Origin of the sequence: Streptomyces sp. WAC 04229 (assembly GCF_003947455.1) — a bacterium.
Taxonomy (GTDB): domain Bacteria; phylum Actinomycetota; class Actinomycetes; order Streptomycetales; family Streptomycetaceae; genus Streptomyces.
This window is the reverse complement of the sequence record NZ_QHJH01000003.1, coordinates 1-113,518: the sequence shown is the minus strand read 5'-3', so window position 1 is coordinate 113,518 and position 113,518 is coordinate 1. Positions and strand designations below refer to the sequence as shown.

At 72.3% G+C, this 113,518-nt stretch carries 102 protein-coding genes, 3 pseudogenes and 1 riboswitch (1 of these 106 cut by a window edge); of the genes and pseudogenes, 56 read left to right on the top strand and 49 right to left on the bottom strand.

The window, feature by feature from the left end:
- Positions 1-1,339: the 5' portion of a benzoylformate decarboxylase gene (gene mdlC, locus DMH12_RS01705; protein ID WP_125489715.1), read on the bottom strand. It extends 242 nt beyond the left edge of the window; 1,339 of the gene's 1,581 nt are visible here — the first part of the coding sequence; the start codon lies at positions 1,337-1,339; the stop codon falls past the left edge of the window.
- A 94-nt stretch (positions 1,340-1,433) separates the two neighbouring features.
- On the opposite strand from mdlC, the gene DMH12_RS01700 reads away from it, so the two are divergent.
- The 3 genes from DMH12_RS01700 (at position 1,434) to pgm (ending at position 4,602) form a co-directional block, all read left to right on the top strand.
- Complete coding sequence (locus DMH12_RS01700) at positions 1,434-2,369, top strand: LysR family transcriptional regulator (RefSeq protein ID WP_125489714.1); 936 nt, start codon at positions 1,434-1,436, stop codon at positions 2,367-2,369.
- Between the two features lie 60 nt (positions 2,370-2,429).
- On the top strand, positions 2,430-2,858 hold the full coding sequence (locus DMH12_RS01695) for a hypothetical protein (protein WP_260473973.1): 429 nt from the start codon (positions 2,430-2,432) through the stop codon (positions 2,856-2,858).
- Positions 2,859-2,961: 103 nt separating this feature from the next.
- Positions 2,962-4,602, top strand: a complete 1,641-nt coding sequence (gene pgm, locus DMH12_RS01690; RefSeq protein ID WP_125489712.1) for a phosphoglucomutase (alpha-D-glucose-1,6-bisphosphate-dependent) — start codon at positions 2,962-2,964, stop codon at positions 4,600-4,602.
- Positions 4,603-4,606: 4 nt separating this feature from the next.
- Here the strand turns inward: pgm and DMH12_RS01685 are convergent, their stop codons facing one another.
- The gene (locus tag DMH12_RS01685; protein WP_125489711.1) at positions 4,607-5,578 is read right to left on the bottom strand and encodes a LysR family transcriptional regulator; all 972 of its coding nucleotides are present in this window, start codon (positions 5,576-5,578) and stop codon (positions 4,607-4,609) included.
- Positions 5,579-5,692: 114 nt separating this feature from the next.
- Between DMH12_RS01685 and DMH12_RS01680 the strand changes: the two genes are divergently transcribed.
- The 4 genes from DMH12_RS01680 (at position 5,693) to DMH12_RS01665 (ending at position 9,140) form a co-directional block, all read left to right on the top strand.
- Entirely contained in the window at positions 5,693-6,160 is a 468-nt protein-coding gene (locus tag DMH12_RS01680; RefSeq protein WP_125489710.1) for an ATP-binding protein, read from the top strand.
- A 263-nt stretch (positions 6,161-6,423) separates the two neighbouring features.
- Entirely contained in the window at positions 6,424-7,026 is a 603-nt protein-coding gene (locus tag DMH12_RS01675; protein ID WP_125489709.1) for a hypothetical protein, read from the top strand.
- Between the two features lie 112 nt (positions 7,027-7,138).
- On the top strand, positions 7,139-7,867 hold the full coding sequence (locus DMH12_RS01670) for a class F sortase (protein WP_185832097.1): 729 nt from the start codon (positions 7,139-7,141) through the stop codon (positions 7,865-7,867).
- Positions 7,868-8,000: 133 nt separating this feature from the next.
- Positions 8,001-9,140: a SchA/CurD-like domain-containing protein gene (locus DMH12_RS01665; RefSeq protein WP_125489708.1), complete on the top strand. Its 1,140-nt coding sequence runs from the start codon at positions 8,001-8,003 to the stop codon at positions 9,138-9,140.
- Between the two features lie 86 nt (positions 9,141-9,226).
- Here the strand turns inward: DMH12_RS01665 and DMH12_RS01660 are convergent, their stop codons facing one another.
- Together DMH12_RS01660 and DMH12_RS01655 are read right to left on the bottom strand one after the other, a co-directional pair.
- The gene (locus tag DMH12_RS01660; protein WP_125489707.1) at positions 9,227-10,255 is read right to left on the bottom strand and encodes a methyltransferase; all 1,029 of its coding nucleotides are present in this window, start codon (positions 10,253-10,255) and stop codon (positions 9,227-9,229) included.
- 49 nt (positions 10,256-10,304) lie between these two features.
- A complete protein-coding gene (locus DMH12_RS01655) occupies positions 10,305-11,375 on the bottom strand; it encodes a nitrous oxide reductase family maturation protein NosD (RefSeq protein WP_125489706.1) in 1,071 nt (356 codons plus the stop codon).
- Positions 11,376-11,457: 82 nt separating this feature from the next.
- On the opposite strand from DMH12_RS01655, the gene DMH12_RS01650 reads away from it, so the two are divergent.
- Positions 11,458-11,994, top strand: a complete 537-nt coding sequence (locus tag DMH12_RS01650; RefSeq protein WP_125489705.1) for a cysteine hydrolase family protein — start codon at positions 11,458-11,460, stop codon at positions 11,992-11,994.
- Positions 11,995-12,034: 40 nt separating this feature from the next.
- On the opposite strand, the gene DMH12_RS01645 is transcribed toward DMH12_RS01650, so the two are convergent.
- Both DMH12_RS01645 and DMH12_RS01640 read right to left on the bottom strand, forming a co-directional pair.
- Positions 12,035-12,523, bottom strand: coding sequence for a DUF5949 family protein (locus DMH12_RS01645; RefSeq protein ID WP_125489704.1), 489 nt, complete (start codon positions 12,521-12,523; stop codon positions 12,035-12,037).
- 110 nt (positions 12,524-12,633) lie between these two features.
- A complete protein-coding gene (locus tag DMH12_RS01640; protein ID WP_260473972.1) occupies positions 12,634-13,350 on the bottom strand; it encodes a FadR/GntR family transcriptional regulator in 717 nt (238 codons plus the stop codon).
- Positions 13,351-13,477: 127 nt separating this feature from the next.
- On the opposite strand from DMH12_RS01640, the gene DMH12_RS01635 reads away from it, so the two are divergent.
- The 4 genes from DMH12_RS01635 to DMH12_RS01620 all read left to right on the top strand — a co-directional run bounded on the left by DMH12_RS01635 (position 13,478) and on the right by DMH12_RS01620 (position 17,407).
- Positions 13,478-14,407: a dihydrodipicolinate synthase family protein gene (locus tag DMH12_RS01635; protein ID WP_125489703.1), complete on the top strand. Its 930-nt coding sequence runs from the start codon at positions 13,478-13,480 to the stop codon at positions 14,405-14,407.
- A 109-nt stretch (positions 14,408-14,516) separates the two neighbouring features.
- On the top strand, positions 14,517-15,986 hold the full coding sequence (locus DMH12_RS01630; RefSeq protein WP_125489702.1) for a sialate:H+ symport family MFS transporter: 1,470 nt from the start codon (positions 14,517-14,519) through the stop codon (positions 15,984-15,986).
- A gap of 99 nt (positions 15,987-16,085) precedes the next feature.
- A complete protein-coding gene (locus tag DMH12_RS01625; protein WP_125489701.1) occupies positions 16,086-16,451 on the top strand; it encodes a transglycosylase family protein in 366 nt (121 codons plus the stop codon).
- Positions 16,452-16,531: 80 nt separating this feature from the next.
- Positions 16,532-17,407, top strand: a complete 876-nt coding sequence (locus DMH12_RS01620) for an oxygenase MpaB family protein (protein WP_125489700.1) — start codon at positions 16,532-16,534, stop codon at positions 17,405-17,407.
- Positions 17,408-17,523: 116 nt separating this feature from the next.
- On the opposite strand, the gene DMH12_RS01615 is transcribed toward DMH12_RS01620, so the two are convergent.
- The 8 genes from DMH12_RS01615 to DMH12_RS01585 form a co-directional block, all read right to left on the bottom strand.
- Complete coding sequence (locus tag DMH12_RS01615) at positions 17,524-18,846, bottom strand: LLM class flavin-dependent oxidoreductase (protein WP_125489699.1); 1,323 nt, start codon at positions 18,844-18,846, stop codon at positions 17,524-17,526.
- Entirely contained in the window at positions 18,843-19,616 is a 774-nt protein-coding gene (locus DMH12_RS01610) for an ABC transporter ATP-binding protein (protein ID WP_125489698.1), read from the bottom strand. The genes DMH12_RS01615 and DMH12_RS01610 overlap by 4 nt, the downstream gene beginning before the upstream one ends.
- On the bottom strand, positions 19,592-20,449 hold the full coding sequence (locus DMH12_RS01605; RefSeq protein ID WP_125489697.1) for an ABC transporter permease: 858 nt from the start codon (positions 20,447-20,449) through the stop codon (positions 19,592-19,594). The genes DMH12_RS01610 and DMH12_RS01605 overlap by 25 nt, the downstream gene beginning before the upstream one ends.
- Positions 20,446-21,519 (bottom strand): ABC transporter substrate-binding protein, encoded by a 1,074-nt coding sequence (locus DMH12_RS01600; RefSeq protein WP_125489696.1) that lies wholly within the window; start codon positions 21,517-21,519, stop codon positions 20,446-20,448. The genes DMH12_RS01605 and DMH12_RS01600 overlap by 4 nt, the downstream gene beginning before the upstream one ends.
- A gap of 49 nt (positions 21,520-21,568) precedes the next feature.
- A complete protein-coding gene (locus DMH12_RS40415) occupies positions 21,569-21,643 on the bottom strand; it encodes a putative leader peptide (RefSeq protein ID WP_399186413.1) in 75 nt (24 codons plus the stop codon).
- A gap of 87 nt (positions 21,644-21,730) precedes the next feature.
- Positions 21,731-22,570 (bottom strand): ABC transporter ATP-binding protein, encoded by an 840-nt coding sequence (locus DMH12_RS01595; RefSeq protein ID WP_125489695.1) that lies wholly within the window; start codon positions 22,568-22,570, stop codon positions 21,731-21,733.
- Positions 22,571-22,766: 196 nt separating this feature from the next.
- Complete coding sequence (locus tag DMH12_RS01590; RefSeq protein WP_125489694.1) at positions 22,767-23,495, bottom strand: trypsin-like serine protease; 729 nt, start codon at positions 23,493-23,495, stop codon at positions 22,767-22,769.
- 270 nt (positions 23,496-23,765) lie between these two features.
- Entirely contained in the window at positions 23,766-24,518 is a 753-nt protein-coding gene (locus tag DMH12_RS01585) for a sulfite exporter TauE/SafE family protein (protein WP_185832096.1), read from the bottom strand.
- A gap of 331 nt (positions 24,519-24,849) precedes the next feature.
- Between DMH12_RS01585 and DMH12_RS01580 the strand changes: the two genes are divergently transcribed.
- From DMH12_RS01580 to DMH12_RS01555, 6 genes are all read left to right on the top strand, one after another.
- Entirely contained in the window at positions 24,850-26,022 is a 1,173-nt protein-coding gene (locus DMH12_RS01580) for a sensor histidine kinase KdpD (protein ID WP_125489692.1), read from the top strand.
- The gene (locus DMH12_RS01575; protein WP_125489691.1) at positions 26,019-26,420 is read left to right on the top strand and encodes a roadblock/LC7 domain-containing protein; all 402 of its coding nucleotides are present in this window, start codon (positions 26,019-26,021) and stop codon (positions 26,418-26,420) included. The genes DMH12_RS01580 and DMH12_RS01575 overlap by 4 nt, the downstream gene beginning before the upstream one ends.
- Positions 26,417-26,794 (top strand): DUF742 domain-containing protein, encoded by a 378-nt coding sequence (locus tag DMH12_RS01570; protein WP_125489690.1) that lies wholly within the window; start codon positions 26,417-26,419, stop codon positions 26,792-26,794. Before DMH12_RS01575 ends, DMH12_RS01570 begins: the two co-directional genes overlap by 4 nt.
- The gene (locus DMH12_RS01565; RefSeq protein WP_122617770.1) at positions 26,769-27,362 is read left to right on the top strand and encodes an ATP/GTP-binding protein; all 594 of its coding nucleotides are present in this window, start codon (positions 26,769-26,771) and stop codon (positions 27,360-27,362) included. Before DMH12_RS01570 ends, DMH12_RS01565 begins: the two co-directional genes overlap by 26 nt.
- Before the next feature lie 15 nt (positions 27,363-27,377).
- On the top strand, positions 27,378-28,724 hold the full coding sequence (locus DMH12_RS01560) for a cytochrome P450 (protein ID WP_125489689.1): 1,347 nt from the start codon (positions 27,378-27,380) through the stop codon (positions 28,722-28,724).
- A 207-nt stretch (positions 28,725-28,931) separates the two neighbouring features.
- Positions 28,932-30,056 (top strand): tryptophan dimethylallyltransferase family protein, encoded by a 1,125-nt coding sequence (locus DMH12_RS01555; RefSeq protein ID WP_125489688.1) that lies wholly within the window; start codon positions 28,932-28,934, stop codon positions 30,054-30,056.
- A gap of 77 nt (positions 30,057-30,133) precedes the next feature.
- On the opposite strand, the gene DMH12_RS01550 is transcribed toward DMH12_RS01555, so the two are convergent.
- The 3 genes from DMH12_RS01550 to paaI form a co-directional block, all read right to left on the bottom strand.
- On the bottom strand, positions 30,134-31,432 hold the full coding sequence (locus DMH12_RS01550) for an NAD(P)/FAD-dependent oxidoreductase (RefSeq protein WP_125489687.1): 1,299 nt from the start codon (positions 31,430-31,432) through the stop codon (positions 30,134-30,136).
- Positions 31,433-31,543: 111 nt separating this feature from the next.
- Entirely contained in the window at positions 31,544-32,890 is a 1,347-nt protein-coding gene (paaK, locus tag DMH12_RS01545; protein ID WP_125489686.1) for a phenylacetate--CoA ligase PaaK, read from the bottom strand.
- Positions 32,890-33,336 (bottom strand): hydroxyphenylacetyl-CoA thioesterase PaaI, encoded by a 447-nt coding sequence (gene paaI / locus DMH12_RS01540; protein ID WP_185832095.1) that lies wholly within the window; start codon positions 33,334-33,336, stop codon positions 32,890-32,892. Before paaI ends, paaK begins: the two co-directional genes overlap by 1 nt.
- 177 nt (positions 33,337-33,513) lie before the next feature.
- Here paaI and paaA point away from each other — a divergent pair, with 177 nt between their 5' ends.
- From paaA to paaE, 5 genes are read left to right on the top strand one after another with little or no spacing between them, the layout of a single operon-like run.
- Positions 33,514-34,491 (top strand): 1,2-phenylacetyl-CoA epoxidase subunit PaaA, encoded by a 978-nt coding sequence (gene paaA, locus DMH12_RS01535; protein WP_125489684.1) that lies wholly within the window; start codon positions 33,514-33,516, stop codon positions 34,489-34,491.
- Positions 34,488-34,799 carry a 1,2-phenylacetyl-CoA epoxidase subunit PaaB gene (gene paaB, locus DMH12_RS01530; RefSeq protein WP_125489683.1) on the top strand — a complete coding sequence of 104 codons (312 nt, stop codon included), beginning with the start codon at positions 34,488-34,490 and terminating at the stop codon, positions 34,797-34,799. The genes paaA and paaB overlap by 4 nt, the downstream gene beginning before the upstream one ends.
- Before the next feature lie 9 nt (positions 34,800-34,808).
- Positions 34,809-35,636 carry a 1,2-phenylacetyl-CoA epoxidase subunit PaaC gene (gene paaC / locus DMH12_RS01525; RefSeq protein WP_122617776.1) on the top strand — a complete coding sequence of 276 codons (828 nt, stop codon included), beginning with the start codon at positions 34,809-34,811 and terminating at the stop codon, positions 35,634-35,636.
- Positions 35,630-36,139 (top strand): 1,2-phenylacetyl-CoA epoxidase subunit PaaD, encoded by a 510-nt coding sequence (gene paaD / locus DMH12_RS01520; RefSeq protein WP_125489682.1) that lies wholly within the window; start codon positions 35,630-35,632, stop codon positions 36,137-36,139. Before paaC ends, paaD begins: the two co-directional genes overlap by 7 nt.
- Positions 36,139-37,245 carry a 1,2-phenylacetyl-CoA epoxidase subunit PaaE gene (gene paaE, locus DMH12_RS01515; RefSeq protein WP_125489681.1) on the top strand — a complete coding sequence of 369 codons (1,107 nt, stop codon included), beginning with the start codon at positions 36,139-36,141 and terminating at the stop codon, positions 37,243-37,245. The genes paaD and paaE overlap by 1 nt, the downstream gene beginning before the upstream one ends.
- Before the next feature lie 22 nt (positions 37,246-37,267).
- Here paaE and DMH12_RS01510 read toward each other — a convergent pair whose 3' ends face one another.
- A complete protein-coding gene (locus tag DMH12_RS01510) occupies positions 37,268-38,485 on the bottom strand; it encodes an alginate lyase family protein (RefSeq protein WP_125489680.1) in 1,218 nt (405 codons plus the stop codon).
- A 267-nt stretch (positions 38,486-38,752) separates the two neighbouring features.
- Here DMH12_RS01510 and DMH12_RS01500 point away from each other — a divergent pair, with 267 nt between their 5' ends.
- Positions 38,753-40,216 (top strand): hypothetical protein, encoded by a 1,464-nt coding sequence (locus DMH12_RS01500; RefSeq protein WP_125489678.1) that lies wholly within the window; start codon positions 38,753-38,755, stop codon positions 40,214-40,216.
- Here the strand turns inward: DMH12_RS01500 and DMH12_RS01495 are convergent.
- Together DMH12_RS01495 and DMH12_RS01490 are read right to left on the bottom strand one after the other, a co-directional pair.
- Positions 40,213-41,136, bottom strand: coding sequence for an aminoglycoside phosphotransferase family protein (locus DMH12_RS01495; RefSeq protein ID WP_125489677.1), 924 nt, complete (start codon positions 41,134-41,136; stop codon positions 40,213-40,215). The two genes, DMH12_RS01500 and DMH12_RS01495, sit on opposite strands and share 4 nt — an antisense overlap.
- Positions 41,137-41,192: 56 nt before the next feature.
- Positions 41,193-41,891: a glycoside hydrolase family 11 protein gene (locus tag DMH12_RS01490; protein WP_125489676.1), complete on the bottom strand. Its 699-nt coding sequence runs from the start codon at positions 41,889-41,891 to the stop codon at positions 41,193-41,195.
- A 314-nt stretch (positions 41,892-42,205) separates the two neighbouring features.
- Between DMH12_RS01490 and DMH12_RS01485 the strand changes: the two are divergent.
- Positions 42,206-42,706: pseudogene (locus DMH12_RS01485) on the top strand (CGNR zinc finger domain-containing protein); the annotation flags it as partial.
- Between the two features lie 7 nt (positions 42,707-42,713).
- Here DMH12_RS01485 and DMH12_RS01480 read toward each other — a convergent pair.
- Positions 42,714-43,289 (bottom strand): tellurite resistance TerB family protein, encoded by a 576-nt coding sequence (locus tag DMH12_RS01480; protein WP_122617782.1) that lies wholly within the window; start codon positions 43,287-43,289, stop codon positions 42,714-42,716.
- Positions 43,290-43,483: 194 nt separating this feature from the next.
- Between DMH12_RS01480 and DMH12_RS01475 the strand changes: the two genes are divergently transcribed.
- From DMH12_RS01475 to DMH12_RS01465, 3 genes are all read left to right on the top strand, one after another.
- Positions 43,484-43,951, top strand: a complete 468-nt coding sequence (locus DMH12_RS01475) for a GtrA family protein (RefSeq protein ID WP_260473969.1) — start codon at positions 43,484-43,486, stop codon at positions 43,949-43,951.
- A gap of 118 nt (positions 43,952-44,069) precedes the next feature.
- Positions 44,070-44,477, top strand: a complete 408-nt coding sequence (locus DMH12_RS01470) for a RidA family protein (protein ID WP_125489674.1) — start codon at positions 44,070-44,072, stop codon at positions 44,475-44,477.
- 130 nt (positions 44,478-44,607) lie between these two features.
- Entirely contained in the window at positions 44,608-45,984 is a 1,377-nt protein-coding gene (locus DMH12_RS01465; RefSeq protein ID WP_260473968.1) for a serine/threonine-protein kinase, read from the top strand.
- Here the strand turns inward: DMH12_RS01465 and DMH12_RS01460 are convergent.
- The 5 genes from DMH12_RS01460 to DMH12_RS01440 are packed head-to-tail and all read right to left on the bottom strand — an operon-like array spanning position 45,971 to position 51,466.
- Complete coding sequence (locus DMH12_RS01460; protein ID WP_125489673.1) at positions 45,971-46,864, bottom strand: Gfo/Idh/MocA family protein; 894 nt, start codon at positions 46,862-46,864, stop codon at positions 45,971-45,973. The genes DMH12_RS01465 and DMH12_RS01460 overlap by 14 nt on opposite strands.
- A 49-nt stretch (positions 46,865-46,913) precedes the next feature.
- A complete protein-coding gene (locus tag DMH12_RS01455) occupies positions 46,914-48,116 on the bottom strand; it encodes an ROK family transcriptional regulator (RefSeq protein WP_185832094.1) in 1,203 nt (400 codons plus the stop codon).
- A gap of 15 nt (positions 48,117-48,131) precedes the next feature.
- Positions 48,132-49,016, bottom strand: a complete 885-nt coding sequence (locus DMH12_RS01450; protein ID WP_125489671.1) for a carbohydrate ABC transporter permease — start codon at positions 49,014-49,016, stop codon at positions 48,132-48,134.
- Positions 49,013-50,032, bottom strand: coding sequence for a carbohydrate ABC transporter permease (locus DMH12_RS01445; protein ID WP_125489670.1), 1,020 nt, complete (start codon positions 50,030-50,032; stop codon positions 49,013-49,015). The genes DMH12_RS01450 and DMH12_RS01445 overlap by 4 nt, the downstream gene beginning before the upstream one ends.
- 30 nt (positions 50,033-50,062) lie before the next feature.
- Positions 50,063-51,466, bottom strand: coding sequence for an ABC transporter substrate-binding protein (locus DMH12_RS01440; protein ID WP_125489669.1), 1,404 nt, complete (start codon positions 51,464-51,466; stop codon positions 50,063-50,065).
- Positions 51,467-51,636: 170 nt separating this feature from the next.
- On the opposite strand from DMH12_RS01440, the gene DMH12_RS01435 reads away from it, so the two are divergent.
- The 4 genes from DMH12_RS01435 to DMH12_RS01420 are packed head-to-tail and all read left to right on the top strand — an operon-like array spanning position 51,637 to position 56,895.
- Complete coding sequence (locus DMH12_RS01435) at positions 51,637-52,683, top strand: zinc-binding alcohol dehydrogenase (RefSeq protein ID WP_125489725.1); 1,047 nt, start codon at positions 51,637-51,639, stop codon at positions 52,681-52,683.
- A gap of 41 nt (positions 52,684-52,724) precedes the next feature.
- The gene (locus DMH12_RS01430; protein WP_125489668.1) at positions 52,725-53,525 is read left to right on the top strand and encodes a sugar phosphate isomerase/epimerase family protein; all 801 of its coding nucleotides are present in this window, start codon (positions 52,725-52,727) and stop codon (positions 53,523-53,525) included.
- Positions 53,522-54,943: an MGH1-like glycoside hydrolase domain-containing protein gene (locus DMH12_RS01425; protein WP_260473966.1), complete on the top strand. Its 1,422-nt coding sequence runs from the start codon at positions 53,522-53,524 to the stop codon at positions 54,941-54,943. Before DMH12_RS01430 ends, DMH12_RS01425 begins: the two co-directional genes overlap by 4 nt.
- Entirely contained in the window at positions 54,940-56,895 is a 1,956-nt protein-coding gene (locus DMH12_RS01420) for a glycogen debranching N-terminal domain-containing protein (RefSeq protein WP_125489667.1), read from the top strand. Before DMH12_RS01425 ends, DMH12_RS01420 begins: the two co-directional genes overlap by 4 nt.
- Here DMH12_RS01420 and DMH12_RS01415 read toward each other — a convergent pair.
- Positions 56,885-57,916 (bottom strand): LacI family DNA-binding transcriptional regulator, encoded by a 1,032-nt coding sequence (locus tag DMH12_RS01415; protein ID WP_125489666.1) that lies wholly within the window; start codon positions 57,914-57,916, stop codon positions 56,885-56,887. The genes DMH12_RS01420 and DMH12_RS01415 overlap by 11 nt on opposite strands.
- A gap of 203 nt (positions 57,917-58,119) precedes the next feature.
- Here DMH12_RS01415 and DMH12_RS01410 point away from each other — a divergent pair, with 203 nt between their 5' ends.
- Complete coding sequence (locus tag DMH12_RS01410; protein WP_125489665.1) at positions 58,120-59,919, top strand: beta-galactosidase family protein; 1,800 nt, start codon at positions 58,120-58,122, stop codon at positions 59,917-59,919.
- 93 nt (positions 59,920-60,012) lie between these two features.
- Positions 60,013-61,833: an RICIN domain-containing protein gene (locus DMH12_RS01405; protein WP_125489724.1), complete on the top strand. Its 1,821-nt coding sequence runs from the start codon at positions 60,013-60,015 to the stop codon at positions 61,831-61,833.
- A gap of 65 nt (positions 61,834-61,898) precedes the next feature.
- Here the strand turns inward: DMH12_RS01405 and metE are convergent, their stop codons facing one another.
- Together metE and DMH12_RS01395 are read right to left on the bottom strand one after the other, a co-directional pair.
- A complete protein-coding gene (gene metE, locus DMH12_RS01400; protein ID WP_125489664.1) occupies positions 61,899-64,217 on the bottom strand; it encodes a 5-methyltetrahydropteroyltriglutamate--homocysteine S-methyltransferase in 2,319 nt (772 codons plus the stop codon).
- 171 nt (positions 64,218-64,388) lie between these two features.
- Positions 64,389-64,612, bottom strand: a riboswitch (cobalamin riboswitch).
- A gap of 73 nt (positions 64,613-64,685) precedes the next feature.
- Complete coding sequence (locus tag DMH12_RS01395) at positions 64,686-65,120, bottom strand: hypothetical protein (protein WP_125489663.1); 435 nt, start codon at positions 65,118-65,120, stop codon at positions 64,686-64,688.
- Between the two features lie 170 nt (positions 65,121-65,290).
- Here DMH12_RS01395 and DMH12_RS01390 point away from each other — a divergent pair, with 170 nt between their 5' ends.
- The 4 genes and pseudogenes from DMH12_RS01390 to DMH12_RS01370 all read left to right on the top strand — a co-directional run bounded on the left by DMH12_RS01390 (position 65,291) and on the right by DMH12_RS01370 (position 69,135).
- Complete coding sequence (locus DMH12_RS01390) at positions 65,291-66,220, top strand: GNAT family N-acetyltransferase (protein WP_125489662.1); 930 nt, start codon at positions 65,291-65,293, stop codon at positions 66,218-66,220.
- 306 nt (positions 66,221-66,526) lie between these two features.
- A complete protein-coding gene (locus DMH12_RS01380; RefSeq protein ID WP_125489661.1) occupies positions 66,527-67,573 on the top strand; it encodes a YihY/virulence factor BrkB family protein in 1,047 nt (348 codons plus the stop codon).
- Positions 67,574-67,850: 277 nt separating this feature from the next.
- Positions 67,851-68,176: pseudogene (locus tag DMH12_RS40215) on the top strand (hypothetical protein).
- Between the two features lie 77 nt (positions 68,177-68,253).
- Positions 68,254-69,135, top strand: coding sequence for an MOSC domain-containing protein (locus DMH12_RS01370; protein ID WP_125489660.1), 882 nt, complete (start codon positions 68,254-68,256; stop codon positions 69,133-69,135).
- Positions 69,136-69,153: 18 nt separating this feature from the next.
- Here the strand turns inward: DMH12_RS01370 and DMH12_RS01365 are convergent, their stop codons facing one another.
- From DMH12_RS01365 to DMH12_RS01355, 3 genes are all read right to left on the bottom strand, one after another.
- Entirely contained in the window at positions 69,154-69,828 is a 675-nt protein-coding gene (locus DMH12_RS01365; RefSeq protein ID WP_125489659.1) for a GntR family transcriptional regulator, read from the bottom strand.
- A 127-nt stretch (positions 69,829-69,955) separates the two neighbouring features.
- A complete protein-coding gene (locus DMH12_RS01360; protein WP_125489658.1) occupies positions 69,956-70,681 on the bottom strand; it encodes an aspartate/glutamate racemase family protein in 726 nt (241 codons plus the stop codon).
- Positions 70,682-70,993: 312 nt separating this feature from the next.
- A complete protein-coding gene (locus tag DMH12_RS01355) occupies positions 70,994-72,481 on the bottom strand; it encodes an NCS1 family nucleobase:cation symporter-1 (protein WP_125489657.1) in 1,488 nt (495 codons plus the stop codon).
- Positions 72,482-72,697: 216 nt separating this feature from the next.
- Here DMH12_RS01355 and DMH12_RS01350 point away from each other — a divergent pair, with 216 nt between their 5' ends.
- Complete coding sequence (locus DMH12_RS01350) at positions 72,698-74,182, top strand: family 43 glycosylhydrolase (protein ID WP_125489656.1); 1,485 nt, start codon at positions 72,698-72,700, stop codon at positions 74,180-74,182.
- A gap of 21 nt (positions 74,183-74,203) precedes the next feature.
- Here DMH12_RS01350 and DMH12_RS01345 read toward each other — a convergent pair whose 3' ends face one another.
- Entirely contained in the window at positions 74,204-75,259 is a 1,056-nt protein-coding gene (locus tag DMH12_RS01345) for a LacI family DNA-binding transcriptional regulator (RefSeq protein ID WP_125489655.1), read from the bottom strand.
- A 188-nt stretch (positions 75,260-75,447) separates the two neighbouring features.
- Between DMH12_RS01345 and DMH12_RS01340 the strand changes: the two genes are divergently transcribed.
- The 4 genes from DMH12_RS01340 to DMH12_RS01325 all read left to right on the top strand — a co-directional run bounded on the left by DMH12_RS01340 (position 75,448) and on the right by DMH12_RS01325 (position 80,581).
- Positions 75,448-76,812 (top strand): extracellular solute-binding protein, encoded by a 1,365-nt coding sequence (locus tag DMH12_RS01340; protein WP_185832093.1) that lies wholly within the window; start codon positions 75,448-75,450, stop codon positions 76,810-76,812.
- Positions 76,813-76,834: 22 nt separating this feature from the next.
- Positions 76,835-77,776, top strand: a complete 942-nt coding sequence (locus DMH12_RS01335; RefSeq protein WP_185832092.1) for a carbohydrate ABC transporter permease — start codon at positions 76,835-76,837, stop codon at positions 77,774-77,776.
- A 2-nt stretch (positions 77,777-77,778) separates the two neighbouring features.
- On the top strand, positions 77,779-78,678 hold the full coding sequence (locus DMH12_RS01330) for a carbohydrate ABC transporter permease (protein ID WP_125489652.1): 900 nt from the start codon (positions 77,779-77,781) through the stop codon (positions 78,676-78,678).
- Between the two features lie 79 nt (positions 78,679-78,757).
- Positions 78,758-80,581, top strand: a complete 1,824-nt coding sequence (locus tag DMH12_RS01325) for a glycoside hydrolase family 2 protein (protein WP_125489651.1) — start codon at positions 78,758-78,760, stop codon at positions 80,579-80,581.
- A 55-nt stretch (positions 80,582-80,636) separates the two neighbouring features.
- Here the strand turns inward: DMH12_RS01325 and DMH12_RS01320 are convergent, their stop codons facing one another.
- The 7 genes from DMH12_RS01320 to DMH12_RS01290 form a co-directional block, all read right to left on the bottom strand.
- Entirely contained in the window at positions 80,637-81,575 is a 939-nt protein-coding gene (locus DMH12_RS01320) for a TauD/TfdA family dioxygenase (RefSeq protein ID WP_125489650.1), read from the bottom strand.
- A gap of 303 nt (positions 81,576-81,878) precedes the next feature.
- Positions 81,879-82,721: a class II glutamine amidotransferase gene (locus DMH12_RS01315; RefSeq protein WP_125489649.1), complete on the bottom strand. Its 843-nt coding sequence runs from the start codon at positions 82,719-82,721 to the stop codon at positions 81,879-81,881.
- A gap of 23 nt (positions 82,722-82,744) precedes the next feature.
- The gene (locus DMH12_RS01310) at positions 82,745-84,223 is read right to left on the bottom strand and encodes a glutamate-cysteine ligase family protein (RefSeq protein ID WP_125489648.1); all 1,479 of its coding nucleotides are present in this window, start codon (positions 84,221-84,223) and stop codon (positions 82,745-82,747) included.
- A gap of 150 nt (positions 84,224-84,373) precedes the next feature.
- On the bottom strand, positions 84,374-84,871 hold the full coding sequence (locus DMH12_RS01305) for a peptidylprolyl isomerase (protein WP_125489647.1): 498 nt from the start codon (positions 84,869-84,871) through the stop codon (positions 84,374-84,376).
- 49 nt (positions 84,872-84,920) lie between these two features.
- Positions 84,921-85,919: a type I glyceraldehyde-3-phosphate dehydrogenase gene (gene gap / locus DMH12_RS01300; protein WP_122617810.1), complete on the bottom strand. Its 999-nt coding sequence runs from the start codon at positions 85,917-85,919 to the stop codon at positions 84,921-84,923.
- A 125-nt stretch (positions 85,920-86,044) separates the two neighbouring features.
- Positions 86,045-87,001 carry a GlxA family transcriptional regulator gene (locus tag DMH12_RS01295; RefSeq protein ID WP_125489646.1) on the bottom strand — a complete coding sequence of 319 codons (957 nt, stop codon included), beginning with the start codon at positions 86,999-87,001 and terminating at the stop codon, positions 86,045-86,047.
- 30 nt (positions 87,002-87,031) lie between these two features.
- Entirely contained in the window at positions 87,032-87,904 is an 873-nt protein-coding gene (locus DMH12_RS01290; protein ID WP_125489645.1) for an SGNH/GDSL hydrolase family protein, read from the bottom strand.
- Positions 87,905-88,189: 285 nt separating this feature from the next.
- Between DMH12_RS01290 and DMH12_RS01285 the strand changes: the two genes are divergently transcribed.
- From DMH12_RS01285 to DMH12_RS01275, 3 genes are all read left to right on the top strand, one after another.
- Positions 88,190-88,729, top strand: coding sequence for a DUF4303 domain-containing protein (locus tag DMH12_RS01285; protein WP_125489644.1), 540 nt, complete (start codon positions 88,190-88,192; stop codon positions 88,727-88,729).
- An 80-nt stretch (positions 88,730-88,809) separates the two neighbouring features.
- On the top strand, positions 88,810-90,711 hold the full coding sequence (gene htpG / locus DMH12_RS01280; protein WP_125489643.1) for a molecular chaperone HtpG: 1,902 nt from the start codon (positions 88,810-88,812) through the stop codon (positions 90,709-90,711).
- 264 nt (positions 90,712-90,975) lie between these two features.
- Positions 90,976-92,274: a YeeE/YedE family protein gene (locus DMH12_RS01275; RefSeq protein WP_125489642.1), complete on the top strand. Its 1,299-nt coding sequence runs from the start codon at positions 90,976-90,978 to the stop codon at positions 92,272-92,274.
- A gap of 49 nt (positions 92,275-92,323) precedes the next feature.
- Here the strand turns inward: DMH12_RS01275 and DMH12_RS01270 are convergent, their stop codons facing one another.
- The 3 genes from DMH12_RS01270 to DMH12_RS01260 form a co-directional block, all read right to left on the bottom strand.
- A complete protein-coding gene (locus DMH12_RS01270; protein ID WP_125489641.1) occupies positions 92,324-92,881 on the bottom strand; it encodes a TetR/AcrR family transcriptional regulator in 558 nt (185 codons plus the stop codon).
- Positions 92,882-92,891: 10 nt separating this feature from the next.
- The gene (locus DMH12_RS01265; protein ID WP_125489640.1) at positions 92,892-93,473 is read right to left on the bottom strand and encodes a sugar O-acetyltransferase; all 582 of its coding nucleotides are present in this window, start codon (positions 93,471-93,473) and stop codon (positions 92,892-92,894) included.
- An 83-nt stretch (positions 93,474-93,556) separates the two neighbouring features.
- Positions 93,557-94,765, bottom strand: a complete 1,209-nt coding sequence (locus DMH12_RS01260; protein ID WP_125489639.1) for an MFS transporter — start codon at positions 94,763-94,765, stop codon at positions 93,557-93,559.
- A gap of 134 nt (positions 94,766-94,899) precedes the next feature.
- Between DMH12_RS01260 and DMH12_RS01255 the strand changes: the two genes are divergently transcribed.
- Positions 94,900-95,550 carry a CatB-related O-acetyltransferase gene (locus DMH12_RS01255; RefSeq protein WP_185832091.1) on the top strand — a complete coding sequence of 217 codons (651 nt, stop codon included), beginning with the start codon at positions 94,900-94,902 and terminating at the stop codon, positions 95,548-95,550.
- Between the two features lie 453 nt (positions 95,551-96,003).
- Here the strand turns inward: DMH12_RS01255 and DMH12_RS01250 are convergent, their stop codons facing one another.
- Entirely contained in the window at positions 96,004-97,146 is a 1,143-nt protein-coding gene (locus tag DMH12_RS01250; RefSeq protein ID WP_125489638.1) for an FAD-dependent monooxygenase, read from the bottom strand.
- A 170-nt stretch (positions 97,147-97,316) separates the two neighbouring features.
- On the opposite strand from DMH12_RS01250, the gene DMH12_RS01245 reads away from it, so the two are divergent.
- The 5 genes and pseudogenes from DMH12_RS01245 (at position 97,317) to DMH12_RS01225 (ending at position 102,540) form a co-directional block, all read left to right on the top strand.
- The gene (locus DMH12_RS01245; RefSeq protein WP_125489637.1) at positions 97,317-97,652 is read left to right on the top strand and encodes a helix-turn-helix transcriptional regulator; all 336 of its coding nucleotides are present in this window, start codon (positions 97,317-97,319) and stop codon (positions 97,650-97,652) included.
- A gap of 427 nt (positions 97,653-98,079) precedes the next feature.
- Positions 98,080-98,343: pseudogene (locus DMH12_RS01240) on the top strand (Clp protease N-terminal domain-containing protein); the annotation flags it as partial.
- Positions 98,344-98,357: 14 nt separating this feature from the next.
- Complete coding sequence (locus DMH12_RS01235) at positions 98,358-98,876, top strand: SRPBCC family protein (protein ID WP_125489636.1); 519 nt, start codon at positions 98,358-98,360, stop codon at positions 98,874-98,876.
- 46 nt (positions 98,877-98,922) lie between these two features.
- Entirely contained in the window at positions 98,923-101,226 is a 2,304-nt protein-coding gene (locus DMH12_RS01230) for an FdhF/YdeP family oxidoreductase (protein ID WP_125489635.1), read from the top strand.
- A gap of 102 nt (positions 101,227-101,328) precedes the next feature.
- The gene (locus DMH12_RS01225) at positions 101,329-102,540 is read left to right on the top strand and encodes a Cmx/CmrA family chloramphenicol efflux MFS transporter (RefSeq protein ID WP_125489722.1); all 1,212 of its coding nucleotides are present in this window, start codon (positions 101,329-101,331) and stop codon (positions 102,538-102,540) included.
- 22 nt (positions 102,541-102,562) lie between these two features.
- Here the strand turns inward: DMH12_RS01225 and DMH12_RS01220 are convergent, their stop codons facing one another.
- Complete coding sequence (locus DMH12_RS01220; protein WP_185832090.1) at positions 102,563-103,582, bottom strand: YafY family protein; 1,020 nt, start codon at positions 103,580-103,582, stop codon at positions 102,563-102,565.
- 141 nt (positions 103,583-103,723) lie between these two features.
- Here DMH12_RS01220 and DMH12_RS01215 point away from each other — a divergent pair, with 141 nt between their 5' ends.
- The 3 genes from DMH12_RS01215 (at position 103,724) to DMH12_RS01205 (ending at position 107,804) form a co-directional block, all read left to right on the top strand.
- Positions 103,724-104,155, top strand: coding sequence for a VOC family protein (locus tag DMH12_RS01215; RefSeq protein WP_185832089.1), 432 nt, complete (start codon positions 103,724-103,726; stop codon positions 104,153-104,155).
- Entirely contained in the window at positions 104,152-105,252 is a 1,101-nt protein-coding gene (locus DMH12_RS01210) for a winged helix DNA-binding domain-containing protein (RefSeq protein ID WP_125489632.1), read from the top strand. The genes DMH12_RS01215 and DMH12_RS01210 overlap by 4 nt, the downstream gene beginning before the upstream one ends.
- Positions 105,253-105,584: 332 nt before the next feature.
- Positions 105,585-107,804, top strand: coding sequence for an MMPL family transporter (locus tag DMH12_RS01205; RefSeq protein WP_125489631.1), 2,220 nt, complete (start codon positions 105,585-105,587; stop codon positions 107,802-107,804).
- Between the two features lie 74 nt (positions 107,805-107,878).
- Here DMH12_RS01205 and DMH12_RS01200 read toward each other — a convergent pair whose 3' ends face one another.
- Entirely contained in the window at positions 107,879-109,192 is a 1,314-nt protein-coding gene (locus DMH12_RS01200) for an aspartate aminotransferase family protein (RefSeq protein ID WP_125489630.1), read from the bottom strand.
- A gap of 84 nt (positions 109,193-109,276) precedes the next feature.
- Here DMH12_RS01200 and DMH12_RS01195 point away from each other — a divergent pair, with 84 nt between their 5' ends.
- Entirely contained in the window at positions 109,277-110,218 is a 942-nt protein-coding gene (locus tag DMH12_RS01195) for a LysR substrate-binding domain-containing protein (protein WP_125489629.1), read from the top strand.
- Positions 110,219-110,237: 19 nt separating this feature from the next.
- On the opposite strand, the gene DMH12_RS01190 is transcribed toward DMH12_RS01195, so the two are convergent.
- The 3 genes from DMH12_RS01190 to DMH12_RS01180 form a co-directional block, all read right to left on the bottom strand.
- On the bottom strand, positions 110,238-110,969 hold the full coding sequence (locus tag DMH12_RS01190; protein WP_125489628.1) for a TetR/AcrR family transcriptional regulator: 732 nt from the start codon (positions 110,967-110,969) through the stop codon (positions 110,238-110,240).
- 91 nt (positions 110,970-111,060) lie between these two features.
- The gene (locus tag DMH12_RS01185) at positions 111,061-111,732 is read right to left on the bottom strand and encodes a CBS domain-containing protein (protein ID WP_125489627.1); all 672 of its coding nucleotides are present in this window, start codon (positions 111,730-111,732) and stop codon (positions 111,061-111,063) included.
- 94 nt (positions 111,733-111,826) lie between these two features.
- Positions 111,827-113,428: a SpoIIE family protein phosphatase gene (locus DMH12_RS01180; protein ID WP_399186370.1), complete on the bottom strand. Its 1,602-nt coding sequence runs from the start codon at positions 113,426-113,428 to the stop codon at positions 111,827-111,829.
- Positions 113,429-113,518 lie beyond the last annotated feature (90 nt).

Sequence of the window (113,518 nt, the reverse complement as noted above, 5' to 3'; positions counted from 1 at the left end):
GCGGAACCCGGTGCTGCGCCGCCGTCCACAGTGCGGTGATGCCGTAGTTGGCCGAGCCGTCGCCGACCACCGCCACGACCGGGCGGTCGGGCCGGGCCATCGCGACCCCCACCGCGCCGGGCAGGCCGAAGCCGAGGCCGCCGGCCGCCGGGAAGTAGTAGGAGCCGGGCCGGCGCAGATCCATCTGGCGCCACCAGGCAGCGTTGGTCGACGTCGACTCGACGACGTACGCCGTGTCCTCGGGCAGTTCGTCGCGCAGGGCGGCGAAGACCTGCTCGGGGTGGAGGCCGGGACCCTCGGCGGTGAGCGGCGCGGGCGCCGGCCGGTAGGGCGCCGCGGGGCTCGCGGGCGCGTCCAGCGACTTCAGGAGCAGGTCGACGACGGCCGAGGGGTCGGCGACCAGGGCCTCGCCCATCGGCGCCCGCGCGGCGGCCGACGCGTCCCCGGTCACCTGGACCAGCCGGGTCCCCTCGGGAAGATAGGCGCCGGGGAGGTGCTCGTGGTAGCGGAAGACCGGCGCGCCCAGCACGAGCACGAGGTCGTGGCCCTCGAACGCCGCCGAGACCGGTGCGATCCCGGCGGGCAGCACCCCCTGGAACTGCGGGTGCCGGTTGGGGAAGGGCAGCCGGAACAGCGAGGGGGCCGCCCACACCGGAGCGCCCAGCTGCTCGGCCAGCCGGACCGCGTCGTCGAAGAGGCCGTCGGAGTCGATGTCGCCGCCCAGCACGAGTGCGGGGCGCCGGGCGGCGGCGACCCGCTCGACGAGCCGGTGACTCTGCCATGCACCGGGCACGGCGGCCAGCTCGACCCGCCGGTCCAGTACCGCCGCCGCGTTGTCACCGGCCTCGGCCGACCAGTCGTCGTACGGCACCGAGAGGTACGTCGGCCGCCGCTGGAGCCGTGCCTCGAAGACGGCCTGGGCGAGGGCGCGCGGAACGTCCTCGGCGCACGCCGGTTCCGCCGCCCAGCCCACCAGCGGCTTCATCAGGGCGGGGGCGTCGACGCTGGCCAGGTTGGCCTCCGGGCCGATCGCGGGCCTGACCTGCTGGCCGGCCAGCACCACCAGCGGGGTGCGCGCGGCCACCGCGTTCGTCAGCGCGCCCATCGCGTTGCCGGAACCGGAGGCGGCGTGCAGGTTGACCAGGACCGGGCGTCCGGTCGCCTGCGCGTACCCGTCGGCCATCCCGACGACGGCGCCCTCGTGCAGGCCGAGGACGTAGCGGAAACCGTCGGGCAGTCCGGCGAGGAAGGGCAGCTCGTTGGAGCCCGGATTGCCGAAGACGGTGGTGAGTCCCTGGCGCTCCAGGAAATCGTGGCAGACACGACGCACGGATGACACGGACGTTCCTTTCGAAGTGACGTCCGACACGCTAGGCACCGCGCGACATGGGCACCAATAGATGTTTCGGTGCCCCGATATAGGCTGCATCGATATGGGCACCTTCGATCTCAACCTCGCCCGGGTCTTCGTGCTCCTGTACGAGACCGGCAGCGTCACGGCCACCGCCGAGACGCTGCACGTCACGCAGCCCACCGTCAGCTACAGCCTGGGCAAGCTCCGGCGCCACTTCGACGACGAGCTGTTCCGCCGCAACGGGCGCGGACTGACGCCCACGGCCGGCGCCCGGCGGCTGTACGAGCCGCTCCAGCGGGCCCTCGCGGAGATCGACGGGACGGTCCGGCAGGGCGACGTGTTCGACCCCGCCACCATGTCCGGGCGCTTCACCATCGCGCTGTCCGACCTCGGCGAGGCGACGCTGCTGCCGAGGCTCCTCGCCGCCGCGCGCGAGCGGGCGCCGGGCGTGTCGTTCACCGTCCGGCCCTTCGACGTGGAGGACGCCGAGAGCCAGCTGCGCCGCGGCGACCTCGACGTCTTCGTGGCCACCCCGGTGATCACCTCGCACCTGACCGTGCGGGTCCCGCTCTTCCGGGAGCGCTACGTCCTGATGGTCGCCGCGGACCACCCGCGCATCCGGGGCGACGCGGCGACTCTGGCCGACCTCGCCGCCGAGCACCACGCGACGGTGTTCGGGCCGAGCGGACACGTCGCGCCCCGGGCGGTGCTGGCCGCGCACGGACTCCTGGAACGGGTCGCCGTGGACGCCACCCGCTTCTCGATGCTGCCCTACCTGCTCGAGCAGACCGACCTCGTCGCCATCGTCCCCGAGTTCGTCGGCGAGGTCTTCACCGCCTCGCACCGGGTGCGCCTGGTGCGCCTGCCGTTCGAGACCGAGCCGATCGAGATCGCCCTGTACGCGCGGCACGAGTCCTCGCGCGCTCCCGCGCAGCGCTGGCTCGTCCAGTTCATGGCGGAGGTACTGGGCGAACAGGTGAGCCCGGCCCAACTGCCACCCACCGCCGCCCGCTGAGATCCAAGGCCGCGCGAACTGCGGGTGTTTGCGGTCGCGGTGAGGGGCAAAGCGGTGTCCATGAGCGATCCGAACAAGGACACGAACAAGAAGCCCACCACTACGCGGACCGCCGAGGCCAAGGCCGAGAGCGCCGCCAAGAAGGCGACCGCCCCCGCCTCCCGGGCGACACGGGCCGCCGCCGACAAGGCGGGTGACGCCACGTCGGCCGCCAAGGCCGGCGCCCAGCGTTCCGCCCAGGCCGCGAACGGTGCCGTGCAGACGGCGGCCAAGGGTGTCGAGGCGGGCCGTCAGGCCGTCATCACCACCTCGGGCCAGGTCGTTGCCGGGGCGAAGACCGCCTGGACGGTCATCGCCCACCGCAAGCTCGTCGCCGCGGGCGTCGGCGCCGGCATCACCGCCCTGAGCGCGGCCTCGTACGCGGTGGGCCGCCGGTCGGGCCGCCACGCGCAGGGGCCCCTCACCCGCATGACCGGCGGCCGGATCTGACGCCGTTACCGGACGGCCCCGGCCGGAAGGCACAGCGCCGCTCCCCGGACAGGGGAAGATGGGACCGCGAGCGAAGTCCCTACCGATGCGGAGGAGTGGGCGCATGCAGCACGACCGAGCCGGGAAGCCGGCCGGCCCCGAGGACCTGATCGACGTCGCCAGGCTGGTGACGGCGTACTACACCCTGCACCCGGACCCGGCGGAGCCCGCCCAGCGCGTGGCCTTCGGCACGTCCGGGCACCGGGGGTCGTCCCTTGCGGCGGCCTTCAACGAGGACCACATCGCCGCCACCAGCCAGGCCATCTGCGAGTACCGCTCCGCGCAGGGCACCGACGGTCCGCTCTTCCTGGGCGCCGACACGCACGCCCTGTCCGAGCCCGCGAGGGTCACCGCGCTCGAGGTGTTCGCCGCCAACGACGTGACGGTCCTCGTGGACACCGGGGACGGCTACACCCCCACCCCCGCGGTGTCGCACGCCATCCTCACCCACAACCGGGGCCGCGACTCGGGCCTCGCGGACGGCGTGGTCGTCACCCCCTCGCACAACCCGCCCGCCGACGGCGGCTTCAAGTACAACCCGCCCAACGGCGGACCGGCCGGATCGGACGCCACCTCCTGGATCCAGGACCGGGCCAACGAGATCATCGCGGCCGGTCTGAAGGACGTACGGCGCATCCCCTACGCCCGGGCGCTCGCCGCCCCCGGCACCGGGCGATACGACTTCCTCGACCGCTACGTCTCCGACCTGCCGGCCGTCCTCGACCTCGACGCGATCCGCTCGGCCGGCGTACGGATCGGCGCCGACCCGCTGGGCGGCGCCTCCGTCGCGTACTGGGGCCGGATCGCCGAGCACCACCGCCTCGACCTGACCGTGGTCAATCCGCTCACCGACCCGACCTGGCGGTTCATGACGCTGGACTGGGACGGCAAGATCCGCATGGACTGCTCGTCGCCCCACGCGATGGCCTCCCTCATCGAGAAGCGCGACCGCTTCGCCATCGCCACCGGCAACGACGCCGACGCCGACCGGCACGGCATCGTCACCCCCGACGGCGGCCTGATGAACCCCAACCACTACCTCGCCACCGCCATCGCCTACCTCTACGCCCACCGCACCGAGTGGCCCGCCGACGCCGGCGTGGGCAAGACGCTGGTCTCCTCCGGCATGATCGACCGGGTCGCAGGCGACCTCGGCCGGCGGCTGGTCGAGGTCCCGGTGGGCTTCAAGTGGTTCGTGGGCGGTCTCCTGGACGGCTCCCTCGGCTTCGGCGGCGAGGAGTCCGCGGGGGCGTCCTTCCTGCGCCGGGACGGCTCGGTGTGGACCACCGACAAGGACGGCATCCTCCTGGCCCTGCTCGCCTCCGAGATCACCGCCGTCACCGGCCGGAGCCCCTCCGAGCACTACGCCGCGCTCACCGCCCGCTTCGGCGAACCCGCCTACGCCCGCATCGACGCCCCCGCCACCCGCGAGGAGAAGGCCCGGCTCGCCCGGCTGTCCCCGGCCGAGGTCACCGCCGACACCCTCGCCGGAGAGCCGGTCACCGCCGTCCTCACCGAGGCACCGGGCAACGGCGCGCCCATCGGCGGCATCAAGGTGACCACCGAGAACGCGTGGTTCGCGGCCCGCCCCTCCGGGACCGAGGACGTCTACAAGATCTACGGGGAGTCGTTCCTCGGCGCCGACCATCTTCGGCAGGTGCAGGACGAGGCCAAGCTCGTCGTCCTCGGCGCCCTGGGCGGCTGAGGCCTCACCTCTGGCCGGCCGCGCCCTGCGCCCCGCGGCGCAGGGCCCAGGCCGGTGCCCAGAGCTCCGTGTCGAGCCGGACGGACGGGCGGGAGACGAGGTACGCGTGCAGCGCGGCCAGCCCCGGATGCGCGTTGTCGGTGTGCCGGAGCAGGGAGTGCGGGTAGACCGGCGCCGGATCGCGCACCGGGATGCGCCGCAGGTCGTGGCCGGCCGGCCAGACCAGGGGGGTGTGCTCGCTGAGGAAGGTCGACACGGTCGACGACTCGGAGATGGTGTCCAGGAGGGCCTCGACGCCGAAGTTCGGGCCGATCGCGTCCACGGTGAACCCGTACTCGGCCGCGAACGCGTCGTAGTAGGCCGACCACTCGGTGCCAGGGACGTTCCCGGGCATCCAGACGCGCTGCCCGGCGAGCTGCCCCGGGGTCACCGCCCGTGCCTTCGCGAACGGGTGGGCGGGCCCGGTGAACAACTGCAGCGGCTCGTCGAAGACCGGCGTGGCCTCGATGCCGTCGGGCAGCCGCTGCCCCGGCATGGTGACGCAGCGGAACGTCGCGTCGATGGCCCCGGCACCGAGGGCGGCCACGGCGGTGTGCGCGTCGGGGAGGGCGACCACGTCGAGGTCGACGTCGGGACGGGCGCGGTGGAAGTCACGCAGCAGACCGGCCGTCGCGGCCCGTCTGCCGATCACGTCCACCCGCAGCGGACGGCGCCCCGGCCGCACCGACGCGACGGCCCGCTCCTCGGCCTCCAGCAGCGCACGGGCGTGCGGCAGGAACGCCTGCCCGTCGATCGTGAGCCGGGCTCCTCGCGCGGTCCGGGTGAACAATGTCACCCCCAGGTCCCTCTCCAGCGCGGCGATCCGCTTGGACACGGCCTGCTGGGTGACGTTCAGCCGGTCGGCGGCGACCTGGAACTGCCCCGCCTCGGCGACGGCGACGAAGGTGCGTACGGCGCTGAGATCCACGGCGGCCATCGTACGAGCGTGGCGCCGCTGCCACCCTGTGGTCGCTGCGGCCGGTGATGTTTCACGGTTTCCTGGGTAGACGGGCTGGCGTAACGGTCAAGGCTCAGGAAGAGGGCGGATCGGATGGACGGGGCTGCCCGGCATGAGGACCGGCGGAGTGAGCCGGTCAAGGTTTCGGCGGAGTACGAGGGCATTCCCGGCGACATCGCCCGGGGCCGCGAGCTGGCCCGGAGATTTCTCGCCCGGGTGCGTGCCGTGCGGGACCGCGCGGTGTCCGACCGTGCGGCGGACCTGGTGCAGCTCGTGGTCAGCGAGCTGCTGACGAACGCCTGCAAGTACGCGCCCGGCCCCTCGCTGGTCGACCTGGAGCTGGCCGACGACCTGGTCGAGGTCACCGTGTGGGACAGCGAACCCGTGTTGCCCGTCGCCGAGGCCACCGACCCCGGCCGCGTCGGCCGGCACGGGCTCGAGATCGTCATGGCCGTGTGCCACAGCTTCGAGGTGCACCGGGAACCCGTCGGCAAGCGCATGCGGGCCGCCGTGATGCTCACCGACGACCTGAACGGCACCGCCCTCGGACACACCTCCTGAACCACCGCCCGGTGAGCGTGTCGGCGCGGCGCAGTAGCCCTCGCGGGTGACGTCGTGTCAACGGGACCGGAAAGTCCATCAACTGCCGTGCGTCCAGGGTGCTTTGCATGCTCCGACAGGCCCTCGCGAGCGGCCGGTGTTCACCCGGCTGAGCGCCTTGAGTGGTGCGAGTCGGACGGCTGGCTGACGGTAATTCACGTCGGGGCCGGGTCACCTCAGCTGACGAAGCAGCAGCTGCCCGGCCGTGACGGAAGGAACCACAGATGCGTTCTGCTCGCATGCTCCTGACCACGGCGGCCGCGTCGGCCGTCATCGTCCTCGGTGCCCCCGGCGCGTACGCGGCCTCCGCGGGCGACTGGGACCACGACGACTCTTCCTACAGCAAGGAGCACGACAACGGAAGCAAGCACGAGAAGCCGCACGGCGGTATGCACACGGGTGGCGGCGCCCTGACCGCGGTGAACGAGTGGGACGGCGGTGAGTCCAAGAAGGACGAGGGCTCCGAGTACAAGCAGGACGAGGGCGAGAAGTCCTGGGGCGGCAAGCACGAGAAGCCGCACGGCGGTATGCACACCGGCGGCGGCGCCCTGACCGCGGTGAACGAGTGGGACGGCGGCGAGTCCAAGAAGGACGAGGGCGGCTGGGACGGGGGCGAGTCCAAGAAGGACGAGGGCTCCGAGTACAAGCAGGACGAGGGCGAGAAGTCCTGGGGCGGCGGTCACGAGAAGCCGCACGGCGGTATGCACACGGGCGGCGGTGGTCTCGCCACGCCGACCACCACCGCGGGCGGCCTCGCCGTCCTGGCCGTGGCCGGCACCGGTCTGTACGCCGTCCGACGCAAGAAGTCGGTCAACGGAATGGCCTGAGCCGTGCCGGGCGCGATAGCGGCCGGGCCGCCAGCAGGAACCCCGTGGCGGCCCGGCTCGCTGTCCCCCTCCGTGTCCGCCCTGCCGCCGTGCCCTACCGAGGTGGTCCTCGATGACAGTCCCTCCTTCGACCCCCGCCGACGACGAGAAGCCGCCGACCGGGCAGGGATCCCGCCCCGGCCTGATGGTGCTGTGCGGCGTGGCCCTGCTGATCCTGGCGGTCAGCCTGATCGGCGGCAACGACACGTCGACCGACTCGTCGCGCCCCCCGCTGCCCGCTCAGCCCGCAGCGTCGGCCTCGCCCAAGGCCGGCCCGTCCGCGACCGGCTCGTCCGCGACCGCTCCGTCCGCGACCGGCCCGTCCCGCGCCCGCCCGGCCGGACCGGTGCTGCCCCGGTCGAAGCCGGTGCGGCTGCTCATCCCGGAGATCTCCGTCGACGCCCCGTTCACCGATCTCGCCATCGGCGCCAAGGGCCAGCTCCAGCCCCCGCCGGCCGCCGACACCAACCTCGTCGGCTGGTACGCCAAGGGCGTCTCCCCGGGGGAGCGGGGCACCTCGATCATCGCCGGGCACGTGGACACCAAGACGTCCCCCGCGGTCTTCGCCCGCCTGGGCCAGCTCGACGAGGGAGACGTCTTCCACGTTCGGCGGGCCGACGGGCGCACAGCGTCCTTCGAGGTCCACGCCCTGGAGACCTTCGCCAAGGACGAGTTCCCCAGCAAGCGTGTGTACGGGGACACCGACCGGCCCGAGGTGCGGCTCATCACCTGCGCGGGCGACTACGACCGCAAGGCCAAGGACTACACGGACAACCTGGTCGTCTTCGCCCACCTCACCTGAGCCCGCGCGGGTCACCCGCGCAGTGCACACGAGTCGCGCGCCGTCGGGGCCGGGCAGAAGATCGTCGGACACGTCGGCGTCGCGGCATCACGGGTGACGCCCAGTTCCGCCTCCGCGAAGGAGAGTGCGCAGGATGACCATCACGACCACCCCTGTATCCGACCCGTCGGCACGTCAGGTGTCGCACCAGGTCTCCCAGTCCGTGTTCGACGGCTCCCGCCTCCGGGTGGTCCTGCTGGTGGAGGTCTACGACGGGGCCCAGCAGCAGTTCCTGGAGACGTACGAGAACCTGCGCAGCCACGTCGAGTCCGTCCCCGGGCACATCGGCGAGCAGTTGTGCCAATCCATCGAGAACCCCTCGCAGTGGCTCATCACCAGCGAGTGGGAGAGCGCCCCGCCGTTCCTGAACTGGGTGAGCAGCGAGGAACACGTGCGGATGGTCAAGCCGCTGCACAAATGCGTCCGGCACACCCGGTCGCTCCGTTTCCACGTGGTCCGCGAGACCGGCCGGCCCGCGACGGGTGCCGAACCCGTCCGGGGCGGGCTCCAGTCGGCCCCCCGGATCGGTGACGGCGTGATCCGGCACGCCCTCACCTTCACGGTGAAGCCCGGCAGCGAGGAGACGGTCGCCGGGATCCTCGCCGACTACGCCTCGCCCGAGCCGCGCGTCGACGACACCACGCGCCTGTGCCGTACCTCCCTGTTCCTGCACGGCAACCGGGTGGTGCGGGCCATCGAGGTGCGCGGTGACCTGCTCGCGGCCCTGCGGCACGTGGCCGCGCAGCCCGAGGTGCGGGCGGTCGAGGAGGCCCTCAACCCCTATCTGGAGCAGGACCGGGATCTCGGCGATCCGGAGTCCGCGCGGGTGTTCTACACGCGGGCGGCGCTGCCCGCCGTGCACCACGTGACGGCGGCGGAGCGGGACCCGGCGGCACAACGCCACGCGCTCTCGTACCCGGCCCGGCCGGGACAGGGCATGCGGCTGGCGCAACTCCTCGCCGAGCGCGACGAGGCGGCGGCCGACGACCCGCGCAGCCCGGTGCTGAGCAGCACCGTCTTCCAGCGCGACGAGATCGTGGTGCGGCTGGTCGATGTGCGCGGCGACCTCCGGGCCGGCGACCCCGCGGTCACTCTCGGCCTCCCCGACCCCGCCACGGTCACCGAACTGACCACCCTGCTGGACGGTCCGGACCGGCCGGGCGACGCACTCGCCCGGGCCCTGGAGGGCGCCCGGATGGAACCGGTCACCGACCGGCGCGCGCCCGACGCCTGAACCGGCACCGGACGCCGCGGACACGCGACGGCCGCCGGACCGCATGTCGCGGTCCGGCGGCCGTCGCCGCCCGTCGGGGCGTCGGTTCACTCCGGGACCGTGCAGTCGAAGGCGTGCAGGTAGGGGTTGACCGGGCGGATGTCGTCGATGACGAGGCCGGCCTCGGTCAGCCGTCCCACCATGCTGTCGGTGGTGTGCTTCGCCCCGCCGACGTTGAGGAGCAGCAGCAGGTCCATCGCGGTGCTGAACCGCATCGACGGGGTGTCGTCGACGAGGTTCTCGATGACCACGACCCGGGCCCCGGGCCCGCCCGCCCGCATGACGCCCCGCAGGGCGCGGGCGGTGCTGTCGTCGTCCCATTCCAGGATGTTCTTGATGACGTACACGTCGGCCCGGACGGGGATGTCCTCGCGGCAGTCCCCGGGCACGATCCGCACGCGGTCCGCGAGCGAGCCGCCCTCGCGCAGCCGCGGGTCGGCGTTCTCCACGACCTTGGGCAGGTCGAGCAGGGTGCCGTGCATGGACGGGTACTTCTCCAGCAGGCTCGCCACCACGTGCCCCTGGCCGCCGCCGATGTCGGCGACCGAGGAGCTGCCCGACAGGTCGAGGAGGGCCGCGACGTCCTCCGCCGACTGCCGGCTGGAGGTCGTCATGGCGCGGTTGAAGACCTCGGCCGACTGGGGAGCGTCCTCGTTGAGGTAGGTGAAGAACTCCTTGCCGTACAGGCCCTCGACGACGTTGCGGCCGCTGCGGACCGCCTCGTCGAGCAGGGGCCACGCGTCCCAGGTCCACGGTTCGGTGCACCACAGGGTGATGTAGCGCAGGCTGTGCGGGTCGTCCTCGCGCAGCAGCCGGGACATGTCGGTGTGCGCGAACGTCCCGTTCTTCTGCTCGGAGAAGACGCCGTAGCAGGTCAGGGCGCGCAGCAGCCGGCGCAGCGGCTTGGGCTCGGCCTTCACCGCGCTCGCGAGTTCGTCCACGGTCATGGGGGTGTCCCCGAGGGCGTCGGCGACTCCGAGCCGGGCGGCCGTGCGGAGGGCGGCGGCACACGCCGCGCCGAACACGAGCTCCCTCAGCCGCATGGGCGGGGGTGGGGCGGTCTGTGCGGTCGTCATGTGCCGCTTTCCTTCCTTCTTCGGTACACGAGAGGCTGTGGCCGGCCGGTCAGCACAGTCCCGCGGGCTTGGAGGCGCCGCAGGTGTTGCCCTCGAAGGTGTTGTTCTTCCCGGTGGCCGCCGTCTCGGTGTTGACCAGGTCGGCGGGGGAGTTGTCGCGCAGCGAGTTGCCCTTGACCTCGTTCTTCTCGCTGGTGACACCCACGAAGCTCTTGAACAGGACGATGCCGCCCGACAGCGGGGACTTGCCCGAGTTCTCCCGCACCGTGTTGTCCGCGACCAGTACCTTCTCGGTGCCGGTCAGGACGATGCCGGAGCCCTGGAGGGCGTCGAGGCGTTCGGTCTTCGGGCAGGACTTGTTGTTGCCCACGACGTGGTTGTCGCGCACGACCAGGTCGCCGGCCTTGGGCTTGTTCTCGTCGCCGACGACGAACACGCCGGCGCAGTTGCCGGTGATGTTGTTGGCCGCGACGGCGAGGTTGCGCAGCCGCCGGACCGTGACGCCGATCCGGTTGCCCTTGAGGAGGTTGCGCGCGACGAGCGTCCCCTCGGTGTCGGCCGCGCCCTTCTCGGCCGTGATGGTGTTGGCGAGGAAGATGCCCGCGTCGCCGTTGTCGAGGGCGGCGTTGCCGCGGAAGGTGCCGTGGACCGACTGCTCCTGGGCGATGCCCCAGACGCCGTTCTCGGCGGCCGTCACGTTCCGCACCGTCAGGCCGTCGGTGGCCGTCGCGTACAGACCGGCGCGGGTGAAGCCGGTCACCGTCAGGTCGGCGACGGTGACACCCTTGACGTTCTTGCCCTTCGTGCCGGTCACGCAGATCCCGTTGCCGCTCTCGGCGCAGGTGTTGGCGGCCGCCTTCTTGGTGCCGGGCTCGAGGATCGTCTCGCGGCCCATGCCGCGCAGGGTGAGCCCGGGGGTGCTCACCTTGACGCTCTCGTGGTAGGTACCGGGAGTGACGAGGACCGTGTCCCCCGATTCGGCGGCGTCCACCGCCTTCTGGATCGACTCTCCGGGCTTGACCACGTGGGTCATGGGGGCGGAGGACGCCGGAGCCGCTCCGAGCCCCGTGCCGATCATCGCTGCGGTGCACACCAGGTACACGACATGGCATTTCTTCATATTCGGAAAGATATGCCGGACATATTCTGACGCGGCCGGGATGAGCCATCCGACGGCGTGTCAGGATGGCAACCTGGGCTGCATGGGCAAGACCGCACTGATCGTCATCGACATGATCAACACGTACGACCATCAGGACGCCGAAGCGCTGATCCCGGCCGCGGAGTCGGTGCTGCCGCAGCTGACCGGCCTGCTGGAGCGGGCGCGACGCCACCACGTCCCCGTGATCTACGTCAACGACAACTTCGGGGAGTGGCGCTCGCACCACGGCGAGATCCTCGACAAGGCCCTCTCGGGACCGCACGCGGGACTCGTCGAGCCGCTGCGGCCCGACGAGTCGTCCCTCTTCGTGGTCAAGGCGCGCCACTCGATCTTCTTCGAGACCCCGCTGACCTATCTCCTCCACCAGCAGGGGATCGACCGGCTCGTGCTGTGCGGGCAGGTGACCGAGCAGTGTGTGCTCTATTCGGCGCTCGACGCCCACATCCGCCATCTGCAGGTCATCGTCCCGCGCGACGCGGTCGCCCACATCCACGCCGATCTCGCGGACGCCGCCCTGCGCATGATGGAGCGGAACATGGGGGCGCGGGTCTGCGACAGCGACGAGTTGTGGACGTGAGGCGATCCGCGGCGCTGCGGGCCGGGAGAGCCGGCCGGTGTCAGGTCCGCAGGCTGCGCACGGGCAGGACGAGCTGGGCCGCCGTCCGCAGGGTGTCCTCGTGGTTGGCGAAGGCGGCGACCGCCCCGGCCTCGCCGGGCTCGCCGCCGGGCCACGGGCGGGTGGCGAAGACGAGGCAGGCGTACCCGCGCTCGTCCACCGCCTCGCGCCATTGCGGCGTGGGCACGAACTGGGCGTTGACGCCCGGCATGGTGAGCGCCGCCGCACCGGGTACGACGAGCAGGCCGACCGGCAGGCCGGGCAGGGCGGTGGCGTCGAGCACGCCGTCGCCCACGGCGATCCCGGAGCGGCTCAGCAGCCCCTCGACGGCGGCCGGGGTCGCCTCCGGGCCGCCCTCGCCGTCGCCGAGGGAGCAGGCGAGGAGGAAGGGGACGTCGCCGTCGGGTGTCTCGCGGCTCCAGGACATGATGACGAGCGTGCCGAGGTCGGCGGTTCGCAGGGGACGCGGGGCGGTGGAGATCGAGGTCATCGCGAAACCGTAAGCGCGCGCCGGGGCGCTCCCGGACGGCCGTCACCCGACCGGACGACGTCCTCGCCCTTCTTCACACGAACGAGGAGTCCGTCGAACGAGGGGTCCGCTCACCGCCGCGACAGTCGGCTGCGGATGTCGTCGAAGTGCCGGTGCACCGCCCGCTCCGCGGCCTCCGCGTCGCCCTCGCGCACGGCGTCGACGATCCTGGCGTGCATCCGGGCCAGTTCCTCGCCGTCGGCCGCCGCGCCCAGTCCCTGGGCCTGGGCGCGCACCCGGTGGAAGGCGCTCCAGAAGGCGTCGAGGAGTTCGCTGAGCAGTTCGTTGTCCAGGGAGCGGTGCAGCACCCGGTGGAAGGCGCGGTCGGTGCGGGCCGCGATCTCGCCGGCCTCCCGCACCTCGGTGTGCATCGTCTCCACCAGCGCGTCCAGCTCCGCCAGGTCCGCCTCGGGCAACCGGCCCGCCAGCCGGTGCATGAGCCCCGCCTCCAGCGCCTCGCGCAGTTGCAGCAGTTCGAGCAGGCTGCCCTGGCCCCGCCGGTGCCCGACCACGGTGCGGAACGCCATGGCCTCGGTCATCGGCTCCAGCGACATGGTGCCGACGTAGGTGCCGAAGCCGCGCCGGATCTCGACGATGTGCATGGCCTGCAGGGACTTGAGCGCCTCGCGCAGCGAGTTGCGGCTGACCCCGAACCGCTCCATCAGCTCCGTCTCGGTGGGCAGCGGGTCGCCGGGGCCGAGGCCCTCCTCGACGATCAGCTCCTTGATCCGCTCCTCGGCGTCGGCGGCGACCGAGCCCATGTGGCGTCCCCTCTCGACCCTTGACATCCCCTGGTCCGTCATGTGTCACTCTAACAGGACGTAGGACATCCTACGTCCTCAGGTTCCGGGAGTCCGGGCGCGCCGCCGCCCCCTGCCCCCGGGACGGAAACACGGCACGACCTGGAGTCACCGCATGCCCATCCCCACGCCGCTGCGCGGCGTCATCCCTCCGGTCATCACCCCGCTCACCCCGGCAGGGGAGGTCGACACCGGGTCGGTGCGCCGACTGACCGAGCACCTGATCACGGCCGGTGTGCACGGTCTGTTCCTGCTGGGGTCCAGCGGCGAGACCGCGTACCTCACGGACGCCCAGCGGCTGACCGCGCTCGAAGCCGCCGTGGACGCCGCCGCCGGCCGCGTCCCCGTGCTCGCCGGGGTCATCGAGACCACCACGGCCCGGGTCCTGGACCGGGCGGCCGACGCGGTCCGGGCCGGGGCCGACGCGCTCGTGGCCACGGCGCCCTTCTACACCCGCACCCACCCGGTGGAGATCGCCGGCCACTTCCGGCGGATCCGCGAGGGCGCGGGCCTGCCGCTGTTCGCCTACGACATCCCGGTCGCCGTGCACACCAAACTGCCCCGCGACGTGGTCCTCGGCCTGGCCGCCGACGGCACCCTCGCCGGACTGAAGGACTCCAGCGGCGACGAGGGCTCGCTGCGCCGGCTGCTGGTCGAACTGCGCTCGCGCACCCCGGACTTCTCGGTGCTCACCGGCTCCGAACTCACCGTGGACGGCGCGCTCCTCGCCGGCGCGGACGGCGTCGTGCCCGGCCTCGGCAACGTCGACGCGCACGGCTACGTACGCCTCTACGCGGCCGCCCGGGCGGGTGACTGGGCCGCCGCCCGAGCGGAGCAGGACCGGCTCGCCGCCCTGTTCGCCCTCACCGACGCGGGCGACCCCGCCCTGATGGGCCCCAGCTCCAGCGCGCTCGGCGCCTTCAAGGCCGCCGCCCGGCTGCTGGGCCTCATCGACTGCGCGGCCACCGCGGCGCCGCAGGTGCCGCTCGACGATGCGGCCGTGGCCCGCGTCCGCACCCGGCTCACCGAGGCCGGACTCCTGTGATCCCCGGACCGGGGCCGCCGGTCCGGCCCCGGTCCCACCCCCGCACCTCCCGTTCCGTCCCGCTGTCCGTCCCCCCCACGCGCGTCTTCCCACCCGCATTGGATCCGTCATGTCATCTGCGCGCCCCACCCCGACCGCCCCGCCCTGGTACCGCGAGATCACCCGGGAGAAGTGGAAGTCCTTCTTCGCCGCCTGGATCGGCTACCTCCTCGACGGCTTCGACTTCGTGCTCATCACCCTCGTGCTGACCGAGATCGCCGACGACTTCGGGCTCTCCACCGTCGAGTCCGCGAGCCTGGTCTCCGGGGCCTTCATCACCCGCTGGCTCGGCGGCGCCGTGCTCGGCGCGCTCGGCGACCGCTTCGGCCGCAAGAGCGCCATGGTGGCCAGCATCCTGCTGTACTCGGTCGGCACCTTCGCCTGCGGCTTCGCCTGGGACTACACGAGCCTGTTCACCGCCCGCCTGCTGATCGGCATGGGCATGGCCGGTGAGTACAGCGCCAGCGCCACCTACGTGCTGGAGAGCTGGCCCGCCCGGCTGCGCAACCGCGCCTCCGGATTCCTCATCTCCGGCTTCTCCCTGGGCGGCGTCCTGGCGGCCGAGGTCTACGAGCACGTGGTGCCGGGGCACGGCTGGCGCTGGCTGTTCTACATCGGCCTGTTCCCGGTCGTCGTCGCGCTGTGGGTGCGGCGGGCGCTGCCCGAGGCCGACGACTGGGAGGCCCGGGTGGGCGCCACCGGCGAGCGGCCCAACCCCTTCCGGCCGCTGTTCGCGGGCCGGCGCCGGGCGACGGCCAACACGGTGCTCGCGGTCGTCGCCACGGGCGCGCTGTTCGCGGTCTTCACCCCGCTCGGCGCGGGAGCGGTGCCCGTCCTCTCCGTCGTGGCCACGGCCTGTCTCCTCGCCTTCGCCGTGCAGCTGGGCGGGCGCAAGCGCTGGCTGCTCTTCGTCGCGCTCTGCGTCACCGTGTTCTGCGCCTTCCTCTACAGCTGGCCGGTCCAGGCCCTGCTGCCCACCTACCTCAAGAGCGAACTCGGCTTCACCCCCGCGCAGGTCAGCGACGCGCTCTACTACGCCGGGTTCGGCACGATGGCCGGCTGCATCGTCACCGGCTTCCTCGGGGACCGGTTCGGCACCCGCAGGGCGTACGCCTGCACCCTGGCCGTCGGCATCGCCTTCGTCTTCCCCGTCTTCGCGATCCGCGACAGCCAACTCGGCCTGGGCATCCTGCTGTTCCTCATGCTCGCCTGCATGCAGGGAATCTCCGGACTGCTGCCGAAGTACATCGCCGGGCACTTCCCGACCGATACCCGCGCGGCGTCCCTCGGCTTCACCTACAACGTCGGCGCGCTGGGCGGCGCCGTCGCCCCCGTGCTCGGTGCCCGGCTGGCGTCGAGCATGTCGCTGGGGCAGTCGCTCGCGGTGCTCACCTTCTCGCTGACCCTGGTGGTCATCCTGCTGATCGGCTTCGACGTCCCGAGCCGGCTCAACCGTCTCGTCGACCCGGAGGCCGTGCCGGACTACCTGGCCACCGAGGCGGCGGTGGAGAGCCCGCCGTCCGTACCGACGGCGAAGTGAGGCGGACGCCGGCCGGAGGGTGGTTCGCCTGCTCCGACCGGCGTAAGGGGGCGGCGGACGGTGCGTCGTCATGTTGTCACGTGCGGTAACAGTCCCAGTATGATCTGTAGACGAAATGCTCATCGGAGTGACGTGTGCGGCGCGCACCGCCGTGGGGTCCGGATCGCCGTGGCGGCGCTGCTCGCCACGACCGCACTGGGCGCCACCACCGAAGCGGCCGCCGCACCGTCCGTCCCCCTGCGCACCGACTGGGACGCCATCGCCGCCTGCGAGTCGGGCGGCAACTGGAAGGCCAACACCGGCAACGGCTACTACGGCGGCCTGCAGTTCAGGACGTCGAGCTGGATCGCGGCCGGCGGTCTCAGGTACGCCTCGCGCGCGGACCTCGCCAGCCGCGCCGAGCAGATCGCCGTCGCCAAGCGCCTGGCCCGGATCCAGGGAATGAACGCCTGGGGCTGCGCCTGATGTTCCCGCCCGGCGGTCCTGGGCAGACGTAGGGGTGTGAGCCGCCCGGCCGCAGGAGGGCTAAGGAGGGCTCGGCAGACATGCCACGTCTCCCCGGTGACCGCTTCCCCGGCCCGCGCGCACGGCTGGGAGAGATGATCTTCTCCCGCGTGGCGGGCCCGGAGGGTCCGGGCAACCGTGCCCGCATCCACGACACACCGGGCCCGCGCTGGTTCGGCCCGGAACGGCCGATCCGGCGGGTGCACGGGGACGCCTCCATGTTCATCGGCGGCCTGTCCGCCCTGCTGCTCCAGTCGCTGCACCCCCTGGCCATGGCCGCGGTCGCCGCGCACTCCGGTTTCCGCGGCGACCCCTGGGGCCGGCTCCAGCGCACCAGCACCTTCCTCGCGGTCACCACCTACGGGACGGCGGACAGCGCGGAGGAGGCCTGCGAGCGGGTACGGGCCGTCCACGAGAGGGTGCGGGGCGTCACGGCCGAGGGCGAGGAGTACGCCGCCGCCGACCCGCACCTGCTGTGCTGGGTGCACGTGGCGGAGGCCGACAGCTTCCTGCGCGCCCACCAGCGGTACGGCGCCCGCCCCCTGGACGACGACGGGTGCGACGGCTACGTGGCCGACATGGCGCGCATCGCCACGGCGCTCGGCGTCCCCGACCCGCCCGTGGACCGCGCCGGACTCACCGAACGCATCGCCGCCTACCGCGGCGAACTGCGCGCGACCGCCGAGGCGCGCAGCACCACCCGCTTCCTGCTGCTCAGGCCGCCCATCCCGCTGCTCGCGCGTCTGCCCTACGGGTTGCTCGCCGCCAACGCGGTGTCCCTGCTGCCGGTCTGGGCCTCACGCGCCCTGGGCCTGCCGCGCGTACCCCCGGCCGAGGGCGTGTGCGTGCGGCCCCTCGGGTCGGCCGTGACCGCGGGCATCCGCTGGGCGATGACGCCGCCCCGGGACGCGGCGTAGGGAGGCAGCGCCCGCCGTACGGTACGCCGTGTTGACCCCCCGTCGGGGGAGCGGAGGGCCGGCCCCGGACGTCCGTCACGCGGAGCCGTCCGGGTCCGGCCTCCGGCCCTCACGCCTCAGCGCGGGACCGACGCGGCCGGCCGCGGCAGTCCGTAGTGCCCGCGCAGCGTCGCCGCGTCGTACGCGGTGCGGAACAGGCCGCGCGCCCGCAGGATCGGAACCACCTGGTCGGCGAAGAGGTCGAAGCCGCCCGGCAGCCACGGCGGCATGACGTTGAAGCCGTCGGCGGCTTGCTGCTCGAACCACTCCTGGATCTGGTCGGCCACCTGCTCGGGGGTCCCGGCCACCACGCGGTGGCCGCGCGCGCCCGCGAGGCGGTGCATGAGCCCGCGCACCGTGGGCCGCTCACGGTCGATGATGTCCAGGACGAGCTGGAAGCGGCTGCCGTTGCCGCGTTCGCCCCGGGTCTCGAGGAGCCGGCGGGGCACCGGCCCGTCCAGCTTGTCCGCGGTGAGGTCGAGACCCAGCAGACGCCGGAGCAGCTGGAGCGAGTACTCGGGCTGGGTGAGTTCGTCGAACTCCGCGTGCAGTGCCCGTGCCTCGGCCTCGGTCGCACCGATGAAGGGGCTGATGCCCGGCAGGACGAGCAGCCGGCCGGGGTCACGGCCGAGGGCCGCGGCCCGCGCCTTGAGGTCGGCGTAGAACTCCTGCCCGCTCCGCAGCGTCTGGTGCGCGGTGAACACCGCCTCCGCGTGGGCCGCGGCGAAGGAGCGGCCGTCCTCGGAGGACCCGGCCTGGAGGTACACCGGGCGGCCCTGCGGGGAGCGGGGGAGGTTCAGCGGTCCGCGCACCTTGAGACGGCGGCCCGAATGGCCGATCTCGTGGATGCGGTCGGTGTCGGCGAACACACCGGCCTTCTGGTCGACGACCAGGGCCTCGTCCTCCCAGCTGTCCCAGAGCTTCGTCACCACGTCGACGAACTCCCGCGCACGGTCGTACCGTTCGGCGTGGACCGGATGTCCGTCGAGGCCGAAGTTCTCGGCGGCCTGGGGGGCGCCGGTGGTGACGATGTTCCAGCCGGCCCGGCCCCTGCTGAGGTGGTCCAGCGAGGCGAACAGGCGCGCCAGGTTGTACGGCTCGGTGTATGTGGTCGAGGCCGTCGCGATCAGGCCGATGCGTTCGGTGGCCGCGGCGATCGCCGACAGCCAGGTGAACGGTTCGAGCCGGAAGCGGCTCGCGTAGCGGACGTTGTCGGCCAGCGAAGGGCCGTCGGCGAAGAACACGGCGTCGAACGCTGCCGCCTCGGCCCGGCGGGCCAGCTCCTGGTAGAAGCCGATGTCGAGGATGCGGCCGGGGTCGGTGCCGTGGTACCGCCAGGCGGCCTCGTGGTGGCCGCCCGGATAGACGAACAGGTTCAGGTGCAGGTTGCGGGCGCTCATGCCGCGGTCTCCTCCTCGATCGGGCCGGCGCTCTCGGAGTTCCGCACGCCCAGCCGGGCCAGCAGCCGGCCGCGCAGGGCGGTGTACTCGGCGCCCGCGTGGTCCCGCGGTGCCGTAAGCCGCACGGGAAGGTCGGCCGCGATCCGGCCCCGGTCCAGCACCACCACCCGGTCCGCGAGGGCGATGGCCTCGTCGACGTCGTGCGTCACCAGGAGCACGGCCGGCCGGTGCCGCTCGCACAGCCGCCGCAGCAGGGCGTGCATCCTGATCCGGGTCAGGGCGTCGAGCGCGCCGAACGGCTCGTCCGCCAGCAGCAGCCGGGGTTCGCGTACCAGGGACCTCGCCAGCGAGACACGCTGCTGTTCGCCGCCCGACAGCTCCACCGGCCAGGCCCGTTCACGTCCGGCGAGGCCGACCTCGGCGAGGGCGGCCCGGCCCCGGTCCTCGGCGAAGGGCCCGGTCAGGCCCAGCACGACGTTGTCGAGCAGCCGCCTCCAGGGCAGCAGCCGCGCGTCCTGGAAGACGACGGACACATGGTCGGGTGCGGTCAGTTCACCGCTGCCCGCCACCTCGTGGTCGAGGCCGGCCAGGGCGCGCAGCAGCGTGCTCTTGCCGGAGCCGCTGCGGCCCAGCAGCGCCACGAACTCCCCGGGCGCGATGGACAGGTCGAGCCCGTCCAGCACCCTGCGCTCGCCGAAGGAACGCACCAGGTTCCCGATGCGGACCGTCACGCGGTCCGCCGTGTTCAGCCCGCCAGCGTCCGCCGCCATGACAGGGCCCTCCTCTCCACCAGACGTACCAGGGCGTCGGAGACCAGACCGAGCAGGCCGTACACCACGAGACCGACGATGATGACGTCGGTCTGCCCGTACGTCCGGGCCAGTTCCATCATGTAGCCGATGCCGCTGGTGGCGTTGACCTGCTCGACCACGACGAGTGCCAGCCAGGCGCCGGTCACCGCGAAGCGCATGCCGAGCAGGAAGCCGGGCAGGGCGCCGGGGAGCACGACGTGCCGGACGAAGCCGATCCTGCCCAGGCGCACGGTCTCCGCCAGCTCGGCGTAGCGGTTGTCGATGGCGCGCAGTCCGTTGTGCGTGTGGATGTAGACCGGCACGAGGACACCGAGCGCGATCGTGATCACCTTCATCGTCTCGCCGATGCCGAACCAGAGGATCAGCAGCGGGATCAACGCCAGTGAGGGAATCGACCGTTTGATCTGCACCGGGCCGTCGATCACGGCTTCGCCGAGCCGGCTGAGCCCGGAGACCAGGGCGAGGACCAGACCGGCCGCGACCCCGAACAGCAGCCCCAGCAGGGCGCGTTGCCCGGAGGTCGCGAGGTGGGACTGGAGCTTGCCGTCGTCGATGAGGCCGCCCGCGGTGCCGGCGACGGTCCAGGGCGCGGGGAGGCTGCGGACGTCGAAGACGCCGAGTCCCGAACCCGCCGCCCAGAGCGCGAGCAGCAGCACCGGGCCGATCGCCCAGCCGTACCGCACGGGTTTGCCGGGGCCCGGGCGATGTCGTCGTGGCCCGCGCGCACGCACCTGGTCCGGCGGGGCCTCGGTGGCCGGGAGCGCCCGCTTGTCGAAGATCGTGGTGCTCATGGCGACGTCCCTTCACCGGCAACGGCCTCGGCGGCCACCGGCTCGTAGCGGCGGTCGAAGAGGAGCCCCGCGTCGAACGGCTCGCGGTCCTGCTCCTTCGCCAGCAGGTCGATGGTCTGCTGCTGCCGGTGGACGGCGTCGGTCCAGTCCGCCGGAAGGTCGGGGTGGCCGATGCGCCGGACCAGGTACTCGCCGTCCTCCTTGCTGAGTCCCTGATCCTCGACGTAGTAGCCCGCCACCCATTCCTCGGGATGCCTGTCGATCCATGTCTGCGCCCGGGCCCAGAACTTCACGAGTTCCCGGAGGGCGGCCGACTTCTGCGCGTCGGCGACGGATTCGGTCAGCGCCCACAGGTGTGCCGGGTCGTCCCGGAGCCCGTGCCTGACCGTCGCGCCGCCCTCCTTGCCGTAGTTGGCCAGGTACCGCTTGATGTTGACGTCAGCGATGGGCGCGGCGTCCACCTGGTGGTTTCCGAGCGCGGTGGGATAGACGTCGCCGGTGCTCGCGAGTTCGACGAGTTCGACGTCCCGCTGGGTGAGACCGGCCTTCTTGAGAATGCGCAGGACGAGTGCGCCCTGGGCCTGCCCCGGGCTGTAGGCGATCTTCTTGCCCCGCAGGTCGGCGAGGGTCCTGATGCCGGACCCCGGGGCGGTGCCCAGCTCGTAGACGGGGTTCTTGTACGGGTCCGCGCGGAACCTGACCGCCACGAGCTTCGTGTCGAGACCCGTCCAGTGCGCGTTGATCGACGGGATGTCGGCGGCCGAGCAGACGTCGAGCGCGTCGGCCCGGAAGGCCTCCGAGCACTGGGGGCCGCCGCTGATGTTGGCCCACTTCACCTTGAAGGGCAGCTCGTCGATCTGTCCGGACAGCTCCAGGGCGACCTTGAGGTCGGGCGCTCCGACGGTGAGCGTGGTGTCCCGGGCGACCGCGGCCGGGATCCTCTCGTCCGAGAGGTCCTCGCCGCCCGCGGTCTGCGCCGGGGCCACACAGCCGGTGACGGTGAGGGAAAGGGCCAGTGCGGCCAGGGCGGGAAGGCGCCGGAATCCGGGCAGGGGTGTGCGAGAGGTCATCACGGCCTTCACGGGGAGCGGGAGAAAAACGGGCAGCGGGCGGTGTGGTTCAGCTACACACCGCGGTGGCGACGCGCATCAGGTCGATGGCCCGTCGCTTCGTGAACTGCCGGGAGTTCCGCATGCCGTGGACGCTAGCCAGGGGGTTGAAACCCGGTCAAGGGCCGCCGGTCCGCTCCGCCGGGACTGCAACGACGCCTTCGTGGGCGTGTCATGTTCCGGAAACGCGGCGGCCCGAATAGGCGGACCAGCGGCCCTCGCGCCGGGCCACCGTGATGTCGCGGCCGAAGCACGCGGTCAGCCGCGAGTCGGTCAGGACACCCTCGACGGGACCACCGGCGAGGATCCTGCCCTCGCGCAGCAGCAGGGCGTGGCTGACGGCCGGGGACAGCTCCTCCAGATGGTGGGTGACCGTCACGGTGGCCAGGTGCGGGCGCGTCTCGGCCAGTTGGTGCATGGCCTCGACGAGGTCCTCGCGGGAGGGCAGGTCGAGGGCGTTGAACGGCTCGTCGAGGAGCAGCAGCGCCGGGTCGGCCATCAGCGCCCGGGCGATGAGGATCCGCGCCCGCTGACCGCCCGAGCAGACCCCGTACGGCCGGTCGGCCAGCTCCTTGACGCCCAGTTCGGTCAGGAGGTCGCGGGCCCGTTCCCGGACCTCGTCGTCGTACGTCCGCCACAGGGGCTGCACGGTGCCGCTGTGGCCGGTGAGCACCACCGCGTGGGCGGTGAGGTCCTGCGGTACCCGCTGGGCGGCGTTGACATGGCCGATGCGCGCCCGCAGCTCGCGCACGTCGACGCGGCCGAGCCGGCTGCCGAGGACCTCGACCGTTCCGGCGGTGGGGTGCATCAGCGCGCCGAGCAGCCGCAGCAGGGTGGTCTTCCCGGCGCCGTTGGCACCCAGCAGGGCCCAGTGCTCGCCCGGCCGGACGGTCCAGTCGATGCCGTCGAGGATCAGCTGGTCGGTGGTGAGGCGCCGGACGTGCACGTCCCGGAGCCGGAGCACCGCCGCCTCCCGCTCGTTCTCCTGCGAGCCGGTCGTCCGCCCGGTCATGCCGTGCCTCCTTCGCGCGGGACGTGTGCCCTACCCCCGGCACAGTAGATGTACTCACCATGCGCCTGCTGGGCCGTCCGATTCGTGGACGGGCCCCGACGGACGGAGGTGGCACTCGGACCGCGGACCTGCGCCTGCCCCCGCCGTGACGGGGGCAGGCCGGAACCGGTCGGTTCCCCGGGCAGGAGGGGAAGGGTCAGACGCCTGCCACCGACTGGATCCACGACCGGTAGGCGGTCACGTTCGTGTACGCCGTGGTGGACTGCCGGTCGCTGGTCGAGGCGACGCCGACCTGGACGCCACCGGCCATCATCGGGCCGCCCGAGTCGCCGCCCGCGGTGATGCCGTCGCCGGGGCGGGCGCATATCGCCCGGCCGTTGTAGGCGTCGTAACACCCGCTGGTGACGCTCAGGTTGGCGACCTTGAGATACTGGGACTGGCAGTTGATCTCCGAGCCGCACCGTGAGGTGGCGCCCCAGCCGTACACCTGCACGGTCTGACCCACGCGCACCGTGCCCGGCTGTCCGAGCGGCGCGTAGGAGGCGGAGACGGAGCGGTCGAGCCGGACCAGTGCGAGGTCCGCCGAGGGGTGGGTGGTGGTCTGTGCTCCGTTCGCCACCGTGCCGCCCGAGCCCTGGTCGAGACTGCCGATACGGAAGGAGAGGCCGCCGCCTGTGACGCAGTGCTTGGCCGTGAGGATCCAGGTGGGCGAGATGATGGTCGAGCTGCACGTCTGGGCGCCGTTGGAGAACAGCCGGGCCGCCCAGGGGGCGTTCTGCGCGTAGCCGCCGCCGATGATCGGCTGGGGGCCGCCGTCACCGGGGCGGGGCTCCGCCGCCGAGGCCTGCGGAGCGAGCGCGAGGGCGGACAGCAGCGTGGCCGTGAGAGCGGCCGTCAGGGTGGGGACGAGTCTGGAGGTTCGCAAGGCTCCTCGATTCCGACGGACACGCGTCGGGGCGCGTGTTCGGTCTGTGGGGGCGCCCAGCATCCCGGGCCCGGCCGCGGCACCGGCACTCCCGACTTCCCATAACGCGGCGTTATGCCCGGGGCGGTCCGGCCGGCGGTGTGCGCCGCCCACGTGCGCGGCAGTGCGGACGGAGACGGTCACGACGCCGGCGCGCCCGTGGCCTCCGGCGGCCCGGGCGGGCGGCGTCCCCGAGCCGGAGCGTCGGCGACGAGGCCCGGATCCCGTGGGTCAGCGCAGCAGCAGTTGCACGAGGGCGACGGTGCCGACCGTCACCACCAGCGTCCGCAGGACGACCGGCTTGAAGTGGCGGCCCACCTTGGCCCCGCCGTACCCGCCGAGCGCCGAGCCGACCGCCAGCAGGCCGACGGCCGTCCAGTCGAAGTCCGCGGCGAAGAGGAAGAAGAGCGCGGCGACGGTGTTGACGACGGCGGCGAGGACGTTCTTGACGGCGTTGAGGCGTTGCAGAGGCTCGTCGAGGAGCGTGCCCATCAGGGACAGGTAGATGATCCCCTGGGCGGCCGTGAAGTAGCCCCCGTAGACGCTGGCCAGGGTCAGGCCGGTGAACAGCAGCGGACCGCCGTCCCGGCGCGGGGAGGCGCCGGTGCGCGCACGGCGGCGCTGCACCCACTTGCCGATCTGGGGCTGCAGCGCCACCAGCACCAGGGCGAGGCCCACCAGGACCGGCACGATCGTCTCGAAGGCGTCCTCCGGGAGCGCGAGCAGCAGTGTGGCGCCCGCGAGACCGCCCATCAGGGCGCCGACGCCCAGCTTGAGGACCCGACGCCGCTGGCCGCGCAGCTCCTCGCGGTAGCCGATGGCGCCGCTGACGGAGCCGGGGATGAGGCCGAGGGCGTTGGAGACGGTGGCGGTGACCGGCGACAGACCCGTGGCCAGCAGCACGGGAAAGGTGATCAGGGTGCCGGAGCCGACCACGCTGTTGATGGCGCCGGCCCCGACGCCGGCCGCGAACACCGCGGCCATGGCCTCGGGCGTCACCCCGGGCCGTCCGAGGCCGCGCCGCGGGCCGGCCGGAAGGTGTCTGGTGCATCTTTCACGGGGCCGACTGTACCCACCGGCGGAGGCGGTACGTCCGGCGGTCTCCAACCGGTCCTGGATGGACGCTTCTTGACGTTAATTCACCTGATCATGCGGTGATACGATCACCGCGTTTGCGGAACGGGCGGATGGGTGAAAGACGGCATCCCCGACTTCAGGACAGCCCGGACAGCCACCCCGGTTGCGGGCGGTCCACCGGCCGTCCGCCTAGACGGGAATTCAGCAAGCCGGCCGTCAGTCGCCTGAAGAGAGTCTTATGACGGAATACACAGGGAACCCCTTGCTCTGGGTGGCCCTCGTCGCCCTCGTGGCCGCCGCCGTGCTCATCAGCCGCCAGCGCAGGGCGGCCCGGGCGTTGCGGCAGCAGGTGCAGGGGCTCAAGGACCACTACACCCAGCTGGAGAACGATTACGGAAAATCCGTACAGGCGGCCCAGGAACGGGCCGAGGACGAGACCAAGACCGTTCTGAAGTCCGCCATGCGGACCCTTCAGGGCCTCGCCGCGGAACAGCAGCTGGTCCTCTCCCGCCTGCAGACCAAGTACGGCGACTCGGCCCTCCTCCAGGACCTGCTGGAGATCGACCACACCAACTCGCAGTTCGGCCGGCGCGCCCAGTCCATCGCCGTGCTCTGCGACGGCTGGCTCGGCGGGCGGCGCGACACCGCCTCGGTGTACGACGTGGTGCGCAGCGCGCAGGGCCGCATCCGGCACTTCCGCAGGGTGGACATCCTCTCCCAGGTCGACTTCGGCATCACCAGCCGGGCCGTGGAGCCCGTCGCCCTCGCCCTGGCCGAACTGCTCGACAACGCCACCAGCTACTCCAGCCCCGACACCGTCGTCGAGATCAACCTCCGGACCGTGCCCAAGGGCATCTGCGTGGTCGTCGACGACGCCGGTGTGGGCATGAGCGACGAGGAGCGCGCCCGCGCCGACCGGCTGCTCGCCACCGAGCGCGCCTCGGGCGTGGCCGGGCTCGGCAATCCGCCGCAGTTCGGCTTCGCGGTCATCGGCCTGCTGTGCGAACGATTCGGCTTCGAGGTGTCGGTGGACTCCTCGTCCCCCTACGGAGGTGTACGGGCGGTGGTCCTGCTGCCGCACGAACTGCTCACCGGCATGCCGGAGAAGAAGACTCCCGCCCCCGCCGCCCACGCCACCGCCCGGCCGGTCCGGGACGGCGGCCCCGAGGCCGCGCCCGTCCCGTCCCGGACCGACGACGGCCTGCCCCGGCGGCGCCGCAAGCGCCCGATGGCCATCGTGCCCGGCAACGAGCCCACCCCCCGCCCGGCGGGCCGCTCCGACTCCGAGCAGGCACAGGTCATGGGTGCCTTCCAGCGGGGAACGCGGTCCGGCCGGGTCACCGACCCCGAGGGCACCGACCGGACGCGCAGAACGCCTGGTGCCAGCAGCGAAGGACATGAGGTCTCGTGAACGACGATCTGTCATGGATGCTCGACAGCGCCCTGGAGATTCCGGGAGCCCTGCACGCCGTCCTGATATCCGCCGACGGTCTGCTGATGGCCCGGACGCAGGACTTCGACAAGGACGACGCCGACCGGGTCGCCGCCGCGATGAGCGGGGTGCAGTCGCTCAGCCGCACCCTCGCCTTCTTCTGTGAGGACCCCGGCCAGTCCTGGCGCCAGACCCTGGTCGAGTTCGACGGCGGCTGGGTGTTCCTGATCTCCGCCGGCGAAGGCGCCTACCTCGGTGTCTCCGCCTCCCCGGAGGTGGACATGGCGGACATCACCTTCCGGATGCAGCAGCTCGTCGCCCAGCTCGGCAAACGGCTGACGACACCGCCGCGCGAGAACCTCGGCGCCCGCTCATGACCGGCCGCGACGGCTGGGAGCCCGAGGCGCCGGAGTTAGTACGGCCGTACGTCATCACCAAGGGCCGGGGCCTGCCCGACGAGGACCACCTCTCACTCATCACCCTCGTCACCGCCTCAGCCGAGGACACCCGGCGCCCGGCCCGGCTGTCCCCCGAGGAGCAGAGCCTGCTGGACCTCTGCTCGGCCGGCTACCTCTCGGTCGCCGAGATCGCCGGACACACCCACTTCCCGCTCGGCGTGGTGCGGATCCTGCTGGCCTCCCTGATGGAGGGCGGCCACCTCATGACCCGCCCGCCGGTGGCCCGCGCCCGGCTCGCGGACAAGGAGATCCTGGAGGAGGTGCTCAATGGGCTCCGCGCCAAGTTTGGATGAGCGGGACTACGTACGCGGCGGAGCGACCCAGACCGCGGTCAAGATCCTCGTCGTCGGACACTTCGCGGTGGGCAAGACCACCCTCATCGGCTCCATCTCGGAGATCGAGCCGCTGTCCACCGAGGAGACGATGACACAGGCCGCCGAGTCGGTCGACGACCTGGGCGGCGTCCAGGGCAAGACCACCACCACGGTCGCCATGGACTTCGGCCGCCTCACCATCAGCGACCGCGTCGTCCTCTACCTCTTCGGCACCCCCGGCCAGCAGCGCTTCGTCCAGATGTGGGAGGACATGGCACGCGGCGCGCTCGGCGCCCTGGTGCTGGTCGACCCCGAGCGGCTGGCGGACTCCTTCCCCGTGATCGACCTCATCGAGCACTACGGGCTCGACTACGCCATCGCCGTCAACCACTTCGACGGCACCCCGCTGCGCGACGAACACGCGCTGCGCGAGGCGCTCGACCTGCTCGACGACACCCCCGTCGTCACCTGCGACGCCCGCGACGAGAAGTCCTCGGCGGCCGCACTGACCACCCTCGTCCGCTACTTGCTGGACCGCACCCGCTAGGAGCTGGGAGCAGACATGAACGCCCACGACACGGCCCCGGTGCCGCCGCCCGGGTGCCCGGCCCACGGCTCCGGCGCCAGAGTGCCTCTGCACGGACCGGAGTTCGCCGCCGACCCGCAGGCGTACTACGAGTACCTGCGCCACTACGGGGCCGCGGCGCCCGTCGAACTGGCCCCGGGCGTCGAGGCGACGCTGGTCACGGACTACGCCGCCGCCCTCCAGCTGCTCCAGGACTCCGGGTCCTTCCGCAAGGACGCCCGGCGCTGGCGGGCCTTCAACGAGGGCAAGGTCGGCCCGGACAGCCCGGTCGCGCCCCTGCTCGCCTACCGGCCCAACTGCATGTTCGCCGACGGCGCCGACCACCTCAGGCTCCGCCAGGCCGTCACCGACAGCATGGCGCGGGTGGACACCCGGCGGCTGAGCCGGAGCACGGAGCAGATCTCCTGCTACCTCATCTCCCAGTTCGCCGCCCGCGGCTCCGCAGACCTGCTGGGCGACTACGCCAAGCAGCTGCCGCTGTTCGTGTTCAACGAACTCTTCGGCTGCCCCGCCGACATCGGCGACCGGGTGCTGTTCGGCATCTCCGGCATGTTCGACGGGGTCAACGCCGAGAAGGCCGTCGAGGTGCTCTTCCAGGCGGTGGGGGAACTCGTCGCGCTCAAGCGGAGCAAGCCCGGCGACGACGTCACCTCCTGGCTGATGCGCCACGAGGCGGGCCTCAGCGACGAGGAGATGGTCCACCAGCTCGCCCTGCTCCTCGGCGCGGGCGCCGAGCCCCTGCGCAACCTGATCGGCAACACGCTGCACCGCCTCCTCACCCACGAGCGGTACGCGCGTGAGGGCGGCCTGATCGACGAGGCACTGGACGACACGCTCTGGGAGAACCCGCCCATGTCGAACTACGCGCCGCACTACCCGGCCGCCGACACGGAACTCGCCGGACAGCACCTCCAGGCGGGCGATCTCGTGCTGGTCAGCTTCGCCGCGGCCAACACCGGTCCGGCCCTCAGAGCGTCCCGCCAGGCCGGCAGCAACCGCGCGCACCTCGCCTGGAGCGCCGGACCGCACGCCTGCCCCTCCAAGGAACCGGCCCGGCACATCACGGTCACCGCCATCGAGCACCTCTTCAACGAGCTGCCCGACGTCGAACTCGCCGTGCCGGAGGACAGCCTGACCTGGCGTCCGGGCCCCTTCAACCGGGCCCTGGCCACCCTGCCGGCCCGCTTCACCCCGGCCCGCACCGGACGGAGCGCCGAATCGCGGCCGACCCCGGGTGCGGCGGAGCCCGAGGCCGCCACCCCGGCCCGGGCGGCCGAACGCAACGGCATGTGGAGCCAGTTCCTCAACTGGCTCACACGGTGATCTGTACAACACCCGCCCAACCAGCCCCTTCCGCATGAAGGTTGAACGGCACGGGTAGTGAGCAACGCGGCATTCAAGTTGCTTACGAGTAAAAGGAGGTGTCGTGGACCACATATCCACGAACGCCGCTTTCCCGCCGCCGAAACCCCCGATACCCGCCTCTCCAGGCGGGTATCGCTCTGTGCGGCCCCGGCCGGGGACGGGCCGGTGACCGCGCCGACGGGCACGGACCCACGGGGCATCCCGACACTCGGCGCCCTCACGGGCGGCCAGCTGCGAAGACTCGGCGCGGTCGCCGGCCTCGCCGGAGCGGACATCGAGACCTACGCCCGGGTCCTCACGGACTCCCTGGGGCCGGTGGCCGCACGGCCGCTCCACCTGCCGCCGCCCTACCGCACCTTCCTCTCCGACGACCACACCCCCGTCGAGTTCTCCCTCTCCTTCCGGCCGGACGCGGCCCCCGTCCTGCGGGTGCTGATCGAACCGGGCTGCGGCGCAGACAGCCTGGCTCGCAACGGCCGCGTCGGACTGGAGACGGTCCGGGAGATGGCGCGCCGATGGCGGTTCGGCACCGGCCCCCTCGACGAGGTGACGGACCTCTTCCTGCCGTCCGCTCCGCACGGCCCCCTGGCCCTGTGGTGTGCGCTGGAGCTGACACCCGGCGGTGTGCCCAAGGTCAAGGTCTACCTGAACCCCGCCGCCAACGGGGAGGAGCGTTCCGCCGCGACGGTGCGCGAGGCGCTGCGCCGGCTGGGGCTCGGGCGGGCCTACGCCAACCTGCCCCCGGGCAGCGGTCATCCGTTCCTCGCCCTGGACCTGGGGGACTGGGAGGAACCCCGGGTGAAGGTCTACGTGCGCCACGACAGCCTGACCTCCGCCCGGGCCGGGAGGCTGTCCCGCATGATTCCGGAGCCGGTTCCGGCCGAGGTCGAAGGCTTCTTCCACACGGTCGCGGGCGCCGGGCCCGGGGCGACGGGACTCGCCGGGCTGCCCGGCCTGTCCTGCCACTCCTTCACCGGCCCGGCGGACCCCCGGCCCAGCGGGTTCACCCTGCACATCCCGGTCAGGGACTACGCCCCGCACGACGGGGAGGCCCTGGCCCGGGCGTCGCGGCTGCTGCGCCGGCACGGCATGGACGCCTCGGTGCTGGTCCGGGCGCTGGCCGCCGTCACCGACCGGCGGCCGGAGGACGGGGCCGGGCTCATCGCCTACCTGGCGCTTGCCCTCCAGCGAGGCCGGCCGCCGCGGGTGACGGCGTACCTCTCCTCGGAGGCGTACGCGGTCCGGCCGCCCGCCGCGGTGCCGGTCCGGCACGCGGTCGCGGTGCACTGAGCCGGCCGTCCGGCACACCACAGGGGCTCCCGGCCGACCTCACCGGGAGCCCCTGGGCACGACGCCGTGCGGGGCGGTCACACGGGCAGCGACTCCCGGAACTCCGCCAGATAGGGGCCCACGTCGACCTGGATCGAGGCGCCCTCGGTCCGGCCGTAGCGCTGGGCCACGGAGGTGAGGTAGGTGCCGATCTCCTCGCGCATAGCCTCCGCCGAGGGCAGTTCGGCCTCGCCGTCGATGATCCGCGCCACCCACTCCGCCTGCGCCTCCACCAGCCGGGTGATCGCGCCCACGGGCCGGACCAGCCCGACGAAGTAGAGACCCGGCCGGCCGGCCGGGACGACCCGTCGGTACAGCTCGACCGAACCGTCCGCCGCGACCGGGCAGCCGGCCGGCAGGAAGGGGAAGGTCATGTGGAAGCCGGTGCAGTACACGACGGCGTCCGCGGTCGTGGAGGTGCCGTCGGTGAAGACGACCCGGTCGCCGTCGAAGGAGGCGATCGCGGGCTTCGGGGTCACGGCGCCGTGCCGGATCCGGCTGAGGATCTCGTCCGAGAGGGTCACGGCGGAGGAGAAGACCGGGTGGTCGGGCTCGGGCAGGCCGTAGTCGGACAGTCTGCCGCGTGCGACGAGCAGCGACCGCTCCACCCAACCCCGTTGCTCGGCGAAGGACATCTCGGTCCACCAGGGCGCCTCCGCGATCTCGTCGACCGACATCCCGAAGAGCTGCTTGGGCACGATGTGCAGTCCCCGCCGCACCGACAGCACGGTCTCCTCGGCGTGCCGCGAGAGGTCGGCCGCGATGTCCACGGCGGACGCCCCGAGTCCGACGACGACGACCCGGCGTCCGTCGAAGTCGGCGCCGTCACGGTAGTCGAGGGAGTGCAGAATCGTTCCATCGAAGGAGTCGGCACCGGGCGGGAGAGGGTCGGGCAGGGCGGGGTCGGTGTGGTGCCCGGAGGCGACGATCACCTGCTCGAAGCGGCGGGCGGACTCGGTGCCGTCCGCGTCGCGGCTGACCACCGTCCACGCGCCGTCCGGGGCCTGCCATACGGCGACCACCTCGGTGCGCAGCTCGACGTGGTCGAGCAGGCCCGCCCACTCGGCGAAGGAGCGCAGATACGCGGCGACCTGGCTGTGCCGGGGGTAGAGCGGATACGAGGACGGCATGGGGAAACCGGCGTAACCGGTCAGCTGCTTCGCGGTGTTCAGGTGCAGCGACAGGTAGCCCGGCCCCCGCTCGCCGGCCTCCGGCTGCCGCCAGATCCCGCCGACGTCGGGCGCCCTCTCCAGGCAGACGAAACCGATGTCCCGCTCCTTGAGGGAGTGCGCCACCGCCAATCCCGACAGACCTGCACCGATCACACACACGCGCACGGGACTTCCCCCCAGGACGGACCAGACCTCCCCCGATCATGCATTGACTGCCCATCCGCATCCCGCGGCACACCAGCACGAGGGACGAACAGACGTGTTCGTCCTCACGTTTCACGCACCGCGCAGGTCCCGGACCCGGCGGATCTTGCCGAGGGAGCGCTCCAGGGTCTCCGGCGCGACGACCTCCACCTCGACCGTGACGCCCACGCCGTCCTTGACGCCCTGGACGATCGCCCGGGCGGCGGCCCCGCGCTGCTCGGGACCGGCGTCGGGGCGGGCCTCGACCCGCACGGTCATGTGGTCCATCCGGCCGCGTTCGGAGAGCTGGATCTGGAAGTGCGGGGCGACGCCCGGCGTGCGCAGCACGATCTCCTCGATCTGGGTGGGGAAGACGTTCACCCCACGCAGGATGATCATGTCGTCGCAGCGGCCGGTGACCTTCTGCATCCGGCGGAAGGCGGGGCGGGCGGTGCCCGGCAGCAGCCGGGACAGGTCGCGCGTGCGGTAGCGGACGACCGGCAGCGCCTCCTTGGTGAGGGAGGTGAAGACGATCTCGCCCTCCTCGCCCTCGGGCAGGACGGCGTCCGTGAGCGGGTCCACCACCTCCGGATAGAAGTGGTCCTCCCACACGTGCAGCCCGTCCTTGGTCTCGACGCACTCCTGCGCCACACCCGGGCCGATCACCTCGGACAGGCCGTATATGTCCACGGCGTGGATGTCCATCCGCTCCTCGATCTCGCGGCGCATCTCCTCGGTCCACGGCTCGGCGCCGAAGATGCCGACCTTCAGCGAGGTGGAGCGCGGGTCGACGCCCTGCCGCTCGAACTCGTCGAGCAGGGTGAGCAGGTAGGAGGGGGTGACCATGATGATCTCGGGCCGGAAGTCCTGGATGATCTGCACCTGGCGCGCGGTCATGCCGCCGGAGGCCGGGATCACCGTGCAGCCGGCGCGTTCGGCGCCGTAGTGCGCGCCGAGGCCGCCGGTGAACAGGCCGTAGCCGTAGGAGATGTGCACCTTGTGGCCGGGGCGCCCGCCCGCGGCCCGGATCGAACGGGCGACGACGTCCGCCCACATGGACAGGTCCTTGTCCGTGTACCCGACGACGGTGGCGCAGCCGGTGGTGCCGCTGGAGGCGTGCACCCGCCGCACGTCCTCCATCGGGACGGCGAACATGCCGAAGGGGTAGGTGTCCCGCAGGTCCGCCTTGGTGGTGAAGGGGAACCTGGAGAGGTCCGCCAGGCTGCGGCAGTCGTCCGGGGTGACTCCGGCGGCGTCGAACTTCTTGCGGTACAGCTCCACGTTCTCGTAGGCGTGCCGCAGGGTCGCGCGCAGCCGGTCCAGCTGGAGCTCGGCGAGCTGCTCCCGGGACAGGCGCTCGGCGTCGTCCAGCAGGTCGTGGGGGAGTGGCTCACCCGGGCGGGGTGCCGGGGCCGCCCCGGTCGTCGGCTCGCTGCTCATCACGGCTCCTTCGTCGTCGTGCCCGGCGTCCGGTCCCCGGTGGTGTCCCGCATGCTGCGGCTGCGTCCGCGGAACTCCGCGATCACCTCGTCGCCGCGCCGCACGCTCACGTCGTACACGCCGCTGCGGCCGAACCGGGCCCGTTCCTCGGCGCGGGCCACGAGGACGTCGCCCTCGCGGGCCGGGGCGACGAAGACGATGTCGGCGCCGGCCGCGACGGTCACCGGACCGTGGCTGTTGCAGGCGCAGGCGAAGGCGGTGTCGGCGAGCAGGAACAGATAGCCGCCGTGGGCGATCCGGTGTCCGTTCACCATCGCCGGGGTCACGGTCATCCGGAGCACGGCGGTCCCCTCGCCGTGCTCGACCAGCTCGATGCCCAGCCCCCGGGAGGCCTCGTCCGCGGAGAACATCGTCTCCGTGGGTGTCGGCCCAGTGGCCTGCGACATCCTTCCCACCACCTTCTGTCCCGACCGACCATTCGGTTAGCGCGCGGCACGGCCCAGTAATCCAGCCGCCCGGGCGCCCTGTCAAGAGTGTGAGCGGCGGGGTCGCGGGTCTTGCCCGGCGCCCGGAAACCCGTCACACTGGTACCGAACGAATGGTCGGTTGGGAAGCTGGTGACGATGACCACGACACACGCCGCCGAGGCGCCGCCCCCGGACGGTCTCCAGGAGCACTTCGACGCGACGATCGCGCACGACCAGCGCATCGAGCCGCGCGACTGGATGCCCGAGGGCTACCGGAAGACGCTGATCCGGCAGATCGCCCAGCACGCCCACTCGGAGATCATCGGCATGCAGCCGGAGGGCGAGTGGATCACCCGGGCGCCCTCGCTGCGCCGCAAGGCGATCCTGTTCGCCAAGGTCCAGGACGAGGCCGGCCACGGTCTCTACCTGTACTCGGCCGCCGAGACCCTCGGCGCCGACCGCGACGACCTCACCGAGCGCCTGATCGAGGGCCGGCAGAAGTACTCGTCGATCTTCAACTACCCGACCCTCAGCTTCGCCGACGTCGGCGTGATCGGCTGGTTCGTGGACGGCGCGGCCATCTGCAACCAGGTACCGCTGTGCCGCAGCTCGTACGGCCCGTACGCGCGCGCGATGGTGCGCATCTGCAAGGAGGAGTCCTTCCACCAGCGGCAGGGCTACGAGCTGCTGATGACGATGATGCGCGGCACCGCGGCCCAGCGCGAGATGGTTCAGGACGCGGTGGACCGCTGGTGGTGGCCGTCCCTGATGATGTTCGGCCCGCCCGACGACGCCTCGCCCAACTCGGCGCAGTCGATGGCCTGGAAGATCAAGCGGCACAGCAACGACGAACTGCGCCGCCGCTTCGTCGACATGACCGTCCCGCAGGCCGAGAAGCTCGGCGTCACCCTGCCCGACCCGAAGCTGCGGTGGAACGAGGAGGCGGGGCACCACGACTTCGGCACCCCGGACTGGGACGAGCTGATGCGGGTCATCAAGGGCGACGGCCCGTGCAACGCACAACGGAGCGATCGGCGGCGGACCGCCCACGAAGAGGGCGCCTGGGTGCGCGAGGCGGCCACCGCCCACGCCGCCAAGCAGGCCGCCCGCGCGGCGAAGGGAGCGGTGGCATGACCGCCGAGAAGGCTGAGAAGCCCGAGAAGCAGGGCTGGCCGCTGTACGAGGTCTTCGTTCGCGGCAAGCGCGGCCTCAACCACGTGCACGTCGGCTCGCTGCACGCCGCCGACGACGCCATGGCCCTCACCCACGCCCGCGACCTCTACACCCGGCGCAACGAGGGCGTGAGCATCTGGGTGGTCCGCTCCGAGCACATCGCCGCCTCCACCCGCGACGAGAAGGACCCCTTCTTCGCCCCCAGCGCGGACAAGGTCTACCGCCACCCGACCTTCTACGACATCCCCGACGACGTCCCCCACATCTAGGAGCAGGGCATGAGCGACGACCACGTCTACCTCACCCTGGCCGAGGGGCACGAGGACGACACCCGCTGGGCCTACGGCACCGGCTTCGAGGACCCGCTGCACGGCGTCGACACCACCGTGCCCGAGGGCGTCGACGCCGCCGGACTGGCCGCGGACTGCGTGGCGCTGGCCGACGACGCCCTGATCAGCGCCCAGCGGCTCGCCGAGTGGGTCACCCGCGCCCCGGAGCTGGAGGAGGAGGTGGCGCTGGCCAACATCGGCCTCGACCTCCTCGGCCAGGCCCGCCTGCTGTACGCGCGCGCCGGGCAGGCCGACGGCACCGGCCGCGACGAGGACGCCTTCGCCTACTTCCGCGACGCCGGCGACTTCCGCAACGTGACCCTGGCCGAGCTTCCCCGCGGCGACTTCGCGTTCGCCGTGGTGCGTCTGCTGGTGCTCTCCAGCTGGCGGCTGGCCCACTTCCAGCGGCTGGTGGACCACCCCGACCCGGTCCTCGCGGCGGTCGCGGCCAAGGGCGTCAAGGAACTGGCCTACCACCGGCAGTACGCCGCCGAGTGGGCCGTCCGCCTGGGCGACGGCACCGACGAGTCGCGGCGCAGGATGCGCGCGGCGCTGGACGCGGTCGCCCCGTACCTCGGCGAGCTGCACACGGCGTACGACGTACGGGACGAGGTCGCCGACGTGCTGCGCCAGGTGACCGAGGCGGCCGGCCTGCCCCTGCCGGTGTACCGCCCGCTGCCCGGCTCCGGCCGCGCCGGCGAGCACACCGAGCATCTGGCGCCGCTGCTCACCGAGTTGCAGGGCGTCGCCCGCGCCCACCCGGAGGCGACATGGTGACCGCGCTCCCGGACACCGCCCGCGCCCGCCGCGTCGCCGAGCGGGTGCCGGACCCCGAGCTGCCCATGCTGACCCTCGCCGACCTCGGGGTCCTGCGCGGCGTCGAGGTCGGCGCGGACGGCACCGTGGTGGCGAGCCTGACCCCCACCTACTCGGGCTGCCCGGCCATGGCCGAGATGCGCGCGGACGTCGCCGCCCGGCTGCGGGACGCCGGATACGAGCGCGTGGAGATCCGCACGGTCCTCGACCCGCCCTGGACCAGCGACTGGATCACCGAGTCCGGCCGCCGCAAGCTCGCCGAGCACGGCATCGCCCCGCCCGGTCCCGCGCCCCGTGGCGGGCCGGTTCCTCTCGTGCTGTCACCCACCCGGGTGGCGGTGCCGTGTCCCCGCTGCGGCTCGGCGGACACAGAGGAGACCTCCCGCTTCGCCGCCACGTCCTGCAAGGCCCTGTGGCGCTGCCGGGCCTGCCGCGAGCCGTTCGAGTACGTCAAGGAGATCTGATGCCCCCGACCGCCCCCGTCCCGGCAGCGCCGGTGCGTGCCCGCCGCCGGCCCGCCTTCCACCGTCTGCGCGTGGCCGCCGTCGAGCGGCTGTGCGCGGACGCGGTGGCCGTGAGCTTCGACATCCCGGACGAGCTGGCCGGGGAGTTCGCCTTCGCGCCCGGCCAGTCGCTCACCCTGCGGCGCGAGGTGGACGGCCGGGACGAGCGGCGCTCGTACTCGATCTGCGCGCCGGCCGGTTCGGTGCCGCGCATCGGGGTCCGGGTGGTGCCCGGCGGGGTGTTCTCCTCGTGGCTGGTCGAGGAGGTGCGGCCCGGCGACACCGTCGAGGTCATGGCGCCCACCGGGCTGTTCACCCCCGACCTGACCGTCCCCGGCCACCACGTGCTGATCGCGGCCGGGTCGGGCATCACGCCCATGGTGTCCATCGCCGAGTCGGTGCTGGCCGCCGACGACCGGTCGTCGGTCACCCTGTTCTACGGCAACCGCCGCACGGACACGGTCATGTTCGCCGACGACCTGGCCGACCTGAAGGACCTCCACCCGACCCGCTTCCACCTGGCCCACGTGCTCTCCCGCGAACCCCGCGAGGCCGAGGTGCTCTCCGGCCGCCTGGACGCCGGACGCCTCTCGGCGCTCATCGGCTCGCTGGTGGACGTGGCGGCCGCGGACCACTGGTGGCTGTGCGGCCCGCAGGGCATGGTCGCCGACGCCCAGCAGGTCCTGGCCGGCCTCGGCGTCCCGGCGGACCGCGTCCACCGGGAGCTGTTCTTCGCCGACGACGAGCCCGTGCGGGAGGTCCGCCACGAGGAGACCGGCCCGCAGGGACCCGTCAGCGAGGTCACCATCACCCTGGACGGCCGCTCCACCACCTCCTCCCTGTCCCGCGGGCGGACCGTCCTCGACGGAGCCCAGCAGACCCGGCCCGACCTGCCCTTCGCCTGCAAGGGCGGGGTCTGCGGCACCTGCCGCGCCCTGGTCACCGACGGCGAGGCGGACATGCGCCGCAACTACGCCCTGGAGGACGCCGAGGTCGACGCCGGGTACGTGCTGACCTGCCAGACGTACCCGGTCTCCGAGAAGCTGACCGTGGACTACGACAGCTGAGCCGCGGTCACCCGGCGCCGTGTCACGCCGGGTTGTCCCCGTGGGTGAGCGTCTCCCAGGCGACGAACAGGTTGTTCGAACCGGACGGACGGGTGCGCTCGGTCAGGGCCTGGGTGTTGTCCATGGCGTGGCCGAGGCGGTGGTGCAGGGCGTTGTAGCCGACCTCGGTGACCGGGCCGAGGCCCAGGTGCACGGAGCCCCCGCACAGCCAGTCCGGGACCGCCGCGCCCTGCTCGTACTTCGCCTGGAAGCCGAGCGCGTGCCGCAGCCGCTCGCCCACGTCGGTGCCGTACAGGTCCTGCCCCTGGATCCGGCTGGTCTCGGCGACGTGCGCGACGGACGAGATGCCGTACCCGGTGTGGGTGAAGTCCCGGCAGGTCTCCTGGGTGAGGCCGGTGACGAAGGTGGACTGGCCCTGCCAGTACTTGACGATCTTGTCCCGGGTGTTGAGGTTCTGGCTCGGCACGGTCTTCGGCAGGGCCCCGTCGGAGGCCAGGTACACGTACGCGGCCGTGCGGGTGCGGAACTTGGCCATGGCCTTGTCGTACGACGCCTTGTCCTCCAGGAAGACGGAGATGCCGACGGCGGCCTCCATCATCGTCAGCTCCCAGTTGCCGTTGGAGTGGGAGCCGTTGATGATCTCGGGCAGGTAGACGTCGCGGAGCATGGTGGCGAAGCGGCCGGAGTTGGCCCACGAGCCGGTGTACGTGTACTTGATGATCTCCGCGGCCTTGGGCCAGGACGAGCCGGCCCAGCCGGTCTGGAGCGGGGCGTTGCTGTTGGTGTGGTCCCGGATCACCGCTGACCAGGCGTCCATCAGCTCGATCGCCTTGCGCGCGTACCGCTCGTCGCGGGTCAGGTACCAGGCCAGCGCGTTGGTGTAGGCCGCGATCGCGTCCTCGCGCTCGTCGGTGCAGCCGATGTTGGGGTTCGAGTAGGAACCGCACTCGACCACCGCGCGGGGCTTGGGCACGCGGTTCAGGTCGGCGTACCTGCTCCTCATCATCTGGTCGAAGGCGCCCTTCCAGGGCTGGGCCCCGGCCTGCACCTTGGCGCGGGCGAAGTCGAGCTGGCCCTCGGAGACGGTGACTCCGGGGTGGGTGAACGCGGCCGGTGCGGCCTGCGCGCGAGGAGCGGCCGGGCCGGGTCCCGCCAGGAGGGTGCCGGCCAGCGCGGCGGTGAGGGCCGTCAGGAGGACGGCTCGGGATCTGCGGCGGCGAGGTGTGGGAGCAGAGGACATGTGGGGGGTCCATCCGTTCGTCTATGTGAACGCTGAGTGTTGTTCTGAACGTTCGACTGCGCGGTGACGATAGGTAGAGACCAATGGGGCGTCAAGGGGCCGCGCAGGGAGTCCCGGAGGACGGCCTGCGGGCGCCGATCCGGTGGGTGTGGGGCGAACACTATGAACGCAATGATCGAAGGGGTGGCCCCGGCCGCGGCGGATTCCTAGCATCCCGGCTCGCAGCGCAACTTCGCGCCGGCACGCAGCACGTACAGGAGCCGCACCTTGACCAGACCCGACGATCCCCCGCCCGCCACCCGGACCGCGCACCGCCGGAGCCGTCCGGCGGTGGTGGCGGCCGCCCTCGCGGCCGTCCTCCTCGGCACCCTCGGCAACGTGTCGGCCGCCCCCGCGCGGGCGGCCGAACGGCCCGTGGCCGCCGACTGCCCGCCCGCCCTGGCCGGAAAGGCCACGTGCTACACCGGCCGGGACGCCAACGGGGCGTACTACACGATGGCCGTGCCGAAGGACTGGAACGGCTCCCTCGTCGTGCACGCGCACGGCGGCCCGGACCTCGGCGACGCCTCCGACCCGGCCCGCGGCGCCGAGGACCTGGAGCGCTGGACCGTGATGGTCGACGAAGGCTACGCGTGGGCCGCGTCCGCATACCGGCGCGGCGGCTACGGCGCCCGGATGGCCGCCGCGGACACCGAGAACGTACGCCGCCTGTTCACCGAGGAGTTCGGCCGGCCGGGACGGACCTACCTGCACGGCCAGTCCTGGGGCGGCAACGTCGCCGCCAAGGTCGCGGAGACCTACGGCCGACGCCACGGCGCGTACGACGGGGTGCTGCTCACCAACGGCGTCCTCGGCGGCGGTTCGCGCGGCTACGACTACCGCGTGGACCTGCGGGTCGTCTACCAGTACTACTGCCGCAACCACCCGCGCCCGACCGAGCCGCAGTACCCGCTGTGGCAGGGCCTGCGCCCCGGCTCCACTATGACGAGCGCCGGACTCGCCGCCCGTCTCCAGGAGTGCACCGGCCACGAGTCCGACCCGGCCGACCGGACCGCCCTCCAGCAGCGCAACCTCGACGACATCCTCGCCGTCACCCGCATCCCCGAGCGCACCCTGGAGTCGCATCTGAAGTTCGCCACGTTCACCTTCCGGGACATCGTGTCGAACCGGCTCGGCGGGCGGAACCCGTGGAGCAACCGCGGTGTGCGGTACTCCGGTTCACACGACGACAAGGCGCTCAACGCGGGTGTGGAACGCTTCTCGGCCGACCCCGCCGCCCGCCGCGACCTCTCCTGGGACAGCGACCTCACGGGCCGCGTCGACCTGCCCGTCCTCACCCTGCACGCCATCGACGACCCGACGGCGTTCGTGGAGCACGAGGCGGCCTACCGGGCCGCTGTCCGGGGCGCCGGCCGGGGCGGGAACCTCGTCCAGACCTTCACGAAGGAGTCCGAGCACAGTTCGCTGAGCGACTCCGAGTACGCCGGCTCCATCGCCGCGCTGGACACCTGGGTCCGCACGGGCCGCAAGCCCGGAGCGCGCTCGATCGCGGCCTCCTGCGCCGCCTTCGACGCGACCTACGGCGAGGGCTGCTTCTACGATCCCGGCTTCCGCCCGTCGCCGTACGCCTCCCGGGTGCGCCCCCGGCCCGGCGGACTCCAGTGGCCCGCCATGACCGCCGCCCAGGAGCGGGCGTGGAGCAGGATCGACGGTGTGGGGATCGCCCCCTAGGCGGCGCCCCGGGGCACCTGCCCCCGCTCCGTCAGCACCGCGCGGATCACGTGGCGGGCGTTGCCCGCCATCGCCGGGTTGGTGTTCCGGTAGTAGGGCAGCGCGATCAGTGCCTGGGAGAGGGTCCGCCCCCGGCCGCGCCGCCAGGTCGCGTCGTCGACGCCGAGCTTCTCCCGGAAGACCTCCCGGGCGCCCGCGGGCAGCAGGTTCCACGCCGGGAAGAGGTCGCAGGCCGGGTCGCCCGCTCCCACGCACCCGAAGTCGATGACCGCGGTGAGCCTGCCGCCCTCGACCAGCAGGTTGCCGGGCATCAGGTCGGCGTGCAGCCAGACGGGCGGCCCGTCCCAGGCCGGGGCCCGCAGCGCGTCCTGCCACACGGCGGCCAGCGCGTCGCAGTCGATGTCCTCCTCGGGCAGGCCGCGCAGTTCCTCGAGGGCGGCCAGCGTCGCCGCGTCCAGCGTGGCGAGCGGGCCGCCGCGGTGCGCCCCGGGAGCGTCGGCCAGGGAGACGGCCCGCATCGCCGAGACGAACCCGGCCAGATCACCCGCCAGCGCCACGGGATCGGTCAGTGCCCCTGCCTCGGGGATCTCGCCGGGCAGCCACCGGTACACCGACCAGGGCCACGGGTATCCCTCGGCGGGCTCACCGTGCCCGAGCACCTCGGGCACGGTGGCGGGGAGCAGGGGCGACAGCCGGGGCAGCCAGTGCCGTTCGGCCGTCACGTCCGCCACGCCGCCCTCGACGAGCGGCAGTCGGACGACCATGTCGTCACCCAGCCGGTACATCGCGTTGACGGTGCCACCGGACGGAAAGCGCTCGACGGGCAGCCCCGCCCAGCGCGGGAACTGCCCGTCGACCAGCCGCCGCACCAGACGCTCGTCGAGGGGGTACGCGTCCGTGTGCATCTGCTCTGAACTCATATGCCTCATCCGACCCTTCGGCACGGACGGCCGTCAATCGCTTTCCGGGCGGACGGTCAGCTCACCGAGATGCTGGAATTGCCGCTGCTCTGGTAGCCCTCGGTGGCCATGATCATGTAGTAGCTGAAGCTGCCGAGCGGCATCCCGGCGCGCGCCCACGCGTCGAAGTGGTTGCCCGTCGTGACGGTCCCTCCGGTCCGCTTCGACTGCCGCACGCTCCAGTACTGGTCGAAGGTGCGGGTGCCTTCGACGGAAGGGGCGTTGTACCGGGTCGTCCGGTAGATGTCGTACGTGCCGCCGTCGCTGTTCACGGTGCCCTTGTACGTGCCCGTGGGCCGGTAGGTGCCCCAGTTGTCCACGATGTAGTACTCGACGAGCGGGTTCGAGGTCCACCCGTAGAGGGTCAGGTAGCCGTTGCCGGACGGGTTGAAGCTGCCCGAGTACCGCACCGTTCTGCGTCCGCCGTTGCTCCAGCCCTTGCCGCAGACGAAGTTGCCGCAGTTGGTCCACGAGGTCCGGTAGCTGCCGCCGGAGCTCAGGGTCATGGACACCGATCCGCCGCCGTCGGTCCAGAACGAGTAGTAGAAGCCGTTGTTCGTGCCGGTCTGGTTCGTACTGATCGTGGTGTCCGCCTGTGCGGTGCCCGGCAGGAGCAGTCCGGACGTGCCGGCCAGGGCCACGGCCCCGGCACCGCCGAGGAAACGTCTGCGGTCGATCCGGCGGGCGAGGTCGTTGTTGTCGCGGTTGTCGCGCATGCGTCCTCCGACTGTGGGTGGGGGGTCTGTCGGTGCCGCCAGTGTTGGATTGTGACCGTGTGCTGTCAACAGTTTCGGAGTTTGTTGCGAAAATTTCTTGACGGTCTGGGTGTGTGCGCTCGACTGTATGGCCAGGTGGATGGCGCGAAGTGGCTATTGCTTATGAGGTTCCGAGGATTTCTCGATCGATGGTGATCGCGATGAAGAGAATGGTGTTCGAAACTTTCGAAGTCTGACCGGACCGATCAGTGCCGCCGCGACAGCCGTGCCCGCCGCCGTGAGCAGGGTGGCCCGGCGGGACCAGGTCGCGAGCGGCCCGCCGCACCGCGGCGCTCGTCAACGTCCTCGCGGACGACGCCCCGGAGCCCGCCGTGGTGGCCGAAGTGCTGCGCGCCCACGGCGAGATGGACCCCGTCGATCTCACCGCGGACGACGTGGAAGGGATGCGCGCGGCCGCCTTCCTGCTGCGGGAGGTCTTCGCGGCGGACTCCGTCGACACCGCGGCACACGTCCTCGACCGCCTCCTGCAAGCGCACACCTGGAGGCTGCGCCTGACGTCCCACGGGGGCGGCACCCCATGGCACCCGCACCTCGACCGGGACGACGACGCGCCCTGGCCCGAGTGGTTCCTGGCCTCGTCCTGCATGGCGTTGGCCGTCCTGCTCCGGGACCACCAACGCCCGCCCGGCAGGGACTGCGCCTCCGGCGGCTGCCGGAACGTCTTCGTCACCCAGGGCAGCGGGCCGGAGCGCCGCTACTGCTCACGCCGCTGTGCGGCACGGGAGCGAGTCGCGGCGCACCGGCGCCGGTCCTGAGGGTGAATCAGACGCCGAACTCCGTCGGCGAGATGCCCAGCGCGGTGCACGCCTCGCGGATCGCCTGCTGCTCGGACGGCTCGAAGACGCCGTCGGCCCCGGCCACGACCATGCCGGTCTGGACGACCGCACGCGCCTCCTGCGGCTTCTTGGCGGCCTTGGCGATCACCTGGAGCGCCTCGGTCTTGCCCAGCTGGAAGTTGGCCAGAAGCTTGTCCACGTGCTGGTTGAACCGCTGGCGGAGCTGGTCCGCCGGGAAGTTCTGCAGCACCTCGTTGGAGACGATCAGCTCCTCGACGCGCTGCCGCTCCGCCGGCTCCACCTGGCCGTCGGCCGCGGCGACCAGCGCGCACATGGCCATGCTCGCGTCCCGGTAGGAACCGCTCTTGAGTTCGGTCTTGACCGAGGCGAGCTGGGACTTGAACAACCCCATCAGCTGGGCCTTGGAGCCGCCCGAGGACGAGCCCGTCCCGCCGGGCTGCTGGTGCCCCTGCGCCCCGTGCCCCGATCCGGTCGCTCCCCGAGTGCCCTGGGACTGCTGGAAGGTCTTGGCCTGGTCCTTGATCTTGTCCCACATCGCCACTCGTGCCACCTCGGCTTCTGTTGCTGCTTGTCGGTCATGGTGCCCGGCCGCGATCTCTCGCGGTCATCAGGATCAACGCCTTCCGGGACCACAGGGTTCCCGGAAGGCAAAGACAGAGCAAAGAGCCTACCGGTGCCGTAGTAGGCTGCGCGACCAGGAGTTGCCGTTTCGGTCGGCCGGGTGGAGGCGTCGGTGTGGCTCGGCTGAAGGGGGCGTCGGTCGCCGAGGCCGCCGGACCGCCCCGTGTTCCCGCAGTCCGGCGGAGGGTGTGGTCGCGCGAGGTCGGCTGGTTCGTCGCGATCGGCGTCGTCTCGACCGCCGGACAGGCGGCGTTGTACTGGGCGCTGCGCCTGTGGTGGCCCCCGGCCGCCGCCAACCTGGTCTCCCTGCTGGTCCTCACCGTGCTCAACACGGAGGCCAACCGCCGCCTGACGTTCCGGCACGCCGACGCCGGGCCGGTCCGTGCCCATCTGGGGGCCGGCGGACTCTTCCTGCTCGGCTACCTGGTCACGTCCGGCGCCGTGCTGTGGTTCCGACACGAGCAGCCGGCCGCCTCGCCCGCCGCGGAGACCGCGGTCCTCGCCGCCACGTCCGTCGCCGTCACCGTGGTGCGCTTCCTGGTGCTGCGGCTCGCCGTCTTCCGAGGCCGCGCCCGCCGCTGACCTGCTCGGTCACCAACAGGTGCCCCGGTCACCGAAAAGTGCGTTCTTCCATGTCACCAGCCACTCTCCTACGGTTCCCGGGTAACCACTGGAGAGCACGGGCAAGGAGAGAGCAGCCATGGCCATCACGCTGGTGAACCCCGCGGACCTGCCGGAGACCGACGTCTACCGGCAGGTGTCGGTCGCCTCCGGCACGAGACTTGTGTTCGTCGCCGGGCAGGTCGCCTGGGACGCCGACGGCGCCACCGTCGGCGAAGGCGACCTCGCCGCGCAGGTCGAGCAGTGCTACGTCAACGTCGGCACCGCCCTCGCCGCGGCCGACGCCACCTTCGCCGACGTGGCGAAACTGAACGTCCACGTCGTCGACTGGACCCCCGACAAGATGCCCCTGCTCCTCGAGGGCATCGCCCGCGCCGCCGCCAGACTGGGCGAGACCCCCGCCGCACCGGCCACTCTGCTGGGCGTCGCGGCGCTGGACGTGCCCGAGCACCTGGTCGAGGTGGAGGCCACGGCGGTCCTGGCCTGATCTCGGGACGGTCCGGTCCGGTGGCGTTCCTGTCACGATCACGTCATTATCCTCGCGCTCGACTGTCAGTTCGCTCGTTCACCTGTTGACTGACTGACGGTGGTGAACTCGAGGCGCGGGAGGCTCGGACGTGCAGGGACAGCTTCTGGGAGGCCGTTACCGGACGGTGCGCCAACTCGGTGCGGGCGGCATGGGGGAGGTGTGGGAGGCACGGGACGAGACCCTGGACAGGCTCGTCGCGGTCAAGGTGATCTCACTCCTGGCCGGCGGAGGCAGCCGAGGCGACGAGACGCGCGCCAGGTTCCTGCGCGAGGCGCGCCTCACGGCACGGCTCCAGCATCCCAACATCGTGACCACACACGACCTCGGCGAGACCACGGGAAGTGACCGGGTGCCGTTCCTGGTGATGGAGCTGCTCCGTGGGGAGGGCCTGGACGCCAAGCTGGGCCGGGGGCCAGTCTCTCTGTCCCAAGCCGCCCGCTGGGGCGCCCAGATCAGCGAGGCGCTGTCGAGTGCGCACGAGGCCGGCGTCATGCACCGGGACATCAAGCCGTCCAACGTCCTCGTTTCCGTGTCCGGCGTCGTGAAGGTCCTCGATTTCGGCGTCGCGCGGGCCGCCGACGTCAGTACGAACTCCGACCGCATCACGCAGACCGGCTTCATCGTGGGCAGTCCGCCGTACATGGCCCCCGAGCAGGCGCGCGGCTTCCCGGAGCCGCGCAGCGACCTGTACGCCCTGGGCTGTCTGCTCTTCGAGCTGATCACGGGGCGGCTTCCCTTCCAGGCCCCTGACACGGTCGGGTATCTCACGGCCCACCTCACCCAGCCGCCGCCCGTTCCGAGTGCGGTACGTCCGGTGCCCGCCGCCTGGGACGAACTCGTGACGACGCTGCTGAGCAAGGAGCCGGCGGACAGGTACCCGGACGCGTCCGCCCTGTCCCGTGCCCTGCTACGGCTCGATGAGGCCGGCCCCACGGCGGGTGGACCCGCGCATGACACGACGCGAACGGCCGTGGTGCCGGGCCCACCGCCTCGGCCCGCTCCCACCGTTCCCGCCGACACGGCGCCCTTCGTCGACAGGGCCGCGGACCGGGACCGGGACCGGGACAGTCTTTCCCGGTTCGGACCTCCGGCGGCCCTCTGCCTGCTGTTCGTCTCGACGTTCGACTACTGGAACGCCGCCGAACTCCACTCGCCTGCCGTCGTCGGATTCCTCGTTCTCCTGGCTGTCCTCTGGGGCCTGACCGCCGCGCTCACACCAGGCTCCGGCAGACCGCTGCGAGCGGCGGGTTACGCGATCGCGGCGCTGCTGTGCATGGGCGTGCTGGTGGACACCGTCATGATCGGGGTGGAGGGAGAGCAGACGAGCGTCTTCGCCAGCATGAAGACTTACTCGAAGACCGTGATCTACGGGGGAACGGCGTTGTCAGTCGCGGCCTACGGCTACCGTGACATCAGCACCCGCAGGGCCCGGCATCGCACCTGCGGGCGCGCTACTCGTACGTGACCCGGTCCAGCAGCCCCTGCAAGTACAGCCCGCGCCGGGCGTCCACCGGAGTCGGTGTGCCGGTGCGGACCGCGGTGGCGAAGTCGTGGCGCAGGATCGGCCAGCACTCCTCGTGGTCGATGCCCGCCGTGTCGTAGACCAGCGGCTGGTCCGGCCCGAACAGCTCGACGCGGGTGAGCGCGTGGGGGACGGCCACCGAGCCGGACAGGGAGGCCTGGCTGACGGCGCCGTTCTCGTGCGTGCAGGTCAACTCGGTCCAGCGGCGCGGGTCGCCGGTGGCGCGGATCGACGTGATGGGGCCGACCGAGGCGTCCAGCAGGTCGAGGAGGTGCGGGCCGAGGTCGAGCAGGGCGCCGTGTTCCAGGCGCCAGCCGGTGGCGAACTCGCCGCCCAGGAAGGCGCCGTGGAGGTAACAGGAGCGTGCGCCGGTCGCCTCGACGGAACGCGCGGCTTCGAGGAAGGCGCGGGTGGCCGGGTGGTAGCGCTTGGTCAGCACCAGCTGGGAGACGACACCGGCCTCGGCGACGGCGTCGGCGACGCGGCGGGCCGCGGACAGGTCGGGGCCGAGCGGCTTCTCCAGCAGCACCGCCTTGCCCCGCTTCGCCGCCAGGGGCGCCAGCTCGGCCTGGACGGCGGGCGGCACGGCGAACGCCACGGCCTCGCAGTGGTCCAGCAACTCCTCGAAACCGGCGGCGACATGGGCGGCGTAGGGCGCGGCGGCCTCCCGGGCCGCCTCGGTGCGGCGGGCCCAGACCGCGGCGAGCCGGGTCTCCGGCCCGGCGGCCAGTACCCGGGCGTGCATGGCGCGGGCCCAGGGGCCGGCGCCCACGAGCCCGACCTCGACGGGCCGGTCGGTCCAGGGGGCGGGGACAGCGTTCACGGTGTTCCTGTCTTCGGGGGGTACGGCACACGGCGGCACGGGGGTGTGCTCACGGTGCGAGGCGGTCGAGCCGGGCGTCGGCGCCGGCGGGGGAGTAGAGGTGCTCCACGACCATGGCGGCGGCCCCGACGAGTCCCGCGTGGTCGCCGAGCCGGGAGGTGACGACCTGGAGGTTGGCCGTGGCGCGGGGCATGGCCCGCTGGTAGACCAGCTCCCGCACCCCGGTCAGGAAGGGCACGCCGGACAGCTCACCGGCGATCATCAGCACTCCGGGGTTGAGCAGGGTCACGACGGTCACCAGGACCTCGCCCACCCGCCGTCCCGCCTCCCGGGCCAGCCGGACCGCGTCCGGATGCCCCTCGTTGAGCAGCCGCCGCACGTCCCGGCCCGACGTCGTGTCGAGGCCGAGGGCGGACAGCTCCTTGGCGATGGCCCGGCCACTGGCGACGGCCGCGAGGCAGCCGTGGGAGCCGCACATGCACAGCGCGTCGGACCGGTCGTGCAGGCGGATGTGCCCGATGTCCCCGGCTCCGCCGTCGATTCCGCGGTAGAGGCTGTCCCCGATGACGACCCCCGCACCGATGCCGGTGGACACCTTCAGCAGGACGAACGAGGCGCAGTCCCGGTGGTTGGCCTGGTACTCGGCCAGCGCCATCAGGTTGGCGTCGTTGTCCACGAGCACCGGCACCGCGTGCGCCGCCGGGTCCAGGCCCGTCTTCGCCGCGTACGCCTTCTGGAGCCGTTCCCTGATGGGGTACCGGTCCCAGCCCGGCATGATCGGCGGCTCGATCACCTGCCCGGACTCCCAGTCGACCGGGCCCGGCACGGACAGTCCGATGCCCGCCACGTGGGAGGCCGGGATCCCGGCCGCCGCGATGAGGTCCGGGAACCACTCGGCCAGCCGGTCCAGGACGTGTTCGGGCCCTTCGGCGACGTCCAGCGGAGCGGTGTGCTCGGCCAGGATGGTGCCCGCCAGGTCGAGTACGGCGGCCCGGGCGTGCCGGGTCTCCAGGTCGAAGGCGATCACCGAGGCGTGGCCCGGTTCGAACACGATCCGGTGGGAGGGGCGGCCGCCGGTGGAACTGCCCGTGGCGTGGCGCAGCCACCCCGCGCGGTTGAGCAGGTCGAGGCGTTGTCCGACCGTGGAGCGGGACAGCCCGGTCGCCTGCTGGAGGTCGGCGCGGGTGTTGGCGCGGCCGCTGCGGATCAGCTGCAGCAGCGCACCCGCGCTGGCCTGACTTGACGTCGTCATGGAGTCCCCCACGGCTCAGCTCTTGTCGGCACCGCTGGTCAGCCCCTCGGTGAGCAGGCGTTCGGCGGCGAAGAACAGAAGTACCACGGGGATCGTCAGCACCACGGAACCGGCCATCAGGACGGTCTTGGGCACCTCGATGCCGTTGGACAGCTGGGCCAGTCCCAGGGAGACGGTCCACTGGCCGGGGTCGGCGGCCAGGAACAGCAGCGCGAACAGGAACTCGTTCCAGGCGATCATGAAGACGTAGAGGCCGGTCGCCATCAGCGAGGGCAGGGCGAGCGGCAGGATCACCTTGCGGACGGTCTGCAGCCGGGAGCACCCGTCGAGCGCGGCCGCCTCCTCGATCGAGGCCGGGATGGTGACGAGGTAGTTCTTCAGCATGTAGATCGACACCGGCACGGTCTGGGCGACGTAGACGATGGCGAGGCCGACCAGGCTGGAGGAGAGCCCGATCCGGGCGAAGATGACGAAGAGCGGCACGGCCAGCAGCGTCGCCGGGAACATGTAGACCGCCAGGAACAGCGCGCTGACCTGCCGGTGGCCGAAGAACTTCAGGCGGCTGATCGCGTAGGCGCCGGGCACCGCCGCCACCAGGGTGAGCACCACCGTGCCGAGGGAGACCAGGGCGGAGTTGCGCAGGAACTTCAGGAAGCCCTGGCCGCCGTCGGAGGTGGAGCGCAGCACGTCCTGGTAGGTGGAGAGGGTGAAGTCCTTCGCCGAGATCCACAGGGATCCGGGGTCGAGCAGGAGCGCGTCGATGGGCTTCAGCGACAGCAGCACCATGTAGTAGAACGGCAGCAGGGTGATCACCGCGAGGAACGCGATGACGAACCAGCGCAGTACGCCGAAGAACCGCTCCTCGAACTGGGCCCGGGACAGGGCCGCCTTGCGCGTCACGCTTCCTCCTGGACCTTGTTGCCGAAGAACTTGAAGTAGAAGCCCAGCAGGATCATCAGCGAGACGGCCAGGACGAGCGCCTGGGCGGCCGCGGCTCCCACGTCGTAGCGGGCGGTGAGGAAGTCGTAGACACGCACGGCGGCCACGTCGGTGCCTGCGCCGCCGCCGGTGAGCAGGTACACGTCGTCGAACTTGTTGAACGTCATGATGAAGCGCAGGACGCACAGCAGCGCGATGACCGGCATCAGCTGGGGAAGCAGCACGTGCCGGAACCGCTGGGTCGGGGTGGCCCCGTCCACCAGCGCCGCCTCCTCCAGCGTGTCGGGCACCGCCTGCAGCCGCGCCAGGATGAAGAGGAACGCGAACGGGAAGTAGCGCCAGCACTCGAAGACGATGACGGTCAGCAGCGCCAGCGGGATGTCGAAGTGCAGGCCCAGCAGGTGGACTTCGTACTCCCGGGTGGACAGGAAGGCGATCGGGTCGTCCCAGCCGAACAACCGCTTGCCCCAGTCGTTGACCACGCCGTACTGGGGGCTGAGCGCGACCTCCCAGACGAAGGCCACGGCGACGACGGGTGCGACGTACGGCAGCAGCATCGCCGCGCGCAGCAGCCCGCGTCCCTTGAACGGCTTGCGCAGCGCGAGCGCGGCGATCAGGCCGAGGACGACGGAGCCGACGGTGGAGCCGGCCGTGTACAGCAGCGTGGTGCCCAGGCTGGACCAGAAGCCGGCCGAGTCGAAGACCTGCGCGAAGTTGTCCAGGGACCAGTTGCCGAACAGGCTCATGCCCTGGATGTCGACGAGCCGGGCCTTCTGGAAGGCGAGCAGCACGGTCCAGGCGATGGGCAGCACGACCACCACGAGGACCACGAGGAAGGTGGGGGAGACGAACGCGAGTCCCGCCCGGTTGGCCCGCCGGCTGGCGGTCATCGGCCGGCGGCCCGAGGGGGCGGACCGGCCGGTGGACCGGGGGCTGGAGTCCCGGCGCTGCGGTGCGCCGGCTGGAGCTGTAGTCATGAGGGACCTTCGTGAGGTGCAGGCGGGCGGCTACTGCAAGGAGTTCTTCAGGGCGGCGACCTCTTCGGCGGCGTCGCGCGCCGCCTCGGACGGTGAGCGCTGGCCGCTGGTCATGGCGCCGACCGCCTTCGGTACGGGCAGTTCGCCGTTGGTGGCCCCGACCAGGGCTCCCTCGCCCTGGGAGATGCCCCAGCGGCGCATGTTGCTGACGCCGTCGGCGAGCTGGTCGAGCAGGCTGTCGGGGAAGACCTCGTCCAGCGGCTTGCGGGTGTCGACGCCGATCTCGCTGTGGCGCCACGATTCGAGGTAGCGCCGAGGGTCGGCGGCCGTGCCCTTGCGGACCGGGATCTTGCCCTCGGGTGCCATGCCGAACCAGGACTCGTAGCCGGTGCCCATCATGTACTCGATGAACTCGCGGGACGCCGCGGTCTCGGCGGTCTTGGTGGCCACCCAGGACGTGATCTCGCCGAACTGGGCCGCCTCCTCGGCGTCGGGGCCCTTCATCGCGGTGACGATGCCGCTGTTGTCCGACAGGTACTGGGGGTCCTTCGCGCACTGCGGGCAGCTGGGCAGGGCGTCCTTGCGCAGGCCGGCGAGTTCGTCGAGCAGGAACGAGGACCAGACGACCATCGAGGAGCGGCCGGCGAAGTAGGTGGCCCGGGTGGAGTCCACGGTCTGGGTGCCGGGCGCCCCGTAGGCGCGGGCCAGCTGGTCGTAGGTGCGGAAGGCGGTCTCGCACCGCGGGGAGTCGAGGGCGACCTCGTGCCGGTCGTCGACCAGTTGGCAGTCGTTGGCGAGGGCGACGCTCTCGAAGCTCTGCGAGGTGAAGACGTCGCTCGGGTCGGTGGCCGCCGAGATGCCGTCGTGGCCCCTGGTGGTCAGCGCCTTGGCGGCGGCCAGCGTCTTCGCGTACGTGTCGGGCGCCGGCAGGCCCTTCTGCGCCAACTGGTCCTTGCGGTAGACCAGCAACTGGAGCCAGGCGTCGGAGGGCACGCCGAGGCTGGTGGCGCCGTCTGAGGTCAGCTCCAGCGCGTTGGCGTTGAACGTGTCCCGGCCCAGTTCGCCGACGATCCGCTTCGGGATGTCGGTGTTCAGCAGGCCGTTGGTGTACATCTGCCAGACCTGGCCCATGGGGGCGGCGCCGATGACGTCGGGCAGCGTGCCCGAGGCCGCCGCCGACATGATCAGCTGCGGCATCTGGGCCTCGTCGACCCCGACGAGTTTGACCTTGATCCCGGTCTTCTTCTCGAAGCCGTCGACGACCTTCCGCGTCGCCGCGACCCGGTCGGGGAGGTTCTCCTGGGACCAGACCGTGATCTCACGGTCCGGCCTGCCGGGCCCGGTGCTGCCCGCGCAGCCCGAGAGCAGCCCTACTCCCAGGGCCGCCGTGACGCCGACCGCGGTCGTCCTCGACCGCAGGGTCCTGATGCGCATTGAGTGTCCTCGTTCCGGCTTACGTCTGCTCGCCACGCATCACAGCATCACTTTTGCTTGTTGACAAGACATAAGTTGCGGATATTGTCGACGCAACCGCATCAGCAACCCTTCCGGAGCCCTCCGTGTCATCCGTGTCGCCGAAGTCAGCAGCGTCGCCCGTGCCGTCCGTGGAGCGGGTGGTCCAGTTCACCGGCCCCCGCCAGGTCGAGGTCGCCGAGCACGCCAGGGCCGAACTGCCGCCCGGCCACCTGCGCGTCCGCACCCGGTACTCGGGCATCTCGGCCGGCACCGAACTCACCGCCTACCGCGGCACCAACCCGTATCTGACCCGGACCTGGGACCCCGAGGCGCGGCTCTTCCGCGACGGCGCGCCCGGCATCGAGTACCCGGTGGCCGGCTGGGGCTACTCCGAGGTCGGCGAGGTCGTCGAGGTCTCCCCGGAGCTGGCCGGCACCCCCGGCCTGCCGGTCGCCGGCGACCTGGTGTGGGGCATCTGGGGCCACCGCAGCGAGGGCATCGTGCCCGCCGAGCGCATGATCGGCCACACCCTCCCGGCCGGCCTCGAACCGCTGGCCGGCGCCTTCGCCCGGGTCGGCGCCATCGCCTACAACGCCGTCCTGGCCGGTGACATCCACCTCGGCGAGGACGTCGCCGTGTTCGGGCAGGGCGTCATCGGCCTGCTCACCACCCGGCTCGCCCGGCTCAGCGGCGCCCGCGTCACCGCGGTGGACGCCCTCGACGGCCGCCTGGAGACCGCGAAGCGGTACGGCGCCCAGCACACCCTCAACGCCCGCACCGACGCCGTCGCCGAACGCGTCCGCGAGGCCACCTGCGGCCTCGGCGCCGACCTCGCCATCGAGATCAGCGGCGCCTACCCGGCCCTGCACGAGGCGCTGCGCTCGGTCGCCGCCGGCGGGCGCGTGGTGGCCTCCGGCTTCTACCAGGGCGACGGCATCGGCCTGCGGCTCGGCGACGAGTTCCACCACAACCGGGTCCAGCTGATCTGCTCCCAGATCGGCGGCGTCCCACCGCAGCTCTCCAACCGCTGGACCGTCGAACGCCTCCAGCAGACCTTCCTCCGCCTGGTCGCCGAGGGCCAGGTCGACGTCGACGCCCTGGTGAGCCACGTCGTCCCCGTCGCCGACGCGGCCGACGCCTACGTACTGCTGGACGAGCGGCCCGCCGAGGCGCTGCAGGTCGTCCTCGAATTCTGAGCCCCGCTCCTTCGCGACCGGTATTTTCCGAAAGGCCCCCCATGCTCAAGACCGCCGTCCAGGAACAGCTGCTGCCCGGGGAGACCCTCCAGGCCAAGTGGGACTTCGCCCGGCAGGCCGGGTACGACGCGATCGAACTGCGCGGCAAGGGCGACTTCCACTTCGCCTCCCGCCTCGGTGAACTGAAGCAGGCCCGCGAGGACGGCGTCGTCATGCCGACCGTCTGCGTCGACATGCTGCACTTCCTCGGCGCCTTCGACGAGGACGTCCGCCGCGATGCCGTCGCCCAGATGAAGTCCCAGCTCACCGTCATCGCCGAGATCGGCGGTGTGGGCGCCCAGACGCCCGCCTCGTACGGCATGTTCTCCCGCCGGCTGCCGCCCTTCGAGCCCCCGCGCACCGAGGAGGAGGACCGCGAGGTGCTCCTCGCCGGTCTCACCGAACTCGGCGAGCACGCCCGCAAGGAGGGCGTCACGCTCTTCCTGGAGCCGCTCAACCGCTACGAGGACCACATGGTCAACCGGCTCGACCAGGCCGCCGACCTGATCCGCGCCGTCGGCCTCGACTCGGTCCGGATCGGCATCGACAGCTACCACATGAACATCGAGGAGACCGACCCCGCCGCCGCGATCGTCGCCCACGCCGACGTCATCGGCCACGCCCAGGTCTCCGACTCCAACCGCTTCCAGCCCGGTGCCGGACACCTCGACTGGCCCGCCTGGCTCGGTGCCCTGCACACCATCGGCTACGACGGCCACCTCGCCCTCGAATGCCGGCTGACCGGCGACCCCCTGGACGCCGTGCGCTCCGTCCCCGGCTTCCTCGCGAGGTCCGGCGCGTGAACTCTCCCGACCTCCTGGACCGGCCCGCGCCCGCCGCGCCCGCAGACCTGACCCTGCGGCGCGGTGCGGCGCGGGTCCTCCTCGACAACTGGACCGGCGCCTCCACCGTCCCCTCCCGCACGCTCTACCCGCACCAGTGGAGCTGGGACTCCGCCTTCGTCGCCATCGGGCTGCGCCACCTGTCGGTGCGCCGCGCCCAGCGCGAACTGGAGTCCCTGCTGGCCGCGCAGTGGGCGGACGGCCGCGTCCCGCACATCGTCTTCAACCCGGCCCTGCCGCACGACGCCTACTTCCCGAGCCCCGACTTCTGGCAGTCCTCCCGGGCCGGCCGCGCCGCGGGCGCGCCGTCGGCCGCCGAGACCTCGGGCATCGTCCAGCCGCCCGTGCACGCCCTGGCGGCCTGGCTGGTGCACCGCGCCGACCCGGACGAGTCCCGCCGCCGCGGGTTCCTCGCCCGCGTCCACCCGCGCCTCGCCGCCTGGCACGACTACCTCCTCGACCGCCGCGACCTCGGCGGCGGCGGCCTCGCGGCCGTCGTGCACCCGTGGGAACCCGGCATGGACAACAGCCCCTGCTGGGACCGGGCGCTCCAGCGGATCGAGCCCAGCCCGCCCGGCACCTTCCGGCGCGCCGACCTCGACCACGGCCACCCCGCCGACCGGCCCACCGACCTCGACTACGGCCGCTACGTGCGGCTGGCCACCGAGTACCGGGAGGCCGGCTACGACGACCGGACGGCACCCCACCGGTTCGCCGCGGAGGACCCGTCCTTCAACGCGCTGCTGGCCGTGAGCGAACTGGCGCTCGCCGCCACGGCACGCGAACTGGGCCTGCCGGGGGAGCGGCACACGGAACGGGCCGCCGCACTGACCCGGGCGCTGGTGGACCGTCTGTGGGACGGGGAGGCCGGACTGTTCCGCGTCCGCGACCTGCACACCGGCACGCACGTCGACGAACGGAGCGTCAGCGGCCTGGTCCCGCTGCTCGTCCCGCACCTGCCCGAGGACGTCGTCCGGAGCCTGCACGCCACGCTGACCGGGCCGCACTTCAGCGCCCCGGCCACCCGGCTGGTCCCGAGCTACGACCTGACCGGCCCCGCCTTCGACCCCACCCGGTACTGGCGCGGCCCCGCCTGGTTCAACACGGCCTGGCTGATCGAGCGGGGACTGCGCACCCACGGCCTGCGGCAGGACGCCGACGTGCTGCGCGCCGACTTCCTCGCCCGGGCCGGACGCTCGGGGTTCGCCGAGTACGTCGACCCCGGCACCGGAGCGGCCCGCGGCACCCGGCACTTCTCCTGGACGGCCGCCCTCACCCTCGACCTGCTGAGCCCACACCCGGCGGCGGGCCACCCGGCCGGGTACGACCCGACGGGGTACGACCTGACGGGGCACGACCTGGCGGAGGCCCGGTCATGACCACGGCCGAAACCCGCGTCCAACTCGTACGCGACGCCACCTTCGTACGGCTCGGCACCGACGGTGGGATCACCGGAACCCGCGGCACGGCGCCGGACGGCCTGTTCTTCCAGGACGCCCGGCACCTGAGCCGCTGGCGGCTCACCGTCGACGGCACCGCGCCCGTCGTCCTGGTGCCCGCCACGGCGGACGGCGACGACACGGCCGACTGCGTCCTGACCCCCGAGGGCACCCGGGACCACCCGCCCGCCTACACCGTCTTCCGGCGGCAGAGCGTCACCGCGGGCGCGTTCACCGAGCACCTGACCCTGGTCAGCAACCGCCCCGACCCCGTGACCGCCCACGTCGAGCTGACCGTCGGCGCCGACTTCGCCGACCTCTTCGAACTCCGCGCCGACGACCGCCACTACGCCAAGCCCGGCGCCGAGTACGAGACCCACGACCGCGCCGACGGGCCGGTCTTCACCTACCGGCGGGCCGCATGGCACGCCCGTACGGAACTCACCTGCCGCCCCGCCCCGGACACGGCCGGAGCCGCGGAGCCGGAAGGGGACGCCACCGTCCGGACCCTGTCCTGGCGGCTGCCGCTCGACGCCCACGGACGGGCGGAGGTGCGGCTGACCGCCCGCGCCCACCCGCACGGACACACCGCTTCCACCCCTGCCGCCCCCGCCACGGGCCGACGGCACGCGCACGGCCAGGCGTCCGCGCCGGACGACCTCACCCGCACCTGCGAACGCGGACTGGCCGACCTCGATCTGCTGACCATCCCGGTCACCGGCGTCGACGGCGAGCACCTGCGCGTCCCCGCTGCGGGAATCCCGTGGTTCATGACCCTGTTCGGTCGGGACTCGCTGCTGACCTCGTACTTCCTGCTGCCGTACCGGCCCGCGACGGCGGCCGCCGTGCTGAGCGCGCTCGCCGCCGTGCAGGGCGAGCGCCACGACCCCTTCAGCGGCGAGCAGCCCGGACGCATCGTCCACGAGACCCGCCACGGCGAACTCGCCCACTTCCGGCAGGTCCCGTACGGCCGCTACTACGGCGCCGTCGACGCCACCCCGCTCTTCCTCGTGCTGCTCCACGCCCACCACGAGACGACCGGCGACCGCACCCTCGCCGTCCGCCTGGAGCGGCACGCCCGGCGGGCCGTCGACTGGATGCTCACCGACGGCGGCCTCGAACGGCACGGCTACCTCGTGTACACCCCCGACCCGAACGGTCTGGTCAACCAGAACTGGAAGGACTCCGAGGGCGCCGTCTGCTTCGCCGACGGAACCCAGGCCGAGGGACCGATCGCGGTCTCGGAGGCACAGGGCTACGCCTACGACGCGCTGCTGCGCACCGCCGAACTCGCCGCCGGCCTCTGGGGCGACGAACCCTACGCGCGCCGCCTGCGGGAGACCGCCGCCGGGCTGCGCGACCGCTTCACGTCGGACTTCTGGATGCCCGGGGCGGATTTCCCGGCCCTCGCCCTGGACGGCGACGGCCGGCAGGTCGACGCGCTGGCCTCGGACGCCGGGCACCTGCTGTGGTCCGGCATCCTCGACGAGGACCGCGGCCGCCGGGTGGGCAGGCGGCTGCTGGAGCCGGACTTCTTCTCCGGCTGGGCCGTCCGCACCCTGGCCGCCGGGCAGCGCCCGTACCACCCGCTCTCCTACCACCGGGGCAGCGCCTGGCCGCACGACAACGCGGTCGTCGCGCTGGGCCTGGCCCGCCAGGGACTCGCGGACGAGGTGCGCACCGTCGCCGACGGCCTGATCGCGGCGGCGTCCCACCACGGCCACCGGCTGCCCGAGGTCCTGGCCGGCTACGACCGCTCCGCGACCCCCGCACCGGTCCCGTACCCCCACTCCTGCTCCCCGCAGGCCTGGGCGGCGGCCACCCCGCTGGCCCTGCGGACGGCGCTGGGAATCGTCCGACAGGCCCCGGGGGAGGGGCCGCTCAGTCCCTGACGGGTGCCGCCGTGCTCGCGCGGACGACGAGGCGCGGTTCCACCGACGCCGGTTCGGGCACCGTCTCGGGGGCGGCGATGTAGCGCAGCAGGTGGGCGACGGCGAGTTCGCCCATCTGCGCGAAGGGCTGGGCGACGGTGGTCAGGGGCGGTGCGCAGTACTCCGCCAGCTCGATGTCGTCGACGCCCACCACGGAGACGTCCTCCGGGACGCGCCGCCCCAGTTCGCGCAGGGCCCGGACGACGCCGAACGCCATCTCGTCGCTCGCCACGAACACCGCCGTCGCGTCCGGGATCCGGCCCAGGACCAGGCCGCCCCGGTACCCCGAGGCGGGTGACCAGTCGCCCTCCAGCGGCGGCGGCACCGCGCGCCCGGCGGCCTCCAGCGTGGTCCGCCAGCCCTCCCGTCTGCTGGCGGCCTCCAGCCACTGCTCCGGGCCTGCGAGGTGCCAGACCGTCTCGTGGCCGAGGTCCAGCAGATGCCGGGTGGCCAGCCGGGCCGCCAGGGACTGGTCCACGGCGACGACCTCGGTGGCGTCGGTGCGGGAGCCGTCGATGGTGAGCGTGGGCGTGGCCCGGGTCAGCTCTTCGAGCCGCGGGCTCGTGTGGATCAGCGGCACCGACAGGATGATGCCCTCCACGCCCTGGTCGGTGAGCCGGGACAGCGCGTCCTCGATGGCGGAGGTGTCCAGCGAGGCGGTGGTCGCGGTGCTCACCGTGTATCCGGCGGCCTGCGCGGCGCCCTCGATGCCCGAGGTGACCAGGGCGCGTGAGTAGAACGTGGTGCGGAGGGTCACCACGCCGATCGTGCGGCTGCGCCCGGAGGAGAGCATGCGGGCCGCGTTGTTGCGCCGGTAGCCGAGCCTGGCCACCGCGGCCATGACGTCGGCCCGGGTCTTCTCCCGCACGTGCGGATGGCCCGAGAGCACCCGTGACACCGTCTGTGCGGACACCCCGGCGGCGCGGGCCACGTCGGTCATACCCGGCGGCCGTCGCCCGCCGTCGCCCTGTTGCTTCGTCATGCGGTCCTTCCTCGGGTGCCTCCCGGTCGATGATATCGCTGACATGAGCACTCACCTGGCGTTTCCCGGGCCTGCGGCCGTGCCCGTTCCAACCTGTTGGCATCGATAACATTCTCTGCCATAGTCAAGCGGGACAGCACCCGCCTTCGCCCAGGGATCGATAACAACCGGGGCGGGGCCGGCACGACCACCGGAGCCGTCGAGTGACCCTCCCCCGCACACCCGCACTCACCCACGCCGACGGAGCGTTCCTGCGCGCCGGCCGCCCGCACCGCGTCCTGTCCGGCTCGCTGCACTACTTCCGCGTCCACCCGGAGCAGTGGGCCGACCGCCTGGACCGGCTGGCGGCCCTCGGGCTCAACACCGTGGACACCTACGTTCCGTGGAACTTCCACGAACGCCGCCCCGGCGAGGCCGACTTCGACGGCTGGCGGGACATCGCGCGCTTCGCCCGGCTGGCCCAGCGGACCGGCCTCGACGTGATGGTGCGGCCCGGCCCCTACATCTGCGCCGAGTGGGACAACGGAGGGCTGCCGGCCTGGCTCACCGGCACCCCCGGCATGCGGCTGCGCACCAGTCACGGCCCCTACCTGGAAGCGGTCGGCCGCTGGTTCGACGCGCTCGTCCCGCGCCTGGCCGAACTCCAGGCCGTACACGGCGGACCGGTCGTCGCCGTCCAGATCGAGAACGAGTACGGCAGCTACGGCGACGACCACGACTACGTCCGCTGGGTGCGGGACGCCCTGACCGGCCGCGGCATCACCGAACTGCTCTACACCGCCGACGGCCCCACCCCGCTCATGCTCGACGGCGGCAGTGTCCCCGGTGAACTGGCGGCCGCCACCTTCGGCTCCCGGCCAGAGGAGGCGGCGGCACTCCTGCGCGCACGCCGGCCCGGTGAACCCTTCTTCTGCGCCGAGTTCTGGAACGGCTGGTTCGACCACTGGGGCGAGAAGCACCACGTGCGGTCCTCGCAGAGCGCCGCCCGGGACGTCGGGGACATCCTCGACGCGGGAGGCTCGGTCAGCCTCTACATGGCGCACGGCGGCACCAACTTCGGCCTGTGGGCGGGCGCCAACCACGACGGGGAGTCCCTGCAACCCACGGTCACCAGTTACGACTCGGACGCCCCGGTGGCCGAACACGGCGCGCTCACCCCCAAGTTCCACGCACTGCGGGAGAGGTTCGCCACCGTGCCCGGCGGCCCGGCGCGCCCGCGGCCCCTGCCCGCCGACCCGCCCCTGCTGCCGCCCGCGACGCTGCCCGTGACCCGGCGGGCGGCCCTGCTCGACGGAGTGCGCGCCGCCGCCGAGCCCGTGCGCGCGCCCGTGCCGCTCGGCTTCGACGAGCTCGGCCAGTCCGCCGGCCTCGTGCTCTACACGGCCCACCCCCTGCTGCCCCCCGGCCGCCACGAGGTGACCGTGACCGGCCTGCACGACCGGGCCCAGGTCTTCGCCGACGGCGTGCCCGTCGCCGTACTCGACCGCGAGACCGCCTCCTTCCCCCTGACCGGCACCGGTGCGCGCGTCCGGCTGGAGCTGCTGGTGGAGAACCAGGGGCGGATCAACTACGGGCCGCTCCTCGGCCAGGGCAAGGGCATCCTCGGCGGCGTACGGGTGGAGCGCCGGCTCGTGCACGGCTGGACCATGCACCCGCTCCCGCTGGACGAGTGGTCGCCGCACGACATCGCCCGCGCCACGTCGGCCGCCGGGCCCGGCGGCACGGCCGGGTTCGCCACCGCGGTGCTGGACGTCCCCGAACCCGCCGACACCTTCCTCACCCTGCCCGGATTCGCCAAGGGCTTCGTCTGGGCCGGCGACATGCTGCTCGGACGCTACTGGGAGGCGGGCCCCCAGACCACGCTGTACCTGCCCCGCCCCCTCCTCCGCCCGGGCCCCAACACCCTCACCGTCCTGGAGCTGGAACGCCTCGGCGACCACGTCGCCCTCGTGGACCGCCCCGACCTCGGACCGGCCGAGGAGTACGTCGAGACGTTCGACTGACCGCGCCCGCCCCCGCTCACCGGCCCGCACACCGCAATCGGTTCACCAACCCCCACTGGTAGCAACACGAGTTGAGGAGTACCCGTGTCACGGTTGACCGCTCCCCGGAGCAGACTCGCCCTCGCGGCCGTCGCCACCGCGCTCGCCCTCGCCGGCGGCGCGTCCCTCGGGTCCCCGCCCGCGTCCGCGTCCGACCCCGGCACCACCTACACCGTCACCGTCGGGGACAAGGGTTCCTGGACCCGGCCCGACGACACCCCCGCCGCCACCTACATCGACAAGGACGGCACCTTCTACTACCAGCAGGCCCACGCGCTGTACGGCGCCGACGACAGCCGTGCCTGGAGCTTCTACACCGGCACGGACTTCGACACCGCCGAACGGTCCGACGCGATCAGCGACGCCGCCGACCCCGACGAGCCCAGGGACCGCAACGACGACACCACCTGGCGGTGCAACAACAGCCCGACCGGCAAGGAGTCCACGTTCCCGCCCGCCGGCTCGCACTACGCGCAGAAGAACTACTGCGACCTGGCGGGTGTGTGGGTGGACCCGGACACCGGCGACTGGTACGGGCTGGTGCACAACGAGTTCACCCCGCAGCCCTTCGCCGACGGCCTCCACTACGACGGCATCGACCTGGCGGTCTCCCGCGACCAGGGCCGGACCTGGTCCGTCGAGGACCACGTCATCACCTCGCCGTACAGCACGAAGCGCGGTGACACCGAGGCGTTCGGGCAGCAGACCTACCATTACGGCGACGGCGACCCCCGCCTGTTCGCCGACACCGCCTCCGGGTACTTCTACGTCTACTACGGCTCGCGGATCGTGGACAAGGGCGGCAGCTGGAAGGCGTTCCACGCCCACGTGGCCCGCGCGCCGATGTCCGGCAAGATGGCGCCCGGCACCTGGCAGAAGTGGTACGACGGCGCCTGGTCCGAGCCCGGCGTCGGGGGCCGCGAGAGCAACATGGTGCCGGTCGGCGGCTCCGGGGACACCGGCTACACGCCCGTGGCGGACGAGTACGACCCGGCCACTCCCGGCAAGGTCGACGAGCAGGTGGCCGCGGGCGAGATGCCCCCGACCTCGCCCCTGTTCGTCATGGACATCACCTACAACGCCCACCTGGGCCTGTACGTGGGTGAACCCCAGGCGGTCGACCAGAGCGGCGACGCCCCGCAGCAGTTCTACGCCACCGACGACCTCGCCACGCAGAAGTGGTTCCCGATCGGCGACACCGGCGACCACACCAACGCGTCCTGGTACCGCTGGTTCCTCGACGGTGTGAACAGGACCGGCTCCGGCATCGTCGGCAAGTCGTTCCGCTCGTACTGCTCCTTCGGCTGCTCGGACGGCAAGGACGCCGAGTACGTCGACATCACCATCGGCACCTCCGACCCGGCGGCACCGGTCGACGTGGACGAGACGTACCGGATCACCGGGGCGGACGGCCGGGCCCTGGCCCAGAGGACCGCGCACGGCTCCGCCACCACGTCGGTGCGCGGGCCGAAGCCGTCCGGACTGGCGGCGTGGGTCTTCACCGGCAACGGCGACGGCTCCTACCGCATCGCCAACGCCGCGACCGGCAGGCTGCTCGGCGTCGACTCCACCACGACGGCCGGCCGGGCCTGGGGCACCAAGCCCACCGTCACCCGCCCCGGCAGCGGCGGACCCTCCGTCGGACAGCAGTGGTTCGTCATCCCCGGCACCTCCGCCGACGGCACCACCGACAGCACGTACCGGCTGGTCAACCGCTACAGCGGCCTGGTGATCGGCGTCTCCGGCGACCCCCACCGGCGCGCCGAGACCACGCCCGTCCGCTCCTGGACCGACAGCACCGGCGACCGGGTCGGCGGCCGGCGCGGCCCCGGCGAGCAGACGCTGACCCTCACCCCGACGGGGCGGGCCGGCTGACGTCACGGTGTGAGCGCCGGGCCGGGACACGTGCGGTGTCCCGGCCCGGCGCCGGCACGCTCCGGTCAGGAAGCGGGCAGCTCACCGCGGACCGTGCGGGCGGCGGCGACCAGGTTCTCCAGCGACGCGCGGGTCTCGGGCCAGCCGCGGGTCTTCAGCCCGCAGTCGGGATTGACCCAGAGCCGCTCGGCCGGGATGGCCTTCAGGCCCGTGCGCAGGAGGTCGGCGGCCTCGTCGGCGCTCGGGACCCGCGGGGAGTGGATGTCGTAGACGCCTGGCCCGGCCTCACGGGGGTAGCCGTGCGCGGCCAGTTCCCGGGCGACCTGCATGTGGCTGCGGGCTGCCTCCAGACTGATGACGTCGGCGTCGAGGTCGTCGATGGCCTGGACGATGTCGCCGAACTCCGCGTAGCACATGTGGGTGTGGATCTGGGTGTCCGGACGCACCCCGCTCGTGCTGAGCCGGAACGCCTCGGTCGCCCACGCCAGATAGGCGGCGTGGTCGGCGGCCCTCAGGGGCAGGGTCTCGCGCAGCGCGGGCTCGTCCACCTGGATGACCGAGGTGCCGGCGGCCTGCAGGTCGTTCACCTCGTCGCGCAGGGCGAGAGCGACCTGGCGGGCGGTGTCGCCGAGGGGCTGATCGTCGCGGACGAAGGACCAGGCGAGCATGGTGACCGGCCCGGTGAGCATGCCCTTCACCGGGCGGTCGCTCAGGGACTGGGCGTAGTTCGTCCAGCGCACGGTCATCGGCTGGGGGCGGGAGATGTCACCGGCCAGGACCGGCGGACGGACGTAGCGGGTGCCGTACGACTGGACCCAGCCGTGCTGGGTGGCGAGGTAGCCGGTCAGCTGCTCGGCGAAGTACTGGACCATGTCGTTGCGCTCGGGCTCGCCGTGCACCAGGACGTCGATTCCGGTCTTCTCCTGGAAGGAGACGACCTCCTGGATCTCCGACTTGATGCGCTCCTCGTAAGCGGCCTCGTCGATGCGCCCGGCGCGCAGGTCGGCGCGCGCGGTGCGCACTTCGGTGGTCTGCGGGAACGAGCCGATGGTGGTGGTCGGCAGCAGGGGCAGCCCGAGGTGGGCGCGCTGGGCCGCGGCCCGTTCGGCGTACGGCTGGGAACGACGGGTGTCGGCGTCCGTCACGGCCTCCGCACGGGAGCGGACGGCGGGGTCGCGGGTGATGGGTGAGGTGGCCCGGGAGGCGAGGTCGGCGCGGTTGGCGGCGAGTTCGCCGGTGATGGTGCCGGTGCCCTGGGCGAGGCCCTTGGCGAGCGTGGCGATCTCGGAGGTCTTCTGCCGGGCGAACGCGAGCCACCGCAGGATCTGCGGGTCGATGTCCCGCTCGAGGGCCGCGTCCAGCGGGACGTGCAGCAGGGAGCAGGAGGCGGAGACGTCGACACGGTCGGCGAGCCCGAGCAGGGTGCCGAGGGTGGACAGCGACTTCTGCAGATCGTTGATCCAGATGTTGCGGCCGTTGACCACACCGGCGACCAATCGCTTGCCGGGCAGTCCACCGACGGCGGCGAGCGCGTCGAGGTTGGCGGCGGCGGCCTCGGTGAAGTCCAGCGCCAGCCCGTCCACCGGTGCCTTGGCCAGCATCGGCAGGGCGTCGCCGAGCCGGTCGAAGTACGAGGCGACCAGCAGCTTGGACCGGTCGGGCAGGGCACCGAGATCACGGTAGGCGCGCTCTGCGGCATTCAGCTCGGCCGGGGTGCGGTCCTGCACGAGGGCGGGTTCGTCGAGCTGGACCCATTCGGCTCCGGCCGCACGCAGGTCGGCGAGGACCTCGGCGTACACGGGAAGCAGCCGGTCCAGGAGCGTGAGCGGCTCGAAGTCCGCGGGCACGCCGGGAGCGGGCTTGGCGAGCAGCAGGTACGTGACGGGGCCGACCAGGACCGGACGGGCGGTGAGGCCCTCGGCGAGGGCCTCCTTCAGCTCGGCGACCTGCTTGGTGGAGTCGGCCGTGAAGACGGTGTCGGGACCGAGTTCGGGGACGAGGTAGTGGTAGTTCGTGTCGAACCACTTGGTCATCTCAAGCGGCGCCACGTCCTGGGTGCCGCGGGCCATCGCGAAGTAGCCGTCCGTCGCGTCGGCGGCGACGGCGGCGCGGTGCCGTTCGGAAATCGCGCCGACCATGACCGTGGTGTCGAGGACGTGGTCGTAGTACGAGAAGTCGCCGGTGGACACCTCGTGGATGCCGGAGTCGGCGAGCTGCCGCCGGTTGTTCCGCCGGAGTTCGGCGGCGGTGGTGTGGAGGGCGTCGGCGGTGACGCGGCCCCTCCAGTAGCCCTCGATGGCCTTCTTCAGTTCACGGTTCTGGCCCTGGCGGGGGTAGCCGTACACGGTGGCCCGTGCTGCCGCGGCTGCGGACTTCGCTGTCACGGAGATCTCCTTCGCGAGATGAATCCCTGAGATCCCGGGGACGGGACGAGAGCGCGAAGGTCGTGGCTGACAGCCGGACGGTGACGACCCGCGCGGCAAAGGCACGGTCGTTCCGCCTGGTGTGTACGCCGACCCGCCCTCGAGGTCACCGGGATGTCCGCGCGCGGAACGGTCCGCACGCGGGCAGTTGGCAGGTCTTCGGACTCGCGGGCACGCCCTCCGTCCGGAGGACACCTAGTGGCCGTCGCTTCCCGGGCCCGGTACGTCGGACCCAGTGCGTATGACGGCGGTCGTTCCCACTCACCGCTGCGGGGCAGTCCCGGATTCCCACCGGGTTCCCTCTTGCGACGCATCCCGCCTGGCGGACGGGGCGAACCAGCTGCACCGTTCACCCTACCGGGACCGGACCCGGCACCGGCCGGTCGCGTCCGGCATGCGGACGGGGCGGCGGGACACGCCGCCGGCGGACTACTGCGGAGCCCAGTCGCTCCGGTTCCGGTCCGGCGCGCCGACGTGCCACGGACAGGCCGTGTCGTGCGCCGAGCCCAGCGAGGTCCACCACACCTCGCAGCAGTCGGCGCCCACGGGGACGCGGGCGGCGGCGGGGCGGGTGCACTCCGGGCCGTGCACGGCGCCGTCGGAGTGCCGCCAGAAGGCGCAGCAGGGGGTGAGACCGACCGGCTGCCCGTGAGGCGGGCGGGCCAGGAGTTCGGCCCGGCGCGCCAGGACCGTCCGGCGCCGGTGCTCGGCTCCCTCCCGGGCCGCGCACCAGGCCATGACCCCCGCGGCGTAGAGACCGGGCAGGGCGAGCCAGGGGTGGTGGCTGCCCCCGTACCAGGCGGCGGCGAGCAGGAGCACGGCGGCGGCACGGCACCCGCGTGCGGTGCGCAGGCTCGGTGTCACAGGAGACTCCCGTGGTCGGCGACGGAGAAGGTCCTCAGGACACCCGTATGCCCGCGGTTCGCGGACCTACGTCCACTCATCGCGCCCGTCCGCGTCCGGGCGGGTCCTCAGCGGCGTAAAGGGCGGAAATTCCGTTGCGGGCGCCCGCCGACGCCCCCGATTCTGCTCTCATGTCCACCGCCGACCTGCGGCCGGCCACCCTTGCCGACGCGCCCGCCATCACCCAGCTCCTCAACGAGATCGACCGGATCGAGATCGGCCGCCCCGAGACCGACCAGCACACCGTCGAGGCCGACCTGAAGCATCCCGAGACGGATCTGACCCGGGACTCGTGGCTCGCCTTCGACGGCGGCCTGCTGGTGGCGTACGGGCTGCTGTGGGACGAGTCCGGCGGCGAGCGCGTGGACATCGACCACTACGTGCTCCCCGGCCACCAGGGCACCGGCCTGCGGCTGCTGGCCGCCATGGAGGACCGCGCCCTCGCCAAGGCACGGGCCAACGGGGCCGCTCGGGCCGTAGTCCACCTGCACCTCAACGCCCGGCCCACCACCGACACCGCGCTCCTCGCGGAACGGGGCTGGCGCATCGTCCGGTCCCACCACGTCCTGCGCCGGGCGGTGGACCCGGCGGCCGACCTGCCGCCGCGGGCCCCGGCCGGGGTGAGCGTGCGCGCCTGCGCGACGGAGGCGGACCGTGTCCGGGTGCACGAGCTGTACCAGCAGGCGTTCGCCGGGCACTTCGACTTCCAGCCGCGCCCGTACCGGCTCTGGCTCAGCGACATCGACGCCGAGGGGCTCGACTGGTCCCTGGTGTGGATCGCCGCCACCGACGGCCTGGGGGACGCCGGTTTCCTGCTGGCCCGGGACGACCGCGAGGCCATGGGCTGGATCCGCGCCCTCGGCGTGCTGGGCGAGGCGCGGGGGAGGGGCCTGGGGGGATTCCTCCTGCGGCACGCCTTCGCGCACTTCGCCGCGCGGGGCCGGGACACGGTGGGCCTCGGGGTCGACACGGCCAACGCCACCGGCGCACCGCGCCTCTACGGCCGCAACGGCATGACCGTCCACTTCGCGGTCGACACCTGGGAGGCCGTCATCGGCTGACGCCCGGTGCGGCACCGGGCGGCGGTCCGTGCCCTCGGCCAGCGTGTCAGACCACCATCGCGACCGTCACCGCGCCGAGCAGCGCCACGTACGTCCACGCGTGGGCGCGGTCCGTGATGCGGGGCGGGCGGCGCCGCAGCACCGTGATCACCGGCAGGGCCGGGCCCGTCGTCAGGTCCTGTCCGCGGAGCCGGGGCAGTCGGAGTCGTAGACGAGCAGCCCTGTCCGCGACGACTGGGTGGGGATCCCTCTTCGGCACGAGGGCGCCGACCGCATGGAAACGGGCCGGCGGAGCACACCTCCTGCATGGGAACCGTCGTGCACGTACCGCAGACAAGGGACATGATCGGCGACGAGCTGTCCGGAGACGAGGCGTGGACCGCGCTGCGCCGCTACGGGGGCCGCCGGCTGGTGACCGACGGGTTCCTGCGCTTCCGGTACGCCGACGGATTCAGTTTCGCGCGGGCCCTCGCCTTCCAGCTGGTCATCGGGGTGATCCCGCTCGCCATCGCCCTGGTCGGGGTCTCCGCGGCCACCCACACGGAGAGCGTCGGACGACTGATCGAAGTGACCTTGAGCGAGATCGTTCCGCCGGCCAGCGCCGAACTCGTGCGCGAGGGACTGCTGGCGACCCGCACGCATGCCGGTGCCGACACGGCGGGCACCGTGGCCATGTGGCTGGGCCTCGTCTTCGCCGTACTGAACCTCGCATCGGCCATGGGCCAGATCGAGCGGGGGTGCAACCGCATCTACGGCATCGAACGCGACCGGCCGTTCTGGGCGAAGTACGCCCGCAGCCTGCTGCTGGCGGTCGGTGCGGGCGGGCCGCTGGTGCTCGGCTTCCTCGTGACGGTGGCCGGGGGAGCGGTGGGCAGGGCGGTGACGGAGGTCTTCGACTGGCCCGGGGAGTGGCTGAGCTGGTGGAACTGGGCGAAGGTCCCGGTGGGCGTGGCGCTCGCCTGCATGGCTTCGGCCGTCGTCCTGCGGTGGGCGCCCCGGCGTGACCAACCGGGGTACACCTGGCTCGTGTTCGGGTCCGCGGTACAGCTCGTCCTGTGGATCACGGCGACCTGGCTGCTGGCCCTCTACGTCGGGCACAGCGGGTCCTTCGGGTCGCTGTACGGGCCACTGACCGCCCTGATGGCCCTGTTCCTCTGGGCCAACCTGGCGGGCGTCGCGCTCTTTTTGGGCGTGGCCTTCGCGGCCCAACTGGAGGCCGCCCGAGCCGGCATCTCCGGGCCCGTGCATCCGGATCCAGGTTCCGGGCCCCGGCCCGCCGGCCAACCGCCTCGGCAGCGAACGGACGGGGATCAGCCCACGATGTCCGCGAGGAGGTCGCGCCGCGGTTCGTGACGCGGTCGCCGTGCCCCTCGCGCGAGCGCTTCCAACGACCTCTTGCCGGGTGGTTGATTCGGCCCGGCGAGCTCGTGTCGTCACCCCGGCCCTTCCGTGAACGGCGCCTCGGTCGACGGTTCCCCCGTCCCGTTCAGCTCTGCGCGACACGGACGAGTCCTGCGGCCGGGGAAGAAGAGGGCCCGCCCGTTCGTCGGGGCGCACGGCAGGCGACGGCGCGCCATCCGGGCCACGGCGCGTTCCTGACGCGCTCGACCATTTCGACGCCGCCGAACGCGTGCTTCTGCGGGACGGACCGAGCGGGCTGACCAACCGGGCCGTCACTGAGGGAGCGGGCTACGCCAAGGGGATCCTGCACCGGCACTTCATCGACTTCGACGCCTTCCTCACCGACCTCGTGCTCGACCGGGCCGCGCGGCTCCCGACGAGCGTGCCTGGGGCCGCATCGCGGCTGACGCCGACATCGACTCACTCACCCTCTCCCTGGTCGGTGGCGGGCATCTCGTGTTCACCGACCGTGGCCCCGGTCCGCCGGCCACGGAAGCCGTCGAGAAGCTCGTGACAGCGGTCGTCGCCGATGCCGTGCAACGACGACCGGCTTAGCCGCTCGGAGCGCACGGCTGGACGCCATCTCACAACGACATACGTCTACGCTGGTCGCGGACCGAAGGGGGCGGCACATGGCCAACGTCGTGGATCTGATCTGCTATCCCGTCAAGGGGTGCGCAGGTACGTCGATGAACGATGCGCTCCTGACACCGGCGGGCCTCGCCCACGACCGCAGCTTCATGGTCGTCAGCGAGGACGGAATCTTCCGCACGCAACGCCGGCACCCCCGCCTGGCCCTGATCCGGCCCGCCGTCAGTACCGACGGCTCCCGGCTCACGCTTGACGCGGCCGACGGCACCGGCCCCTTCGGCACGCTGTGCCTCGACGTGACGACATCCGCGCCGCGCCGCGACGTCGACCTGTTCGGCACCCCCTTCCAGGGGATCGACCAGGGTGACGAAGCCGCCACCTGGCTGTCGGAGTTCCTCGGCACCCCCAGCCGTCTGGTCCGCGTGCCGCCGGAGCACGACCGAATCGCCGACGGCCTGACCCCCGGCCCGTCCGGCTATGCCGACAGCAGTGCGGTGCACCTGCTGTCCCGCGCCTCCCTCGCCCTCCTCAACCAGCGGATGGCCGAGCGAGGCGCGCCGTCCCTGTCGATGAACCGCTTCCGCCCGAACGTCGTCGTCGGCAGCCACGACGGTCACGACCACGACGGCGTCGACTGGGCCGCCCCACCGCACGGCGAGGATCGCGCACGCCGCATCACCATCGGCGACGCCGAGTTGGGCTTCGCCAAGCTCGCGGTGCGCTGTGCCGTCACTCTGGTCGAGCAGGAGGCCGGAGCAAGGCGGGGGCCGGAGCCGCTGCGCACACTCGCGAGCTACCGACGGGCCGCTGCCGGCGGCGTGGTGTTCGGCGCGAAGTTCTCCGTGGTCACGCCGGGGAAGCTGTCGGTGGGCGACGAGGTGGTCGTCCAGGAGTGGGGCGACGCCGGCCTGCGGAACCCCTGACAAGGCGGACCGGCGTTCCTAGGTCTGCTGCCGCTCGTCGCGCCGCGCCTGCTCCCGGGCGTGGTGGCCCAGGGCCGCGCTGCGGCTCGTCGACAGATGGTGCAGGACCAGTTCCTGGACGCGCTCCACGTCGCGTTCCGCGATGGCCTGGTAGAGGGCCTCGTGTTCCAGGGCGACGGCCAACAGGTCGTCGTGCTGGCCCATGAGCCAGCGCAGGCGGCTGTGCAGGACGCGTTCGAGTTCGTTGAGCAACTCGTTGGCGGCCAGCGAGATCACCGTCTGGTGGAAGTCGGCGGCCGCGCGGCGTGCTCCCACCGCGTCGTCGGCGCGGGCCGCGTCGAGTTCGGCGTCCACCGTCGCACGCAGCCGTTCGAGACCGTCGCGGGTGTGCCGCCCGGCGGCGAGCCGGAAGGCCAGGGTCTCCAGACCCGAGCGGACCTCGTCGAGGTCGGCGATGTCGCTCGTGGTGAACTCCCGCACCACCGCCCAGGACCGGGGCCGCGGCGTCACCAGCCCCTCCGACACCAGTGTCCTCAGGGCCTCCCTGACGGGCAGCCGGCTCACGCCCAGCGCCTCGGCCAGCTCCCGCTCGACCAGGCGGCTCCCCGGTCGCCGCACGCCGTCCACGATCTCGTCGCGCAGCCGTCGCGTGACCCGCTCGGACTCGGGCATGAAGCCCTCTGACGCAGCCATCGCCGTCCTTCGTCCCTCTTCCCGTTCCGAGCCGTACGACCGCGCCGTGCGGAGCGGCGGTCGGGCGGCCCGTCAGAATACCCCGGAGCCGGCCGCCGGCCGGGGCGCGGGAGGACTTGGTGAGGGGTCAGCCCACCCGCGGGGGCCAGTTGACGATCCGCTTGGCACGCGGGGGCGCGTAGGTGCGCACCTTGGACGTGGACAGGCCGAGCCGGACCAGGGACTCGGCGACCGTCACGGCTGCCGCGACGCCGTCGACCACGGGGACACCGGTCCGTTCCACCACGCGTTCGGCGAGCCCGGCCATGCCTCCGCAGCCCAGGCAGATCACCTCGGCCCGGTCGTCCTCGACCGCGCGGGCGGCCTGTTCGGTGATGGCGTCCACGGCGGCCTGTTCGTCCCGTTCCAGTTCGAGCACCGGCAGCCCGCTGGCGCGCACCGAGGCGCACCTCGCGCTCAGTCCCGCCACCTCCAGCCGCTCCTCGATCAGCGGGACCGTACGGTCCAGGGTGGTGACGACGGAGTAGCGGCGGCCCAGGAACTGGGCGGTGCTCGCGGCGGCCTCGGTGATGTCGACGACGGGTACGTCGAGCAGTTCCTGGAGCCCTTCGCGGCCGTGCTCCCCGTACCCCGCCTGGATCACCGCGTCGAACGGCTCCGGGTGGGCCCGGACGGTCTCCATGACGGCGACGGCGGCGAGGTAGCTCTCGTAGTTGCCCTCGACGGACTCCGCGCCGAAGGCCGGGGTCAGCGGCACGATCTCGGTGCCCTCCGCGGCCGCGGCGGCGGCCTGCTTGCCGATCGCGTCGGTGATGGACTGCGTGGTGTTGACGTTGACCACGAGGATGCGCATGGGTGGGCCTTCTGCTCGGGCGGGAGGTTCCGCGGGTCGCCACGTGGCGGTGGGGCCGGTTCGCGGCGACGGTGGGGCCGTGTCGCTACGGCGGCGTTGCTTCGCGGCGACGGTGGACTTGCGGCGGGTGTTCAGTGGCGAGGGCGGGTCGCTGCCGCGCGACGACATCGGTCAGCGGTGGCTGCGGGTCGCTGCCGTGCCAGACATCGGTTCGCGGCGACGGTGGGCCGACGTCCCCGCGGCGGGCCTCCTCGGCGGCGCCCGCGGAGTCGAGGTGCCATGCCCGGCCCGCCCGCCGCAACCGCGCCGCGGCTACTCCGCCGCCACGGCGATGGCCTCGCCGTCCACGTCGCGGATCGGTGAGGCGCGGTCCGCGATGACCGCGTACAGCGCGGCGGCGACGATCGCTCCGACGAACCAGGAGAACCCGGCCGCGGCGTGGAAGTAGGGGACCAGGGCGACCACCACGGCGACGGCGGCGCTGGGGACGAACGCGGCGACGGCGCGCGGGTTGTAGCCGCGGCGGTAGTGGTACTCGGCGCCCGCGTCCTCCGTGTAGAGGGCCGGCACGTTCACCCGGGACTTCCGCAGCAGCCAGTAGTCCGCCATGATCACGCCGAACAGCGGGCCGAGCAGCGCGCCGAGCCCGCCGAGGAAGTAGTTGACGACGACCGGGCTGTTGTAGAGGTTCCAGGGCGTGATCACCAGGCCCAGCACCGCGCTGACCAGACCGGCGCGGCGGAAGTCGAGCCGGTGCGGGAAGAGGTTGACCAGGGCGTAGATCGGCGCGACGAAGTTGGCGAGCAGGTTCACCGCCACCGTGAGAGCGATCAGGCAGAGCGAGGCGACGGCCAGCAGGAACATGTTGGGGATGGTCCGCACGATGTCCGTCGGACTGGTGATGACGTGCCCGTCGAGGCTGAACTGGGCGCCGCTGAGCACCGCCACGATCACGGCGAAGAAGAGCATGTTCACCGGGATGCCGATCACGTTCCCGCGGACGATCGAGCCCCGGCTGCGCGCGGAGCGGGTGAAGTCGCAGAAGTTCAGCACGAACGTCCCGTAGATCACCACCCAGAGCGCGGCGGCCTGCAGCACCTGGAGCCACATCGCGCCGCCGGTGAGCGGATCGTCGACGGACAGGGAGATCGAGCCGTCCGCCCGGACGAACATCCACACCGCGAGGGCGCACATGGTGAGCAGTGTGGTGGGCGCCGCGAAGGCCATGTACCGGCGGATCATCTGCATGCCGTAGCTCACGATGAGCACCTGGAGGGCCCACAGGACCAGGAAGGTGATCCAGCCGAGCGTCGACTGCCCGAGCAGGGAGTTCGTGTCCAGGCGGGCCAGCCCGGGGAACATGGCCACCAGGAGCGCGCTCAGCACCGCCGCCGCGAGATAGGTCTGGATACCAAACCAGGCGATCGCCACGACGCCCCGGACGACCGCCGGAATCTTCGCCCCCTTGATACCGAACGCGATCCGGCTCATCACCGGGAACGGAACGCCCGTCTTGTGACCCATGAATCCGGACAGGGTGAGCAGGAGGAAGAGCAGGACCGAGGCGAGCGCGAAGGCGGCGAGGATGCCCCACACGTTGAGCCCGAGGGCGAACAGCCCGATCGCGAAGGCGTAATTGCCCAGGCTGTGCACGTCGTTGGCCCAGAGGGTGAAGACGTTGTACGCGCCCCAGCGGCGCCCTTCACGCTTGGTCGGGGCCAGGTCGTACGTGTAGAGGCCGGAGCTGGTGGCGGTGTCACTGGACTCCGCGGACGAGCGGCGGTCTTCCAGGGCAGTCATACGGGACTCCTGGGATCAGGATGCGGGGAGTTGGAGAGTTCCACAAGGCGGAAGCGGCTTTCCGATGAACAGAACGTAGTTTTCGCCAAACCGCACCGTCAAGAGGTCTACGGCAAATGGAATACCATTTCTCGCCCTGTTGACACCCCTGCGGCGCCTCCCTAACCTGACGCCCCGCCATTACATCGATGTAAAGCTGCGGAAAGGGACCCCACCGTGCCCCCCAGCCCCTCACAGCATCCCCGCACGCACGCCGGCCTGCTCCTCGCCGCCCTCCTCGGGCTGCTCGTCGGCCTGCTCCCCGGGCTCACCTCCCAGGCCGGCGCCGCGCCGTCCGCACCCGAACCCCGTGCCGGCGCCGCCGCCGCGGCCGGCGCCTTCCGCAACCCGCTCAACAGCGGGCCCGACCCCTTCATGACCAACTGGAAGGGCAACTACTACCTGACCACCACCCAGGGCGGCAGCATCAGGATGTGGCGCTCGCCGTCCCTGGGCACCCTGGCCGCGGCCGACCCCGTCACCGTCTGGACGGACACCGACCCCTCGCGCAACCGCAACATCTGGGCCCCGGAGTTCTACCGCTTCGGCGACCGCTGGTACCTCTACTACACCGCCGACGACGGCGTCGACGAGCACCACCGGCTGTACGTCCTGGAGTCGGAGCGCGACGACCCGACCGGCCCGTACCACTTCAAGGCCAAGCTCGCCCCGCCCAACCACGCCGACGACTTCGCCATCGACGCCGGCGTCCTCCAGCTCGGCGGGCGCCTCTACCTCGCCTACAGCGGCATCAACCAGTACCAGCACAACGGGCTGAACATCGCGCCGATGTCCAACCCGTACACCGTCTCCGGCGACGCCGTCGCGATCAACGCGGCCGGCGGCTGCCCCGAGGTGCGGGAGGGGCCGGAGTTCCTCTACCGCAATGGGCGGGTGTGGATGACGTACTCGGCCTGTGACACGGGCAAGCCGGACTACCAGGTCTGGATGATGTCGATGCCGCTCACCTCCGACCCGCTGGTGCCGGGCAACTGGCGGCAGCACCAGGGCGCGGTCTTCTCCCGGGCCGACGACCGGGGCGTGTTCGGGCCGGGCCACCACGCCTTCTTCCAGTCCCCGGACGGTACCGAGGACTGGATCGTCTATCACGCCAAGACGACGTCGGTGAACACCTACAGCAACCGCACCACCCGGGCCCAGAAGTTCACCTGGCGGGCCGACGGCAGCCCCGACTTCGGCCGTCCGCTCGCCATGGGCGCCACCCAGAACCTGCCCTCCGGCGACCCCGGCTCGGGCAACTACTGGATCAACGACGACGGCCGCTCCAGCGGTGCCGGGAGCGTCACCTACACCGGTGCCTGGAACTCCGGTTCGGGCTGCGCCACGCAGTGCTTCTGGAGCGACGACCACTGGAGCGACCGGGCCGGTGCCACGGCCACCTTCTCCTTCACCGGCACCCGCATCGCCCTGCTCTCGGTCAAGGACACCGGCAACGGCTACGCCGCCGTCAGCATCGACGGCGGCCCCGAACAACGGGTGGACTTCCACAACCCGATCCGCGTCGGTGAGGCGGTGCAGTACACCAGCCCACGGCTCGCGAACGGCAGGCACACCTTGCGCGTCCGGGTCACGGGAGAGCACAACTCCCAGTCCGGGGCGTCCTTCGTGAGCGTCGACCGCGCCGAGGTCTACACGAACTGACCCGCCGGGGCGGACCACCCGTCAGCGCCGATCGTGGCCCTCCGTGCTCTCCCTCAGGACGAGCCGGTGGGCCACGATGCGGTCCTGGGGCGACTGCGCCCCCGACTCCGCGTCGGCCCGCACGCCGTCCGCGTCGGTCGCGTCCTCGATGCGGCGTTGCAGCAGCTCCACGGCGACCTTCGCCACCGCCGCCTTGTCCGGGGCCACCGTGCTCAGCGTCGGCACGCTGAACCGCCCGCCCTCCACGTCGTCGAAACCGATCACGGCGACCTCACCGGGCACGTCCACCCCGTGCTCGTGCAGCGCGCGCAACGCGCCCAGCGCCAACTGGTCGTTGAGGCAGAGCAGCGCGTCGGGCCGGACCCCGTCGTGGAGCAGCCGCGCCACGGCCCGTGCTCCGGCGGGCATCCGGAACGAGTCGACCGGGACCACCAGGGAGGCGTCGTAGGCGATGCCCGCTTCCGCCAGGGCGGCGCGGTACCCGCGAGTGCGGGCCTCCGCCGTGCCCAGGCCCGGGGCGTCGACCCCGCCGACGGCCAGGACGGTGCGGCGGCCGAGGCCGATCAGATGCCGGGTCGCCTCGCGCGCGGCACGCTCGTTGTCGATGGCCACGTGGTCGGCGCCCTCCTCCAGCAGCTCCCCGAGCAGGACGGTCGGCGGGAAGCCCGAGCGGTCCCGCAGGTCGTCGGCGGTGAGGGCGAGCGGGCTGAGGATGATCCCGTCCACGAAGGTGGAGCCGAACCCGGCCAGCGCCGCCAGCTCGTGGGCGCGGTCCGCCCCGGACTGGTGGATCAGGACGGTCAGGGAGCGCTCCTCGGCCTCGCGGATGACATGCCGGGCCAGTTCGGCGAAGTACGGTATGTCCAGTTCCGGGACGACGAGCGCGATGATGCCGGTTCGGCCCTTGCGCAAGTGGCGGCCCGCCAGGTTCACCCGGTATCCGAGCTGTTCGATGGAGTCCCGCACGACCCGCCTCGTCCGGTCCGAGACGTGGGCGTAGTCGTTGATGACGTTGGACACCGTCTTCTCCGAAACGCCCGCGTGACGTGCGACGTCCTTGATCCTGGGCCGTGCCACCGAGACCTCCCTGCCTCCCGTGCGGTGCACGAGTCTATGTCCCGGCGGCCCGGACGGTTTCCGTGCGGGCCACCGGGACGCCGATCCCACGGTCACGGTCGCCGCTCTGCGCCCCAGCTCTTTACAGCCAATGTACATCGATGTAAAAACTAGCCACCGCATGAGCTCCGGCCGTCGAAAGGTCCGCGATGAGTTCTCGTTCGCCCCTCCAGGGGGTGCCGGCCGTGTCCGACCCGCTACGCCGCCTCAGCCGCCGACGGCTGTTGCGCCACGCCATGGCCGGTACGGGCGCCCTGCTCGCCGCCGGGCCGCTGTCCGGCTGCGCCTCACCGGCCTCGGCCTCCGGGGCGTCCGCGCTGAGCGTCTGGGACCTGTTCCAGGGCGGCGACGGCATGCTCATGGACGAGATGATCGACGCCGTGTCCAAGGGCGACGACGGCTTCGACGTGGACCGCACCATCCTGGACTGGGGCCCGTCGTACTACACCAAGCTGGCCATGTCCGCCGCCGGCGGCCGGGCCTCCGACGTGGCCGCCATGCACCTGTCCCGGCTGGCCGGTTACGCGCCCGGCGGCCTGGTCGACCCCGTCGACCTGGACCTGCTCGCCGAGTTCGGCGTCACCGAGAGGGACTTCACACCGGCGGTGTGGTCGCGGACGCGGCACGAGGGCACCGTCTACGCGATCCCGCTGGACGTCCACCCCTTCATCGTCTTCTACGACAGGAAGGCCGCGGAGAAGGCCGGGCTCCTGGACCCCTCCGGCGCCCTGGCCCCCATGGGCTCGCCCGAGGCACTGCTGGAGGCGGGCAGGGCCCTCGCCGAGGCCACCGGGCAGTCCGGCATCCTCTTCGGCCACGTCACCGACACCGCGCAGAACTGGCGCCTGTTCGCCGGCCTGTACGCGCAGACCGGAGCCGAGTTCGATCTGCCGGACGGCGGGCCCGCTCGGATCGACGTCGACGCCGCCGTCCGCGTCGTGACCCTCATGACGCGGCTCTTCGACGGGAAGACCAACCCCAACAACCTGGACTACAACGGCGCGCTGGCCGCCTTCACCGGTGGCCGCGGCGGCATGGCCATGCTCGGCGAGTGGGAGCTGCCGACGCTGAAGGAGTCCGGCATCGACCTGGGTGCCGCGCCCTTCCCGCAGGTCTTCGACAAGCCGGCCGTCTACACCGACAGCCACAGCTTCGTCCTCCCGCACCAGGAGAACCCCGACCCGGCCCGGCGCCGCGAGGCCCACCGGTACATCGCGGAGATCCTCAAGCAGAGCCTCACCTGGGCGGGCGCCGGTCACATCCCCGCGTACCAGCCCGTCCTCGCGGAGCCCGAGTACGCGGCGCTCGAACCGCAGTCGTCCTACGCCGACGCCGCGGAGGTGGCGGTGCTCGACCCGCCCAACTGGTTCGTCGGAGCCGGTTCGAACTTCCAGAACCGGATGTGCCAGCCGCTCCAGTCGGCGCTGCTGGGCAACACCTCCCCCGAGAAGGCGGTGCGGCAGATGGTCCGCGAGGCGGACGCGCTGCTGCAGCAGCCCAACCCGGTGGCCTGACCCAGCAGAAGGAGTGACCGACGTGACCACCACCGCACCGCTCGGCGCCGAGGAGCGGACCGACCCCGCCACCGGCCCCGCGGACGGCCGCCGTGCCGTCCTGCGCCGGATACGCCCCGGCAACGGATTCGTCTTCGTTCTGCCCTTCCTGCTCGTCTTCGGCCTCTTCATGGTCTGGCCGATCGTGCAGGGGCTCTGGATGAGCTTCACCGACAGCTCGCTCGCCCTGCGCGACACCGGCTTCGTCGGCTTCGACAACTACACCGAGGCCTTCGGCGATCCGGACGTCTGGAGCAGCCTCGGCAACACCGTCTTCTTCACCGCCATCTCCAGCGTCCCGCTCGTGCTGGTCGCCCTGGCCATGGCGCTGCTCGTGCACAGCGGGCTCGCCGGACAGTGGGCGTGGCGGCTGGCGTTCTTCGCCCCCTACCTGCTGCCGGTCACCGTGGTGACCCTCATCTGGACCTGGCTCTACCAGCCGGAGCTGGGCCTGGGCAACCAGCTCCTCGACAGCTTCGGCATGGCCCCCGTCGGCTGGCTGTCCGACGAGTCCGTCGCCATGTGGTCCATCGCCGGCCTCACCGTCTGGTGGACGGTCGGCTTCAACTTCCTGCTCTACCTCGCCGCGCTCCAGTCTCTGCCCACGACCTTCGACGAGGCGGCGGTACTCGACGGGGCAGGTGCGTGGCGGCGGCTGTGGTCCGTCACCCTGCCGCAGCTGCGCAGGACCACCGGGCTGGTGGCCATGCTCCAGATCCTGGCCTCCCTCAAGGTGTTCGACCAGATCTACATCCTCACCAAGGGCGGCCCCAACGGTTCCACCCGCCCCGTCCTGGAGTACGTCTACGACGTCGGCTTCACCGGCTACCGCCTCGGCTACGCCTCCGCCGTCTCGTACCTCTTCTTCGCCCTGATCATCGTCGTCTCGCTCGTGCAGTTCCGTCTCTTCCGCCGGGAGGACTGACCGTGTCCGCAACCGCCACCCCCGTCCGCGCACGGCGGCGTCCACCCCGTGAAGCGTCCGGCTCCCCCCTGCTCCTCGGCCACGGCCGGCTGCCCCGGGTCCTGGCCGGCACGGCGCTCGTCGTCCTCTCGGTCGTCTGGCTGGTGCCCTTCCTGTGGGCGATCGCCACCTCCGTGCAGAGCGAGAAGGACGTCGCCACCACCGGGCTGTCCCCGTTCAAGGGCGCCTTCACCCTGGACGCCTACCGGGAGATCCTGGAACGCGGGAACGTCTCCGTCTGGGCCTTCAACAGCTTCCTGATCGCCGGACTGGTCACCCTGCTCACCGTGGTGGTCTCCACGCTGGCGGCGTACGGCTTCTCGCGCGGCACGTTCCGCGGCCGGCGCGCGCTGCTCGCCGTCACCGTCGCCGCCATCATGATCCCGCCGCAACTGCTCGTCGTGCCGCTGTTCGACCAGATGCTGCTCTTCAATATGGTCGACACCTACGCGGCGGTCATCCTGCCCCAGGTCGTCGCGCCGATGATGGTGTTCATCCTCAAGCGGTTCTTCGACGGCATCCCCAAGGAGCTGGAGGAGGCGGCCCGGATCGACGGCGCCTCCGAGTTCCGGGTCTTCCGGTCGATCGTGCTGCCGCTGTCGCGGCCGATCGTGGCGGCGGTCGCGATCTTCGTCTTCATCGGGGCCTGGAACAACTTCATGTGGCCGTTCATCGTCACCAACGACCCCGACCTGATGACCCTCCCGGTGGGACTGGCCACCGTGAAGGACGCCTACGGCATCCAGTACGCGCAGTCGATGGCGTCCGCCCTGCTCGCGGCGCTGCCGCTCATCGTCGTCTTCCTCCTCTTCCAGCGCCGCATCGTCAACTCCGTGGCCACCACCGGCCTCGGCGGTTCCTGACCCTCCTTTCTCATCCCCTCACAGCTGTACACCCGGGTCCGGCGTCCGAGCGCCGCCCCACCGATCGACTGGAGCATGTGTGTCCACTCACTCCGTACCGCGCCCGGAGTACCCGCGACCGCAGTTCGTGCGCCGCGACTGGCTCAACCTGAACGGCGCCTGGCAGTTCGAGACCGACCGGGGGGACAGCGGCCTCGACCGCGGGCTCCTCGACCGCGAGCTGCGCGACGAGATCCTCGTCCCCTTCCCGCCCGAGTCCGAGCTGTCCGGCATCGGCGACACCGACTTCCTGGAGGCCGTCTGGTACCGGAAGGCCCTCGCCCTCCCCGCGGCCTGGGCGGGACGCCGGGTGCTGCTGCACTTCGGCGCCGTCGACCACGACACCACCGTGTGGGCCGACGGCAAGGAGGTCGTCCGGCACCGCGGCGGCTTCACCCCCTTCACCGCCGACCTCGGCGACATCGCCGGGGCGGGCGAGGAGGTCGTGATCACCGTCCGGGCCCGCGACCCCAAGTCCGGTCCGCAGGCCCGGGGCAAGCAGGCCGTCAAGTACGCCAACCACGACTGCAACTACACCCGGGTGACCGGTATCTGGCAGACCGTCTGGCTGGAGCCCGTCCCCGACGTCCACCTGCGCCGCCCCCGGATCACCCCCGACCTGGCCGGCTCCGCGTTCCACCTCGAACTGCCCCTGTCCGGCAACCGGCCCGGCCACAAGGTGCGCGCCGTGCTCAGCGACGCCGCCGGCGAGGTGAGCCGCGCCGAGGCGCGCGCCGACCTGGACCTCGCCCCGCGCCTGCACCTGCCGGTGCCGGACGACCGGCGCCGCGAGTGGGGCCCCGGGGACCCGCACCTGTACGACCTGCGACTCGAACTCCTCGACGCGGCGGGCGAGGTGGTCGACAGCGCCGAGAGCTACGCCGGTCTGCGTGCCGTCGGTCTGCGCGGCAAGGCCGTCCTCATCAACGGGCGTCCGCTCTTCCAGCGTCTCGTCCTCGACCAGGGCTGGTACCCGGACGGGCTGATGACCGCCCCGACCGACGAGGCACTGGTCAAGGACATCGAGCTGGGCCTGGCGGCCGGGTTCAACGGAGCCCGGCTGCACCAGAAGGTGTTCGAGGAGCGCTTCCTCTACCACGCCGACCGCCTCGGCTACCTGGTCTGGGGCGAGTTCGGCGACTGGGGCTGCGAGACGGGCGGTTCCTCGGGCGACAATCAGAAGCCCGACGCCTCCTACGTCGCCCAGTGGCTGGAGGCGCTGGAGCGCGACTACTCGCACCCCTCGATCATCGGCTGGTGCCCGCTCAACGAGACCTACCAGAAGCTGCACGACCGGATGACCCAGCTCGACGACGTGACCCGGGCGATGTTCCTGGCGACCAAGGCCATGGACACCACCCGGCCGGTCGTGGACGCGTCCGGGTACGCCCACCGGGTCGCCGAGACCGACGTCTACGACTCCCACAACTACGAGCAGGACCCGGCCGCCTTCCGGGAGCTGATGTCCGGCCTCGCCAAGGACGCGCCCTTCGTCAACGCCTACGAGAACGGCGCGCCCTACTCCCAGCCCTACCGGGGACAGCCGTACTTCGTCAGCGAGTTCGGCGGCATCTGGTGGGACCCCGAGGCCGCCGCCGACCTCTCCGGCGAGGACCGCACGGTCTCCTGGGGCTACGGGGAGCGCGTCCGCAACGAGGACGAGTTCCACGAGCGGTTCAGCGGACTCACCGGGGTGCTGCTGGAGGACCGGGACATGTTCGGCTACTGCTACACGCAGTTGACCGACGTCTTCCAGGAGCAGAACGGCATCTACCGGTTCGACCGCGGGGAGAAGCTCGACGTCGCCCGCGTGCGGGCCGCGCAGCTCCGCCCGGCCGCGATCGAGGAGCAGGACCAGGCGTAGCGCGACCCGGAGGGGGTCGGGAGCGGACACCGCCTCCGACCCCCTTCCCCTCCTGTCAGAAGGGCCGGTCACCCGCGATGGCGACGCGTTCGGCGACCCGGCGCTCGGAGCCGTAGTCGCCCACCGCGTAGTGCTGGGTGGCCCGGTTGTCCCAGAAGGCGACGTCGCCGGCCTGCCAGCGGAAGCGCACCTGGTACTCGGGCACGTGCGCCTGCTGGAAGAGGAGACGCAGCAGCCGGTCGCTCTCGGCCCGGTCCATGCCGGTGATGCGGGTGGTGAACGACGTGTTCACGAACAGCATGCGCCGCCCCGTCTCGGGGTGGGTGCGCACCACGGGGTGCTCCACGGGCGGGAAGAGGTCCTGGTGCGGGGCCAGCCGCTCGGGCCCGTAGAACCTGGCGAACCCTGGGATGAAGTCGTGCACGGCGCGGGCGCCGTCGACGCGCTCCTTCACCTCCGGCGGCAGGTTGTCGTAGGCCGCCGCCATGTCCGCCCACATCGTGTCCCCGCCGAACGGCGGGACCTCGCGCAGCTGGAGCACGGCGCCGAGCGCGGGCCGCTCCCGGAAGGTGACGTCGGTGTGCCACACGTTCTCGTACGTCGGCGCACCCCCGGCGCCCTTGTCGAACCGGACGACGTCCGCGCTGGCACCGGCGCTGAGCAGGGGGTTGGTCTCCAGCTCGCCCCAGTGTCCCGCGAAGTCCCGCTGCTGGCCTGAGGTGAGGTGCTGGGCGCGGAAGAAGAGCACCTTCCACTCCAGCAGGGCGCGGTTCAACTCCTCGCGCAGGGTGGCGCCGAGCGGGCGCGAGAGGTCGACGCCCCGGATCTCGGCGCCGATGGTGCGCGCCTGCGGAACGACCTCGAAGTGCTCGTAGGGCCGCTCCCGCCATCCCTCGGGCAGCCGGCGCAGGACGCGCCGGCCCTCGTACATTCCGTCCTCCGGGATGCGCGCTTCGCGCAGGACGGTGCTCGGGTCTGCGGCCGTGACGGTCATGGGAGTCCTCCCCTGGTGCGGTGGTATGGGCGGTACCGGGCCATGGCGGTACGACGTCGTCGCCCGACGGCCGGGAAAATGTGAGGGTTCCGGAGCGTTTCAGCGTTTCGCCGGAGAATGCTTCGCCGGAAGAAGAACCGACCGGGCCCCGACGCGTCGCGCGTCGTGCCTGCGGTGCGGGGGACGGCCGTTATCGGCCGGAGCGCTCACAACCGGTTCGCTCGGGCACGCGGGGACACTCCGCCGTGGTGCCGAACCGGTATGTGGTCATGGCACCGATTGTGTGATCTCCGCTCGTCCCTGTCAACGGCGCCGGACCGGCCGGGGGACGAAGGGGAGCATGTCGTCGCCCTCGGGCTGCACCACGCCGTAGCTGCCCTCGGGCACCTTGTTCCAGACGCCGGGCAGGTCGCCCAGGGGCTCCGAGACGATCAGGCGGGTCTCGTCGGACGCCTCCCGCAGGAACGGCAGGTCGGGATGGAGGGCGCGCACGCTCTCCACCCGTGAGCTGTAGTAGAGCGACCGGGAGTCGGCCTGGGTGGAGTAGCGGAACGCCCACAGGCGCCGTCCGTCGGTGACGGCGACGGTCATCTGCAACGGGAACTCCACTCCGTGCTCGTGACCGACCTCCTCCACCAGCCCCGCCATCCGCGCCACGGCCCCCGGGGGATCATCCTCCAGACCGAAGGTGAGGGCCAGGAAGAACATCATCTCCGAGTCCGTCGACCCCTGGATGTCGGGGTAGAGGCGGGGGGCGACGGCCAGGGCCAGTTCCCGGCGCAGCTTGTGGAAGTCGGCGATCGCGCCGTTGTGCATCCACATCCAGCGTCCGTGGCGGAACGGATGGCAGTTGGTCTGCTGCACGGGGCTGCCCGTGGACGCCCGGATGTGCGCGAAGAACAGCGGCGAGCGGACATGACCGGCGATCTCCCGCAGGTTGCGGTTGCTCCAGGCGGGCCCGATCTCCGTGACGATCGCGGGGGTCCGCATCTCGGGGCCGAACCAGCCGACGCCGAACCCGTCCCCGTTGGTCGTCTCCACCCCCATCCGGGAGTGCAGGCTCTGGTCGATCAGCGAGTGCTGCGGCTGGTAGAGGATCGTCTCCAGCAGCACGGGGGTCCCCGAGTAGGCGAGCCATCGGCACATCGTCCGCCGCCTCCCTGGCGTCGTCAGTCGACCGGCCAGGTGTGGACCGGAGCGTTGAGGTGCATGTAGTCCATGTACTGCTGCGTCATGCGGCGCAGCGCCTCGTGGCGGCTGGGCCGGGCGGTGGCGTCGATGTGGTGGAACATCTCCTTCTGCCACACCGCGCCGTTGCGGCCGGTGACGCAGCGCTGCTCGATGATGCCGAGCAGCGGCTCCCGCCAGGCCGAGTCCATGCCGGACAGCTCCAGTCCCCGGTGCGCCAGCGGCAGCAGCCGCCGCAGCACCAGCTCGGGCACGGTGACCTCGCCCATGCCGGGCCAGTAGAGGTGGGCCTCGATGCCCTGCCGGGCGGCGGTGTGCAGGTTGTCCTCGGCGACCGAGAAGGACATCCGCGACCACACCGGCCGTTCCTCCTCCACCAGGGCACGGGTCAGGCCGTAGTAGAAGGCCCCGTTGGCGAGGGTGTCGGCCACCGTGGGGCCGGCGGGCAGGACGCGGTTCTCCACCCGGACGTGCGGTTTGTCGTGGGCGACGGCGTAGACGGGCCGGTTCCAGCGGTAGATGGTGCCGTTGTGCAGGGTCAGCTCGCCCAGGTCGGGGACGTCGCCGCGGTCCAGCGTGTCGGCGGGGTTCTGCTCGTCGCAGAGCGGCAGCAGGGCAGGGAAGTAGCGGAGGTTCTCCTCGAAGAGGTCGAAGACGCTGTTGATCCAACGCTCCCCGAACCACACCCGGGGCCGTACGCCCTGTGCCTTGATCTCCTGCGGCCGGGTGTCGGTGGCCTGCTCGAACAGGGGGATACGGCTCTCGTGCCAGAGTTCCTTGCCGAGCAGGAAGGGCGAGTTCGCCGCGAGGGCGACCTGGACCCCGGCGATCGCCTGGGCGGCGTTCCAGTAGTCGGCGAACTCCTCGGGCGCCACCTGGAGGTGGAACTGCGTGCTGGTGCACGCGGCCTCGGGCGTGATGGTGTCCGCGTAGGTTCGCAGGCGGTCCACGCCGTCCACCTCGATGTGCAGGTCCTCGCCCCGGGCGGCGAACACCTGGTCGTTGAGCAGCCGGTAGCGCGGGTTCTCCGACAGGGCCGCCTCGCCCACGTCCGACTGGCGCAGCGTGGGCAGGATGCCGATCATGATCAGGTGGGCGCCGACCGACGCGGCGCGGTCCTCGGCGTGGTTCAGGGCGGCCCGGATCTCGGTCTCCCAGGCGTCGGGACCGCCCGCCGTCAGCCGGCGGGGCGGGATGTTGATCTCCAGGTTGAAGCGGCCCAGCTCGGTGGCCCAGGCGGGGTCGGCGATCGCCTCGAGCGCGTCGCTGTTGCGCATCGCCGGCTCGCCCCGGCCGTCGACCAGGTTCAGCTCGATCTCCAGGCCCACCTGGGGTCGCTCGGTCTCGAACCGGGACTCGCGCAGCATCTGCGCGAAGGCCTCCAGGCACTCCTGCATCTTGATCCGGTACCGGCGGCGGTCCTCGCGGGTGAAGACCACCGCCGGGACGTCCCGTCCCATCGGCCCTCCCGGGGTTGCCGTCCTCGGACGCTCCTCCACCCCAGCGTCGCACCACTGTGCGGACCCCACCAGACGGGACGCGAACGGGGGCCCGCCGCACTGTGTGCGCCGGGCCCCCGTCGGTTCAGCCCCGGAAGGGCCGATCAGGCTCTACAGCTTGCCGGACGCGCGCACCGAGATCTTCTTGGAGGTCTTGCCCGCCGGAGACGAGCCGTAGCCCTCGATCTTGTCGACCACGTCCGTGCCCTCGACGACCTTGCCGAAGACGACGTGCTTGCCGTCCAGCCAGGGGGTGGGGACGGTGGTGATGAAGAACTGCGAGCCGTTGGTGTTCGGACCCGCGTTCGCCATGGAGAGCAGGTACGGCTCGCCGTGCTTCAGCTGGAAGTTCTCGTCCGCGAACTTCTCGCCGTAGATGCTCTTGCCGCCGGTGCCGTTGCCCGCGGTGAAGTCGCCGCCCTGGAGCATGAACTGCGGGATCACACGGTGGAACGGGGAGCCCGCGTAGCCGAAGCCGTGCTCGCCGGTGGCCAGCTCGATGAAGTTCCTGGCGGTCTTGGGGGTGACGTCCTCGAAGAGCTCGAAGACGATGCGGCCCGCATCCTGGCCGTCGATGTCGATGTCGAAGTAAACCTTGGAATTGCTCATCGCACCATTGTGACGTGCGAGCCCCCGTGATGCCGAACCGGCTACCGGTTCAGCGTGTGGCGAGCAGTTCCAGCGTGTCGATCACGCGGTTCGAGAAGCCCCACTCGTTGTCGTACCAGGCGACGACCTTGACGTGCCGGCCGTCCACGCGGGTCAGGGCCGAGTCGAAGATCGAGGACGCCGGATTGCCGGTGATGTCGGAGGAGACCAGGGCGTCCTCCGAGTACTCCAGCACGCCCGCGAGCGGGCCCTCGGCGGCGGTGCGGTAGGCCGCCAGCACGTCCTCGCGGGTCACGTCGCGGGCGACGGTCGTGTTCAGCTCGACGATCGAACCCACCGGGACCGGCACGCGGATCGAGTCGCCCGACAGCCTGCCGTCCAGGTTCGGCAGCACCAGGCCGATCGCCTTCGCGGCGCCGGTGGTGGTCGGCACGATGTTGACCCCGGCGGCGCGGGCGCGGCGCGGGTCGCGGTGCGGGCCGTCCTGGAGGTTCTGCTCCTGCGTGTAGGCGTGCACCGTCGTCATGAAGCCGTGCTCGATGCCGGCCAGCTCGTCGAGCACCGCGGCCAGCGGCGCGAGGGCGTTGGTGGTGCAGGACGCGTTCGAGACGATCGTGTGGGCGGCCGGGTCGTACGCGTCGGTGTTCACGCCGTACGCGAGCGTCACGTCGGCGCCGTCCGACGGCGCGCTGACCAGGACCTTCCTCGCACCCGCGGTGAGGTGGCCGCCCGCGGCGGCGGCCGAGGTGAAGCGGCCGGTGGCCTCCAGCACGATGTCGACGTCCAGTTCGGCCCACGGCAGCCGGGCGGGCTCGCGCTCGGCCAGCACCTTGATCCGGCGGCCGTCGACGACGAGGGTGTCCCCGTCCACGCTCACGGGGCGTCCGAGCCGGCCGGAGGTCGAGTCGAACGCGAGCAGCCGGGCCAGCGCGGCCGGCTCCGTGAGGTCGTTGACGGCGACGACCTCGATCTTGGAGTCGCGTTCGAGCAGTGCGCGCAGCACGTTCCGTCCGATGCGGCCGAATCCGTTGATGCCGATGCGCGTCATGAGCGCTGTCCCTTCGTTGCGCGGCCAGGTCCTTCGCCACCAGGCTCGCGCGCCGCGTCCGCCGGCGGCAGCGGCGTGAGTGCCACGGTTCGTAAGGATCGCGCCAGGCTCGGGGACGGGGGCGGTCAGTCGCCCCGGGCGAAGGTGCGGCGGTACTCGCTGGGGGTGGTGCCGAGGATGTGCTGGAAGTGCAGGCGCAGGTTGGCGCCGGTCCCGAGGCCGACGTCCACGGCGATCTGCTCCACCCCGCGCTCCGAGCGTTCCAGCAGCTCACGGGCCATGTCGATGCGGGCCCGCAGCACCCACTGCATCGGCGTGTAGCCCGTGTCCTCGACGAAGCGCCGGGACAGGGTGCGCGCCGACACCGTCGCGTGCCGGGCCAGGGCCTCCAGGGTGAGCGGCTCGTCGAGGCGGCGCAGCGCCCACTCGCGGGTCGCCGCGAACCGCTCGCCCAGCGGCTCGGGCACGCTGCGCGGCACGTACTGCGCCTGGCCGCCGCTGCGGTAGGGGGCCGCGACGAGGCGCCGGGCGGCGTGGTTCGACGCGGCCACCCCGAGGTCGCCGCGCAGGATGTGCAGGCACAGGTCGATGCCGGAGGCGGCGCCGGCGGAGGTGAGCACGCTGCCCTCGTCCACGAAGAGCACGTTCTCGTCGACCCGCACCCGGGGATGCCTGCGGGCGAGTGCCCGCGTGTAGTGCCAGTGCGTCGTGGCGCGCCGGCCGTCGAGCAGTCCCGTGGCGGCCAGCGCGAAGGCGCCGGTGGAGATGGCGGCCAGCCGCGCGCCCCCGCCGTGGGCCCGGGCCAGCGCCGCGACGACGGCCGGCGGCGGGTCGTCGCGGTCGGGGGACCGGTAGCCGGGGATGAAGACCACGTCGGCCCACGCCAGCGCGTCCAGGCCGTGGGCCACGTGGTACGACAGGCCGTCACCGCCGGTGACGAGGCCGGGCGCCGCGCCGCACACCCGGACCTCGTACGGCATGCTCGCGCGCGTCGTGAACACCTGCGCCGGGATGCCGACGTCGAGCGGTTTCGCGCCTTCGAGCACGAGGACGGCGACGCGGCGCAGGCGGGAGGACGGCACGCGCCCAGCGTACGCGGGGCGCAGGTGGAATCAGCCCAGGCCCAGGGCGTCCATGGTGTGCTCGGCCATCCGGCGCTCACCGAGCGCGTTGGGGTGCACGGGGACGAGGCTGTGGCCGAAGAGGAGCGGCTCGATCCACCGGGTGCCGGGGGCCTGGCACGCGTCGTGGCCCTCGGAGACCCCGGCGAAGTCCACGAAGGCCGCGCCGGTCTCCTCGGCGGCGCGCTCGACCACGTCGTTGAGGTGGGCCTGGATGCCCCGCAGGTAGGGCACGTCCCCGGCGGCGATCGGCAGCTTCACGAAGCAGGACGGGTCGGCGGCGGCCGGTGTGATCCAGGGGTACCCCAGGGCGGCGACCCGGGCGTTGGGCGCCGCCTCCATGACGGCACGCAGGGCGGCCTTGAGCGCGGGGTAGGTGTTGTTCTCGATCTGGTCGTCGAAGGACGTGCCGTGCTTGTCCTTGCAGGGGCTGCCCTTGCCGCCGCTGAGGACGCCCGCGGAGCCGCAGGCCGTGATGGCGTTGATGAACGTGCTGTTGTCGTTGCCGCCGATGGTCAGGGTGACCAGGTCCGTGCCGGCGCTCAGCGCGTTCACCTGCGGGGCGACACCGGGGTACTGGGCCTGGGTGAAGTGGGAGGTCTGGGCGGCTCCGCAGGTGACGTCCTTGAGGCGGGCGCCGGTCGCATCCGCGATGACGTGGGGGTAGTTCGCCGTCGAGCGCAGACAGAGCAGGTTGGTGGGGTCGACCGGCAGGACTCCCGAGCCGGCGCTGTAGCTGTCGCCGAGGGCGACGTAGTCGAGGGTGGTGGTGGCGTGCGCCGTGGCGTCCGTGACGCCCAGGGCCAGCACACCGGCGGCGGCAGCTGTCGCGGCCATGACACGACGCAGGGCAGGCTTCGGCATGTGCTCTCTCTTCTGGAGTGCGGCGGCCGTTGGTTACTGGTCGGTTTTACTTTTAAGTAATGTGCAGGGCCGCTGACTCCAAGTCAACGTTGTTGACGGGACTTATTGCAGCGGCCCCAGCGCGTCCTGCCCCACCTCAGCCGGGCACGGAGGCACGTTCCCGCTCCGGCGCCGTGAGCCGGGCCCGCCGTGGCTGACCGCGCGGGGCCGCTGTCGGTGCGGGTCGTTACGCTCCCCGGAGCCACGACCCACCGCCGCCCTTCGCACGCACCGGGAGCCGCCCCCATGCCGCCCACCGAGGCCGAACTCGCCGACGCCGTCCACCGCGCGGCCCGCGCCGCCCTCCTCGACCTCTTCCGGGAACACCCCGGCGACCGGTTCTACTACTTCACCCTGGTGACCTCCGGCGAGGCCTACGGTCCGGCGCTGTCCGCCTGGTCCGTCGAGGCTCTGGCGGCGGAGGCGGCACGGCAGGGCTGCGCGCCGACCCACCTCAAGTGGTCGTACGCCGACTCCCCGTTCTGCTGCTACGGCGAACGGCACCTGGAGCCCGTACGCCCCCTCTTCGAGGCCCGTGGCGAGTTGTTCGACCTGCCCGACGACGAGGCGGACGCGGAATTCGACCTGCGGCTGCGGGCGATGGAGACGGCCGTGGCCCGGCTGGACGCCGAAGGGCTCTTCGGCACCGGTTCCGACCGTCACTCCGTCGTCGTCACCGTCGAGGTGCCCTCCGAAGCGGGCAACGACGAGCGGGTGCTGCGGCTGAACCCGCCCCAGGCCCTGACGGAGTGGCGCGGGGAGGCCGCCGTGGCGGAGGACGTGTGAGCGGTCCCGACACGGCCCCCGCGCTGTTCTAGAGTGACTTCCGCCAGTGGCACGACGGACCTGTGAGGTACTCACCAGCCATGACGACCGAAACGTTTGAGTTCCAGGTAGAGGCACGTCAGCTGCTCCAGCTGATGATTCACTCCGTCTACTCGAACAAGGATGTCTTCCTGCGCGAGCTCGTCTCCAACGCCTCGGACGCGCTGGACAAGCTGCGCCTCGCCGTGCTGCGCGACGACGCCCCCGGCGCCGACGTGAGCGACCTGCACGTCGAGTTGGAGATCGACAAGGACGCCCGCACGCTGACCGTGCGGGACAACGGCATCGGCATGTCCTACGACGAGGTCACCCAGCTGATCGGCACCATCGCCAACTCGGGCACCGCCAAGTTCCTCCAGGAGCTGCGCGACGCCCAGGACACCGCCGGGGCCGACGGGCTGATCGGCCAGTTCGGCGTCGGCTTCTACTCGGGCTTCATGGTCGCGGACGAGGTCACCCTCGTGACCCGGCACGCCGGAGAGACCCAGGGCACCCTGTGGACCTCGCGCGGCGAGGGCACGTACACCCTGGAGCGGCTCGACGAGGCCCCGCAGGGGACCGCCGTCACCCTGCACCTCAAGCCGGCCGACTCCGACGACCAGCTCCACGACTACACCTCCGCCTGGAAGATCAGGGAGATCGTCAAGCGGTACTCGGACTTCATCACCTGGCCGGTCCGCCTGCTGCCGGAGCCGGGCGAGGACGCCGCCGAGGACCGCGAGCCCGAGACGCTCAACTCGATGAAGGCCCTGTGGGCGCGCCCGCGCGACGAGGTCTCCGACGAGGAGTACCACGAGCTGTACAAGCACATCGGCCACGACTGGCGGGACCCGCTGGAGACGATCCGGCTCCAGGCCGAGGGCACCTTCGAGTACCAGGCCCTCCTCTTCATCCCGTCGCACGCCCCCCACGACCTGTCCACCCGGGGCTACCAGCGCGGCGTCCAGCTCTATGTGAAGCGCGTCTTCATCATGGAGGACTGCGAGGAACTGCTGCCGCCCTACCTCCGCTTCGTCAAGGGCGTCGTCGACGCGCAGGACCTCTCCCTCAACGTCTCGCGCGAGATCCTCCAGCAGGACCGCCACATCCGCATGATCCAGCGGCGGCTGACCAAGAAGATCCTCGCCACCGTCAAGGACCTCGGCACCTCCGCGCCGGACCGCTACGCCACGTTCTGGCGGGAGTTCGGCGCGGTGCTGAAGGAGGGGCTGGTCACCGACTCCGAGAACCGGGACGCGATCCTCGCCGCCTGCTCGTTCGCGACCACGCACGACGCCGACGCGCCGACCACGCTGAAGAGCTACGTGGAGCGGATGAAGGACGGCCAGGACGACATCTACTTCATGACGGGCGAGTCCCGGCGGGCCATCGAGAACTCCCCGCACATGGAGGCGTTCCGGGCCAAGGGCGTCGAGGTCCTGCTGCTCACCGACCCCGTCGACGAGGTCTGGGTCGACGCGGTGGGGGAGTACGAGGGCAAGGCGCTGCGCTCGGTCGCCAAGGGCGACATCGACCTGTCCGGCACCGAGGAGGAGAAGAGCGGGGCCGAGAAGGAGAAGCAGGGCGAGGAGTACGCCGGGCTGCTCGGCTGGATGACGGAGCACCTGGGCGAGGACGTCAAGGAGGTCCGCCTCTCCTCCCGGCTGACGGTCTCGCCGGCCTGCGTCGTCTCCGACTCGGGCGAACTCACCCCCGCTCTGGAGAACATGTACCGGGCGATGGGCCAGGAGGTCCCCGAGGCCAAGCGGATCCTGGAGCTCAACCCCGAGCACCAGCTGGTGAAGACCCTCAACCGGGCCTACGCCGACCGGCAGGACCGTACGGAACTCACCGAGACCGCGGAACTGCTGCACACCCTCGCGGTGCTGGCCGAGGGCGGCCGGCCGAAGGAACCCGCCCGCTTCGTGCAGCTGATGGCGGACCGCCTGGAGCGCACCGTCTAGCGGCGCACGCGGACCGGGGCGCTCCGGCGCGCCCGCCCCCCCCGCCATCCGCATGGCGAGACGGCATGGCATCCGGAGGGCCCCGGTCCGTATATTCGCACGCATGTCTGCCTCGGCTCCGCTGCTGTGCCTCGCGCTCTTCGCGTGCTCGGCGTGGTGCGTCGACGACGGCCTCTGTCGCCGCTGAGACCGGACCGGCCGGACGATCCGCGCCGCCTCCGCCAGCCCGCCCGCCGTCCCCGTGCACCACACCGGAGATCTTCCGTGACCACCGCACCCCCTGCCGGGTCGCCCCCGGCCGCGCCGCCGCGCGCGTCCACCTCCCTCTTCGCCCCCGCTCCCACCTCCTCCGCCCGGCCCGAGGCGCCGCCCCTGCCGCCGGTAAGGCGAACGCCCCTCGTGGTGTCCGGGCTGCTCGCCGCCGCCCTGACGGCCTACGTGTGGTCCGCGCACGGCGCCAAGCCCGGCGTGCTGCTCCTGCTGGGCCTCGGTCTGGGCGTGGCCCTCTTCCACTCCCGGTTCGGCTTCACGTCGGCCTGGCGGCAGCTGGTCGCCGTCGGCAACGGAGCCGGGCTGCGCGCCCACGCCCTGCTGCTCGGCACCACGGCCACCCTGTTCGCCCTGCTCATCGGCACCGGGACCGGACTGTTCGGCTCCCAGCCGGCCCCGTCCGCCGGCCCGATCGGCGTCGGCCTGTTCGCCGGCTCGGCGCTCTTCGCGATCGGCATGCAGCTCGGCGGCGCCTGCGCCTCGGGCACCCTCTTCGCCGTCGGCTCGGGACAGACGTCGATCGTGCTGACCCTCGGCGGCTTCGTCGCGGGCGCCACCCTGGCGGCCTGGCAGTTCGACCTGTGGAAGGACCTGCCGGCCTGGGAGCCCGTCGTGCTCTCCGACCACGTCGGCTGGCTCGGTTCCTGGGCCGTGACCGTCGGGGCGCTGCTCCTCGTGGTCCTGGTCACCCGTCGCATACAGGCCCGCCGCAATCCGCCGCCCCTCGGAACCGTGCCCTCGGCACGCGGCGCCGCCCTGCGGGCCGTCCGGGGCTCCTGGCCGCTGGCCGCCGGTGCCCTCGTCCTGGCGGTGCTCGGCGCGGGCGTCCTGCTGGTCTCCGGCGGCGCCTGGGGCGTCACCAGCGCCTTCAGCCTGTGGGGCTCGGAACTGGTGGGCGCGCTCGGCGGACACCCGGAGAACTGGACCTGGTGGCGGCAGCCCGGCAACGCCGAGATGCTCGCGGGCCCGGTCCTCGCCGACAAGACCAGCCTCACCGACATCGGCATCATGATCGGCGCCGCTGTCGCCGCGGCGGTCGGCGGCACCTGGGCGCTGCACCGGGGCATCCCCTGGCGCACGGCTCTCGCCGCGGTGCTCGGCGGCCTGCTGATGGGCATCGGCGCCCGGCTGGCCGGCGGCTGCAACATCGGCGCCTACCTGGCGGGCATCGCCTCGGGCAGCCTCAGCGGCTGGCTCTGGGGCGCCTTCGCCCTGGCGGGCACCTGGGTGGGTCTGAAGCTGCGCCCCCTGTTCGGCCTGGGCAACCCCAAGCCGGGCGACGGCGTCTGCTGAACGGTAAGGCCCGTGCGGCACAGGGGTCAGGCCCGTGCCGCACGGGCGGCTAGGGGGTGCGCCGGTCCGTGGTGGTGACGCGGGCGACGGCCTCCAGGGTGAGGGCGCGTCCGTGCGGCTCGCGGGCCAGGGCGCGGTGCAGTGTCAGGCCCTCGATCAGCGCGTCGAGCTGGCGGGCCGTGTCCGGGTCGAAGTGCTTCTCCAGGTGCACCCGGCTGCGCCGCATCCACTCGTGGGTCAGCTCCCGGTAGGCAGGCTGCCGCGCGGCGAGCGTGTACAGCTCCTGGGTGAGGATCAGGTCCCGCTGGCTTCCCTCCGACAGCTCGTGCACCAGGTCGGCCACCGCCGCGCGGGCCTCGTCGCGGTCGGCCGCGGCGCCGAGATACGCGTCGAAGACGGCGACGATGTGGTCCGTGAAACGACTGAACGCCTCCCGGAGCAGCTCCTCGATGCCGCTGAAGTGGTACGTCATCGAGCCCAGGGGGACCCCCGCGCGCGTCGCGATCTTCCGGTGGGAGACGCGGGCGATGCCCTCCTCGGCGATCAGGTCGAGGGTGGCGGCGATGATGCGCTCGCGGCGCTGCGGGTCCGTGTGTCCGGTTGCCATGGGAGCAGGCTTACACGTTCCGCACCGGCCGGGCAGGGTTGCCGACGGCGACGACGTTCGCGGGCACGTCCTTGGTGACGACCGCGCCCGCGCCGATGACGGAGTTGTCCCCAATGGTCACGCCGGGCAGCACGATGGCACCGCCGCCCAGCCAGACGTTGTCGCCGATGGTGATGGGCAGCGCCGCCTCGAGCTTGTCCCGCCGGGGGCCCGGCTCCAGCGGGTGGGTGGGGGTGAGCAACTGCACGTTCGGGCCGATCTGGCAGTCCTCCCCGATGGTGATCGCCGCGACGTCCAGCGCGGTGAGGTTGTAGTTGACGAAGGTGCGCGCGCCGATCGTGATGTTGCTGCCGTAGTCGACGTACAGCGGGGGCCGCACGTGCGCCTCGGCGCCCAGTGAGCCCAGCAGCTCGGCGAGGACCGGCCGCGCGGCCGTGGCGTCCTCCGCGTACGCCGCCTGGTAGCGGGCGGCCAGCCGTACGGCCTCCTGCTGCCTGCGGGCGATCTCCGGGTCGTCGGCGATGTAGAGGTCGCCCGCCTGCATGCGTTCGAGGTTCGTGCGGGAGTCGCCCGCGAAGTGGTCCGTCGGCATGCGCACGATCGTACCCCTGAAGCGTACGAACGTACACTCCCGTGCGTCCGGAGCCCCGAGACCGACCCGTACGGAGGTACCGCTCAGCGGCGCCGGGGCTGGAGCACTCCGGCGAGCAGCAGCACCAGGAGTCCGGCGAGCGGCACGACCAGCAGCCCCACCCGCAGGCTCGTCGCGTCGGCGACCAGGCCCACGACCGGCGGGGAGAGCAGGAAGCCCAGGCGCATCAGCCAGGAGACGATCGTCAGCCCCGAACCGGGCTTCAGGCCGGGCAGTTCGTCGGCCTCGTGCATCGCCGCCGGGACCAGCGTCGCCACCCCGAAACCGGCCGCGGCGAACCCGAGCACCGTCCCGGGCACCGTGGGCACGGCCAGCGCCAGCCCCATGCCGACCGCGGCGATCAGCGCGCCGGAGCGGGCCACGGCGCGCTGGCCGAACCGGTCCACGAGCCGGTCCCCGATGAGCCGGCCGACGAACTGCGCCCCGACCAGGGCGACATAGCCGGAGGCGGCCAGCGCCACCGACGCGTGCAGCGAGTCGGAGAGGTAGAGGGTGGCCCACGAACTGCCCGCGTCCTCGACCAGGGTGCCGGCCGTGGCGATGAGGACGAGCGCCGCCAGCACGTAGCGGATCCGCGCGCCCGTGGCCGGGGCCGGCGCAGTCCGCCGCGCGCCGTCCCCGCCGTCCTCCTCCTCGGCCGCCTCGGTCTCCGGGCCCGGCAGGCAGAACCGCAGCGCCACACAGGCCGCCACCGCGAACACCACGCCGGAGAAGAACAGATGCTGGCCCCGGGGCACGCCGAGCGCGATCGCGCCGGCGGCCATGGAACCGCCGGTGACGGCGCCGATGGACCAGATGGCGTGGAAGGAGTTGATGATGGAGCGTCCGTAGCGCCGCTGTACCCGCAGGCCGTGCGCGTTCTGCGCGACGTCGGTGAACGCGTCCATCGCGCCTGCCAGGAACAGCGCCCCGGCGAACACCACGACCGACTCCGCCAGTCCGGCGGCCAGGATCCCCACGCCGGTCAGCAGCGTGCCGCCGACCGCCACCCGCGCCGAGCCGAACCGGCGGACGAGTATCCCGGCCGCGAGTCCGGCCGCGATCGCGCCCGCCGGGAACGCGGCCACGGCCAGCCCGTAGGCGGCGTTGCCGATCCCGAGGTCCGCCTTGATCTGCGGATAGCGCGGCAGCAGGTTGGCGAACAGCGCCCCGTTGGTGAAGAAGAGCACGGCGACGGCCACCCGGGCCCGCCGGTCGGCCGGCGTGGCCCGGCGCAGTACGTCGACAGTCATGCGCGGAGCCTACAGGCGCAAGCGTACGAACGTACACTCTGCTCTCGGTCCCTGCCGAAAAACCGATGTCGTGCCGACGCCGTCGCGGCGATCATGGGGCTCCGTGCCGGCCCGACCGTGAGGAACCCACCGCCATGCCCGTGCCCGCAGACCCGACGGTGCTCCACCCGATGCCCGAGCACCCGCGAGTGGTGCTTCTCAGGCCGCTGGTGAAGTCCCCGCTCATCGAGGTGGGGGAGTACTCCTACTACGACGACCCCGACGACGCGACGGCCTTCGAGACCCGCAACGTGCTCTACCACTACGGTCCGGAGAAGCTCGTGATCGGCCGGTTCTGCGCGCTGGGCACCGGCACCCGGTTCCTCATGAACGGCGCCAACCACCGGATGGACGGCCCCTCGACCTTCCCCTTCCCCAGCATGGGCGGCTCCTGGTCCGAGCACTTCGACCTGCTCACCGGCCTGCCCGGCCGGGGGGACACCGTCGTCGGCAACGACGTCTGGTTCGGCCACGGCTCCACCGTCATGCCCGGGGTCCGCATCGGCCACGGCGCGATCGTCGGCGCGGGCTCCGTGGTCACCCGGGACGTGCCCGACTACGGCATCGTCGGCGGCAACCCGGCCCGGCTGGTGCGCACCCGCTTCAGCGACGAGGACGTGGCCCGGCTCCTCGCGGTGGCCTGGTGGGACTGGCCCGCCTCGCTCATCACCGAGCACGTCCGGACGATCATGTCCGGCACCATCGAGGACCTGGAGGCGGCGGCTCCGCGCGACGGGCGTGGATGACCGCGCGCACCAGCTCACCGCGTCGGTCACCTCGGTCTTCACGTTGGCGGTGACCCGGTCGGTGCCACAGCGGAGTTTCCGCGGGAGGCACCAGCCCTTCAGGGCGGCCGCGGCTTGCTCGCCGAGGCAGCGGAACCTGGCGTGGGTGCTGTTGTACCGACGTCGCCGCAGCTTGAGACGCAGGCCGCGGAAGGGCACCGGGATGATGCCGTCGTCGCCTTGATACGCCTTGTCCGCCCAGCACTTCACCTCCGCGTCGCGGGGGCGTAGTCACCGGCAGTCCCCGTGTCGTGGCGAGCGCCGGGAACGGTGGGTGAGGCCGACAGCAGTCGACCCGCCGCATCGGCGATGACCTGCCACTCCGACGGGCTCGTCGGACATGGCGGCGCCGATCCGGCTGAGAGCTACCGTGGAGCTGCGCGCCGACCGGTCACCGGTCGGCGCGGACCCGGTCTACCGGTTCGCGGCTTCGCGAGAGGTGACCCGGTTCGTGCGACCGACCGCGCGGCCCACCGCGTTGCGCACCGCGAGGCCCGGCCGGGTGCGGGGCACCATGAGCCTGGAGAGGAGACCGACGCGTCGCTGCCGCGGGCCTACCGCACGGCGGAGCCGCGACTCGTAGGCGGCGAAGGCGCGGGCGTGATCACCAGGATGGGCGGCGAGCTCCTCTGCGAGGGCGTGCGCGCCCGCCATCGCCATGCTGGACCCGTCACCCAGCAGGGCCGTCGCCGCCGCCGCGTCCCCGAGCAGTACGACCCGTCCGCGGGACCACGAGGGCACTCGGACGGTGGTCAGGGGGTCGAAGTACGGAGCCGGATGGTTGAGGAAGGCTGCCACGAGTTCCGGTGCCCGCCACCGCACGTCGGCGTAGGCGTCGGCCACGGTCTGCTTGTGAAGGGCGATGTTCTTGCGGTCGTGGGGCGCCGGCTGCGCGGCCCGGAAGGTGAAGATCGCGAGCGGGGTGGTCCGCGAGGGGTGGAGGACCAGCATCCGGTTCGGCACGGTCAGCATCGTCATCTCGGTCGGGTCCTCGACGGCGTCGGGTTCCAGCGGGACGGTCGCGCCGTACAGGCCCAGGTCGTTCGCGAACTGCCGCTCGGGGCCGAATACCAGGCGCCGAACGGTGGAGTGCATCCCGTCGGCACCGACTACCAGGTCGAAGCGCCGTGGCGCGGACCGCCGGAAGGTGACGTCCACCCCGCGTTCATCCTGATCGAGAGCGGTGACCGTGTCGTCGAACAAGAACTCGGCCTCGGTCTGCGCCGACCGGTGGAGCACCTCGGACAGGTCGGCTCGGGTCACCTCGACCGTCGGCGCCTTGTCCGAGGTGAGCGCGAGTTGCAGGATGCGCCTGCCGCCGGGGTCGAGCAGGGTCAGCGACCGATTGCGGGTGGCGAGCTCGCGGAGCTGCGGGAGGATGCCCATGCGCTCGGCGACCGGGATCGCGGGCCCCTTCACGACGATCGCGCTACCACCGGAGCGCAGCTGCCGGGCATGTTCGACGACCGTCGGCCGGTAGCCGTTCCGGGAGAGCCAGTACGCGAGTGCGGGCCCTGCGATTCCGGCACCGACTATCAGCACCTCGGGCTTCTTCATGACGATGACCTCTCGGAGTGTCGATGACCAGGTCCCCGGCGAATGCCGGGCCGGGTCTGAGGGGGCGGCGGCACGGGGCGGTGCAACCGGACCCAGGTACGATCAATTTCGTACCTTAGGGAAGCATGCCCTTCAGGTACGATGCAAGTCGTACTTGAAGGAGGTGCCGCGTGGCCGGGAGGAACCTGGACGGCCCGGAGGCCGATGCGCTCGATCTGGGTGCGGTGTTCCGTGCCCTCGCCGACGAGCACCGTCGTTCGGTGATGACGGAGTTGGCCACCGACCGCAGCGACAGCGAGCGGGGCTGCAACTCGTTCGGTCTTCCGATCTCGAAGCAGACCCAGACCCACCACTTCCGGGTCCTGCGCGAGGCAGGTCTCATTGACGAGATCGACTACGGCAACCGCAAGGGCGTCAGACTACGACGCGCGGACATCGAGAAGAGATTCCCCGGGCTCCTCGCGCTCCTGGGAGCAGGCCCCCCGGCCGATACCGCTCCTCGCTGAGCACGCCGGAGGGGGGCCCGGTCCGGTCCTGAGCCGCGAGCTCGACCCAATCCAGCTCGCGCCCGGCTCGCAGGTGTCCGAGCACCGTTGTCCGGGCTGAGCATGCGCACCGTGTGCGGCACGTCGCCCTCGGCCTCGCCGCGGAGACTTTCCCGGTGGGTGACGCGGACAGCACCCTTCCGGGGTGCTCGGCCTCCCGCGTGGCGATCCCTCTCGCCAGCCGGTCGTGGGCGACGGCCGCGCGGGGCCTCTTCGAGCGCCCGGGGGCGCGCGGGGGCGTCGACGATCACTGCTGCAGGAGTGGTCGTCAGCCGCAACGCGTCACCCCCTGACCGTGGGCGCCGGCCCTCGGCGCCGCCGCTCCGTTTGCGGAGCCACCGGCATCGGGTTTCGGTGGAGTGGTCGCGCCACCGCCCCGGGAGCTGTCATGTCGATGTCGTCGTTCGGTTTCGGCTCGTCCGATCCGTTCAGTGAGCTGCTGAACCGCTTCTTCGGTAGGTCCCCCGCCTCGTCGCCGCCGGCGGTCCAGCGCGTGCCGATCGGCCGGCTGCCGACCGAGTCGTCCCGGGAACTGCCCAACCTGGCCGGACGGCGGGCCCTGGAGGACGGAACGTCCGACCTGGACACCGAGCACCTGCTGTGGGCGGCCACCCAGGTCGAGCCGGCCCGCGGCCTGCTCGCCGGGGCCGGGAAGGCGGACCAGGCATGACCGACGTCGAGGAGACGATCGAGGTCGCGGTACCGGTGCGGGCCGCCTACGACCAGTGGACCCAGTTCAAGAGCTTCCCGAGGTTCACGGCCACGGTGCTCCGGGTCGAGCAGGTCAGGCCCGCCCTGATCCTGTGGGTCGTCGGCCGCGGGCCGGTGCGCCGCGAGTTCGCCACCGAGATCGTCGAGCAGGTGCCCGACTCGCACCTCGTCTGGCGCGGACTCGGGCGCCGGCCCCGCCACCGGGGCGAGGTGCGGTTCCGGGCCGCCGGGGACGGACGTACGGCCATCACGGTGCGCCTGTGGATCGAGCCGCGCGGTCCCCTCGGCCTGCTCGCCGCCGTGCCCGGGGCGACGCGCCGGGTGGTGCGCCGGGAGCTGGCGAACTTCGGCACGTTCATCGAAGGCCACGGACAGGCCGGCGGGGGCTGGCGGGGAACCATCCGGGGCGGCCAGGTCCGGCCGCAGGAGCCGGAACCGCCCAGGAGCCGGGTCGCGGGCTGGCCGGTGGGCTGAACGTCGTAGGGCACAGGACGAACAGGGAACGAGAGGCGGTCCTCGGATGAAGAAGCCCCCCAGGGAAGACCCCAGGGACGACCTGAAGGTCACGGCTCCCAAGACGTGGGCCGCGGGCGTCCCCGCCGTGGTGCACGCACTGGAGTACTCCCTGGAGCAGGCCGGCCCCCGGGAGACCGCGGTGGACCTGCTGACGATGAACCAGGTCGGCGGCATCGACTGCCCGGGCTGCGCCTGGGCGGATCCCGCCCCGGGCCACCGGCACCGCAACGAGTACTGCGAGAACGGCGCCAAGCACATCAACGACGAGGCGACGACCCGGCGGATCACCGCCGGGTTCTTCCGCGAACACCCCGTCTCCGACCTGGCAGGGCGCTCCGACCTGTGGCTGAACCAGCAGGGACGGCTCACCGAGCCGATGGTCAAGCGGCCCGGCTCCGACCACTACGAGCCGATCAGCTGGTTCGACGCCCTCGGCCTGCTGGCCGACGAGCTGAAAACGCTCGGCACCCCCGACGAGGCGGTCTTCTACACCTCGGGCCGGGTCAGCAACGAAGCCGCCTTCGTCCTCCAGCTGTTCGCCCGCGCCTTCGGCACCAACAACCTGCCCGACTGCTCCAACATGTGCCACGAGTCCAGCGGCTTCGCCCTGCACGAGACCCTCGGCACCGGCAAGGGCACGGTCGGCCTCCAGGACCTCCACCACGCCGATCTGATCTTCCTGGTGGGGCAGAACCCCGGCACCAACCACCCACGGCAGCTGTCCGCGCTGGAGGAGGCGAAACGCAACGGCGCCCGCGTCGTCGCCGTGAACCCGCTGCCCGAGGCCGGACTGCTGCGGTTCAAGAACCCGCAGAAGGCGAGCGGGGTGATCGGACGCGGCGTCGAGATCGCAGACCGCTTCCTGCACATCCGTGCCGGCGGCGACCTGGCCCTCTTCCAGGCGCTGAACCGACTGCTCCTGGAGGCCGAGGACGCCCGGCCGGGCGAAGTCCTCGACCACGACTTCATCCGCGACAGCACCAGCGGCTTCGAGGAGTTCGCCGAGCACGCGCGCGGCGTCTCCTGGGCGGACGTGCTCACCGCGACCGGGCTGACCCGCGGCGAGATCGAGGACGTCCGCGACGACGTCCTGCGCAGCGAACGCGTCGTCGTCTGCTGGGCGATGGGCGTCACCCAGCACAAGCACGCCGTTCCCACCATCCGGGAGATCGTCAACTTCCTGCTGCTGCGCGGCAACCTCGGCCGGGCCGGCACCGGCGCCTGCCCGGTGCGCGGTCACAGCAACGTCCAGGGCGACCGCACCATGGGCATCTGGGAGCGGATGCCCGGCTCCTTCCTCGACGCCCTGCGCGACGAGTTCGGCTTCGACCCGCCGCGCGCCCACGGCCTGGACTCGGTGAACACCATCAGGGCGATGCGCGAGGGCCGCGTCAAGGTCTTCCTGGGCGTCGCCGGCAACTTCGTCCGAGCCGCCCCGGACAGCGCGGTCACCGAGGACGCGATGCGGCGCTGCCGCCTGACCGCCCACATCTCCACCAAGCTCAACCGGTCCCACGCGGTCTGCGGCGATACCGCGCTCATCCTGCCGACCCTCGGCCGGACCGAACGCGACCACCAGGCCGGCGGTGAGCAGTTCGTCACCGTGGAGAACTCGATGAGCGAGGTGCACACCTCCCGGGGACGGCTGAAGCCCGCGTCCCCGCTGCTGCTCAGCGAGGTCGCCATCCTGTGCCGGCTCGCCCGCCGCACCCTCGACGAGAGCCGCGCCGGCCTGCCGTGGGAGGAGTTCGAGGCCGACTACGGTGCCGTCCGCGACCGGATCTCCCGGATCGTGCCGGGCCTGCACGACTTCAACCGGCGCGTGGCGCGCCCCGGCGGCATCAGGCTGCCGAACCCGGTCAACGAGGGCGTGTTCCGCACCGAGACCGGCAAGGCACGCTTCACCGTCAACGCCTGCCACATGCCGTACGTGCCCGAGGGCCACCTGCTGCTGCAGACCCTGCGCTCCCACGACCAGTGGAACACCGTCCCCTACACGCCCGACGATCGCTACCGGGGCATCCACGGCAGCCGCCGCGTGGTGCTCGTCAACCCGGCGGACCTGACCGCCCTCGGTCTGGCCGAGAAGGACCGGGTCGACCTGGTGAGCGTCTGGCACGACGACGCCGAGCGCCGCGCCGAGGGGTTCGAGGTGGTCCCGTACCCGACGGCCCGCGGCTCCGCCGCCGCGTACTACCCGGAGACCCAGGTCCTCGTCCCGTTGGACAGCGTGGCCGACATCAGCAACCAGCCCACCTCCAAGGCGGTCCTGGTCAGACTGGAACGGGCGGCGCCCACGGGGAGCTGACCGCCGCATGCTGAGACGGCCGCCCGTGCGGGAATGACATGATCGACCGCTTCGTTGGCACCTGTCATGCCCGTATCTTCCCCACGGACCGCGGCCGCCCGCATGCCGCTCGCCGTCTACATCCTCGGCCTCTCCGTCTTCGCGCTCGGCACCAGCGAGTTCATGCTCTCCGGGCTGCTGCCGCCCATCGCCGACGACATGGACGTGTCGATCCCGCAGGCCGGTCTGCTGATATCGGCGTTCGCGATCGGCATGGTGGTCGGCGCGCCGCTGCTCGCGGTCGCGACCCTGCGGCTACCCCGGAAGACCACGCTGATCGCGCTGATCTCGGTGTTCGGCCTCGGCCAGGTCGCCGGCGCGCTCGCGACGTCGTACGAGATCCTGTTCGTCTCCCGGGTGGTCAGCGCGCTCGCCTGCGCCGGTTTCTGGGCCGTGGGCGCGGCCGTCGCCATCGCGATGGTGCCGGTCACCAGCCGGGCCCGCGCGATGGCCGTGATGATCGGCGGACTGTCGATCGCCAACGTCCTCGGCGTCCCCGCGGGCGCCTTCCTCGGCGAACACCTCGGATGGCGGTCCGCGTTCTGGGCGGTCGGCGCCGCCTCCGCCGTCGCCCTCGTCGGTGTGGTGACCCTCATCCCGCGCATCCCGCTGCCCGAGCGCCGCCCCCGGCTCAAGGGCGAGCTGGCGATCTACCGGGACCGCCAGGTCTGGCTGTCGATCGTGGTGACCGCGCTCGCCGCCGGCGGCGTGTTCTGCGCCTTCTCCTACCTGTCGCCGCTGCTCACCGACGTGGCCGGGCTCGCGGAGGGGTGGGTGCCCACCGTGCTGGCGCTGTTCGGGGCCGGCGCGCTGATCGGCACCACCATCGGCGGCCGGGTCGCCGACGCGCACCTGTTCGGCGTCCTGCTCTCCGGCATCACCGCCTCGACCGTACTGCTGGCCGCGCTGGCCCTGTTCGCGTCCAGCCCGGCCGCCGTGATCGTCCTCTCGCTGCTGCTCGGCGTCTCCGCGTTCTACACGGCGCCGGCCCTCAACGCCCGCATGTTCAACGTCGCCGGCGCCGCGCCCACCCTCGCGGGCGCGACCACCACCGCCGCGTTCAACCTCGGCAACACCGGCGGCCCCTGGCTCGGCGGCACCGTGATCGACGCCGACTTCGGATACGCCGCCACCGCCTGGGCGGGCGCGGCCATGACCGTCGTCGCGATCGGCTTCGTCGCCGTCTCGCTGCGCCTGCACAGCAGGTCGCGCATCGTGGCGGGCTCCGCGGCCGCCGAGCCCGCGGGCGCGGAGCCGGGCCGGCAGCGGGCGTGACCCGCCTCGCCCGCCGGGCGGACTAGGGGTCCCCGTCCCGTGGGACCGCCGGGTCGTCCGCGGCCCGTGCGCAGCGGTCGGCGAGGCGGGCGAAGGCTGCCCTCAGCGCAGGCGGACCGACGGCCTCGACGTCCGCGTCGAAGGCGCTGAACGCGGCTGCGAGGGCGGGCCACGACCATGATCCCAGGCTGACCCGGCAGCGGTCCGGGCCGAGTTCCTCCACGGTGCCCTCGGCGACGTGCGGGACCACGGCGGAGGCGGGCAGGCGGAGGACGGCCTCTCCTCGGCAGGGCCACTCGGGGGAGGTCTCCAAACCCCGGAATCTGCCCGTCAGGAACGCGGCCACGTCGTCGCCGGGCAGGCGCCTCGGTGTGAAGCGGGGACCGGTGGGCGTCCGCGGGGTGATCCGGTCGGCACGGAAGACGCGCCAGTCCTCCCGGTCGAGGTCCCAGGCGACCAGGTACCAGCGGCCACCGCGGACGACGAGGTGGTGGGGCTCCACCCGGCGCGGCGGCACCAAGGCGTCCTCGGCGTCCGCGGGGTGGGCCGGGTACGCCGGGGTGTGGTCGAAGCGCAGCACCTCCCGGGCCCGCACGGCGGCGCCGATCGCGAGCAGGACCCCGGTGCCCGCCCGGGGATCCGGCCCGGTCGCGGACCGCTCGACGGCCGTGACCTCGAAGGCGTCGATCCGGTGCCGCAACCGCTCGGGCATGATCTGGCGCAGGGTGTTCAGGGCGCGTGCCGCACCCTCCTCGATGCCGGCCCCTGTGACGGCGGCGGTGCGCAGGGCGACGACGAGCGCGACCGCCTGTTCGTCGTCGAACAGCAGCGGAGGCAGATGCGTGCCGGCGTCCAGCCGGTAGCCGCCGTCGGGGCCCTTGACCGCCCTGACGGGGTAGCCCAGCTCACGGAGCCGGTCCACGTCGCGGCGCAGGGTGCGCGGGCTGATGTCCAGCCGCTCCGCCAGCAGCGCGCCCGGCCAGTCCCGGCGCGCCTGGAGCAGCGAGAGCAGTGAGAGCAGCCGGGCCGAGGTCTTCTGCATGTCCGCCATGCTGCCGCAGGTAGCGGCCACAACCTGACCGCTATGTTCTTCAGAGTGGGAGGCACGGGGTCCGAACGGGCCCCTGGGCGGCCCACCGGCGTGGGGTGTCCGACCGTGTCCGCGACAGGCGAGGAGCCCATCGTGTCCGTCAGAGCAGTGACCCACCTCAACTTCCGGGGTGACGCCCGTGAGGCCCTCACCTTCTACGCCTCCGCGTTCCGCGGCGACATGGCCGTGGTGACGTACAAGGACGCCGGGAGCGTCCAGGACCCCGCCGAGGCGGACCAGGTGATGTGGGGCCAGGTGTCCACCGCCGACGGCCCGTGCGTGATGGCCTACGACGTGCCCTCCGGCCTGCCGTGGAACCGGGGCGAGAACGCCTTCTTCGTCTCGCTCCGGGGCGACGGCCCCGACGGTGCCGACGAGATCGGCGCGTACTGGGAGAAGCTGGCCGAGGGCGCGACCGTGCTGCGGCCCCTGGCCCCCGCCGAGTGGGCGCCGCTCTACGGCATGCTGCGCGACCGCTTCGGCGTCACCTGGGTCCTGGACGTCGTGGGCGAGTACCAGGCGTGAGCGTGCTCGACGCCCGGGCACTGGGCCGCGCGACCCTCGCCAGGCAACTGCTGCTCGACCGTGCGGACGCCCCGGTCCTGGACACCGTCGCGCACCTCGGCGGCCTCCAGGCGCAGGAGCCGCAGGAACCGTTCGTGGGGCTCTGGTCGCGACTGCGGGGCTTCCGGCCCGCGGTGCTCTCCGACCTGCTGACCGGGCGTCGGGTGGTGCGCACCCACCTCATGCGGCGCACCGTCCACCTCGTCACCGCCGAGGACGCCCTTGCCTGGCGGCCCCGCCACGACGCCATGCTGCGCGGCCGAGTCCTCGGCACCTACCGCCGCGAACTCGAAGGGGTCGACCTGGCCGAGCTGGCGGCGGCGGGGCGGGCCGTGATGTCCGACGGCGAGCCCCGTTCGATGGGTGACCTGGCGCGGGCGCTCGCCGACCGCTGGCCGGAACCGGGACCCCGGGCCCTGGGGGAGATGCTGGTCGCCGCGCTGATCCCGATGGTGCAGCTGCCCCCGCGGGGACTGTGGCGCACCCGGGCGGGCGTGCGCAACGCCCCGTTCACCGCCTGGCTGGGCCGTGACGCCGACCCGCCGGCCCCGCCGGGCACCGACCCGGTCGGGGAGACGCTGGTACGGCGCTACCTCGCCGCATTCGGCCCCGCCGCCTCGGCGGACCTGCGCGCCTGGTGCGGCCTCGCCGGACTGCCGGCCGCGGTCGCCGCCGTACGCGGGGAGCTGGTGGCCTTCCGCGACGAACGGGGCCGGGAGCTGCTGGACCTCCCCGATGCCCCGCGCCCCGATCCAGGCACCCCCGCCCCGGTGCGGTTCCTGCCGGCGTTCGACAACGTGATCCTCGGCTACCAGGACCGGAGCCGGATCATCGACGACGAGCACCGGGGCCTGTCCGTCGCCGGAGCCCGCGTCGTCCTGGTCGACGGCCGGGTCTCGGCGACCTGGACCGTCGAGGACGGCACGGTGGGCGTCACCCCGCTGCGCCGCCTCTCCCGGACGGACCGCGCGGAGGTCGCCGAGGAGGGACGGGCCCTGGCGGCCTTCCTCTCCGACGGGGACGGCGACCGGGTCCGCGTCGGCGCGGCACCGCACTGAGCGGCGGGCGGCCGGTGCCGCGCTCCGGCCCCACCGGTGCTGTGGCCGCCTCCCCCGAGGTCAAGGTCAACCGCCGCCGCCACCTCGATGGTCACGGACTTCGGCTGCCCGCGGCAACGGAATGCGGCGTACACGGATCACCGCGATCTACACCCGGGGGAGAGGAGAACGGCGGAGCACTACACCCGCCGCAGTACGCCGGTCCAGCCCCAGGGTCGGATCAATTCCGAAAATCCACGGGCGAGCATGGATGAGTACCCCGGTCAGCGCCTCGGCCTTCCCCCCATGTGCCGGGTCTTCGTCCTGCTCGTAACCCGACGGATTGGTCTCAGGTGGCTACGTTTCTCTATCGACTCGGCCGAAGGGCGTTCCGGCGCCGCGGCCTCGTCGCCCTGCTGTGGGTGGCCATACTCGTGGGCGCCGGTGTCGCGGCGTCCACCGCGCCCGCCCCGCCCGAAGACTCCTTCTCCATGCCCGGCACCGAGTCGCAGAAGGCGTTCGACCTGCTCGACGAGCAGTTCCCGGCCGCCAGTGCCGAGGGCGCCACCGCCCGGGTCGTGATCCGCGCCCCCGACGGCGAGAAGATATCCGGCCCGGCCGGCAAGGCCCAGGTCGAGGAACTGGTCACCGCTCTCGGGGACGGCCCGCAGGTCGCCTCGGTCGACGACCCGTTCAAGGCGAACGCCGTCAGCGAGGACGGCACCACGGCGTACGCCTCCGTGACCTACAAGGTCAACGCCATGGAGCTGACCGACGAGGCCCGGGACGCGCTCACCAACGCCACCGACGACGCGCGCGAGGGCGGGTTCACCGTCGAGACCGGCGGCGACGCGGTCATGGCCGAGCAGGAGATGGGCGGCACCGCCGAACTGATCGGCATCGGCGTCGCCGCGGTCGTGCTCCTGCTGACCTTCGGCTCACTGGTCGCGGCCGGCATGCCGCTGCTCTCGGCGATCATCGGGGTCGGGATCGGCATCTCCGCCATCGGAGCGCTCGGCAGCACGCTGGAACTCTCCGCCACCACCTCCACCCTGGCCATGATGATCGGCCTCGCGGTCGCCATCGACTACGCCCTGTTCATCGTCTCCCGCTACCGCGCGGAGATCGCCGAGGGCCGCACCCCCGAGGACGCCGCGGGACGCGCCGTCGGCACCGCGGGTTCCGCCGTGGTCTTCGCCGGACTCACCGTCGTCGTGGCCCTGGCCGGCCTCGCGGTGGTCAACATCCCGATCCTCACGAAGATGGGCCTGGCCGCCGCCGGCACCGTCGGCATCGCCGTACTGATCGCGCTCACCCTCACCCCGGCGCTGCTCGGCTTCGCCGGCCGCAAGGCGCTCAGCCGCAAGGACCGCAAGGCGGCCGCCACGGAGCGGACCGCCCCCGCCAAGCCCAAGCTCGGCACCCGCTGGGCCCGGTTCGTGCTGCGGCGTCCGGTGACCGTGCTGCTGACCGCGGTCCTCGGCCTCGGCGTGATCGCCGTGCCGGCCGCCGGCATGGAGCTGGGCCTGCCCGACGAGGGCAGCTCGGCACCGGACACCACGCAGCGCAAGGCCTACGACATGCTGTCCGACTCCTTCGGTGCCGGATTCAACGGTCCGTTGATGGTGACCTACGACGCCAGGGAGGCCGACGACCCGCAGGCCGCCGTCGACAGCGTCCGCGAACGGATCACCGGCCTCGGCGAGGCAGCTGCCGTCACTCCGGCCAGGTTCAACGAGCAGGGCGACACCGCCGTCCTCACCGTGGTGCCCAAGACCGGTCCGAGCGACGCCGCCACCGAATCGCTGGTCCGGGACATCCGCTCGCTCTCCGGCGACATCGAGGCCGACACCGGCGGCATCATGCTCGTCACCGGCGCGACCGCGATGACGATCGACTTCTCCCAGACCCTGGACGACGCGCTGATCCCGTACCTGGCGCTGGTCGTCGGACTCGCCTTCCTGCTGCTGATGCTGGTGTTCCGCTCGGTCCTCGTCCCGCTCAAGGCCGCCCTGGGCTTCCTGCTGTCGGTCGCCGCGGCGCTCGGCGCGGTGGTCGCTGTCTTCCAGTGGGGCTGGCTCGCGGACGTCTTCGGGGTGGACCAGCCCGGCCCGATCATGTCGATGATGCCCATCTTCATGATCGGCGTGGTCTTCGGACTCGCCATGGACTACGAGGTCTTCCTCGTGACCCGCATGCGGGAGGCGTACGTCCACGGATCGTCCGCCGCCGACTCCGTCACCACCGGCTTCACCCACGGCGGCCGGGTGGTCGCGGCGGCCGCGATCATCATGATCAGCGTCTTCTCCGGCTTCATCATGGAGAACGACGACATGATCAAGATGATGGGCTTCGGCCTCGCCGTCGCCGTGCTCTTCGACGCCTTCGTGGTCCGCATGGCCATCGTGCCCGCGGTGCTCGCCCTGCTCGGCACCAAGGCGTGGTGGCTGCCCAAGTGGCTGGACCGCCTCCTGCCGAACGTCGACGTGGAGGGCGAGAAGCTGCACAAGGAGCTGGGCGACACACCGCCGCCCGCGGAGCCCGCGCGCGAGCCGGAGACGGCCGGGGTCTGACCCCGCGCGCCCCGCGCATCACGCGTGCGGCCCCGGTGCCCGGACGTCCGGGCACCGGGGCCGCACGCGTCGCCTCAGAGGTCGCGGGCGGCGTCGGTGAGCGCCTCGTCGAGGACGGCCACCCCGCGGGCGATCTCCCCGTCGCTCGCCGTCAGCGGCGGCGCGATGCGGAAGATCCCGCCCATGCCCGGGAGTTGGACGATGTTCATGTGCAGCCCCAGCTCGTAGCAGCGCCGGGTGACGGCGGCGCCCAGCCGGTCGGCTCCGCCCTCACCGAGCACGTCGTCCCCGACCAGTTCCATGCCGAGCAGCAGCCCCCGGCCGCGGACGTCGCCGACCACCTTGTGCCGCTCGGCGAGCCGGTCGAGGCCGTCCCGTAGTACGCCGCCGAGCCGCCGCGCACGCTCGTCGAGCCGGTCGCGCACCAGGATGTCGAGGACGGTGTTGCCGACGGCGGCCGGCAACGGGTCGTTGACGTGGGTGGTGAAGAACAGGAATCCGCGCTCGTGCGCCCGCCGCTCGATCTCCGCGCCGGTCAGCACGGCGGCCAGCGGCAGTCCCGCGCCGAGCGTCTTGGACAGCGTCAGGATGTCCGGCACCACGCCGTCGTGCTGGAAGGCGTACCAGTCGCCGGTGCGGCACAGCCCGGTCTGGGCCTCGTCCAGGATCAGCAGCATGCCGCGCTCCCGGCACTTCTCCGCCAGCGCGGCGAGATAGCCCGGCGGGAGTTCGACGACGCCGCCCGAGGAGAGGATCGGCTCGACCAGGCACGCCGCGAGACTCCCGACCGACTGGGCGTCGATCATCTCGAAGCCCAGGTCGAGCTGGCGGCGCCAGTCCAGCTCGCCGTCCGCGCCTACGACGGAGGGGCGGTGGCGGTCCGGCACCGGCAGCGCGAAGTTGCCGGGTGCCGCGGGGCCGTAGCCCTTGCGCCCGGCGCTGTAGGTGGCGTTCGCGGCGGCCTGGGTCATGCCGTGCCAGGACCGGGCGAACGAGACGATCTCGTGCCGCCCGGTGACCAGCTTCGCCATCCGCACGGCGGCCTCGTTCGCCTCCGCCCCGGTGGTCAGGAGCAGCGCCTTGTCCAACGGCTCGGGCAGCGTGCCCGCCAGCCGCCGGGCCAGCTCGACGACCGGCGGGCTGAGCATGCCGCTGTGCAGGTGGTCGAGGTGGGCGACCTGCTCGCGCACGGTCGAGACGATCGCCGGGTGGGAGTGGCCGAGGATGGCACTCATCTGACCCGAGGTGAAGTCGAGCAGTTCACGGCCGCTCTCCGTGAAGACGGAGGTGCCCGCGGCCCGGACGACGACCTCCGGCGAGAACGGTGCGTGGCCGGAGTAGCGGATGAGGTGGCGCCCCGGATCGGTGCCGGGAGTCTCGGAAGGCATGCGGCCGACGGTAGGGACGCACCGCTGCGCGTGTCCATCGCACAGTTTCGACGCTGCTGTACGCCATCGCCGTACAATCGCGGCGTGCTCAACTCGGGACGGCTCCATCTCCTCGGCCTGCTGGACACGCTCGGTACCGTCCGCGCGGTCGCCGACACACTGCATCTGAGCGCGTCGACGGTCTCCCAGCAGCTGGCGGTGCTGGAGACGGAGACCCGGTGCCGGCTGATCGAGCGGACCGGGCGGCGGGTGCGGCTCACACCGGCCGGGCTCCTGCTGGCCCGCCGGGGCCGGGAGATCCTCGACCGGATGGCCGAGGCCGAGGCGGAACTGCGGGCTCTGAACGACGAGCCGATCGGCACCGTCCGGCTCGGCGTGTTCCAGAGCGCGATCTACAGCCTCGCGGTCCCGGCGGCGACCCGCCTGGCCACCACGCACCCGCACCTGCACGTCGAGCTGGTCGAGATGGAGCCGCACGAGAGCGGCCCCGCACTGCGCTCGGGCGAGGCCGACGTCATCGTCACCACCACCGACTACACCGGCCTCTCCTGGGGCGCGGACCTCGACATCGTCTCGCTGGGCAGCGACCCGGTCGTGCTGGTCCTGCCCGTGGGCCACCCGCTGGCCTCCCGCGCGGCGGTGAACCTCGCGGCCTGCGAGGAGGAGACCTGGGCGTGCGACCGGCCCCAGTCGTACATGGCGGACCTGACCCTGCGGCTGTGCCGGGAGGCGGGGTTCGAACCCCGGGTGGCCTGCCGCTTCGGCAACTACCTGATGCTGCTGCGGCACGTCGAGACGACGGGATCGATCGCCCTGCTGCCCGCCCTGGCCGTCACGCCGGAACACGCCGTCCTCACCCGGCGGCTCAGCCCGGCGGTGCACCGCAACGTCGTCGTCGTGGTACGCCGGGGCACCCCCCGGCGCGCGGCGGTCGGCGCGGTCATCGCCGCGCTGCGAGACCACCCCGAGATCCCCGCCCTCGCCGCCCCGCGACCCGTCCCCGAGCGACGCGGTGACCGCCCGTGAAGGCCGCGCGCCCACGTGGTCACGCGGCGGGTATCCGCCGGTGAATGTCCTCGATCATCATCCGCACCGAGGATTCGAAGACCTCGGCCTGATGCCCGCCGAGGAAGCCGGTGTGCCCGAACACCTCCAGGACGACCAGGCCGTGCAGGTGGCCCCACGCGCTCAGGAAGAGCGACGTCGCGGCGGGCGGCAGACTCCCCTGGGCGTTCGCGGGGAGGAGGGCCAGCCGCTCCTTAAACGGGGACGAGAGCGGCGGGACCTCGGCCGCGGCCAGCTGCGCCGTGGTGAAGCCGTCGAACAGCTCGCGCTGGAAGATCGCGCCCATGCGGCGGACGGCCTGGGTGGTCGGTCCCTCGGCCGGTGCGGCGTAGTACCTGAGCGGCGTCCCGTAGAGGAGCTGGAACCGCTCGGGATGGGCGACGCCCCAGTCGCGGTACGTCCGCGTCACCAGCAGCAGGCGCGGGGTGGACGGGTCCCCGGCTTCGCCGTCGGCGGCTGCCTGCAACGCGTCGGCCAGATCGTCGTAGGCCTTGGCGACGAGGGCCGTCACGAGGGCGTCCCGGTTCGGGAAGTAGTGGTAGAGCGCCTGCACCGTCATCCCGAGACTGCGGGCGACCGCCCGTAGGGACAGGGCGGCGGGTCCGTGCAGGCCGATGTGTTCCTCGGCGGCGTCCAGGATCTCCCGGGCCGCCGCGGCACGGCGCCGCTCGCGCAGTGAGGGGGAGGGCGGTGTGGGTCGCTCTGTGGGCATGGGGCGACCCTACGGCGCCGGTACCTGATGGCACATCAAGAATTCGAACACTGTCAGGGGGATCTCGGGCTGCCAGGTCCCGGACGTCCGCTCAGGAGCCCGCGGAGGGGGTCCCCTCGGCATTGGCCTCCCCGGCCGACCGGAACTCCACGGCGACGACGCCGTCGACGCTCCTGCAGTGCTCCTCCAGCGCAGGCGCGGACACATGGCCCGGCAGTCGGCCGCTGAGCACCACATGCCCGTGGACCACGTCCACCTGCACCGACGACGGGGCCAGGCCGAGCGCCTTGACCAGGGCCTCCTCGATGATCTCGGTACGGATGGCCCGGTCCGCGCGCAGGAAGACCCGCAGCAGGTCACTCCTGCTGACCACGCCGATCAGCCGGCCGTCGCCGTCGACGACCAGCAGCCGCTTGATGCCGTGCCGCGCCATCAGCCGGGCGGCGTCGACGACGCTCCAGTCCTCCTGCGCACACAGCGGCGGAGAGGTCATCAGACCCGCCGCGTCGGTGGCGGACGCCTTGGGTCCCGCCGCCCGGGACCACTCCTCGTACCCGGGGGGACCGTCGGGTTCCGAGCCCCACATCTTCTGGAGGAGGTCCGCCTCCGACACCACCCCCACCGGGCGGTTCTCGTCGTCGACCACCGGGACGGCCGTGATGTCGTACTCCAGCAGCAGGTGGGCGATCTCCTTGAACGGTGTGCCGTGCTGGACGCGGATCACGGCGTCGCTCATCAGGTCGCGCACCTTCTGGTGTTTCATGAAGGGTCTTCTCCTCCGCTGCCGGCCCGAGTCGACCGGTGTCCGTCCTTCTTACCTGTGCGAACGTGCCACCCGCTCCACGAGTGCCCTCCTCTCAGGCACGGGGACTGATCAGGAGCAGCGCGATGTCGTCCTCGGGGGCCGGCGCGTGCCGTATGAGGATGTCGGCCATCTCGTCGAGGTCGGCCGGGTCACCGGCCTCGAGGAGCCCGGCGAGGGCGGCTATCGCGTCGTCGAGGTCGACCCCGGGAGCCTCGACGAGCCCGTCCGTGTAGAGCGCGAGCACGCTCCCCGGCGGGAGCGGGAACTCCAGCGACGAGTAGGGGGTGTCCGGCTCGATGCCGAGCAGCAGGCCGGGAGGCGCCCGCAGGGGCTCCATGCGCCCGTCGGCGTGGCGTATCAGGGGCGGCGGGTGACCGGCCAGAGCCACGCAGGCGCGGTGCGTGGCGAGGTCGAGATGAACGTAGGCGCAGCTGGTGAACAGGCCGGGATCCAGGTCGGTGAGCAGCCGGTTGGTGCGGGCCAGTACGTCGTCGGGGGGCGCCCCGGCGGTGGCGTGGGCGTGCACGGCCGTGCGGACCTGCCCCATGAGCGCGGCGGCGTCCACGTTGTGGCCCTGCACGTCGCCGATGGTGGCGCCCGCCGTGTGCTCGTCGAGGCGGATGAGGTCGTAGAAGTCGCCGCCTACCCCCAGGCCACTGGCGGCCGGGAGGTAGCGGGCGGCGACGTTCAGCCGCGGCACGGTGGGCAGGGTGTGCGGCAGCAGGGCGGACTGGAGGCGGTGGGCGAGGTGGTGCTTGGCGTCGTAGAGACGGGCGCGCTCCAGGGCCTGGCCGACCAGCCCCGCGAGCGAGGTGAGCGCGGCCCGCTCACCGGGCGGGAAGACGTGCGGCCGCGCATAGGCGAGGAGCAGGGACCCGATGGGGCGGCCGGACGCGATCAGCGGCAGTACCGCCCACGCGGCCATGCCGTCCTCGTGCACGGTGGCCGGGTAGGCCTCGCGGAGTTCGTCGAAGGTCGTCCAGAACCCCGGGACACCGGTGGCCATGACGTCGACACCGGGAATCGCCGAGTCGAGAGGGACGGCGTCGTACTCCTCCAGGAGCTCGGCGCGGAATCCGCGCTGGCCGACGATCCTCAGCCGGCCGTCCTCCGGGGCCATCACCACCATGGCCTGGGCGCCGAGCGCCGGAAGCAACTGGTCCGCGGTCTGCTCGACCACGTCCTGCACGGCCACGGCCTCGGTCAGGGTGGAGGCCAGGTGCATCAGGTGGTAGAGCACGGTGGCGCGGCTGGGTCCCGCGGCCGGCACCGACCGGGCCTCGGGCCCCTCCTCGCCCGGTGCGCCCGGGGCGATGCGGACGCTGAGCCCGGTGGCGTCCGGGTACAGCTCGAAGGCCAGCCAGGTGTCCGGCGGCCGCAGCACGGTGAAGGCCTGTGGACGGCGGCTGACCAGCGCGGCCCGGTAGCGGTCCTCGACGTGCGGGACGTCCATCCAGGGCAGCGCCTCCCACGGCAGGGCGCCCACCAGCCCGGCCCGGTCGACGCCGAGCAGTACGGCCGCGCCCGGGCTGACGAAGGTGACGCGCCCGTGCAGGTCCAGCGCGCAGGACCCGCCCGGCAGGCGGTCCACGAAGGCGGACAGCGCCGCCGCCTCGAAGGGGGAGGGGGTGGGGCGTCCGGGCGGGGTGACCATCCCGCACTGCTACCCGGTGACCACTCTTTCCGCTGCGTCCACCCATTCCTGCGACAACCGTCCCCCACCCCCGACACGCACCCACATCAC

Excerpts from the sequence above, each read along its gene's own strand:
- DMH12_RS01700 (WP_125489714.1), top strand. The coding sequence starts at position 1,434 with ATGGGCACCTTCGATCTCAACCTCGCCCGGGTCTTCGTGCTCCTGTAC.
- DMH12_RS01695 (WP_260473973.1), top strand. The coding sequence starts at position 2,430 with ATGAGCGATCCGAACAAGGACACGAACAAGAAGCCCACCACTACGCGG.
- pgm (WP_125489712.1), top strand. The coding sequence starts at position 2,962 with ATGCAGCACGACCGAGCCGGGAAGCCGGCCGGCCCCGAGGACCTGATC.
- DMH12_RS01685 (WP_125489711.1), bottom strand. The coding sequence starts at position 5,578 with ATGGCCGCCGTGGATCTCAGCGCCGTACGCACCTTCGTCGCCGTCGCC.
- DMH12_RS01680 (WP_125489710.1), top strand. The coding sequence starts at position 5,693 with ATGGACGGGGCTGCCCGGCATGAGGACCGGCGGAGTGAGCCGGTCAAG.
- DMH12_RS01675 (WP_125489709.1), top strand. The coding sequence starts at position 6,424 with ATGCGTTCTGCTCGCATGCTCCTGACCACGGCGGCCGCGTCGGCCGTC.
- DMH12_RS01670 (WP_185832097.1), top strand. The coding sequence starts at position 7,139 with ATGACAGTCCCTCCTTCGACCCCCGCCGACGACGAGAAGCCGCCGACC.
- DMH12_RS01665 (WP_125489708.1), top strand. The coding sequence starts at position 8,001 with ATGACCATCACGACCACCCCTGTATCCGACCCGTCGGCACGTCAGGTG.
- DMH12_RS01660 (WP_125489707.1), bottom strand. The coding sequence starts at position 10,255 with ATGACGACCGCACAGACCGCCCCACCCCCGCCCATGCGGCTGAGGGAG.
- DMH12_RS01655 (WP_125489706.1), bottom strand. The coding sequence starts at position 11,375 with ATGAAGAAATGCCATGTCGTGTACCTGGTGTGCACCGCAGCGATGATC.
- DMH12_RS01650 (WP_125489705.1), top strand. The coding sequence starts at position 11,458 with ATGGGCAAGACCGCACTGATCGTCATCGACATGATCAACACGTACGAC.
- DMH12_RS01645 (WP_125489704.1), bottom strand. The coding sequence starts at position 12,523 with ATGACCTCGATCTCCACCGCCCCGCGTCCCCTGCGAACCGCCGACCTC.
- DMH12_RS01640 (WP_260473972.1), bottom strand. The coding sequence starts at position 13,350 with ATGTCAAGGGTCGAGAGGGGACGCCACATGGGCTCGGTCGCCGCCGAC.
- DMH12_RS01635 (WP_125489703.1), top strand. The coding sequence starts at position 13,478 with ATGCCCATCCCCACGCCGCTGCGCGGCGTCATCCCTCCGGTCATCACC.
- DMH12_RS01630 (WP_125489702.1), top strand. The coding sequence starts at position 14,517 with ATGTCATCTGCGCGCCCCACCCCGACCGCCCCGCCCTGGTACCGCGAG.
- DMH12_RS01625 (WP_125489701.1), top strand. The coding sequence starts at position 16,086 with ATGATCTGTAGACGAAATGCTCATCGGAGTGACGTGTGCGGCGCGCAC.
- DMH12_RS01620 (WP_125489700.1), top strand. The coding sequence starts at position 16,532 with ATGCCACGTCTCCCCGGTGACCGCTTCCCCGGCCCGCGCGCACGGCTG.
- DMH12_RS01615 (WP_125489699.1), bottom strand. The coding sequence starts at position 18,846 with ATGAGCGCCCGCAACCTGCACCTGAACCTGTTCGTCTATCCGGGCGGC.
- DMH12_RS01610 (WP_125489698.1), bottom strand. The coding sequence starts at position 19,616 with ATGGCGGCGGACGCTGGCGGGCTGAACACGGCGGACCGCGTGACGGTC.
- DMH12_RS01605 (WP_125489697.1), bottom strand. The coding sequence starts at position 20,449 with ATGAGCACCACGATCTTCGACAAGCGGGCGCTCCCGGCCACCGAGGCC.
- DMH12_RS01600 (WP_125489696.1), bottom strand. The coding sequence starts at position 21,519 with ATGACCTCTCGCACACCCCTGCCCGGATTCCGGCGCCTTCCCGCCCTG.
- DMH12_RS01595 (WP_125489695.1), bottom strand. The coding sequence starts at position 22,570 with ATGACCGGGCGGACGACCGGCTCGCAGGAGAACGAGCGGGAGGCGGCG.
- DMH12_RS01585 (WP_185832096.1), bottom strand. The coding sequence starts at position 24,518 with ATGGCCGCGGTGTTCGCGGCCGGCGTCGGGGCCGGCGCCATCAACAGC.
- DMH12_RS01580 (WP_125489692.1), top strand. The coding sequence starts at position 24,850 with ATGACGGAATACACAGGGAACCCCTTGCTCTGGGTGGCCCTCGTCGCC.
- DMH12_RS01570 (WP_125489690.1), top strand. The coding sequence starts at position 26,417 with ATGACCGGCCGCGACGGCTGGGAGCCCGAGGCGCCGGAGTTAGTACGG.
- DMH12_RS01565 (WP_122617770.1), top strand. The coding sequence starts at position 26,769 with ATGGGCTCCGCGCCAAGTTTGGATGAGCGGGACTACGTACGCGGCGGA.
- DMH12_RS01560 (WP_125489689.1), top strand. The coding sequence starts at position 27,378 with ATGAACGCCCACGACACGGCCCCGGTGCCGCCGCCCGGGTGCCCGGCC.
- paaK (WP_125489686.1), bottom strand. The coding sequence starts at position 32,890 with ATGAGCAGCGAGCCGACGACCGGGGCGGCCCCGGCACCCCGCCCGGGT.
- paaI (WP_185832095.1), bottom strand. The coding sequence starts at position 33,336 with ATGTCGCAGGCCACTGGGCCGACACCCACGGAGACGATGTTCTCCGCG.
- paaA (WP_125489684.1), top strand. The coding sequence starts at position 33,514 with ATGACCACGACACACGCCGCCGAGGCGCCGCCCCCGGACGGTCTCCAG.
- paaB (WP_125489683.1), top strand. The coding sequence starts at position 34,488 with ATGACCGCCGAGAAGGCTGAGAAGCCCGAGAAGCAGGGCTGGCCGCTG.
- paaC (WP_122617776.1), top strand. The coding sequence starts at position 34,809 with ATGAGCGACGACCACGTCTACCTCACCCTGGCCGAGGGGCACGAGGAC.
- paaD (WP_125489682.1), top strand. The coding sequence starts at position 35,630 with ATGGTGACCGCGCTCCCGGACACCGCCCGCGCCCGCCGCGTCGCCGAG.
- paaE (WP_125489681.1), top strand. The coding sequence starts at position 36,139 with ATGCCCCCGACCGCCCCCGTCCCGGCAGCGCCGGTGCGTGCCCGCCGC.
- DMH12_RS01510 (WP_125489680.1), bottom strand. The coding sequence starts at position 38,485 with ATGTCCTCTGCTCCCACACCTCGCCGCCGCAGATCCCGAGCCGTCCTC.
- DMH12_RS01495 (WP_125489677.1), bottom strand. The coding sequence starts at position 41,136 with ATGAGTTCAGAGCAGATGCACACGGACGCGTACCCCCTCGACGAGCGT.
- DMH12_RS01490 (WP_125489676.1), bottom strand. The coding sequence starts at position 41,891 with ATGCGCGACAACCGCGACAACAACGACCTCGCCCGCCGGATCGACCGC.
- DMH12_RS01470 (WP_125489674.1), top strand. The coding sequence starts at position 44,070 with ATGGCCATCACGCTGGTGAACCCCGCGGACCTGCCGGAGACCGACGTC.
- DMH12_RS01455 (WP_185832094.1), bottom strand. The coding sequence starts at position 48,116 with ATGACGACGTCAAGTCAGGCCAGCGCGGGTGCGCTGCTGCAGCTGATC.
- DMH12_RS01445 (WP_125489670.1), bottom strand. The coding sequence starts at position 50,032 with ATGACTACAGCTCCAGCCGGCGCACCGCAGCGCCGGGACTCCAGCCCC.
- DMH12_RS01440 (WP_125489669.1), bottom strand. The coding sequence starts at position 51,466 with ATGCGCATCAGGACCCTGCGGTCGAGGACGACCGCGGTCGGCGTCACG.
- DMH12_RS01430 (WP_125489668.1), top strand. The coding sequence starts at position 52,725 with ATGCTCAAGACCGCCGTCCAGGAACAGCTGCTGCCCGGGGAGACCCTC.
- DMH12_RS01420 (WP_125489667.1), top strand. The coding sequence starts at position 54,940 with ATGACCACGGCCGAAACCCGCGTCCAACTCGTACGCGACGCCACCTTC.
- DMH12_RS01415 (WP_125489666.1), bottom strand. The coding sequence starts at position 57,916 with ATGACGAAGCAACAGGGCGACGGCGGGCGACGGCCGCCGGGTATGACC.
- DMH12_RS01390 (WP_125489662.1), top strand. The coding sequence starts at position 65,291 with ATGTCCACCGCCGACCTGCGGCCGGCCACCCTTGCCGACGCGCCCGCC.
- DMH12_RS01380 (WP_125489661.1), top strand. The coding sequence starts at position 66,527 with ATGGGAACCGTCGTGCACGTACCGCAGACAAGGGACATGATCGGCGAC.
- DMH12_RS01370 (WP_125489660.1), top strand. The coding sequence starts at position 68,254 with ATGGCCAACGTCGTGGATCTGATCTGCTATCCCGTCAAGGGGTGCGCA.
- DMH12_RS01365 (WP_125489659.1), bottom strand. The coding sequence starts at position 69,828 with ATGGCTGCGTCAGAGGGCTTCATGCCCGAGTCCGAGCGGGTCACGCGA.
- DMH12_RS01360 (WP_125489658.1), bottom strand. The coding sequence starts at position 70,681 with ATGCGCATCCTCGTGGTCAACGTCAACACCACGCAGTCCATCACCGAC.
- DMH12_RS01355 (WP_125489657.1), bottom strand. The coding sequence starts at position 72,481 with ATGACTGCCCTGGAAGACCGCCGCTCGTCCGCGGAGTCCAGTGACACC.
- DMH12_RS01340 (WP_185832093.1), top strand. The coding sequence starts at position 75,448 with ATGAGTTCTCGTTCGCCCCTCCAGGGGGTGCCGGCCGTGTCCGACCCG.
- DMH12_RS01320 (WP_125489650.1), bottom strand. The coding sequence starts at position 81,575 with ATGACCGTCACGGCCGCAGACCCGAGCACCGTCCTGCGCGAAGCGCGC.
- DMH12_RS01315 (WP_125489649.1), bottom strand. The coding sequence starts at position 82,721 with ATGTGCCGATGGCTCGCCTACTCGGGGACCCCCGTGCTGCTGGAGACG.
- DMH12_RS01310 (WP_125489648.1), bottom strand. The coding sequence starts at position 84,223 with ATGGGACGGGACGTCCCGGCGGTGGTCTTCACCCGCGAGGACCGCCGC.
- DMH12_RS01305 (WP_125489647.1), bottom strand. The coding sequence starts at position 84,871 with ATGAGCAATTCCAAGGTTTACTTCGACATCGACATCGACGGCCAGGAT.
- gap (WP_122617810.1), bottom strand. The coding sequence starts at position 85,919 with ATGACGCGCATCGGCATCAACGGATTCGGCCGCATCGGACGGAACGTG.
- DMH12_RS01290 (WP_125489645.1), bottom strand. The coding sequence starts at position 87,904 with ATGCCGAAGCCTGCCCTGCGTCGTGTCATGGCCGCGACAGCTGCCGCC.
- DMH12_RS01285 (WP_125489644.1), top strand. The coding sequence starts at position 88,190 with ATGCCGCCCACCGAGGCCGAACTCGCCGACGCCGTCCACCGCGCGGCC.
- htpG (WP_125489643.1), top strand. The coding sequence starts at position 88,810 with ATGACGACCGAAACGTTTGAGTTCCAGGTAGAGGCACGTCAGCTGCTC.
- DMH12_RS01270 (WP_125489641.1), bottom strand. The coding sequence starts at position 92,881 with ATGGCAACCGGACACACGGACCCGCAGCGCCGCGAGCGCATCATCGCC.
- DMH12_RS01265 (WP_125489640.1), bottom strand. The coding sequence starts at position 93,473 with ATGCCGACGGACCACTTCGCGGGCGACTCCCGCACGAACCTCGAACGC.
- DMH12_RS01260 (WP_125489639.1), bottom strand. The coding sequence starts at position 94,765 with ATGACTGTCGACGTACTGCGCCGGGCCACGCCGGCCGACCGGCGGGCC.
- DMH12_RS01255 (WP_185832091.1), top strand. The coding sequence starts at position 94,900 with ATGCCCGTGCCCGCAGACCCGACGGTGCTCCACCCGATGCCCGAGCAC.
- DMH12_RS01250 (WP_125489638.1), bottom strand. The coding sequence starts at position 97,146 with ATGAAGAAGCCCGAGGTGCTGATAGTCGGTGCCGGAATCGCAGGGCCC.
- DMH12_RS01235 (WP_125489636.1), top strand. The coding sequence starts at position 98,358 with ATGACCGACGTCGAGGAGACGATCGAGGTCGCGGTACCGGTGCGGGCC.
- DMH12_RS01230 (WP_125489635.1), top strand. The coding sequence starts at position 98,923 with ATGAAGAAGCCCCCCAGGGAAGACCCCAGGGACGACCTGAAGGTCACG.
- DMH12_RS01225 (WP_125489722.1), top strand. The coding sequence starts at position 101,329 with ATGCCGCTCGCCGTCTACATCCTCGGCCTCTCCGTCTTCGCGCTCGGC.
- DMH12_RS01220 (WP_185832090.1), bottom strand. The coding sequence starts at position 103,582 with ATGCAGAAGACCTCGGCCCGGCTGCTCTCACTGCTCTCGCTGCTCCAG.
- DMH12_RS01200 (WP_125489630.1), bottom strand. The coding sequence starts at position 109,192 with ATGCCTTCCGAGACTCCCGGCACCGATCCGGGGCGCCACCTCATCCGC.
- DMH12_RS01190 (WP_125489628.1), bottom strand. The coding sequence starts at position 110,969 with ATGCCCACAGAGCGACCCACACCGCCCTCCCCCTCACTGCGCGAGCGG.
- DMH12_RS01185 (WP_125489627.1), bottom strand. The coding sequence starts at position 111,732 with ATGAAACACCAGAAGGTGCGCGACCTGATGAGCGACGCCGTGATCCGC.
- DMH12_RS01180 (WP_399186370.1), bottom strand. The coding sequence starts at position 113,428 with ATGGTCACCCCGCCCGGACGCCCCACCCCCTCCCCCTTCGAGGCGGCG.